We start from the raw sequence: 115,343 nt of genomic DNA, 5'->3' as shown, positions 1-115,343 counted from the left end.
TAACGCCAAAGCACACCGCGGAGTCTGGAATAAACTGGCAGCGGGGTCATATGAAGCCCGTGGTAAAAAATTGGGTATCATTGGTTATGGTCACATTGGTACTCAACTGGGGATTCTGGCTGAATCTCTCGGGATGCATGTCTATTTTTACGATATTGAAAGCAAGCTGCCTCTGGGTAACGCGACGCAGGTTCAGCACCTGTCTGATCTGCTGAACATGAGCGACGTGGTGAGCCTCCACGTGCCGGAAAATGCCTCCACCAAAAACATGATGGGCGCGGAAGAGCTGGCGCTGATGAAGCCGGGCTCACTGCTGATCAACGCCGCGCGCGGCACGGTTGTCGATATCCCGGCACTGGCGGATGCGCTGAAGCGTAAGCATCTGGCGGGTGCGGCCATCGACGTCTTCCCGACGGAGCCTGCGACCAACAGCGATCCGTTTAATTCTCCGCTGTGCGAGTTCGATAACGTGATCCTGACGCCACACATTGGCGGCTCGACCCAGGAAGCGCAGGAGAACATCGGTCTGGAAGTGGCGGGTAAACTGAGCAAATATTCTGACAACGGTTCTACGCTCTCTGCGGTGAACTTCCCGGAAGTGTCTCTGCCGCTGCACGGTGGTCGTCGCTTGCTGCACATTCACGAAAACCGTCCAGGTGTGCTGACCGCCATTAACCAGATCTTTGCCGAGCAGAGCGTCAACATCGCCGCGCAGTATCTGCAGACGAATTCTCAGATGGGTTATGTGGTGATTGATATTGAAGCGGATGACGATGTTGCCGAGAAAGCACTGCAGAGCATGAAGGCGCTTCCGGGGACGATTCGCGCGCGTCTGCTGTACTGATTGTGTTGTGTCGGGTGGTGGCTGCGCCACCCGGCTTTATTCTACCAGGTCCAGGTTTTACTGGGCGTCACCACCGCCGGCAGCGGCACATCCCATTTTTCCACCGGCAATGCCTCCACGCCCTGACAATCATGCGCGTAACCCACCGGCTGTAGCCCATACTGTTGCCAGTTTTGCAGCGTCCGGTCGTAAAAGCCGCCGCCCATCCCTAAACGCTGGCCCTGTTCATCAAACGCCACCAGAGGCGTAATCAGCACATCCAGCTGTGACAGCGGCAGCACGTCACGAACATCCAGTTTTGGCTCAGTGATTTTCAGACGATTCACGACCAGATCGCTGTGCGGGTGGTAGTGAAGAAACAGTAGATTACCTTCGCTAAACGGATGCAGCACTGGCAGGTAAACTTTCTTCCCGGCTCGCCAGAGTTGCTCGATGAGAGGTTGGGTATCCAGCTCGCCATCAAATGAGAGAAACAAGGCGACGGTATGCGCCATCACAACAGGCGGATACGCCATCATGCGCGCGGCAGCCTGCTGGGCAAAATGCGCTTGCTGATCGGAGGTTAACGCACGACGGCGTTGACGAATTAACTGACGAATGTCCTGGCGTGAAGCAGAAACTTCAGGGAATTGAGTCATGGTAGTCGGTAGAAGAAAAGAGAGGGAATCTCCGAGATGCCGCCGCAGGCTGTAACCCTTGAACCCTTGGTTCAAGGTGAATGTGTCGTCATAGTTTTAAGGCTTCTCGGACGGACCGAGCATGCTCACCAACCATGGAGCGCCACATTCTTGTGGTATGAAATATCGGCTCAGGGGACTGGCCCGCTTGCGAACATCTCAGAGAAATTTTGTCTTCACAGTTACTCTACCATAGTCAACTGAGAAGTGTTATTCAAACTTTGGTCCCGGTCTTTCGGGATTGCGACCTTGATCAAGCAATGCCTGTTCTATGGTCTGCTGGAGCATTTTAATGCGCTGCTCCATGCTTGCCGCGTAGTCGCGGGTCTTCGCTTTTTCCTGAGTCAGTTCATAGCTGATGTTCAACGCGGCGATGAAAACCAGCTGCTCAGTATTTGTGACTCTAGTGCGTTCTTTTAGATCTTGCAACCGCTGATTCAAATCGTCCGCAGCCTGATTCAGGGCATCCCTTTGTTCAGGTGGACAATTCACTCGCAGTGAACGGCCAAAAATCTGGAGATCGACGGGTTGTGCAGACATGCCACCTTCCTGCTGATTGACTGCGCTGCCTTCGCTTACTGCCCCGGGGGCCGCGAAGGGGCGACACTATAGCTACCCTGATGTGAAGATACAAGCCCTTTTCTGGTATCACCAGGGTCCAAAGTGGTAGCATATCATGAAACTTCCCCCCTTTGACGACGAATGCTCATGTCTATACAGAACGAAATGCCTGGTTACAACGATTTAAACCAGTTACTGAACCAGCAGGGAGTGGGTTTAACCCCTGCCGAAATGCACGGTTTGATCAGTGGCATGCTGTGCGGCGGAAACAGCGACAGCTCATGGCAGCCGCTGATCCACGACCTCACGAACGAAGGGCTGGCGTTTGGTCACGAGCTGGCGGAAGCGCTGCGTAAAATGCACGCCGCCATCAGTGATTCACTGGAAGATGATGGCTTCCTTTTTCAGCTTTATCTGCCTGAGGGCGATGACGTAAGCGTGTTTGATCGCGCTGATGCGCTGGCAGGGTGGGTAAACCACTATCTGCTGGGGCTGGGTGTGACACAGCCTAAACTCGATAAAGTGACCGGCGAAGCCGGTGAAGCGATCGACGACCTGCGTAACATTGCACAGCTTGGTTACGATGAAGACGAAGACCAGGAAGAGCTGGAAATGTCTCTCGAAGAGATCATCGAGTATGTGCGCGTGGCGGCGTTGCTGTGCCACGACAACTTTACGCGCTCACAGCCGACCGCGCCGGAAGTCCGCAAACCAACCTTACATTAAGAAAAATAACGCACAGGAGGGTGTCATGGTTATCTCGAATCAAGAGTATTCGCGCCGCCGCCAGGCGCTGCTCGCCAAAATGCAGCCGGGAAGCGCTGCGCTGATTTTTGCCGCGCCCGAAGTAACGCGCAGTGCCGACAGCGAATATCCCTATCGCCAGAGCAGCGATTTCTGGTACTTCACCGGCTTTAACGAGCCGGAAGCGGTACTGGTGCTGATTAAAAGCAATGACACCCACAACCACAGCGTGATTTTCAACCGCGTACGCGATCTGACGGCCGAAATCTGGTTTGGCCGCCGCTTAGGCCAGGAGGCCGCGCCGGCGAAGCTGGGCGTTGACCGTGCGCTGGCGTTTAGCGAAATCAATCAGCAGCTCTATCAGTTGTTGAATGGTCTGGATGTGCTTTACCACGCCCAGGGCGAATACGCGTATGCCGATGAAATAGTCTTTACTGCCCTGGATAAGCTGCGCAAAGGCTCGCGGCAGAACCTGTCCGCCCCCGCCACGCTCACAGACTGGCGTCCGGTCGTGCATGAGATGCGCCTGTTCAAGTCCGAAGAAGAACTGAATTTGATGCGTCGGGCAGGTGAAATCAGCGCGCTGGCGCACACCCGAGCGATGGAGAAATGCCGTCCCGGAATGTTCGAATACCAGCTGGAAGGCGAAATTCACCACGAATTTAACCGCCACGGCGCGCGTTATCCCTCTTACAACACCATCGTTGGCGGCGGAGAAAACGGCTGCATTCTGCATTACACCGAAAACGAAAGTGCGCTGCGCGACGGCGATCTGGTGCTGATTGACGCCGGTTGCGAATATCAGGGCTACGCGGGGGACATCACCCGTACCTTCCCGGTGAACGGTAAATTCTCACCGGCGCAGCGCGCGATTTACGACATCGTCCTGGAATCGCTTGAAACGGCGCTCAGGTTGTATCGCCCCGGGACCTCCATCCAGGAAGTGACCGGCGAAGTTGTGCGCATCATGATTACCGGCCTGGTTAAGCTCGGTATTCTGAAAGGGGACGTAGACACTCTGATTGCTGAAAATGCACATCGACCGTATTTTATGCACGGCCTGAGCCACTGGTTGGGGCTGGATGTGCATGATGTGGGGGCGTATGGCGCAGAGCGTTCGCGCGTGCTGGAGCCGGGCATGGTATTAACCGTAGAGCCTGGGCTGTATATCGCACCTGATGCCGACGTGCCTGAAGAGTACCGCGGGATTGGCATCCGCATTGAAGACGATATCGTCATTACCGAAAGCGGCAACGAGAACCTGACGGCCAGCGTGGTCAAAAATGCTGACGATATCGAGGCGCTGATGGCAGCGGCACACAAATGAGCGTGATTATTGTTGGCGGCGGAATGACGGGGGCCACGCTGGCACTCGCTATTTCGCACATGACACAGGGGAAACTCCCGGTGCATCTGGTGGAAGCCGTTGCTCCAGAGGCTTCCGACCACCCCGGTTTTGATGCCCGCGCCATTGCGCTGGCGCAGGGGACATGTCAGCAACTGTCACGAATTGGTATCTGGCAGGCAATTGCCGACTGTGCGACGGCGATCAACACCGTTCATGTTAGCGATCGCGGTCATGCGGGTTTTGTCACGCTGGATGCGCAGGATTATCGTATTGATGCCCTGGGGCAGGTCGTTGAGCTGCACGACGTCGGATTACGTCTGTTCCGTCAGCTCCAGGATGCACCAGGCGTCACGCTGCATTGTCCGGCGCGTTTGGCCAGTTTTAGTCGCACTGAAGGAGCGGTCAGCGTGACGCTGGAAAATGGCACTGTTCTTGAAGGCCAGCTTTTGGTTGCCGCAGATGGTTCTCGATCTGCGCTCGGCACCCAGTGTGGTATCGAGTGGCGTCAGCAGGCTTATGGGCAGGTGGCGGTCATCGCGAATGTCTCCACGGCCGGAGCGCACAGCGGCAGGGCGTTTGAACGTTTTACACAGCATGGTCCGCTGGCGATGCTGCCGATGTCGAACGGACGCTGCTCGCTGGTGTGGTGCCATCCCCAGAGTAAGTCTGAAGAGATTCAGTCCTGGTCCGACGAACGTTTTTGCACTGAGTTGCAAAAAGCCTTTGGCTGGCGGTTGGGACAGATCGCTCATGCAGGCAAGCGGACGGTATATCCGTTGTCGCTGACGACAGCGTCTCAATCCATCTCGCATCGTGTCGTGCTAGTGGGCAATGCCGCGCAGACGCTGCATCCGATTGCGGGTCAGGGCTTTAACCTCGGGTTACGTGATGTCATGAGCCTTGCAGAAACCCTTTCGCAAGCGTGGGGTGAGCAAAAAGATTGCGGTGCGTACTCAGTGCTAAGCCATTACCAGAAGCGACGTCAGGCGGATAAAGAGGCGACGATTGGTGTCACTGATGGTCTGGTTCATCTTTTTGCCAATCACTGGGCGCCGCTGGTTGCGGGCCGTAACCTCGGGCTGATGGCGATGGAATTATTCATTCCGGCACGTGACGTGCTGGCGCAGCGGACCCTTGGTTGGGTCGCGCGTTAAGGAGTTATCACCGTGCAAAATGTTGATGTCGCCATCGTTGGCGGCGGAATGGTTGGACTGGCGCTGGCCTGTGGTTTACAGGGCAGCGGCCTGCGCGTGGCCGTGCTGGAGCAAAAGCAGCCCCAGCGTGTCGCACAGGATGCGCCGCCGGAACTCCGCGTCTCGGCAATTAATGCGGCCAGCGAAAAGCTGCTGACGCGCCTTGGTGTCTGGTCAGATATCGTGGCGCAGCGTGTCAGTTGCTATCACGGCATGGAAGTATGGGATAAAGACAGCTTTGGTCATATCGCTTTTGATGACGAAAGTATGGGCTATAGCCATCTCGGTCACATCATCGAGAATGCCGTTATCCATCATGCGCTGTGGCAAAAAGCGCAGTCATGTAACGATGTTACCCTTATGGCACCTGCACAAATCCAGCAGGTCGCGTGGGGTGAAAACGAGGCGTTTATTACCCTGCAAAGCGGCGACATGTTGACTGCACGTCTGGTCGTTGGCGCTGATGGTGCGAACTCCTGGCTGCGTAATAAAGCCGATATTCCGCTGACGTTCTGGGATTATCGTCATCATGCTCTGGTGGCGACAATCCGCACTGAAGAGCCGCACGGCGGTGTCGCGCGTCAGATCTTCCACAATGACGGCATTCTGGCCTTCCTGCCGTTAAGCGATCCGCATCTGTGCTCGATTGTCTGGTCCCTGGTGCCAGAAAAAGCGCAGCTGATGCAGGAGGCCACGCCAGATGCGTTCAACCAGGCACTGCGTATGGCGTTTGATAACCGTCTTGGGTTATGCACGCTTGAGAGCGAGCGTCTGGTGTTTCCGTTAACCGGACGCTACGCGCGTCAGTTTGCGGCTCACCGTCTGGCGCTGGTGGGGGATGCGGCACACACAATTCATCCGCTGGCCGGGCAGGGCGTTAACCTTGGCTTTATGGATGCGGCAGAGCTGGTTGAAGAACTGCGTCGTCTGCATCGTGAAGGGAAAGACATTGGTCAGCATCTGTATCTGCGTCGCTATGAGCGTAGCCGCAAGCACAGCGCGGCAATGATGCTGGCGGGCATGCAGGGTTTCCGTGAGTTGTTTGCCGGTGCCAATCCGGCGAAAAAACTGCTACGCGACATCGGCCTCAAGCTCGCTGATACGCTTCCCGGCGTTAAACCTCAGCTTCTTCGTCAGGCGATGGGTCTTAACGACCTACCGGACTGGCTGCGCTAATTTAGAACCCCGTCACATTTTATTTTCCCGGCCTCTGTGCCGGGGAAATTCCCTCGTTTGAAATATTCTAATTTCACCTCATTTTTCGCATTAGATAATCTAATCTTGCTGATTTTATGTTACGGAAATTTGGCCCATATTTCCGCAGGAAATATCACCATGTGCTAAATCCTGTTAGATCATTGTTAATTTTGTGCGGGGTTAATCGCATTTTTCCAGTGAATAACTCTGTAGGCTTTTCAGCGTTTTTTGGTCATAAGCTAATGTGATGACCCATTTTACCTTATGGTTAATCGCCGGTTTCGGTGGTAAGTTCAGGTAAAAGAGAACGTTTGCGTCGGCCCCTGAAAACGAGGCTGATACCGGGTTTCACGGTGAATTTTTCAACGAGGACAAGATGGCTCAACAGACTCCTTTGTACGAACAACACGTGTTATGCGGCGCCCGCATGGTGGACTTCCATGGCTGGATGATGCCGCTGCACTACGGCTCGCAGATTGATGAGCACCACGCGGTGCGCACCGATGCCGGTATGTTCGACGTGTCCCACATGACGATTGTCGATCTGCGCGGTAGCCGCACCCGGGAGTTTTTGCGTTATCTGCTGGCAAACGACGTCGCCAAACTCAAGACGCCGGGTAAAGCGCTCTATACCGGCATGCTAAATGCCTCCGGCGGCGTGATTGACGACCTCATCGTCTATTACTTCACAGAAGATTTCTTCCGCCTCGTTGTTAACTCCGCTACCCGCGAAAAAGACCTCTCCTGGATTACCCAACACGCTGAACCTTATGCCATCGACATCACCGTTCGTGACGATCTGTCGTTGATTGCCGTACAGGGCCCAAACGCCCAGGCGAAAGCCGCATCTCTGTTCAGCGACGAGCAGCGTAAAGCGACTGAAGGCATGAAGCCGTTCTTTGGCGTGCAGGCAGGTGATTTGTTTATCGCTACCACTGGCTATACCGGTGAAGCGGGTTACGAAATTGCGATGCCAAATGAGAAAGCCGCAGATTTCTGGCGTGCGCTGGTGGAAGCCGGTGTGAAGCCAGCGGGTCTGGGCGCACGTGATACGTTGCGTCTGGAAGCGGGTATGAACCTCTACGGTCAGGAGATGGATGAAGGTGTCTCTCCGCTGGCGGCCAATATGGGCTGGACCATCGCATGGGAACCTGCTGACCGTGAATTTATTGGCCGTGAAGCGCTGGAAATTCAGCGTGAGAAGGGTACTGAACAACTGGTGGGTCTGGTGATGACCGAGAAAGGCGTACTGCGCGGTGAACTGCCGGTGCGTTTTACCGATGCTGATGGCAATCCGCGTGAAGGCGTGATCACCAGCGGTACCTTCTCCCCAACGCTGGGCTACAGTATTGCACTGGCACGCGTGCCGGCAGGCATTGGCGAAACGGCGGTGGTGCAAATCCGCAACCGTGAAATGCCGGTCAACGTGACCAAACCGATTTTTGTTCGCGCCGGTAAGCCGGTCGCCTAATCATTTTTATCAGGAGAAATTCAATGAGCAATGTGCCAGCAGAACTGAAATACAGCAAAGAACACGAATGGCTGCGCAAAGAGGCGGACGGCACTTACACCGTAGGGATCACCGAGCACGCACAAGAGCTGCTGGGCGACATGGTGTTTGTTGATTTGCCAGAAGTGGGCACGACCGTAGGCGCAGGCGATGACTGCGCTGTGGCGGAGTCCGTAAAAGCGGCATCTGACATCTACGCCCCTGTGAGCGGCGAAATCGTTGCCGTCAACGACGCGCTGAGCGACTCCCCGGAGTTGGTCAACAGCGAGCCTTACGGCGAAGGCTGGATCTTTAAGATCAAAGCCAGCGACGAAGCGGAAGTTGCTGCACTGCTGGATGCGACCGCGTACGAAGCACTGCTAGAAGACGAGTAATTGTTAATCCCCCTCTCCCACAGGGAGAGGGCAGGGGTGAGGGTGCTCATCTTCCCCTCACCCTAACCCTCTCCCCATGGGAGAGGGAACTTAAATTCACTGCACGTTTCAGGAACCATCGCTCATGACACAGACTTTAAGCCAGCTTGAAAACCGTGGCGCCTTCATTGAACGTCACATTGGGCCGGATGCTCAGCAACAGCAGGAGATGCTGAAGACAGTTGGCGCGGATTCATTAAACGCACTGATCGGCCAGATTGTGCCAAAAGATATCCAGCTTGCCACGCCGCCTCAGGTGGGGGAAGCCACTACGGAGTTCGCCGCACTGGCGGAGCTGAAGGCCATTGCCGGCCTGAACAAGCGCTACAAGTCTTACATTGGCATGGGCTACACCAACGTGCAGTTACCGCCGGTTATCCTGCGCAATATGCTGGAAAATCCAGGCTGGTACACCGCTTATACACCTTATCAGCCAGAAGTGTCTCAGGGTCGTCTGGAAGCGCTGCTGAATTTCCAGCAGGTAACGCTGGATCTGACTGGCCTGGATATCGCTTCCGCGTCTCTGCTGGATGAAGCGACTGCCGCGGCAGAAGCCATGGCAATGGCCAAACGCGTAAGCAAGCTGAAAAATGCGAACCGCTTCTTCGTGGCCGCCGATGTTCATCCGCAAACCCTGGACGTTGTTCGCACCCGTGCGGAAACCTTCGGTTTTGACGTGATTGTCGACGATGCAGACAAAGTGCTGGATCATCAGGACGTCTTCGGCGTGCTGCTGCAGCAGGTAGGCACCACCGGTGAAGTTCACGACTACAACGCACTGATTGCCGAGCTAAAATCCCGCAAGGTAGTGGTCAGCGTCGCCGCTGATTTTATGGCGCTGGTATTGCTGACTGCGCCGGGCAAACAGGGCGCGGATATTGTCTTCGGCTCTGCACAGCGCTTCGGTGTGCCGATGGGCTACGGTGGCCCACACGCGGCGTTCTTCGCTGCAAAAGATGAATTCAAACGCTCCATGCCGGGCCGTATTATCGGGGTCTCAAAAGACGCTGCCGGTAACACTGCGCTGCGCATGGCGATGCAGACTCGTGAGCAGCATATCCGCCGCGAGAAAGCGAACTCCAACATTTGTACCTCGCAGGTTCTGCTGGCCAACATCGCCAGCCTGTACGCGGTCTTCCACGGTCCGGTTGGCCTAAAACGTATTGCCAGCCGTATTCACCGCCTGGCGGATATTCTGGCCTGCGGCCTGCAACAGAAAGGCCTCAAGCTGCGTCATGCCCATTACTTTGACACGCTGTGTGTTGAAGTGGCAGACAAAGCAGCAGTACTGGCGCGTGCGGATGCCGCGGAGATCAACCTGCGCAGCGATATTCACAATGCGGTCGGTATTACGCTGGATGAAAGCACCACCCGCGACGATATCCTGAACCTGTTTAACGTGTTGCTGGGTGATGCACACGGCCTGGACATTGATACGCTCGATAAAGAGGTTGCCCTCGACAGCCGTTCTATCCAGCAAAGCATGCTGCGTGATGATGCGATCCTGACGCATCCGGTCTTCAATCGCTATCACAGCGAAACCGAGATGATGCGCTATATGCACTCTCTGGAGCGTAAAGATCTGGCGCTGAATCAGGCGATGATCCCTCTGGGCTCTTGCACCATGAAGTTGAACGCCGCTGCTGAGATGATCCCTATCACCTGGCCTGAGTTCTCTGAACTGCACCCGTTCTGCCCACCTGAGCAGGCGGAAGGTTATCACCTGATGATCAATCAGCTTTCCGACTGGCTGGTGAAGTTGACGGGGTATGACGCGCTCTGCATGCAGCCAAACTCCGGTGCACAGGGTGAATATGCCGGTCTGCTGGCGATTCGTCATTATCACGAAAGCCGTAACGAAGGGCATCGTGATATCTGCCTGATCCCAAGCTCCGCACACGGTACCAACCCGGCCTCTGCCCAGATGGCGGGGATGGAAGTGGTGGTGGTGGCTTGCGATAAGAACGGTAACATTGACCTCGCCGACCTGCGTGCAAAAGCCGAACAGGCTGGCGACAAGCTCTCCTGCATCATGGTGACCTACCCGTCTACTCACGGTGTGTATGAAGAGACAATCCGTGAAGTGTGCGAAGTAGTGCATCAGTTTGGCGGCCAGGTTTACCTCGACGGCGCGAACATGAACGCCCAGGTTGGCATTACCTCTCCGGGCTTTATCGGCGCGGATGTGTCGCACCTGAACCTGCATAAAACTTTCTGCATTCCGCACGGCGGTGGCGGCCCGGGTATGGGGCCAATTGGCGTAAAAGCGCACCTGGCACCGTTTGTTCCGGGTCACAGCGTCGTGCAAATCGAGGGGATGCTCACCCGTCAGGGCGCGGTCTCTGCGGCACCGTTTGGTAGCGCCTCTATTCTGCCAATCAGCTGGATGTACATCCGCATGATGGGTGCAGAAGGGCTGAAGCAGGCAAGCCAGGTGGCGATCCTGAACGCCAACTATATTGCGACTCGTCTGAAGTCTGCTTTCCCGGTGCTCTATACCGGCCGTGATGGTCGCGTGGCGCACGAGTGCATTCTGGATATTCGTCCACTGAAAGAGCAGAGCGGCATCAGCGAACTGGATATCGCCAAGCGTCTGATCGACTACGGATTCCACGCCCCGACTATGTCGTTCCCGGTAGCGGGTACGCTGATGGTGGAGCCAACGGAGTCCGAAAGCAAAGCCGAGCTGGACCGCTTTATTGATGCGATGCTGGCGATCCGCATGGAGATCGATCGCGTGCTGGACGGCGAGTGGACGCTGGAAGATAACCCGCTGGTTAACGCACCGCACACCCAGCATGAGATGGTGGCAGAGTGGAACCACGGTTATTCCCGCGAACTGGCGGTCTTCCCGGCAGGTGTGGCAAACAAATACTGGCCGACCGTGAAGCGTCTTGATGACGTGTACGGCGACCGCAACCTGTTCTGCTCCTGCGTGCCGATGAGCGAATACCAGTAATATTGTTGGTGTAGTAACCCAGGCCGGGTAAGGCGTAGCCGCCACCCGGCTTTTTTATTGGGAGAAGCGTATGAGCATTGCACTTGTAACAGGCGCCAGCCGCGGCATCGGGAAAGCCACCGCGCTGCAACTGGCACGCGAAGGCTATACCGTGGCGGTGAATTATCAGCACAACATTAAAGCCGCGACGGACGTCATCAGGCAGATCGTTGAAGCGGGTGGTAAAGCCTTTGCCGTCCGCGCAGATATCAGCGATGAAGCTCAGGTGCTGAGGATGTTTGACAGCCTCGATCGTGAAGGTGAGCCGCTTACTGCGCTGGTCAATAATGCGGGCATTTTGTTTGAGCAATCCACTATCGAGAATCTCTCCGCGGAGCGCATTAACCGCGTCCTGGCGACCAACGTCACGGGCTACTTCCTCTGCTGCCGGGAAGCGGTGAAGCGCATGTCCTTCAAACATGGCGGCAAGGGTGGGGCGATCGTGAATGTCTCTTCCGCGGCGTCGCGCCTGGGCGCGCCGGGTGAATATGTGGATTATGCCGCGTCCAAGGGGGCGGTGGATTCGCTGACAACCGGGCTATCGCTGGAGGTGGCGGCACAGGGCATTCGCGTCAACTGCGTGCGTCCGGGTCTGATCTATACCGATATTCATGCATCGGGCGGTGAACCGGGGCGCGTAGACCGGGTTAAGTCGATGCTACCGATGCAGCGCGGCGGCCAGCCGGAAGAGGTGGCCCAGGCGATAGTCTGGCTGCTGAGCGAGAAGGCGTCGTACGTCACGGGCAGTTTTATAGAGCTGGCTGGCGGGAAATAAATGCCGGGTAGCGTCATGCCACCCGGAAAAAATTACAGCGCCTCGCCGTTGCTGGCAATCACGCCTTTATACCACTCGAAGCTTTTCTTACGGGAACGCGACATGTCGCCAGTACCGTCGTCGTGTTTGTTCACATAGATAAAGCCGTAGCGCTTGCTGTACTGGCCGGTGGTGAACGACACGCAGTCGATGCAGCCCCACGGGGTATACCCCATAAGATCCACACCATCGTGCGTGACCGCCTTCATCATTTCTTCCACGTGAGCACGCAAATAGTCGATGCGATAGTCGTCGTTGATGCTGCCGTCTTCTTCTACTTTGTCGTATGCACCGAAACCGTTTTCTACGATAAACAGCGGTTTCTGATAACGCTCGTACAGCTCACACAGGGAATAGCGCAGGCCAACCGGATCAATCTGCCAGCCCCAGTCAGACGCTTTCACATGTGGGTTCGGTACGCTGCCCTCAAAGCCGGAAATGGCATCACCGGTGCCGCCTTCTGCTTTCACAGCGTTGGTCATGTAATAGCTGAAACCTAAATAGTCACAGGTTCCTTCACGCAGGATCTGTTCGTCACCCGCTTCCATTTTGATGGAGAAACCACGGCGTTCCCACTCGTTCAGCACATAAGATGGGTAGTAACCACGCAGCTGGACGTCGGTAAAGACATAGCGCTCGCGCATGGATTCCTGAGCAAACATCACATCTTCTGGTTTGCAGGAGAATGGATAGAGTGCAACCATCGCCAGCATGCAGCCGACTTTCATCTCTGGGTTAATACGACGGGCGGCTTTTACCGCCAGAGCGCTGGCCACGAACTGGTGGTGCAGCACCTGATACATGGTTTCTTCCGGGTTGTCGTGCTCGGTATAGACCACCCCAGAGCAGCAGTAGCCGAACAGCGGCGCGCGCCAGTTGCGCTGGTTGTTGATTTCGTTAAAGGTCATCCAGTATTTGACCTTGTTTTTGTAGCGCTCAAATACCACTTCCGCGAAGTGCACAAAGAAATCGACCACTTTACGGTTAGTCCAGCTGCCATACTCCTGAACCAGATGCAGCGGCATTTCGAAGTGGGAGAGGGTGATGACCGGCTCGATGTTGTATTTGAGCAGCTCGTCGAACATGTCGTCGTAGAACTTCAGTCCTTCTTCGTTTGGCTGTGTCTCATCCCCTTTCGGGAAGATGCGCGTCCAGGCGATAGAGGTACGAAAGCACTTGAAGCCCATTTCCGCAAACAGCTTGATGTCTTCTTTGTAGTGACCGTGGAAATCAATCGCTTCATGGTTTGGGTAGTATTTACCCGGCACCACTTCCCGGGTGATTTCTCGCGGAACGCCGTGTGCGCCACCGGTCAATACGTCGCAGATGCTTGGCCCTTTACCGCCTTTGTTCCAGCCGCCTTCAACCTGGTGAGCGGCAACTGCGCCACCCCATAAAAAATCTTTTGGTAAGGTCAATTTTTTCATCATTACTATTCTCAATATATGGCTTATTGATTTCGAGTCTAGCAAAGTGAAATTAAATGTCACGATATAACAATTTGTGTGAAATGTGATTTGTCACATCAAAAAAACAGGGTGTTTTATTCTGTCAATTTCTTCGCCAGTTTGCGGCCGAGAGATTCCAGAATATAGATAACGGGGATTTGCGTGGTGATATCATAAACGCCCCCAATACGCGTCTGGGGGACATGCCATGAGAGATTAAAGTCTGCCAGTTTTGCCAGACGCGAGTGTTCGTGGCTGGTAATGGAGAGCACCTTGCAGTGATGCAGGCTGAACTGGCTGGCGAAACGCAGGATCTCCTCAGTCTCACCGGAGACAGAAAGCACAATCGCCAGCGCATTTTTAGCCATATCATTGGTGACCGGGAAATAAGGATCGTCGATATGGTTGCTGAATTTACCAATATTTGAAAAGAAACGTGCACCATATTTTGCCAGAGAGCCTGACGTACCCGCGCCGACAAATATAATTCGCTCAGAAGACAAAATAATATCTACCGCGTTATCTAATAACGCATCGAACTCTTCATTATTCACGCTTTTAAAGAAGCTGATAATTTCGCTGGTACCGAAGTTTGCCTGCTGGGGCTCGTTTTGCTCCAGATAGAGTTTGAAGCGTACGCGAAATTCAGAATAACCTTCGCAGTTGAGCTTGCGGCAAAAGCGCAGGATCGTAGTGGTTGAGACACCAGCCGCGTCCGCCAGCTCGCGGATGGTCATGTACATGACTTTGTCACGATTTTTAATGACATAGTTGTAGACCATCATCTCCAGATTATTGAGACTGGCAATGGCGGTGTGGGTGAACATAGTCACAATGGCAAAACTCTCATTCAGACCTCATCCGTCCATCATAACATGCAGCCAGATTGCAGGATCCAATTTTATGCTATTGATTCATAATGATTAAATTTTTATGTGAACAAATGTTAGGTGAATAGATTATTTATGTATATGATTTTTATATACAAAAAATCATGATGAAAATATTTTAGCTAACAGGTGTTCACTGGAATCATTCTCAGTTAGCATAGTCTTGCGATGAATAATCATCTTTTGTTTTCCCGGAGTTTTGTATGGCGAGCAGACCATTAATCGCACAGGGATATTCGCTGGCTGAGGAAATAGCCAACAGCATCAGCCACGGCATTGGCCTGGTGTTTGGGATTGTCGGTTTAGTATTATTGCTGGTGCAGGCGGTAGACACCAATGCCAGCGCGATGGCCATTACCAGCTATAGCCTGTATGGCGGGAGTATGATCCTGCTGTTTCTGGCTTCTACGCTGTATCACGCAATTCCGCATCAACGGGCCAAGATGTGGCTTAAGAAATTTGACCACTGTGCCATCTATCTTCTTATTGCCGGTACCTATACGCCTTTTCTGCTGGTGGGGCTCGATTCACCGCTCGCCCGCGGCCTGATGATTGTTATCTGGAGCCTGGCACTGCTGGGGATCCTGTTTAAGCTGACGATTGCCCACCGGTTTAAGATATTGTCACTGGTGACCTATTTGACGATGGGCTGGCTGTCGCTGATTGTGGTTTATCAGTTGGCAATCAAACTGGCGGCGGGTGGGGTAACATTGCTGGCTGTTGGCGGGGTGGTTTATTCGCTGGGCGTGATTTTCTACGTTTGCAAGCGTATCCCTTACAACCACGCTATCTGGCACGGTTTTGTACTGGGCGGCAGCGTGTGTCACTTCCTGGCGATTTATTTGTACGTGGGGCAGGTGTAGTTTTTAGTCGGGTGGCGGCGGCGCCTTACCCGACCTACGGGATCTGTAGGCCCGGTAAGCGCAGCGCTACCGGGCGATACAGAATTACTCTTCCAGCGAATACGGTAGTGGTTCAATACTCAATGTATTGGCATCGTCACGCACGCGGAACACGCTATTGGCTTCCATGTCATTATTCATAACGGCCTGAACCAGAAGACGGCCATCTTCCAGCTGTACGGCTGCTAACACGGTGCCGGTGCGGCGCCAGTTATCACCCATCTTCAGCTCTAAATCTTCGCCCGCTTCAGGTACACGGCTGGCATGACCCGCGAGTGTCCACAGCGCACGTTTGTTTGCCCCGCGGAATTTTGCACGAGCCACCATCTCCTGGCCGGTGTAACAGCCTTTCTTAAAGCTGATACCACCCAGAGCCTGGAGGTTGGTTGCCTGAGGAATAAACTGCGCGCTGTTTGCTGCGTCAATCACCGGCAGACCTGCTTCAATGTTCAGTGCCAACCACTGCTGACTGTTGTTGAACTGGGCCTCACCGCGTAGCGCCTCGGTCACGCGCTCTGCTGTGGCGACATCCGTCACTAACAGGAAACGCTCCTCCGGGTGTTCGAACCACAGGATAGAGCTAGCACCTTCGCTGACTACCTGTTTTTCGGCATCGGGCAATTCGCTGAACAGATTTTTCAGCGCGGCACGCGCCTGAAAACCCGCCACACCCAGCAGGATATGTTCGTCGTCCGGGGCAATCGTGACTTTGGAAAAGACGGCGTACTTTTTCAGCTCTTTGAGTTGGGCGTCTTGCAGGCTACGGCGCTCAATAAAGGCAAAGCCGCCCTGACGGCGGAAGAGACGCAGGTTACTCCACATTTTGCCTTTAGGGTCGCAATGTGCGGCCAGCAGGTGCTGGTGTTCAGTCATCTGGCTGACATCGGCGGTCACCTGACCCTGCAGGTATTTTTCGGCATCGGCTCCGGTGAGTGTTGCCAGCGCCCAGTCATCAAGAGAAATAAGCGTCAGCGGCAGACGCGCAGAGGCGGCGGGCTGGCGAGGAGAAAATGGTGTAAATGCCATAACGATATCCTGAATTGCTTAACGCTTTAATAATGCCTAATGGTAAAAGAGCCTGCTGGCAATGCAAGCGCTTTCAGCAGACCATTTGTGCCATAAACCGGTTCTGCGTAACGCCACGCAAAATAGTGTAATCCGCTGTCTTCGTGGGGTTTATTCTGGAAGCCTGCTTGTAGATCGCAAGATTCCAGTAAAGAAACGGTCAAAAACACGTTACACTAGCTGGTGTCCCCGTAGCGAAATCAAGAACACTGAACGGGGTACCGACTGTGCCAAACGTAATGCAGGAAACAGAACATGGATATTAACAACAAGGCCCGTATTCACTGGGCATGCCGTCGCGGCATGCGTGAACTTGATATTTCCATCATGCCTTTCTTCGAATATGAGTATGACAGCTTAAGCGATGATGATAAGCGTCTGTTTGTTCGCCTGCTTGAGTCTGACGATCCAGATTTATTCAACTGGCTGATGAACCACGGCAAACCCGCCGACACCGAGTTGCAACGGATGGTGCAATTAATTCAAACACGGAATCGGGAACGTGGTCCTGTGGCAATCTGATCTTCGCGTCTCGTGGCGTTCTCAGTGGATGTCTTTATTGCTCCACGGCCTGGTTGCGGCCATTGTATTACTGATGCCATGGCCGTTGAGCTATACGCCTCTGTGGCTGCTGTTACTGTCATTTGTCGTTTTTGACAGCGTACGCAGCCAGCGTCGCATTAATGCCCGTCAGGGAGAAATTAAACTCCTGATGGATTCCCGCCTGCGCTGGCAGGGTAAAGAGTGGGATATTCTCGGGATGCCCTGGATGCTCAACTCCGGCATGATGTTACGGTTACGCAATGTGGACGGTGGGCGTTGTCAGCATCTGTGGTTGGCGGCTGACAGTATGGATGCTTCAGAGTGGCGAGACCTGCGCCGGATGTTATTGCAACAGTCGACGCAGGAGTAAAGTGCGTTAGCTAAACTGTTCTGCCATTTCGCCCAGAATCTGCTCGCACCACGTTTGCAGGCGATCATCGCTGAGATCGTACTGGTTGGTTTCATCCAGTGCGAGTCCAACAAACAGCTCGCCATCGGCAATAATCGGCTTTTTACTGGTGAACTCATACCCTTCGGTTGGCCAGTAGCCGATAAACGTAACGCCTTTCGGTACCAGTTTATCGTGCAGCATACCGAGTGCATCCAGGAACCATTCTCCGTAACCTAATTGATCACCCATGCCGTACATGGCGATAATTTTGCCGCTGAGGTTGAGCGTATCAAGCTGGTCCCAGATAGCTTCCCAGTCTTCCTGTATCTCACCGAAATCCCAGGTTGGGATACCGAGGATCAACACGTCGTACTGCTCCATCAGCGTGAGTGCGTCATCTTTCAGGTTATGCAACGTCACCAGTTCCGGGCCAATGATGTCGCGAATTTTCTCTGCCGCCATTTCGGTGTAGCAGGTGCTGGAACCATAGAACAGACCAATATTCATCGCGTAACTATCTCAATTCTTGCTTTGACTTTGCGCGTAGTGTACCAGAAACCTGTAGCAATCAGGCATAATGGCCTGACTGCAGAATCAAAGGGGCTGATGTGGAAAAGGATCTCGCACTGATCGAACAGTTTCTCGACGCGCTGTGGCTGGAGAAAAACCTGGCTGAGAATACGCTCAGTGCGTACCGGCGCGATCTCACCATGCTGGTTGAGTGGCTGGCCCGTCGGCAGCTCTCGCTGGCGAGCGCGCAAAGCGACGACCTTCAGGCACTGCTCGGTGAACGCGTGGAAGGGGGATACAAAGCGACCAGCTCTGCGCGCTTGCTCAGCGCCATGCGTCGTCTGTTCCAGCACCTCTATCGTGAGAAAATTCGCGAAGACGATCCCAGCGCGCTGCTGGCATCCCCGAAACTTCCGCAGCGGCTGCCGAAAGATCTTAGCGAAGCACAAGTTGAGAGATTATTACAGTCACCCGCAGTTGACCTGCCGCTGGAGTTACGCGATAAAGCCATGCTTGAGCTATTGTATGCTACCGGCTTGCGCGTTTCTGAACTGGTTGGTCTGACGATGAGCGACATCAGCCTGCGTCAGGGTGTGGTTCGTGTAATCGGTAAAGGAAACAAGGAAAGGCTGGTACCGCTGGGAGAAGAGGCGGTTTACTGGCTGGAAACGTACCTGGAGCACGGCCGTCCGTGGTTGCTCAATGGTGCTTCTATCGATGTTCTGTTCCCGAGCCAGCGCGCGCAGCAGATGACACGGCAAACGTTCTGGCATCGCATCAAGCATTACGCCACACTGGCGGGTATCGACAGTGAAAAGCTTTCGCCGCACGTATTGCGTCATGCTTTCGCGACGCATCTGTTAAACCACGGCGCTGATTTACGCGTGGTGCAGATGTTGCTGGGGCATAGCGACCTTTCCACGACGCAAATTTATACTCATGTCGCGACGGAACGCCTGCGGCAGCTACACCAACAGCACCACCCTCGTGCGTGAGTGCCGACGAATTGTAACAGGATCAAATATGAAAAAGTCTTTTGCGCTGTTCACCCTGCTGGCAGCCTCATTTACCGGTTTCGCCCATGCGGATGACGCCGCAATCAAACAGTCGCTGGCTAAGCTTGGCGTCACGGGTAGCGATATTCAGCCAGCACCGGTTGCTGGCATGAAAACGGTGCTGACGAGCAGCGGCGTGCTGTATGTCACCGAAGACGGCAAACACATTATTCAGGGGCCAATGTACGATGTGAGCGGCGCGCAGCCGGTAAACGTCACCAACCAGCTGCTGATGAAAAACCTGAACGCGCTCGAAAAAGAGATGATTGTCTACAAAGCGGCGCAGGAAAAACATGTTATTACCGTCTTCACTGACATCACCTGTGGCTACTGCCACAAACTGCATGAAGAGATGAAAGACTACAACGCGCTGGGCATTACCGTGCGTTACCTGGCTTTCCCACGTGCAGGCGTGCAGAGCCAGCCAGAGCAGGATATGAAAGCTATTTGGTGTGCAAAAGACCGCAACAAAGCGTTTGATGATGCGATGAACGGTAAAGCTGTTACACCTGCATCCTGCGACATTGACATTGCCAACCACTATGCACTGGGCGTGCAATTTGGCGTGAGCGGTACGCCGGCGATTGTCCTGAGCAACGGCTATGTTGTTCCAGGTTACCAGGGACCAAAAGAGATGAAAGAGTTCCTCGACGCGCACCAGAAACAGTTTGGTGGTAAATAATCCGCGTGAAAGCCCCAATAAAATTGCGCCGCCGCGAGGTGGCCGAGCAGATTGATTTGCCAGACGATCTTCCACCACTGCTGAAACGGCTCTACGCCAGCCGTGGCGTGCGTACCGCTGAAGATCTTGAGCGGAGCGTGAAAGGGATGCTGCCCTGGCAACAGCTGAATGGCATCGAAAAAGCCGTGGAAATGCTCTACAACGCGTTTCTGGAAGGAACGCGAATCGTGGTGGTGGGGGATTTCGATGCAGACGGAGCAACCAGCACTGCATTAAGTGTACTCAGCCTGCGCGCGCTGGGTTGCAATAACGTGACCTATCTTGTGCCGAACCGGTTTGAAGACGGCTACGGCCTCAGCCCGGAAGTGGTCGATCAGGCCCATGCCCGCGGTGCACAGATGATCATGACCGTGGACAATGGGATCTCCTCCCATGCGGGTGTCGATCATGCCCATAAGCTTGGGATCCCGGTGCTGGTCACCGATCACCACCTGCCGGGTGACACACTCCCTGCAGCGGAAGCGATCATCAACCCAAACCTGCGCGACTGTGATTTCCCGTCGAAATCACTGGCGGGTGTAGGGGTGGCGTTTTATCTGATGCTGGCGCTGCGTACGCTGTTGCGCGACAAAGGCTGGTTTGACTCCCGCGGGATTGCCGTACCCAATCTGGCCGAGTATCTCGACCTGGTGGCGCTGGGGACAGTTGCAGACGTGGTGCCGCTTGATGCCAATAATCGTATTTTGACCTGGCAGGGTTTAAGCCGCATTCGGGCGGGCAAATGCCGTCCGGGAATTAAGGCCTTGCTGGAGATTGCCAACCGTGACCCGCTCAAACTGGCGGCCAGTGATTTGGGCTTTGCCATCGGACCGCGTCTGAACGCAGCCGGAAGGCTGGACGATATGTCCGTCGGCGTCGCACTGCTGCTTTGCGACAATATTGGTGAAGCGCGTGTCCTTGCCAATGAACTGGACGCTCTGAACCAGACCCGTAAAGAGATTGAGCAGGGAATGCAGGCAGAAGCGCTGACCTTGTGCGAAAAACTTGAACGGAGTGGCGATACGCTGCCTGGCGGTCTGGCGATGTATCACCCCGAGTGGCATCAGGGCGTAGTAGGCATTCTGGCGTCGCGCATTAAAGAGCGTTTCCACCGTCCGGTGATCGCGTTTGCCCCGGCAGGGGACGGCACGCTGAAAGGCTCCGGTCGTTCGATTCAGGGCCTGCACATGCGCGATGCGCTGGAGCGTCTTGATACGCTTTACCCGAATCTCATGATCAAGTTTGGTGGCCACGCGATGGCGGCAGGCTTGTCGCTGGAAGAGGCGAAATTCGATGAGTTCCAGCGTCTGTTTGGCGAGCTGGTGACCGACTGGATCGACCCGGCCCTGTTGCAAGGGGAAGTAGTATCTGATGGCGAGCTTGCCCCCGCTGAGATGACGATGGATGTGGCACAAATGCTCCGCGATGCCGGTCCATGGGGGCAGATGTTCCCGGAGCCGTTGTTTGACGGCCGTTTCCGTCTGTTGCAACAGCGTATTGTCGGCGAACGCCATCTGAAAGTGATGGTTGAACCCGTGGGCGGTGGTCCGTTGCTGGATGGTATTGCCTTCAATGTTGACACGGCGATATGGCCGGACAACGGCGTGCGCGAGGTTGAGCTGGCGTACAAACTGGACATCAACGAGTTTCGCGGTAACCGCAGCCTCCAGATCATCATCGACAATATCTGGCCAATTTAGCGGCAGTAATCTCTATAAAAAAGGGCGTGGATTCGGTACAATCCCGCTCTTATCACCGCATTTTGACAAGTCCATAAAAGAAAACAGACCATGTTTGAAATTAATCCGGTAAAAAACCGTATTCAGGACCTCACGGAGCGCTCTGACGTTCTTAGGGGGTATCTTTGACTACGATGCCAAGAAAGAGCGTCTTGAAGAAGTAAACGCCGAGCTGGAACAGCCTGACGTCTGGAACGAACCTGAGCGCGCACAGGCGCTGGGTAAAGAGCGTTCCTCTCTCGAAGCTATCGTAGATACGCTGGATCAAATGGCTCAGGGGCTGGAAGATGTTTCCGGTTTACTGGAGCTGGCTGTAGAAGCCGACGACGAAGAAACCTTTAACGAAGCCGTGGCAGAACTCGACGTTCTGGAAGAGAAGCTGGCGCAGCTTGAGTTCCGTCGCATGTTCTCCGGCGAATATGACAGCGCTGACTGCTATCTCGATATTCAGGCCGGTTCTGGCGGTACTGAAGCGCAGGACTGGGCCAGTATGCTGACGCGTATGTATCTGCGTTGGGCAGAAGCACGCGGCTTCAAAACCGAAATTATCGAAGAATCTGAAGGTGAAGTTGCGGGTCTGAAATCCGTGACCATCAAAATTATTGGCGATTACGCCTACGGCTGGTTGCGTACTGAAACCGGCGTTCACCGCCTGGTACGTAAGAGCCCGTTCGACTCCGGTGGACGTCGTCATACCTCCTTTAGTTCTGCATTCGTTTACCCGGAAGTTGACGAAGATATTGATATCGAAATTAACCCGGCTGACCTGCGTATTGACGTTTACCGCGCATCTGGCGCGGGTGGTCAGCACGTTAACCGTACAGAATCTGCGGTGCGTATCACCCACATTCCAACCGGGCTGGTAACGCAATGCCAGAATGACCGTTCCCAGCATAAAAACAAAGACCAGGCCATGAAGCAGATGAAAGCGAAGCTTTATGAACTGGAAATGCAGAAGAAAAATGCTGAGAAACAGGCGATGGAAGATAACAAGTCTGACATCGGTTGGGGCAGCCAGATCCGTTCTTATGTCCTCGATGACTCCCGCATCAAAGACTTGCGTACCGGGGTTGAAACCCGCAACACGCAGGCGGTGCTGGATGGCAGCCTGGACCAATTTATCGAAGCAAGTTTGAAAGCAGGGTTATGAGGAACCAACATGTCTGAACAACAAGCACAGGGCGCTGACGCGGTAGTCGATCTTAACAACGAACTGAAAACCCGCCGCGAGAAGCTGGCAGCACTGCGTGAGCAGGGCGTGCCGTTCCCGAACGATTTTCGTCGTGACCATACCTCAGACCAACTGCACGCTGATTTCGACGGTAAAGAGAACGAAGAGCTGGAAGCTCTGAACGTAGAAGTGTCAGTGGCAGGCCGTATGATGACCCGTCGTATCATGGGTAAAGCCTCTTTCGTGACCTTGCAGGACGTTGGCGGCCGTATTCAGTTGTACGTTTCCCGTGACGATCTGCCAGAAGGCATCTACAACGAGCAGTTCAAGAAATGGGACCTGGGCGATATCCTGGGCGCGAAAGGTAAACTGTTCAAAACTAAGACCGGTGAACTGTCTATCCACTGCACCGAACTGCGTCTGCTGACCAAAGCCCTGCGCCCGCTGCCGGACAAATTCCACGGCCTGCAGGATCAGGAAGCGCGTTATCGTCAGCGTTACCTGGATCTCATCTCTAACGATGAATCCCGCAATACCTTCAAAATTCGCTCCCGGATCATGGCCGGTATCCGCCAGTTCATGGTTAACCGCGACTTTATGGAAGTGGAAACCCCAATGATGCAGGTGATCCCTGGCGGTGCGTCTGCACGTCCGTTCATCACCCATCACAACGCCCTGGACCTGGACATGTACCTGCGTATCGCGCCGGAACTGTACCTGAAGCGTCTGGTGGTGGGTGGTTTCGACCGCGTGTTTGAAATCAACCGTAACTTCCGTAACGAAGGTATCTCCGTTCGTCATAACCCAGAGTTCACCATGATGGAACTCTATATGGCGTATGCGGATTACAAAGATCTGATCGAGCTGACAGAATCTCTGTTCCGTACCCTGGCACAGGATATTCTGGGCACCACGCAGGTCCCTTACGGTGAAGAAGTGTTCGACTTCGGCAAGCCGTTTGAAAAACTGACTATGCGCGAAGCGATCAAGAAATACCGTCCGGAAACCAACATGGCCGATCTGGATAACTTCGACTCTGCGAAAGCGATCGCTGAAAGCATCGGTATCAAGGTTGAGAAGAGCTGGGGTCTGGGCCGTATCGTGACCGAGATCTTCGAAGAAGTGGCCGAAGCGCACCTGATTCAGCCGACCTTCATCACCGAATACCCGGCAGAAGTTTCTCCGCTGGCGCGTCGTAATGACGTGAACCCGGAAATCACTGACCGTTTCGAGTTCTTCATCGGTGGCCGTGAAATCGGCAACGGCTTTAGCGAGCTGAACGATGCGGAAGATCAGGCTCAGCGCTTCCAGGATCAGGTTGACGCGAAAGCGGCAGGCGATGACGAAGCGATGTTCTACGACGAAGACTATGTGACTGCGCTGGAGCACGGCCTGCCACCAACTGCAGGTCTGGGTATTGGTATCGACCGTATGGTGATGCTGTTCACTAACAGCCACACCATCCGTGACGTAATCCTGTTCCCGGCGATGCGACCGGTGAAATAAGGCGTTAAGATGTAAAAAAAGCCCCGAAAGGGGCTTTTTTATTGCGCCGCGAAGGCTTTGAGTTTTTCGCGGGCGGTCGTCGCTTCCATGACCATCCAGGGGCTAAAGGCCCAGGGCGTCGCGTCCAGCGCGCTGAATAACGTGTCCAGTTCAATCCACTGATACTCCATCACTTCACCTTCGTTTATCGTCACTTTATTGGTGATGCGGGCAGCAAATACCGGGCAAATTTCGTTTTCTACTATCCCGGAAGGGTCGATTTCGCGGTAGCGAAAATCTGATGCGACAGGGGTGATATCGGTAATTTCGGCGCCGACCTCATAGCGGCAGCGTCGGATAATAGCCTGCTCCGTCTCTTCACCCGATTGTGGATGTCCGCACACGGAGTTAGTCCAGACACCCGGCCAGGCTTTTTTGCTTAACGCGCGTCGGGTCACCAGACATTCGCCTTTGGCATTAAACAGCCAGGTGGAGAAAGCCAGATGCAGCGGGGTATGCGAGGTGTGAGCGGCGTACTTTTCCTGAGTGCCAATCACCATTCCCTGGTCATTTACCAAAATAACGTGTTCTTGAATACTCATTCATGCTCCAGTGCCAAAATGCCGAGTGGTTCAGCACCATCAGCCGGGGCATTATACGGCATTCTTATACGAACGGTTTATCCCACAGAGCGGAAAAGGGCTGACCCATATCTATCCGGACTGTTATCATAGAGCGCCATTCACGCTGACCGAGGATCTGTTTTGTTTGCAGGAAGCCTGACGAGAAATCCCATCACCGCCATTATTTACCTGATGCTAACGCTATTGCTGGCAGGTTGTTCAGGGAGCAAATCTTCGGATATGGGTAGCTATTCCGGTTCGGTCTATACCGTTAAGCGCGGGGACACCCTGTATCGAATTTCGCGCGCTACGGGGACCAGCGTGAAGGATCTGGCGCGGTTAAATAATCTCTCTCCGCCATACACCATCGAGGTGGGTCAGCAACTGAAGGTTAGCGGTGGAACGTCTTCTGGTAAAAAATCCTCGTCGAAGGGCAAAACTGCCAAAGTGACGCCATCCTATCAGGTGCCTCAATCGTCATGGCCACCGGTTGGACAGCGCTGCTGGATTTGGCCTGCCAGCGGTAAAGTGGTCGCCCCTTACTCACTCTCTGAAGGTGGCAACAAGGGTATTGATATTGCCGCTACACGCGGTACGCCGGTTTATGCCTCTGGGGCAGGGAAGGTGGTTTACGTCGGTAATCAGCTGCGCGGTTACGGCAATCTGATTATGATTAAGCACGGTGAAGATTACATCACGGCCTATGCTCACAACGACACGATGCTGGTTAACAACGGGCAGAACGTCAAAGCAGGGCAGAAGATTGCCACCATGGGCAGCACCGGTACGGATTCGGTTAAGTTGCACTTCCAGATCCGCTATAAGGCGACGGCCATCGATCCGCAGCGTTATCTTCCGGCTCCTGGTAGCAAACCGAAGTGCTAAGTGATTATTTTATCGCCATTTAGTTGTGAAGAGGCTTGTATGAAGGTGCGTAAGGTCTATAATGCCATACGCACCTCAAAGCGGGCGTAGTTCAATGGTAGAACGAGAGCTTCCCAAGCTCTATACGAGGGTTCGATTCCCTTCGCCCGCTCCAATCTTATGATAAATCAACTGGTTATGATTTATCAGTTAGTTACGTTGCCCTGCTTAAGCAGGTACAACTTAAACTACCCATTGTTCTACGCCCGCACCTGTCGCGTAATTGGTCTGTGGTACAAGGGAGCATATCATCACGCTGGCGGTGGTTCCTGGTTCTTACCACGACAGCAAAATATGGAACAAAAAGCCCAATACCTGGCATAACTCCCGAACAGAATGATCACACGCATTTTAAGCCCGATGCGTGGCCCCATGAGCCACGTAAACAGGTGAATAGTGGTAATGCCCCGGTAGCTACAGATCCGGCTCTGCTAGCGCTTCGCTTACGCTCCTAACGGTACACGAGCACCCTGATAAGGTGTGATCCTTCTGACAATCTGATGAAGTCGCTACGCTCCGCTTGTCTTCTTACCACTAACGGGGCTTTATGGCCTCTATTGTCTATAACCAGGGAGAAGGGGAAAGGCTGGAGACTTCCAGCCTTTGGCGGTCATCTTACTTTCTTGAAGATGAGCAAGATCAAAACAATACAAATGGCACTACCGACAAATGCAGTAATTAAGAGGTTATCCACTGACCGCGATAAGTCATCTATGATCGCTTCACATAAACGAGCTTCCATCTGACCAGTTGAAGGGGGGCCGTTGTATTTCCGGGTTAGCCCAAAATCAAGCACTGGTATCATCAAGGCGATAGAGTAGATGGCGAATACTAAAGCAATGCCTCCCCATCGAAGGATAGCCTTTGCTCTATTCGTCAATGTCATACGAACCACCTAAAACGCCGCCAATAGTTCCGCCAGAATAACCCGAAGATGATCCAACCGTTGATGCACTATTAGCAAGCCCTTCCTCCACTCGACCTGTCAGGCTCTCAGAATTTGGCTTGAAGTGGTCGATATTCGGATACTGCTCCCTGAATTTGCTGGTAACTTCTATAACGTTCATTGAGGACAGAGAGTCGCTCTTCTCCGTCAAGTAACGCTGTAATGATACAGGGATAGTGAAATCTTCTTCATTGTCGATACGAAGCTGTGTCGTTGTTGATGTGTAGCTGGTATCGAAGATATTGGTCCCTGCCTTTCTGATAGCTTTCACTGTATGAGTGGTGCAGTTGCTCCCGGTGAGATCGTAAACGTCTATCACTTTTCCGTTTCGTTTGGTGCGTTCCCCCATTGAATTTGTGAATACGGGAGTCGTACCTGAGTTCCATAGAGATTCAAAAATTCTGCGGGTTTCTTCGGGTGTAACGTCATCGATCTGGAATACTCTTGCCCGAACTTTGTAGAGTTCTTCACGATAGTAAAGGCGAGCATCATCACCAGTTAGGAAGTTAAGAATCCCATCACCTGTAAGTGTGGCGGGGCCTTTTCGACCAAAGCGCCCGTAGGTGTAAACGTAGATTGAATTATTCTGATGTACGGATACGAAAGCGTGTCCTGCATCCGTGGTTTCAGTCCAGATGTAAACGCCGTTCAATAGCTGATTATCTTCTGGCTTGCAGGTGTCAGCAAAATTATCAGTTTCAGGACCTGCTATCGGGCCGGGGAGAACGGGAAATTCAACGTTGTGGGATTGAGCAGCGTTGGTTTCCGTTTGTCCCGTAGATAACTCGTAAGTGTCAAAGATGGAAGGAATAAAACGTGATTTGCAGGGGCAGGAGCTACGGCTGTGCAGTGTTCCGGCTATCCTTTTTCCATGTATATCATCGGTATCAAGACCGCCACAGATACGGTAACGGCCTGGATGTTTACCACAGGTTACTTGATGGCCTTCACATGCCATGTCTTTACCGAAAAATTGATGGTCAGGGAATCCTTCGAGAATCCTACCACCGCAAACTGTCTTATCACCTCTGAATAAAAAGTGACCAACGGCCATTCATCCTTATCCTTATGTTACTTGTAAGTCCATGCGGAAAGTGTAGTCTTTTGGCTCTGGCGAGTAAATGAGCAAATGTAACAAAATCAGCGTGTAAGCGTGGTTAAATTTGAGTTAAGCAACACTAAGGGAAGGGGGGGCGCCTCCTCGCATTATTCTCTCAAAGCCTGTAACCACATCATAAGCAAATGAAGCTGGCTTCCTGGTGGTTGGCGGCCCCTGCCACCTCAAAAGACTACTGAGGAGGTAAAATGTTCTGGGAATCGGAAAGGCTGCTATACAGGCATGCTGTGATGTCAGATTTGGAGGACTTGTTTCGTATTTACGCCAATCCAGAAACAAATGTTTGTAACCCGGCTGGCCCACATCGCGATATTCAGCAGTCCAGAAATTCTCTGGAAAAACGGATAACAAATACAACTCTCTACGGCTTTAATGATTGGGCGATAATGACTAAAGACAACCCAAATAAAATCATTGGTTTTGGTGGTTTTTTTGTAAGTGATACCGATGGGAAGCTGATTAACAATCTCGGTTACAGATTCGAGCCTAATGAATGGGGCAAAGGGTATGCTACTGAGCTTTCCAGAAGAGCTATTAGCTATGGGTTTGATGAAGTAGGTTTAAAAGACATTTCAGCTTTCCTTTGGGAGGATAATCTCGCGTCTAAGAGAGTACTTGAAAAGGTTGGGATGAGATTCGTTGAGAGATCCGAGAAAACCGACAACGAGCCAACATCTTTAACGTTCAGACTTACTTATGACGAATGGTTGGCTTATGGCGGTGATTAATAAAATTCATTTTCCTGCTTGGACCAAGGTTGGAAGTAGTGCCAGCGTAAACACTAAGCTGTTTTTGCATGTTCGTTTTTTACTTGCGCCATTGTGACCTGCTCCCCGTTGATTAGTACACCCCGATGTTAGTAATGTCTTCATAAGCCACATGAGGACATCCCCATGAAGAAGCGTTTTTCCGACGAACAGATCATCAGTATTCTCCGCGAAGCCGAAGCTGGGGTACCCGCCCGTGAACTCTGCCGCAAGCATGCCATTTCCGATGCCACGTTTTACACCTGGCGTAAGAAGTATGGCGGTATGGCGGTGCCTGAAGTTAAGCGCCTGAAGTCGCTTGAGGAAGAGAACGCCAGACTCAAGAAGCTGCTTGCCGAAGCCATGCTGGATAAAGAGGCGCTTCAGGTGGCTCTTGGGCGAAAGTACTGACGACAGACCAGAAGCGGGAAGCCGTGATGTTGATGTGTGATGCGACCGGTCTGTCGCAACGTCGTGCCTGCAGGCTTACAGGTTTATCCCTGTCGACCTGCCGCTATGAGGCTCACCGTCCGGCTGCTGATGCGCATTTATCAGGGCGCATCACTGAGCTGGCACTGGAGCGCAGGCGTTTTGGCTACCGTCGTATTTGGCAGTTGCTGCGCCGTGAAGGGCTTCATGTTAATCATAAGCGCGTGTACCGGCTTTATCACCTCAGTGGCCTGGGCGTAAAACGCAGAAGACGTCGTAAAGGGCTGGCAACAGAACGTCTGCCGCTGCTCCGTCCGGCGGCGCCCAATCTGACCTGGTCGATGGATTTCGTCATGGACGCACTTTCCACCGGTCGCAGGATCAAGTGTCTTACCTGCGTCGATGATTTCACAAAGGAATGCCTGACGGTCACTGTTGCCTTTGGGATTTCAGGCGTTCAGGTCACGCGTATTCTGGACAGCATTGCACTGTTTCGAGGCTATCCGGCGACGATAAGAACTGACCAGGGGCCGGAGTTCACTTGCCGTGCACTGGATCAATGGGCCTTTGAGCGTGGTGTTGAGTTGCGCTTAATCCAGCCGGGCAAGCCAACGCAGAACGGATTTATTGAGAGCTTTAACGGACGATTTCGCGATGAATGTTTGAATGAGCACTGGTTCAGCGATATCGTTCATGCCAGGAAAATTATTAATGACTGGCGGCAGGATTATAACGAATGCCGCCCGCACTCCACGCTGAATTATCAGACACCGTCTGAATTTGCAGCGGGCTGGAGAAAGGGTCATTCTGAGAATGAAGATTCCGACGTTACTAACTGAGTGTTGTATCTAATCGTGGGGGCAGGTCAATTGCGAGAGGGATTGAACGACCTGATTGAAGGCCACCCCATTCTGATGCCAGAAAACGGCAAGTATCAGGGATTATCACGCCTCTTGCTCTGCTTTAATGCGCTTCACAGTGGATGTGTTGACGTTGAAATCCTTCGCTACATTGCGCACAGAGCCGCCAGCCGCAAGCGCTGAGACAATACCTGCACGGTCTACTGCTTTACCTTTACCACGCTTTGCAGGGTTCACTGCTTTCGCCTCTCGCTTACGTTCCAACATCAACTCACGCTTACAAGTGGCAACTGCTGACAGCATAGTGAGCATCATCTTTCCTATTGTGCTGGTAATGTCTGCCGTGATCCCTTCCTTATGAAAGCGAACTGCCACCCCTCGATCATTCAATTGTTTGACCAACTCCAGAATGTTCAGCGTATTACAACCTAAGCGGTCGAGGCTGTGGACGTGGAGAGTGTCACCTTTATGCAGAAATGCCAGGCAAGCTGCCAACCCTGGTCGATTGGTATCCTTGCCTGAGAACTTATCGGAATACTCAGCGCGGAACTTATCCCGACGACGCAACAGCCAAGACACATACACAAACAGAAAAGGCCGCATCCCGCAGCCTTTTCTTTTTCCATTCACCCTTTCGGGAACACCCAAACATGCTTCTCAGGCAGCGAAAGATGGCAGTGCTGCGGGTCGCGAACCTCATGCCCATACGCGCGGATTACAAAATCATCCCCCGCCGTGCGGAACAGGTACTCCCAGCGGTCGCCAAGATACATGCTGGTGAGCAGCGGTAGCTCAAGCTGATTTTCCCCTGGCCCCTCGACCACCGCCACGCGCTCGACGCGGATCACCGCCGTGGCTTCATCACCGCTTTGCACCCCTTCGCCCGCCTGGCCCCACAGCACCCAGCCTTTCCCCTCGATGCGCGCTTTGCCGTCGCGTACTTCGGTGACCTTGCCGTGCAGGCGGTTGTTACTGCCCATAAACTCGGCGGTAAACAGCGTTTTCGGCGAGCCATACATCTCCTGCGGCGTGCCCTGTTGCTCAATTTTACCGTTGTTGAGCAGCAGGATGCGGTCAGAAATGGACATTGCTTCATTCTGGTCGTGCGTCACCATCAGTGCCGATAACCCGAGCTTGATAATCAGCTCGCGCAAGAACACGCGGGCCTCTTCGCGCAGCTTGGCGTCGAGGTTAGAAAGCGGCTCGTCCAGCAAAATCACCGGTGGGTTGTAGACCAGCGCGCGGCCAATCGCCACGCGCTGCTGCTGTCCGCCGGAGAGCTGGTGCGGGTGACGTTTGCCAAGATGCCCCAGACCAAGCTGATCCAGCACATCCTGCACGCGCTGCTGGATCTCTTTGGCCGGCACTTTACGCAGTTTGAGCGGGTAAGCCACGTTTTCAAAAACGGTTTTGTGCGGCCACAGGGCATAGGACTGGAACACCAGCCCCAGGTTACGCTCTTCCGCAGGGACCTCACTGCGCGGCGTGCCGTCGTAAACTTTGTTTTTGCCAATAATAATCGAACCCTGGGTGGGTTTCTCCAGGCCCGCTACTGCGCGAAGCAGGGTGGTTTTGCCGCTGCCGGAGGGGCCTAACAGGGAGACCACTTCGCCGCGCTTGAGGTTCATGGAGACACCTTTTAAAACAGGATTGTCGCCGTAGGTTAAGTGCAGATCGTCAACCGCTAATTCAATCATGTATTTTGACTCCGAAACGAAGGGCAATGCCCAGACCTACCACGACCAGCAGGATGTTAATGAAAGAGAGCGCCGCCACGATATCAATGGCACCCGCGGCCCAGAGGGAAACCAGCATCGAGCCGATGGTTTCCGTGCCGGGCGAAAGCAGGTACACACCCGTTGAGTATTCGCGTTCAAAGATCAGGAACATCAGCAGCCACGAACCGATAAGACCGTAGCGGGAGAGCGGAATGGTAACGTGACGGGTGATCTGGCCACGCGTTGCCCCGGTGCTGCGCGCCGCTTCTTCAAGCTCCGGCCCTACCTGCAGCAGCGTGGAAGAGATGAGCCTCAGCCCGTAAGCCATCCACACCACGGTATAGGCCAGCCAGACGCTGAAAATGGTGCTGCGCAGCGAACGCAGCCAGACGATGACGTTTTCGCGCATCCAGTCCGTCCAGGCAAACCCGGAAAGCCAGCCGGATTTCAGCGCGTTATCCAGCCACATCGGCAGGAACAGGAACACCCACAGGAATGCCAGACCCGCCAGCAGGCCAGGCACGGCGCGCGGTACCAGCACGCTGTAGTCCAGGAAACGCGTGGTGTTATCCGGTTTACGGTGCATGGCAATGCCGACAAACAGGTAGCAGACCACCGCCAGCGCGCCGCCAATCACGCCAATCGCCATGGAGTTGACGATGGCGCGCAGCAGGTTGGGCTGCGCCCAGATGGTGCGGAAGGTGTTCAGAGAGAGCTCATCCCACAGCGAAACGCCCACGCCCCAGTTGGAGATAAACGCGCGCAATACCACGCCGAGCAGCGGAACGCCGATGGTGACGGTGAGCCAGAAGGCAATCACCGCGCCAGCAACCCAGCGCCATTTACCCAACGGTAGCGCGCGGGCCTGAGAGGCTTTTCCCTTCATGGTGACGAAGCGGTTGGCGGTGCGCATCAGGCGACGCTGGAGCATCACCAGCGGGATGGTGATGCAGATCAGCACCACGGCAACCGCCGCCATCAGGTTATAGGATGGGGTACCCATCTTGTTCGTCAGCTTATAGAGATAGGTCGCCAGTACCATGTTGCCTTCCGGGTCGCCGAGGACCAGCATCAGGCCGAACACTTCCAGCCCCAGGAAGAACAGCAGCACGGTGGCGTACAGAATGGAAGGGCGCACCATCGGCAGGCTGACGGAGGTCATCACCTGCCAGGGCGACGCCCCCGCGGTGCGCGCGGCCTCTTCCACATCAGAACCCACGCTGCGCAGCGCTGACGAGATATACAGATAGGCATGCGGGACGTGCGTCAGACCGGCGATGACCACAATGCTCGACATGTCGTAGATATTCCACGGCACAAAGCCAATCAGCGCCTCAGCCCACTGGGAGAGAAAGCCTACCGGACCCGCGGCCACCACGTAGCCGAAGCCCAGTACCATCGGTGAAACGAAAATCGGGACCAGGATCAGCGGCTCAATCAGCCGGCGACCGGGCAGGTCGGTACGCACCATCAGAAACGCCAGCACGCCGCCCAACGGAATAGAGATAAAGACCAGCCCGAAAGCAAGAATAAAACCACTTTTCAGGGCTTTATAAAAATCAGGGTCGGTGAAAATAAACTCAAATGATTCAAAGCTCCACTCTTTTGACGGCGAAAAGAACGGGGCGGACAGGAAGCTCTGTATCACGATAAACGACAGCGGCGTGTAGATAACCAGGGCGGTTATCAGCACGACGATGCCTCGCGGCAGGCTTTGCCACTTTCTGCGTAATGTATTCATGGGGTATCCCTGGTGTTGCAGCCCAGAAAAACGAACTCAGTCGATAAGGGAGCGCGGCGGCCTGCGCCGCGCTCAGACGCTTATTTGCCGGCGGCGGTACGCCACTCTTTGATGTACTCCAGGCGTTTTTTCGGCTGCAGGTATTCCAGCAGCGTTTCATCAACCGGGATCGGCTTCAGCGCGTTGCCGAGGATTTTGGTCAGGCCGTCGATATCATTTTTCCCTTCGATATCGTTACGAATGGACGGAATGTCAGCCTGGTTTGCCAGAATGTTTTGCCCTTGTTCAGACAGCACATAGTCGAGCCACAGTTTTGCCGCATTGCTGTTTTGCGATTGCTGGCTGATGAACGACACGCGCGACAGCACCAGGGTGTAATCTTTTGGATAGGAGATGCCGAGCGACGGATCGTTCTTCGCACGTGCTTCCGCATAAGATCCGAGGATATTAAAGCCGATCAGGTTTTCACCGGAGGAGACGCGCTCCATCATGGTACCGGTAGAGGACTGTACCGATAAACCACCTTTGGCAACGTCTGCCAGGGTTTTGAAGTAATTAGGATCGGCGTTGTGATCCTGGACTGAAAGCATAAAGCCCAGACCCGATTTTTCGATGTCGTAGGTGGTGACTTTGCCCTTGAATTTGTCCGTCTGGCTGGCAATCAGCTTCGCCAGCGCGGTGTGAGAGTCCGGCACGTCGCCGGCCGGGATCAGACGCTTGTTGTAGATAAAGACCACCGGCTCATAGGTGGTGCCGTATGCCTTATCTTTCCAGACCGCCCATTCCGGCAGTTGGCTTTGCTCCGGAGATTTGTACTCCATGGCGTAGTCGGTGGCGAGCTTCAGACCGGTGTCCATGGATGAGCTCCAGACCACGTCGCCGCTCACGCCGCCGGAGGCCTGTTCGCTGATGAAACGGTTGTACAGCTCGGTGCTGTTCATGTCGTTGTATTCAACTTTGATGCCTGGGTAGGTTTTTTCGAAGCCCTGGATCAGCGGCCCGGTAGCTTTGATGTCGGTGGTGGAGTAGATAACAACCTTGCCCTCTTTCGTTGCGGCATCAACAACTTTTTGATACTCAGCAGGATAGCCCTGCGGCAGGGCAGACAGTGCAGAAGCAGAGAACAGTACAGTAGCGGTAAGCAGAGAAATTCGGAACGTGTTCGACATTATAGTTAACCTTTTAGTTACATTTGAGGAACTAATTGTCAACATAGCGCAGTGGGCTCCACCCACAATAGGGTGAAGCGGGCAATGATTCCGAAGTGTGATTGTTGCCGTCGTTTCAGCAATTAACACCATAAAATCCGCGAACGTTAGCCTGTGAACGGTTTCGGATTACGGTTTATCGGCGGCTTTGCGGTACAACCTTCGCGGATGACCAATATTGCCATACAGCATTTCGACGCTGATTAACCCGCTCTCCACGCAGTATTCAAGATAGCGACGCCCCGTGGTTTTACTGATCCCGACGTTCTCCACTACCTCTTCCACCGACATCGCCCTGTCGGGATTGTCGGCGAAAAATTGTTTCATCCGTTCCAGCGTTTGGGGCTCAATCCCTTTCGTCGACGGTGTAACGGACGATTCCGCGGCAGGCAGGTTAAACAGGCGATCCAGCGCATGCTGGTCGACCACCTTCACCTGCTGTACGGTATGGATGAAGCGCATAAACCGCTCAAGAGAGGCGTGCAGACGCTGGAAAAAGACGGGCTTAATCAGATAGTCGAACGCACCGCTGCGCATGGCATGGCTGCAGGTTTGCATATCACTGGCGGCGGTGATGAAGATCACCGAGCATTCGTAGCTTTTTAGCAGTGGGTTGTCGATTAACTCCACGCCTTTACCGTCCGGAAGATAGTTATCCAGCAAAATTAGCCGCGGCTGATGCTGACGAATCAGGCTACAGGCCTGCTCAATGGACGCGGCGATGCCCACCACGCGCAAAAGGAAATTTTGCTCGATATACTCGCGATGCAGCTCCGCCAGGTGCGGTTCATCTTCAACTATCACAACATCAAGTGGTCGGGTCATGCTGTTGCCCATTCGGAATAAACACAGAAAAAATAGTGCCCTGTGGCGTGTTGTCGGCAATCTCAATACTGCCGCCAGCCTTATCGATATATCCTGCCACCAGAAACAGACCAATACCGTGCTCGGTGCCGACAATGTCGTTCTCACTGTCTGGTTTACTGCTGAACCCCTGGCGGAAGATATGCGGCTTCATCGTATCATCCACCCCACAGCCACGGTCAGCCACCTCTATCAATAACTCCTGATTGCGGTCAGAAATGTAGAGCTCAACAGGTGCAGGCACCGGCGCTTTCAGGGTTGCATCCACGGCGTTATCCAGCAGATTACCAATAATGGACATCAGCTCCGTTTCATTGAGGGTGGCTGGCATGCGGGTGAGCTGACAGGCGGGATCAAACAGCAGTTCAATGCCTTTTTCGCGTGCGCTGACATATTTTCCTAACAGCAGCCCACACAACGCCGGAGAAACAAAACGGGCAGAGACAAAGTCCAGCACGCGCTGCGCCCCTTCTGACTGCACCTGGATGTAACGGATTGCCTCGTCGTAGTGTTTCATCTGCAGCAACCCCACCAGCGTGGCGGTCCAGTTCAGCTGTTCGTGGCGCATAATGCGCAGGTTATCCGCATAGCGCTTGATCTGACTGAGCTGGCTGCTAAGCGTGTTAATGTCGTTTTTGTCGCGAAAGCTATATACCCAACCACTCTCGACACCCGGTTCAACCTCGATCGCCACGCGGTTAACGATCACCTCTCGCTGATTAAGCACCGCAATCTGGTCGTGGTTGCCGCTGCTCACCGAAGCGTAGCGCTGAGACAGGAATCCCGGGGAGGTTTGCAGAACATCTTTCAGCGGTTTGCCGATAAGGTCTTTCTCACTTTGCCGAATATCCAGCATCTCTCGTGCCGCACGGTTAATGAGAATCAACTGCTTCTCTTTATTAATGGCGAATATCCCTTCATACATGGCTTCCAGCAACGCTCTTTGCTGCAAAACCAGTTGAGCAATATCCTTTGGTTCAAGCCGGAACATCTGCTTTTTAAGATTGCGGGTAAACAGCCAGGAGAAAATAAACAGCAGCAGCAGAAGACCTGCACCGTACAACCCGGATTGCCAGAGAATGCGGGCATTAATATTGGCGATATATGAGGTCAGATAGCCGACGGAGACAATGCCAATCACCTGGTGCTGTGCGTTAAAGATGGGGGCTTTGCTGCGCAGTGAAACCCCGATTCCGCCCTGGCGCACGGAAATAATGGTTTTGCCTTTTAACACCTCGGCATTATCCCCACCGATCATCGGTAAATTAATCCGCTCCGGGGATTCAGAATGATAAAGGTGCTGTTCCTGGGGATCGCCAATCACAATATAGCTGGCATCGCTTTCGGCACGCAGCGGCTGAATTAACCGGGCAATGCCGGGGATATCTCGGGCCGCAACCATTGCCGCCAGACCCGGCATCAGCGCGATCTGACTGGCCTGAACCCTGGCGCGCTGGCCAAGATCGTGATGGAGCTGTCGGTCAATAAAATGAAACAGGATCGTTCCCAGCAGAACTAACAGCAGGCAGGAGAAGCACACCAGCGCTAAAAAAAGCTTTACCTGAAAAGAGAGTCTGCGTTTCATTCAACCTGCGGTAGCCATTTAAAAGTGAGACATTTGCGGAGCCTGACATGCACATCAGGGGCGCGCAATCCGGCATGAAAAGAGTTGTGACCTGGCTTTTCGTTTTCGGTGTAATAGCCATCGGGATCGCGTAAGGCTATGCTTCATTTCATACCAGAATAATTACAGAGGCAATGTCATGGATAAAGAACTACTGGATGCAGGTTACCGGGCCTATACCGGCGAGAAAATTGATGTTTACTTCAATACCGGGATCTGTAAACACTCAGGTAACTGCGTTCGCGGAAGCGCTAAGCTGTTTAACCTGAAACGTAAACCGTGGATCATTCCCGATGAAGTGGACGTTGAAACGGTTGTACGTGTGATTGATACCTGCCCGAGCGGTGCGTTGAAGTATCGCCAAAAATAAGCGAGGAACCATGGATATTCTGGAAGGCCATAACAAGTTTTACGTGAACGATGCTCACGGAAATCAGGTCGCGGAGATTGTCTTCGTACCGACCGGCGAGCACCTGAGCATTATTGAGCACACCGACGTCGATCCGAGCCTGAAAGGGCAGGGCGTTGGCAAACAGCTGGTGGCGAAAGTGGTGGAGAAGATGCGCGGCGAGAACCGTAAAATTATTCCGCTGTGCCCGTTTGCTAAACATGAGTTTGATAATACGCGGGAATATGACGATATTCGGGCGTAAGTAACACCGGCGATGGCCGGTGTTTTTATCTTACCTGCTCAAACAGCAATACCATCGCTATCAGCACCATCAACCCTCCCGATGCTCTGCTCACCAGACGCGCCGCCTGTGGCCGGGTCGCCAGCACGGCTTTCGAGCCATACCCCACCAGCAGGTAGACCAGCGTACAGGTGATAAGATGCATCATCCCAAGCGCAGACATCTGCATCGCTATCGACCAACTTCCGGTTGGGTCTGTAAATTGCGGAAGCAGGGCCAGGAACAGCAAAAAAACTTTCGGGTTTAGGCCGCTAATACAGAGTCCTTTCACCGCCCACTGTGTCCAGTTTCCCGTATGGCGGGTGGCCTTTTCCGGTGCGGCTGGGTGACGCAATAACGTTATGCCAAGCCACAGGAGATACAGGGCTCCCGCCACGGTCAGCCCGGCTAACGCCATTGGATGTTGAGCAATTAAAACGCCCACGCCCGCAACCACGATCATCGTAGCCAGCAGATGACCGGACATCAGCCCCATCACAGCCGGGACCACGCGTCGACCGTTAATCCCGGCGCTAATGGCATAGGCCCAGTCCGCCCCCGGTGTCATGATAAGCAGAAAAGAAACCACCCAAAAGCCGGCCACAATACTCATTTCCATAGTCCTGAAGACCCCCGCAGTGCGTCAAACGTTGAGAAAAAGAATATCGCTAACCCTGCGAAATAGGCTTTCAATGTTATGCTTACAACACGGTAAAACTGAGAAAATCTTCCACATGGATAGCATTGATCGAAAAATTCTTGCGGAGCTGCAATCTGACGGTCGTTTATCACTTACGGAGCTGGCAGAGCGGGTGAATCTGAGCCTCTCGCCGTGCCATCGTCGCGTGCGGGCGCTGGAGCAAAGCGGAGCCATAACGGGATACCGCGCCAGCCTCGATCCCGCCAAAATGGGATTTAACTTCCTGGCGATAGTATTTGCGACGCTTAAAGAGGGTGACAGAAAAGCGGTTAGCGCCTTTGAAGATGCGGTGGAAGAGATACCGCAAATCGTGCTGGCACAGCGTTTATTTGGCGATCCCGATTATTTGATGCACGTTGTGACGCGTGACCTGTCTGCATTTCAAAAACTCTATGACGAGAAACTCTCAGCGATGCCGGGCGTGCAGCATCTTCGCTCGACGCTTGTCATGAAAACGGTCGTGCAGGACAGGCCTTTTCCGCTGGATACGACAGGACGAGACTGAATGGCGTGCCCGGCAGAGCGCCGGGCACGAAAGGGATTAGCCGACAAACATCACCGACACGCACAGCACGCCGACGATCAGCGTCAGCAGGTTGCCAATGGAACGGTACTGTTTCAGGGACGGGATCAGATACGTCGACAGCGTCGGCATGATAAACAGGATCATGGCGATAAGCGGACCGCTGATGGCATAAATCATCGAAATGGCATTCGGGTTTATGCAGCAGACCGCAAAGGTGATTAACGACACCCCGATAATGGAAACTGCACGGTTAAAGGCGCGGCTCTTTTTCACGCCCACCTGATTCAGTGACGATTTCACGATCTCCGTTGCCCCTTCAATCACGCCAAAATAGGTGCCGAGGAACGATTTCGACATCGCAATAATCGCCACGATAATCCCGGAAATACCCAGCCATGCCGGAGAGGAAGGCATCATCGACAGCGCGGACAGGATCGTAACCCCTTGCTCTTTGGCGGTCACAATATACGACGGTGGAATAGAGAGCAGGCAGCTGAAGACAAAGAACAGCACGCTCAGGCAGATAATCAGGTATGCCACCTTCATGATTTTCTTGCATTTATCCATAGCACCGTCAGCAAACTTCTCACGACGGTCAACGGCAAACGTTGAGATAATCGGGGTATGGCTGAAAGCAAAAACCATCACCGGAATCGAAATCCATACCTGATGCAGGGTATGTTGATCAAATGCCATCTGGCTGGTGAGCAGCGACGGCTGCCAGCTTCCCGTCAGATACAGGGAGACAAACAGGAAATAGGCAATCAGGGGAAACACCAGGAAGCCCATCACTTTTATCGTGATATGCCGTCCCATCAGGAAGATCAAATTGAGAACCAGCACCACCCCCAGGCTGACCAGTACGCGAACGGCGGTATCCACCGTCAGGTGTTTTGCCAGTTGCTCCGTGAGCGAGTTGGTGATGGCCACCGCATAAATCTGCACCACCACAAAGAAGGCGATGAAATAGAGCGTGGTGATCAGGTTGCCAATCTTCCTGCCGTAATAGTGCGATACGGCGCCGGTGATCCCTTCATTGCCTTTGGTTTTCGACGACAGGATAAATTGTGCCAGCGCTCGGTGCGGCCAGTAGGTTAACGGATAAGCCACAAGGGCGGTAATAAACAGGACGATAGCGCCTGCGGAGCCCAGCTGAATGGGCAAGAACAGCGTTCCTGCGCCCACGGCCGTGCCGTAGAGAGCGAAACTCCAGAGAGTCTCATCTTTTGACCAAATTTTCGACATTAGAGCAACGTATCAACTATCAAACCATCGGAATGGAGTGCAATTTACCATAGTTATGCGTAGAGAGCGCAGTTGCTTCGACGGAGTTTGGCCGGACCAGTCGTCCGGCCAGGGGGGAGTTAGCCTGCCAGGGCGCGTCTTTGCTGACGACGCTTAATGAATTTTTCACGTAACGTGTCATATGCCCAGTTGTAGAACATGGTGTACGGCAGGAAGAACAGGAAGAAACCTATTTCCAGCGTGAATGCCTCTAGCAGCGTGACGCCCAGCACGGCGGCGACAATCGACAGGCCGATCACGATGAACCCGCATTCGAACCCCAGGGCATGCAGCGCACGGACTTTTGCCGTACGTTTGACGCGCTGAACTGGCCAGAAACGGTCGAAGCCGAAGTTATAAATAATGTTCCACAGCATGGCGGTGGTGGCCAGAATAATGGTTAACCCGCCCATCTCAACCACGGAACGCTGCATGAGCCACGCCGCCGTAGGGGCGAGGATCGCCGTGGCAATCCCTTCAAAACAGACAGCATGAAAGATCCGCTCCGGCAGTTTACGTTGGAGTGCATCCTGATGTTGCATAGTCATAGACCTCGTTAATTCGCCAGTATGGGCGTTGATGGGGCCTATTTTTATCGCTAAAGCTGATATATTAAAGATGGTATCCATCGTAAAAGTAGATAGACCATGCGCTATTCCCCCGAAGCCCTTACTGCGTTTGTTGAAACCGTCGCGGCGGGTTCTTTTTCTGCTGCCGCACGCCGGTTGCGTAAAAGCCAGTCGACGATCAGCACGTCCATTGCCAATCTTGAAGCCGATCTGGGTTTCGAGCTTTTTGACCGCTCGGCGCGCCAGCCGGTGTTGACGGCTCAAGGGGAGCAGGTGCTGGGCTATGTGCAGGCTATCCTCGCCGCCAGCACGCGGCTTGATGAGCTGGCAGTATCATTAACGGCAAAAACGGAGGCGCGTCTGACATTTGTCCTTTCCGATACCCTTAATCCGGATGTGCTGGAAGATCTCATGAACCAGTTTGACCGGCGCTTTCCTCATACGGAATTCGAATGCCTGATTGGCGAAGAAGAGGACGTCATCGATCTGCTGCAAAAGGAGCGAGCGCAGATTGGCCTGACGGAAGCGCGGGACAGTTACCCTACGGATATCGGCTTCACACGGCTGCCGATGCAGACCCGCATGGCAATATATGTTGCGACCACGCATCCTCTGACCTGTCAACCTGAAATTCAGGCCGACGAACTGCACGGCTGGCGAGAGTTGCGGCTCAGCACCTATCTTGAGCGCGAGGCGGCGCTCGCGCGCGGGCCCGTCTGGTCAGCGCCGAATTACCTGTTACTCTTGAGTATGGCAGTACAGGGATTTGGCTGGTGCGTGTTGCCGTGCGCACTGGTGGATGAATTTGCCGCCGCGAAATCGTTGGTACAGCTCAATGTTCCCGGCTGGCCGCGGGCGACAGGGATCGATCTGCTATGGAATAAACGATCCCCACCAGGTATTGCCGGAAGCTGGCTGCGGCAGTATCTGCAGGATGCGCGCTGATCCTTGTGATTAAACTCACTATTTTTAAACAATTAAGATAATTGCCAGTAACAATCCTCTACTATCGTCATGTCATTTAACACAGAGGTCGTGATGAAAGATGTCGTAATAGTGGGTGCGTTGCGTACAGCTATCGGCTGTTTTCAGGGAGCGCTTGCGCGTCACTCGGCGGTTGACCTGGGTAGCGTGGTGGTAAAAGCGCTGGTGGAACGTAGCGGGATCGCAGCCCATGAAATTGATGAGGTGATCCTGGGACAGGTTCTGACTGCCGGAGCCGGGCAAAACCCTGCGCGCCAGGCGGCGCTGAAAGGTGGGTTGCCCAATACCGTCTCCGCAATCACCATTAACGACGTCTGTGGATCAGGACTAAAAGCGCTACATCTTGCAACGCAAGCCATTCAGTGCGGTGAAGCGGATGTGGTCATTGCGGGCGGACAAGAGAACATGAGCCGCGCGCCGCACGTATTGACCGACAGCCGTACCGGCGCACAGTTAGGCAACAGCCAGTTGCTTGATAGCCTGGTGCATGACGGGCTCTGGGATGCGTTCAATGATTATCATATGGGTGTGACGGCGGAAAACCTGGCGCGCGAGTACGGCATCAGCCGTGAGCTGCAGGATGCTTATGCCTTAAGCTCGCAGCAAAAGGCGCGCGCGGCGATTGATTCCGGCCGTTTTCGCGATGAAATTGTCCCGGTCAGCACGCAGCGTCAGAACGGCGAGGTTGTCGTGGTGGATACCGATGAGCAGCCGCGTACCGACGCCAGCGCTGAAGGTCTGGCGAGGCTTAACCCTGCTTTTGAAATGCAGGGGTCGGTTACGGCGGGAAATGCTTCCTCCATTAATGATGGCGCAGCGGCCGTCATGATGATGAGCGAAAGCAAAGCCCTTGAGCTGGATCTCCCCGTAATGGCCCGCATCAAGGCGTTTGCCAGCGTAGGTGTTGATCCTGCGTTAATGGGGATCGCGCCGGTGTATGCTACCCGTCGCTGCCTGGATCGTGCGGGGTGGCAGCTCTCAGATGTGGATCTGATCGAAGTAAACGAAGCCTTTGCCGCGCAGGCGATCTCGGTCGGCAAAATGCTGGAGTGGGATCCCCTGCGGGTAAACGTCAACGGCGGGGCGATCGCGCTGGGACATCCTATTGGTGCGTCCGGCTGCCGGATCCTGGTATCGCTGGTCCACGAAATGAAAAAGCGGAACGCCCGTAAAGGCATTGCCACACTCTGTATAGGTGGCGGGCAGGGGGTGGCGCTGGCCATCGAACGTTAACCTCTTCTCATTCTAAAAAACCTCCTGCGGGAGGTTTTTTTATGGTGCTGTGTTTCTCAATCCCCATTTATCGTGATCCGAACGTCATTTCCGATACAAACAAAAATAAAAATGAAACGTTGTTTTAAATATAATTGAAAAGCCCACTTTATGCCGATAGTATGTGCTCATCATGAAAACGGAACGCTGTTTCGTTTATTATCTGCCTTCGGGCATGACCACATCTGGAGGTTATCGTGGACATCAGACAAAGCATCCACAGTGCGCACGCCAAAACGCTGGACACTCAAGGGCTGCGCAATGAGTTTTTAGTCGAGCAGGTGTTCGAGGCCGACAAGTACACCCTGGTCTACAGCCATATCGACCGCATTATTGTGGGCGGGATTATGCCCGTCACGAGCAGCGTCTCCGTGGGCGGTGAGGTCGGTAAACAGCTGGGCGTGAGCTATTTCCTCGAGCGTCGCGAGCTGGGTGTGATTAACATCGGCGGGCCGGGTACCATCACCGTAGACGGACAGTGCTATGAGATTGGCCATCGCGAGGCGCTTTACGTGGGTAAAGGGGCGAAAGATGTGATCTTCGCCAGCATCGACGGCAGCAGGCCTGCGAAGTTTTACTACAACTGCGCCCCGGCTCACTCCACTTACCCAACCAGGAAGGTCACTCCGGCAGACGTTGCCCCTGTGACGCTTGGCGACAATCTCACCAGCAACCGCCGCACCATCAATAAATACTTCGTGCCGGATGTGCTGGAGACCTGCCAGCTCAGCATGGGGCTGACCGAACTCGCGCCGGGTAACCTGTGGAACACCATGCCGTGCCACACCCACGAGCGCCGCATGGAAGTCTACTTCTATTTCAACATGGACGAGGACGCCTGCGTGTTCCACATGATGGGACAGCCGCAGGAAACGCGCCATATCGTAATGCATAACGAGCAGGCGGTGATTTCACCGAGCTGGTCCATTCACTCCGGCGTAGGGACGAAAGCCTACACCTTTATCTGGGGAATGGTGGGCGAAAACCAGGTCTTCGATGATATGGACCATATTGCGGTCAGCGATCTGCGCTAGTCGCGGGCAGTGAAGCATAAACCTGCCTGTGAGTGACAGGCGTTGAAAGAGTAAGGAATAAACATGATTCTGGATGCATTCTCTCTTCAGGGGAAAGTGGCTGTGGTTTCGGGGTGTGACACCGGACTGGGTCAGGGGATGGCGTTAGGTCTGGCGGAAGCGGGTTGCGATATTGTGGGGATTAATATTGTTGAACCGACTGAAACCATTGAACGCGTGACGGCACTGGGTCGCCGTTTCCTGAGCCTGACTGCCGATCTGCGTAAAATCGACGCCATTCCTGAACTGCTGGAACGTGCTGTCGCGGAATTCGGGCATATCGACATTCTGGTAAACAATGCCGGACTGATTCGTCGTGAAGATGCGATTAGCTTCACTGAACGCGACTGGGACGATGTGATGGATCTGAACATCAAGAGCGTGTTCTTTATGTCCCAGGCAGCGGCGAAGCACTTCATCGCACAAGGGAAAGGCGGCAAGATCATTAATATTGCCTCGATGCTCTCTTTCCAGGGCGGTATCCGCGTGCCGTCTTACACCGCGTCCAAAAGCGCTGTAATGGGCGTGACCCGCCTGCTTGCAAACGAATGGGCGAAACATAATATCAACGTCAATGCGATTGCACCGGGCTACATGGCGACCAACAACACGCAGCAGCTGCGTGCGGATGAACAGCGTAGCGCGGAAATCCTTGAGCGTATTCCTGCTGGCCGTTGGGGGCTGCCGGGCGATCTTATGGGGCCGATTGTCTTCCTGGCCTCCCCGGCATCAGATTACATCAACGGTTACACCGTGGCTGTAGACGGTGGCTGGCTGGCGCGTTAATTCCATCTGTATTAAGCACCTCTGCCCATGGGCGGAGGTTTTTTTTACGTAAAATTGGCTTAGTCCATATCGGTAAAGATGAAAAATCCATACTGAAAAATCATAAATGACGGAAATCACACTTTTATTTCTTAGATATTAATTGATTAGTAAAAATACGTGATTATTCGCCACGAGTTGAAATTGTAATGTCCATCACAGAACCGTATGCCGTAGCGGAATAATCCATAACTTCGCGATTTCCGGCCTGACACTTTTCCTCGCTTTCTCGTAATTTCAGTTAACGAATTTTGCTGTTGAGGCAGGAAAAATATGACATCTATAAATGACTCTACCCTTATGCCCGCTGCGCTGCGTGATACCCGCCGCATGAATCAGTTTGTTTCCATTGCGGCCGCGGTAGCGGGCTTATTATTTGGACTGGATATCGGCGTGATTGCCGGTGCATTACCGTTTATAACCGATCACTTTACCCTGAGTAGCCGTCTGCAGGAGTGGGTGGTGAGCAGCATGATGCTCGGCGCGGCCATCGGCGCGCTGTTTAATGGCTGGCTCTCGTTCCGCCTGGGGCGTAAGTACAGCCTGATGGTCGGGGCGATTCTGTTTGTTGCCGGCTCCATTGGTTCCGCGTTTGCCACGAACGTTGAAGTGTTGCTGCTTTCCCGTGTGCTGCTCGGTGTGGCGGTCGGGATTGCTTCCTATACGGCACCGCTCTACCTCTCCGAAATGGCGAGTGAAAACGTGCGTGGCAGGATGATCAGCATGTATCAACTGATGGTGACGCTGGGTATTGTTTTGGCGTTCCTGTCCGATACCTACTTCAGCTACAGCGGCAACTGGCGCGCGATGCTCGGCGTGCTGGCTTTACCGGCACTGGTGCTGATTGTACTGGTGGTTTTCCTGCCAAACAGTCCGCGCTGGCTGGCGCAAAAAGGACGTCATGTGGAAGCCGAAGAGGTGCTGCGCATGTTGCGCGATACCTCGGAAAAAGCACGGGAAGAGCTGAACGAGATCCGTGAAAGCCTGAAGCTGAAGCAGGGAGGCTGGGCGTTATTTAAGATCAACCGCAACGTGCGCCGCGCGGTGTTCCTCGGCATGTTGCTGCAGGCAATGCAGCAGTTCACCGGGATGAATATCATCATGTACTACGCGCCGCGCATATTCAAAATGGCGGGATTCACTACCACGGAACAGCAGATGATGGCCACACTGGTGGTGGGGCTTACCTTTATGTTCGCCACTTTTATTGCGGTGTTCACCGTGGATAAAGCCGGACGCAAGCCGGCGCTGAAAATTGGTTTCAGCGTAATGGCGCTCGGTACGCTGATCCTCGGATACTGCCTGATGCAGTTTGATAACGGTACGGCGTCAAGTGGTCTTTCCTGGCTCTCTGTCGGTATGACCATGATGTGTATTGCCGGGTATGCGATGAGCGCCGCGCCTGTGGTGTGGATCTTGTGCTCCGAAATTCAGCCGCTCAAATGTCGTGACTTTGGCATCACCTGTTCCACGACCACCAACTGGGTATCGAATATGATCATCGGCGCGACATTCCTTACGCTGCTGGACGCCATTGGCGCGGCGGGAACGTTCTGGCTCTATACGGTGCTGAACGTGGCGTTTATTGGCGTCACGTTCTGGTTAATTCCAGAAACAAAAGGCGTCACGCTGGAACATATTGAACGCAAGCTGATGGCGGGAGAGAAACTGCGTAATATAGGCGTGTGATCGTATTGCCTGTTTAAGCGCTTACAACGTATGCCGGAAGGGCATAAAGGGGGCGCTTAATCACAATAATCAGGTGGTGAAATTCACTACTAATTTTGGCAGGGGACAGATAAATCAAAAGATTTCATTTTAAGATAATTCTTAAGTTGCGGTATCATCGGACCACCGCTAACGTTTGAGCAAAGATGCACTGCATCCTAAAAATATTTCATATGTCTGAGATGGATATCAAAAAAAGCACCGATCTTGATTTTCCCCATTATGCCCCCCCGGCCGTACACGCTAAAGAAATAGATCTTCTCGGCCTGGTAGCAGTTCTTGTGGCAGCGAAAAAGCGTATTGTCACCATTACCCTTGTTTTTGCACTAGTGGGGTTGGCCGTTTCATTTTTACTGCCGCAGAAGTGGACCAGTAAAGCGGTGATTACCCCGGCAGAACAATCGCAGTGGAACCCGCTGCGCCAGATGATGGTGGCATTACAGGTGCTTGATGTAGACGTGAAGATTACCCGTCCGGAAGTCTTTGACCTGTTCATTAAAAAGTTTCAGTCGCAGTCATTGCTTGAAGAGTATCTGAAATCCTCTCCTTACGTGATGTCGCAGCTTAAAGACGCCGAGGTGGATCCGCTTGAACTGCATCGGGCGATAGTCAATATCTCAGATAGAATGAAAGCGGTGAATGACGCCCAGGGAAAAGACGCGGACAAAGCGCCATTTGTCTCCTGGACATTAAGCTTCACCGCGCCGACAGCGGGTGATGCTCAATCCGTCCTGGAGGGATATATCGACTATATTACGGCTATTGTCGAGAAAGAGACGGTGCAGAATATCCGTAACCAGATCGCCCTCAAAAAGAACGTTGTTGAGCAGCAGCTGGAACTGGATCGCGTCCGCCTGACCAATATTCACAATACTAACCTGCAGCGACTGAATTATTCGCTGGAAGTGGCGAATGCAGCAGGCATCAAGAAGCCGGTCTACAGCAACGGACAGGCGGTAAAAGATGACCCGGACTACTCTGTTTCGCTCGGCGCTGACGGGATCGCACAAAAGCTGCAGATTGAAAAAAATCTGAAGGACGTGACCGAGCTGAATGCGGATTTCCAGAACCGCGAATACCACCTGGCGCAGCTGAAAAAACTCTCCTTTGCCGATGTCAAACTTGAGCCATTCAGATACCAGCTTTCCCCCTCCATGCCGGTGAAAAAAGATGGCCCGGGTAAGGCATTGATTGTCGTTCTGGCGGCGCTTCTGGGGGGGCTGTTTGCCTGCGGTAGCGTTTTATTGCGCGAAGCGATGCTCACCCGTAATCCGCTGCCGGAGCCGGTGACGGAATAAACTCTGCAGGTTAACAAGGCGCTGAATACAGCGCCTTTTTTTATTGGCGTCGGTTGTGTTAAAAGAGAGACCAGAGATAAGGAGGGGTGATGAAAACAATCGGTCTGTTAGGTGGAATGAGCTGGGAATCAACAATCCCGTATTACCGCCTGATTAATGAAGGGGTAAAGCAGCGTCTGGGCGGCCTGCACTCCGCAAGCCTGCTGCTGCACAGCGTTGATTTCCATGAAATCGAGGCCTGCCAGTCGAGCGGTGAATGGGATAAAGCCGGGGAGATCCTGGCACAGGCGGCGCTGGGGCTGGAGCGTGCGGGAGCAGAGGGAATTTTGCTCTGTACGAACACCATGCATAAAGTTGCTTCCCGGATAGAAGAGCGTTGCTCGTTACCCTTCCTGCATATCGCCGATGCGACCGGGCGTAAAATTGCTGCATCCGGAATGTCGCGTGTGGCACTGCTGGGTACGCGCTATACCATGGAGCAGGATTTCTATCGCGGTCGCTTGAGTAGTGAGTTTGGGATTGAAAGCCTGATCCCGGATGAGGCTGACCGGAAACGCATCAATCAGATTATCTTTGATGAGCTTTGCCTGGGGACATTCAGTGAACCTTCCCGCGCGTATTACGTCAGCGTGATCGAGAAGCTTGCACAGAAGGGGGCAGAAGGTGTGATCTTTGGCTGTACTGAGATCGGCTTACTGGTTCCGGTAGCGCGCAGTCCAATCCCGGTGTTTGATACCACAGCGATCCATGCTGCCGATGCCGTGGAGTTTATGCTCTCCTGAGCGGGCTTGCGCCGGGAACGTCCCGGCTCAGGTCTGTGCATTGGCGGCGTCATAAGCGGATTGCGCCGCCACAATCGCATCCATATTACTTTCCACCCAGTGTGCCAGCACGGTCACTGTTTCGGTTAACGCCTGTCCCAGCGGCGTCAGACTGTACTCCACCGTCACCGGAACGGTCGCGAAAACCTCACGTGAAACCAGCCCATCGCGTTCCAGCTTGCGTAATGCCTGGGTCAGTACCTTTTTGGTGATCCGCTGAATATCCCGTTGCAGCTTGTTAAAGCGCATTGGCCCGTTTTCAAGACGCGCGAGGATCAGCAGCGCCCATTTGTCGGCGATACGCGCCAGCACGTCGCGGGTAGGGCAGCGCTCATCGAACACGTTATAAGGAGGCATCTCCTCTTTCAGTACGACAGACTCAGTCATGGTGGTTCCCTCGAGGTAACCAGGTGAGGTAAAAGTGCCTTCTTACGCCCGCGAATATTTGCGTGTATAAAACGACGTAAGGTTTCTATTTGATACCAGGGAACCGAAAATGGCAACTGCTCGCAGAGCAATTTTAAAACCGTCTTAATCTTTTGACTCACAAGGCAATATTGCATCAGGAGATCTATTATGAGCGTTGTAGTTATCTATTATTCAGGCTATGGCCACACCCAACGTGTTGCTGAAACAGTCGCAGAGGGCGCGCAGGCTGAACTGATCGCCATCGACAGCAATGGTGAAATTCAGGAAAGCGACTGGCAAAAATTGAACGAGGCAAAGGCGATTATTTTTGGTGCGCCAACTTACATGGGCGGTGTGCCGTGGCAGTTTAAGAAATTTGCTGATGCCACCTCTAAAGCCTGGTTCGTTCGCAGCTGGCAGGACAAAGTGTTCGCGGGCTTCAGTAACAGTGCGAGCCTGAACGGTGACAAGCAAGTTTCCCTGCAATACCTGCAAACGCTGGCATCGCAGCATGGTGGGATTTGGGTGAGCCTGGGCCTGCCGCCATCGAATACGCAGGCTGCAACGCGTCAGGATATCAACAACCTCGGTGGCTCTGTCGGGCTGCTGGTACAGTCTCCGTCAGATGCGGATGCGGGCGCGATTGCCAGCGGCGATCTGCAAACGGCAGTAAAATTCGGTGAGCGTGTTGCCGCTGTGGCTAAGCGTTTTAACTGAGTCAGAGGACGCCCGCTGACTTAGTCGGGCGTCTTTTCCAGTACCTTCTTCAGTTGTGCGGTTAGCGTGCTTAACCCACTTTGCAGATGTTCGCTGAACGCATCTACCAGCGCAGAGGCCGGACGATGCATCGGGCGGATCAGGCTGACGGTAAAGGGGACTGAAACGCTAAACTGTCGAACCACAATCCCACTTTCCGCATAATCCAGCGCCGTGAGCGGATTAACCACCGCGACGCCCACGCCGGCACGAACCATTGCGCAAATAGATGCGGCACTGTGCGTTTCGACCACCATTCTTCGTTTCACCTGATGCTCGGTAAAGAGCGTATCCAGCAGCTGCCGGTAGCTGTCCGTCTGTGACAGGCTGATGTAGTTCTCGCCGTGGAAATCCGCAGGGGTCAGTACGCTTTTTTTGGCAAGGGGATGGCCAGCAGGCAGGACGCAGACCTCATCTAGCGCCAGTAATTCTGTGCGCTGCGTTCCCGCCGGCGTAGCGAGGGTTTCGGTTAATCCCAGGTCATGACGCTGCGCCGAAAGCCACTCTTCAAGCAGCGGTGACTCCTGCGGGACGATGGTCAGGTTCACCTCGGGATAACGGGCCAGAAAAGGCTGTATCAGCATCGGCAGAAACGACTGCGAAAACACGGGCAGACAGACAATCGACAGCTCGCCCTGGCGAAATTCACGCAGGCTCTCCGCCGCGCTGACAATTCGGTCCAGCCCGTACCAGGAGCGCTGAACTTCCTCGAACAGACGCAACCCTTGCACCGTTGGGTGTAACCTGCCGCGGGTGCGTTCAAACAGCTTCAACCCAAGCACCTGCTCGAAGCGTGCCAGTTCCCGGCTCACCGTCGGCTGTGAGGTATGCAGCATCTGCGCGGCTTCGGTGAGATTGCCGGTGGTCATCACAGCATGAAAAATCTCGATATGGCGTAAGTTGACGGCGGGCATAGGGCACCTGAAAGCAGAGAAGTATCCATATCATTTTTGCATAGACTCGCGATAAAACGATATTTTTTATTCTTTTTCCGCTGTGGCGTAATCATAAAAAAATGAATTTATCCGGAGAAGACCATGCCACGCCCACTCGACCAGACTGATACCGATTTGAACGCTGAAAATCTGCTGCGCTTGCCAGCGGAGTTTGGCTGCCCGGTTTGGGTCTACGACGCACAGATCGTTCGCGAGAAGATCGCCGCTCTGCATCAGTTTGACGTGGTGCGCTTTGCTCAAAAGGCATGCTCCAATATTCACATTCTGCGCCTGATGCGTGAGCAGGGTGTTAAGGTGGATTCCGTTTCACTGGGCGAAATCGAGCGTGCGCTGGTGGCCGGGTTTGATCCGAAAGCCGATCCGGATGCGATCGTCTTTACCGCCGATGTGATCGACGATGCGACGCTTGCGCGCGTCCATGAATTGCAGATCCCGGTAAATGCCGGGTCTGTGGATATGCTTGAGCAGCTAGGCCAGGTTTCACCAGGTCATCGCGTCTGGTTACGCGTGAACCCGGGTTTTGGTCATGGTCATAGCCAAAAAACCAACACCGGCGGCGAAAACAGCAAACACGGTATCTGGTATGCCGATATGCCAGCCGCGCTTGACGTGTTGCAGCGTTATAACCTGAAGCTGGTCGGCATTCATATGCACATTGGCTCTGGCGTGGATTATGCTCATCTTGAGCAGGTCTGCGGGGCGATGGTGCGTCAGGTTGTCGATTTTGGTCAGGATCTGGAGGCCATCTCCGCTGGTGGCGGGCTTTCTATTCCTTACCGTGAAGGTGAAGAGGCGATCGATACCGATCACTATTACGGTCTGTGGAGCGCCGCGCGTGACCAGATCGCTGCGCATCTTGGTCACGCTGTGAAACTGGAAATTGAGCCGGGTCGTTTCCTGGTTGCCGAAGCCGGTGTGCTGGTGGCGCAGGTACGCAGTGTGAAAGAGATGGGATCACGCCATTTCGTGTTGATTGATGCCGGTTTTAACGATCTGATGCGTCCGTCCATGTACGGCAGCTATCACCACATAACGGCACTGGCTGCCGATGGTCGCGATTTAACGCACGCGCCGCGCCGTGAGACGGTCGTTGCGGGGCCGCTGTGTGAATCGGGTGACGTGTTCACTCAGCAGGAAGGTGGCAAAGTGGAAACCCGCGCGCTGCCAGAGGTCAAACCGGGCGATTATCTTGTACTGCACGATACCGGTGCCTACGGGGCTTCTATGTCATCTAACTACAATAGTCGCCCGCTGCTGCCGGAAGTGCTGTTTGATAACGGCAAGGCACGGCTGATCCGCCGTCGCCAGACCATTCAGGAACTGCTGGCGCTGGAACTCATTTGATTAAAGTACGGCCCCGTGGTGACCGAATCGCGAAGTACCAGCGTGCCGGTAAACGGCGGGATCGCATCGACAGGCTGGTTTTTTGCCAGCCTGATGGCCTGATCGATAGCGGTGACAATCATATTGTCGATAGGCAGATAAACCGATGAAAGTGCAGGTTCCAGCCATTTCGCGCTTGGGGCATCGTCAAAACCGAACAGCGAAATATCCTGCGGGATCTTAAGCCCCGCCTGGTGTAACGCTTTGGATGCACCCAGCGCCATATCATCGTTACAGGCAAACAGGGCGCTAAACGACACGCCATCGGCAATGAGCTCTTTACACAGCTCATATCCCCGCGTCATTCCCGCATCGCCATACTTTACCCGGCGTTCGTCCAGACGAATGCCGTGCTTTTCCAGCGCCTTACGGTAGCCCATCAGTCTCGCTTTCCCGGTTGGGGTATGGATCGGGACGGTGATACAGGCGATCTCCCGGTGACCCTGATTGATCAGGTAATCCACTGCCTTAAAGGCAGCATCCTGTTGTTCGAAGAACACGCAGCGATCCGGCGCCTGGCTGACTTCACGGTTGATAACCACCAGCGGGGTTTGCACGGTATTCATCAGTTTGATGATCGCTTTTTCGCTCATATAGCGCGTGTACAGCACAATGGCATCACATTTGCGATCGGCCAGCATCTGCACTGCCTGTTCTTCCTGCTCTGGTGCGTCGTGTCCATCCGTGACGATCAGCTGTTTCCCGTGGGTTTCGGTCTGCCGTGATGCCTGTTGCAGAAGGCGACCAAAGTAAAAACCATCGAAGGTTGAGACGACCAGACCAATGCTGTTGCTGGTCTGGTTAGCCAGTGAACGCGCGAGAAAGTTCGGGCGGTAGCCCAGCTCTTCCATCGCAGCAAACACCTGCTGACGCGTACTCTCTTTAACCTGACCTGTGCCGTTCAGTACGCGCGATACCGTGGCCTTCGACACGCCCGCACGCAGTGAGACATCCAGCATTGTTGCCATTCTACATTCCTGCTTCCACGTAATGGTCTGCAGTTTAACACAGACCTCGCAGCGTATAAGCGATGCGGGGGACGCAAAACTTCTGCCACGATCACGCTTTTTGGTAACGATCCGCCCGCCGACATAACGGCCTGCCCGCAGTCAACGAAAATGGCCGGGTTCTGGTAAAATAGTGTACAAACTGGCCGTGGGCATCAGGCCTGAGCATCGAACTGAAAAACACAGGTAAAACATGGATAAGGCTAACATTCTGCCGCTTTACGCCGCACCGCAGTATGCGGAGCAAGTGACCGACTGGATCTGGCACGCCTTTGGTGAGGGGCTTCCCCGGGCGTTTTTTCATAGCATTGTTGAGCACAGCCAGACGCCGGGTGCTTTGCCATTGACCTTTATTGCTGTGCAAAACGAACAGCTTCTCGGCACTGTGGGGCTCTGGCGTTGCGATCTGATCACCCGGCAGGATCTCTTCCCGTGGCTGGCGGCGTTGTACGTTGACGACGCGGCGCGTGGTAAAGGGTTAGCCGGGCAACTCCAGCAGCATGTTATGACCTATGCTGCTCAGGCCGGGTATCGCGAGCTGCATTTGTGGTCTGCCTGCCGTGACTTCTATGAACGTTACGGCTGGCAATATATTGGCGATGCACTGGAGTACCCGAATAAAACGGTACACCTTTATCGCTATTCCTCTCCTGCTTCTGCTGGCGATGCTACGGAGTGACGGCGCACTAAGGTCGGGCTGAAGAGATGGGTAATGTCCGGTGGCTGGCGTTTCTCAGCCAGGGCTAACGCCAGCTCTGCGGCCTGCGTTGCCATCGTGATGATAGGATAACGTACCGTGGTCAGGCGCGGGCGCACGTAGCGGGAGACCAGCACATCATCGAAACCAATGAGTGAAATTTCTGACGGCACCTCAATCCCGTTGTCATTTAGCACCCCCATTGCCCCGGCGGCCATGGAGTCGTTATAACAGGCAACGGCGGTGAAATTTCGTCCACGGCCAAGCAGCTCAGTCATAGTCTGCTCACCGCCGCTCTCATCCGGCTCACCGTAGGCTACCAGGCGGTCATTACACGGGAGACCGTTTTCGCGCAAGGCATCGTAGTAACCTTGTAGCCGATCTTCCGCATCAGAAATGGGGTGGTTTGAACAGAGATAACCAATTCGTGTGTGTCCCTGTTGAATCAGATGACGGGTCGCGAGCCAGGCACCATAGCGGTCGTCGAGCGCCACGCAGCGTTTTTCAAACCCAGGAATAATACGGTTGATGATCACCATGCCGGGGATCTGCTTCATCAGATGAATAAGTTCGGTATCGGGAAGCATTTTGGCGTGAACAACCAGCGCAGCGCAGCGGTGGCGGATAAGCTGTTCGATGGCCTGGCGTTCTTTTTGTTCATTATGGTAGCCATTACCGATCAGCAAAAAATTGCCTGTCTGATAAGACACTTGCTCCACCGCTTTAACCATCGCGCCGAAAAAGGGATCAGACACGTCACCCACAACCAGCCCAATGGTTTCAGTGGACTGCTGGGCCAGCGCGCGGGCATTGGCATTGGGATGGTAGTTCAGGGATTCCATGGCGTTTTGCACAGCCTGGCGTGATGCGTCACTGGCTTTTGGCGAGTCATTAATCACGCGCGAGACGGTTGCCACCGAAACTCCTGCCAGACGGGCCACATCCTTTATTGTCGCCATTAAATACCTTCTTAGTGGGGGTAAGCGTTTACACACCCGGTAGTGTTGCGGAAAAGTGGTGCGCATTCAAGGGGAGTGGATTTCAGTTCTCCACAAACGTGACGCAGCACAACCCTGACGGTGTAATCGTTACACGACCAGTCATGTCTGAATAATGTCAATCTGAACCTTTAGTTACACTTTGCCTCAGGCTGTTGCGATTGTCCGATAGCGAGGACGTGAAAGAGGTTGGTAGAGTTGAGATCCCAGAGGTATTGATTGGTGAGAATTCTTAGTACGGTTTCGTACTCATCTCTTGCACCAACCTGCGCGGATGCGCAGGTTTTTTTTCGCCTCCACTTTAGCTGTCGCTCCTGTATCACTTCTCGTGTAATCTGCCACCATTTACTATCAACCCTCCACACTGGCTGGCAAAGGGAGTTGAGATGCTATTTGGGTTCTTCCGTACACTATTCCGTATTCTTTTTCGAATCCGCGTCACTGGCGATGCCCAGGCGCTTCGCGGCGAACGCGTTCTTATCACACCAAACCATATTTCCTTTATAGATGGCATTTTACTGGCGCTGTTTTTGCCTGTGCGTCCGGTGTTTGCGGTTTATACCTCCATCAGCCAGCAGTGGTATATGCGTTGGCTCACACCGCTGATTGATTTCGTGCCGCTCGACCCGACTAAACCGATGATGATTAAACATCTGGTACGTCTGGTGGAGCAGGGGCGTCCGGTGGTCATCTTCCCTGAGGGACGCATCTCGGTGACGGGCTCGCTGATGAAAATCTACGACGGCGCGGGGTTTGTGGCGGCGAAGTCAAAAGCCACCGTGGTACCACTGCGTATTGAAGGGGCGGAGTTAACCCGCTTCAGCCGTCTTAAGGGACTGGTAAAGCAGCGCCTGTTCCCCAAAATAACGCTGCATATTCTGCCGCCGACCTCGTTACCGATGCCTGACGCACCGCGTGCCCGCGATCGTCGTAAAATCGCGGGTGAAATGCTGCACCAGATTATGATGGAAGCGCGTATGGCCGTTCGTCCGCGCGAAACGCTCTACGAGTCCCTCCTTTCCGCACAATACCGCTATGGGGCGAAGAAAAACTGTATCGAAGACATCAACTTTACCCCGGATACCTATCGCAAACTGCTGACTAAGACCCTGTTTGTGGGCCGCATTCTGGAAAAATACAGTAAGAAGGGTGAAAAAATTGGTCTGATGCTGCCTAACGCGGGCATCAGCGCTGCAGTGATTTTTGGTGCCGTTTCGCGTGGTCGTATACCGGCGATGATGAACTACACGGCGGGTGTGAAGGGGCTGACCAGCGCCATCACCGCCGCTCAGATTAAAACTGTTTTTACCTCTCGACAGTTCCTGGATAAAGGCAAGCTCTGGCATCTTCCCGAACAGCTCACCCAGGTGCGCTGGGTCTTCCTGGAAGATCTGAAAGCAGACGTGACCACTGGCGATAAGCTGTGGATTTTTGCGCACCTGCTGATGCCGCGTCTGGCGCAGGTCAAACAGCAGCCGGAAGATGATGCGATTATCCTATTTACCTCTGGTTCGGAAGGTAACCCCAAAGGTGTTGTCCACAGTCACAAGAGTATTCTGGCGAACGTCGAGCAGATCAAAAGCATTGCTGACTTTACTGCGAATGACCGTTTTATGTCGGCGCTACCGCTGTTCCACTCCTTTGGGCTGACGGTGGGGCTGTTTACGCCGCTGCTGACCGGTGCTGAAGTGTTCCTCTATCCAAGCCCGCTGCATTACCGCATTGTGCCGGAGCTGGTGTATGACCGTAACTGCACCGTCCTGTTCGGGACATCTACTTTCCTGGGTAACTATGCGCGTTTTGCCAACCCGTATGATTTTTATCGCGTGCGGTATGTGGTAGCTGGCGCAGAAAAGCTGCAGGAGAGCACGCGTCAAATCTGGCAGGACAAGTTTGGTTTGCGCATTCTTGAAGGCTATGGTGTGACCGAGTGCGCACCGGTGGTTTCGATTAACGTGCCGATGGCGGCAAAACCGGGTACGGTTGGCCGAATTCTGCCGGGGATGGATGCGCGCTTGTTGGCCGTGCCGGGCATTGAGGATGGTGGCCGTTTGCAATTGAAAGGGCCAAACGTGATGAACGGTTATCTGCGCGTGGAAAACCCGGGTGTGCTGGAAGCGCCGACGGCGGAAAACGTTAAGGGTGAGGTTGAAACGGGATGGTACGACACCGGCGATATTGTCCGTTTTGATGAACAAGGTTTTGTGCAGATCCAGGGGCGTGCAAAGCGCTTCGCCAAAATCGCCGGTGAAATGGTCTCTCTGGAAATGGTTGAGCAACTGGCGACGGCCGTCTCCGCCGATAAGATTCATGCGACCGTGGTGAAGAGTGATGCCAGCAAAGGTGAGGCGCTGGTGCTGTTTACCACTGACAGTGAGCTTAAGCGCGACAGGCTACTTAGCTATGCGCGTGAACATGGTATCCCTGAACTGGCGGTGCCGCGCGATATTCGCTACCTGAAGCAGCTCCCGGTGCTGGGGAGCGGGAAGCCCGATTTCGTGACCCTGAAACGCATGGTTGAAGAGGCGGAACAGCAAAATGCGTGAGTCAGTACACACTAACACATCGCTCAGATCAAAAGGCATGATGGCGGTCATCGCCGCGCAGTTTCTCTCTGCGTTCGGTGATAACGCGCTGCTGTTTGCCACTCTGGCGCTGCTGAAAGCCGAGTTTTATCCAGACTGGAGCCAGCCGATCCTGCAGATGGTGTTTGTGGGCGCTTACATTATCTTTGCCCCTTTTGTGGGGCAGGTGGCGGACAGTTTCCCGAAAGGCCGGGTGATGATGTTTGCTAACGGCCTGAAATTGCTGGGTGCCGCAAGCATTTGTTTTGGTTTTAATCCGTTCATTGGCTATACGCTGGTGGGCATTGGCGCTGCCGCTTACTCCCCGGCGAAATATGGCATCCTCGGGGAGCTGACAACGGGTGATAAGCTGGTGAAAGCCAATGGTCTGATGGAGTCTTCCACCATTGCGGCCATCCTGCTTGGCTCCGTTGCGGGTGGGGTGCTTGCCGACTGGCATGTGCTGGCCGCTCTGGGGGTCTGTGCGGTGGTGTATGGCGGGGCGGTTGTGGCTAACCTGTTTATCCCGAAGCTGCCAGTTGCACGCCCGGGACAATCCTGGCGCTTTAAGCCGATGACCGGCAGTTTCTTCAACGCCTGTCGCGTGCTGTGGCGTAACGGTGAAACGCGCTTCTCCCTGATGGGAACCAGTATGTTCTGGGGAGCGGGTGTCACGCTGCGCTTCCTGCTGGTGCTATGGGTGCCGGTGGCGCTGGGTATCACCGACAATGCGACTCCAACCTACCTTAATGCGATGGTCGCAATCGGGATTGTTGTTGGTGCGGGGGCGGCAGCGAAACTGGTGACGCTTGAGACGGTGGCGCGCTGTATGCCGGCAGGGATCCTTATTGGCGTAGTCGTGCTTATTTTCTCGCTGCAACACGCGCTATTGCCAGCTTATGCCCTCCTGATCCTGATTGGTATTCTGGGTGGATTCTTCGTGGTGCCGCTGAATGCGCTACTGCAGGAACGTGGCAAGCAAACTGTCGGTGCAGGCAACGCCATTGCGGTACAAAACCTGGGTGAAAACCTGGCGATGCTGTTGATGCTGGGACTTTACTCGCTGGCGGTAAAAGTGGGCGTGCCGGTGGTGGGGATTGGCGTCGGGTTTGGTGGGCTGTTTGCGCTGGCGATTGCTGGCTTGTGGATCTGGCAGCGTCGGCGTTGAGTTCTTTGCCGGGTCAGGCGAAGCCGCCACCCGGCAAAAGCGTCCAGCTATGGTGCCGGGTATGTATATACCTGATTCACCGCTTCAATCTCCGCTAACACCTCTTCACTCAGGTTCAGATGGAAACTCTCAATGTTGGTTTTCAACTGTTCCACAGTGGTCGCGCCCAGTAGGGTGCTCGCAACAAACGGCTGACGCCGTACGAAGGCCAGCGCCATCTGCGCCGGATCAAGACCGTGACGTTTCGCGATATCTACATAGGCTGCAACGGCTTTCTGCGTCTGCTCGCCGCTGTAGCGGGTAAAGCGGCTAAAGAGGGTATTACGCGCGCCAGCCGGTTTCGCGCCGTTCAGGTATTTCCCCGTCAGCGTGCCAAATCCAAGACAGGAATAGGCGAGCAGTTCCACTTCTTCATACTGCGTCACTTCGGCCAGTCCAACTTCATAGCTGCGATTAAGCAGGCTGTACGGATTCTGGATGGTGACGATACGCGGCAGATCGTGTTTATCCGCCAGGTGCAGGTAACGCATCACACCAAAGGCCGTTTCGTTAGATACGCCGATGTAGCGGATTTTACCCGCTCGCTGGCACTCGGTCAGCGCTTCCAGCGTTTCCAGTAGCGTAACGGCAGGGGCGCTCTCATTCCAGCTGTAGCCGAGTTTACCAAAGCAGTTTGTTGGACGCTGAGGCCAGTGAACCTGGTACAGGTCGAGATAATCTGTTTGCAGGCGCTTCAGGCTGGCATCGAGCGCGGCACGGATATTCTTGCGATCGAGGATCTGATTTGGACGGATCCCAGCATCGTTATTACGTGCGGGGCCGCTGACTTTCGACGCAATGACCAGCTTTTCACGGTTGCCACGTTTTGTCAGCCAGTTACCGACGTAGGTTTCGGTAAGCCCCTGTGTTTCCGGACGCGGGGGGACAGGGTACATCTCTGCGACATCAATCAGGTTAATCCCCTGGCTGACGGCATAATCGAGTTGCGCATGGGCATCGGCTTCGCTGTTTTGTTCACCAAATGTCATCGTGCCCAACCCCAATTGGCTTATCTCCAGAGAGCTGTGGGGGATACGGTGATAATGCATAGCCGGCTTCCTTCAATAGACATGTAGACCGCGTCAGGAACTTCCCGACAAAGGAATATAAACATGGCAGAGGGGAAGCAAAAGGGGAAGAAAAAAATCAAAAAGGCCAGCAAGCGACTGACCTCTCTCTGTTTATCGCTCGATAATTTGTGAGACTTCGTCGCGGTTGATCTGCATTTTATTGCCTTGCTGATCGCGATAGCTGACCAGACCGGTATCATCATCCACTTCAGGTTTTCCGTCGGTCAGGATCATCCGACCATCTTTTGTCGCCATGACGTAATCGCTGCTACAGCCCGATACTGCAAACGCTAAGCCGACTGCTGAAATTAACACTGCCCATTTTTTCATCGTTATCGTCCTCACCTGGCTGGTATCAAATCATAGTGTAGTATTAACCCGATATGCCGGCAGGAGGAAGCGGTAAAATCTTAAAAACCAGATGATTATGTTTGGGATCTCTCAAAATGAGTAAAAAACTATGTTTTTAGTAAAAAATGGCGTGCAAGCACTGCGCCGGTGAAATTCTTTTTGAGATAAAAGCCGCGCGGCAACGTCAGTATTGGCTCGCCCTGCGCACCGATCGCTTCGGTAAGCGCTTTACTGTTGGCTGCCTTCGGGCGCAGCTGTAACACTTCCCCGTGTCGGGCTGTGATGCGCTCTACCTGGCCAAGAACGATCATATCCATCAGTTCCTCCCAGTCCAGACGCAATTGATGCTCCTCCTCTTCATTCGGGCTCCAGAGCAGCGGTGCGCCAACGCGACGATCGGCCAGTGGAATGTGGCGTTCACCTTCAACCGGTACCCAAAGCACGCGTTTCAGCTTATGGCGAACGTGGCTGGTCTCCCATGTCACACCGGTATTGCCGGTTAATGGCGCAACGCAGACAAAGGTGGTCTCAAGTGGCTTCCCCTGGCTGTCTATGGGAATGGTTTTTAACTCTACGCCAAGAGCCGCAAAATCTTGCTCTGGTTTACTCCCCGCATTGGCACCCAGCCACAGTTCAAGCAGCATGCCCGTCCAGCCTTTATCCCGTTTCAGATCCTTCGGGATCGGAATCCCGGCCATTGCCGCCAGCTCGCCCAGCGAAAAGCCAGCCAGGCGTTGAGCCTGCTGGAGCAACTGGCCTTCGCTGGATGGAGGTGAAAGCAAGGGTGTAAGCGGATGCATGAAGATAACCTTTTGATTAAAAAATAAACGAAGAAATTGTCCCCTGTGGATAGAGTTTAACTTTTTCTGTACGAATATTCCATGTGTATGATTTATAGGTTTTTTTATTAGTTTGAAATCGTTTCATCTGAGAAGAAAAACCGGTTGTTCAAATCTGGTCACTGACAATGAACAGGATCTTACACCATGTTATCCACAGAAAAATGGGATAACTGGGCATAACCCTGACTACTGTTTCAATTTACAGCCTTGACGTGCGATGAAAATCGAATTTTCAGACAATTTGTGCCTAACTTATTGGCACAATCTGTGGATAAAACCGACGCTGTTCGATCTTTCATCAGCGCGACGATCCCTGATGTGATGATCGTCACGCTATTCTGTGTTTTGTTTGTGATGACACACTTAACTGCATGAAAATAATACCATTATATAATATTGATGAAAGCGGGACGCAGACGGGGATTGAGGTTGTTCATCGGTAATCAGACACTTTTTCACAACTATATCCACAGAAAAGGTGAATAAAAATCCCTTTGCAGACTCTTATCTGTTTATAACTCAGCACTTATTTGTGAGTTATTCAAATGTTATTAGGTTGCAGGCCTGTAAGAGAGTGGTTTACCGCCTCCCTGTAGTGTGAAACAATCATTCATATATAAGGTTTAGTTTGGGGTAGTCCGGTGATTGATGACGATGGCTACCGCCCGAACGTAGGAATAGTAATTTGTAATCGCCAGGGCCAGGTAATGTGGGCCCGGCGATATGGTCAGCACTCCTGGCAGTTCCCGCAAGGCGGGATCAATCCTGGAGAGTCCCCAGAACAAGCGATGTACCGGGAGCTTTTTGAAGAGGTCGGTTTAAGCCGAAAAGATGTTCGCATCCTGGCTTCGACCCGCAACTGGTTGCGTTACAAGTTACCGAAACGTTTGGTGCGTTGGGACACAAAGCCGGTTTGTATCGGCCAGAAACAGAAGTGGTTTCTGTTGCAGTTGGTGGGCAACGATTCAGACATCAATATGCAAACCAGCAGTACGCCGGAGTTTGATGGTTGGCGCTGGGTAAGCTATTGGTATCCTGTTCGTCAGGTCGTGTCATTTAAACGCGATGTTTACCGTAGGGTGATGAAAGAGTTCGCAAGTGTGGTAATGCAGCTTCAGGAGATCCCCCCTAAGCCGCAGAGCGCACCTGCCTGGCGACGTAAAAGAGGTTAAGCTACGCAAATCATGCTCACCCGCTTGCGAGAAATAGTCGAGAAGGTGGCCAGTGCTCCGCGTCTCAATGAGGCGCTGAACATTCTGGTCACTGACATCTGTCTTGCGATGGAGACCGAGGTCTGTTCGGTGTATCTGGCCGACCACGATCGGCGCTGCTATTACCTGATGGCGACCCGTGGTTTGAAAAAACCACGCGGACGCACCGTAACGCTCGCATTTGATGAAGGTATCGTGGGTCTGGTTGGGCGGCTGGCTGAACCTATCAACCTTGCCGACGCGCAAAAACATCCCAGCTTTAAATACATCCCTTCCGTAAAAGAAGAGCGCTTCCGCGCGTTTCTTGGCGTGCCGATTATCCAGCGTCGCCAGCTGCTTGGCGTGCTGGTTGTTCAGCAGCGCGAGCTGCGTCAGTACGATGAAAGCGAAGAGTCTTTCCTCGTCACGCTGGCCACGCAGATGGCTGCGATCCTCTCCCAGTCTCAGCTTGCCGCACTTTTCGGTCAGTATCGCCATACTCGCATTCGCGCCCTTCCTGCGTCGCCAGGTGTGGCGATTGCAGAAGGCTGGATGGACGCCACGCTACCGTTAATGGAGCAGGTTTACGAAGCCTCAACGCTTGATGAAGCGCTTGAGCGTGAGCGTCTTACTGCTGCGCTGGAAGAGGCGGCGAATGAATTTCGTCGTTACAGCAAACGCTTTGCCGCAGGTGCGCAAAAAGAGACGGCGGCCATTTTTGATCTCTATTCACACCTGCTTTCCGATGCGCGTTTGCGTCGCGAGCTTTTTGCGGAAGTGGATAAAGGCTCAGTCGCGGAGTGGGCCGTTAAAAAGGTTATCGAAAAATTTGCCGAGCAATTTGCGGCACTGACTGATGGTTACCTGAAAGAGCGGGCGGGAGATCTCCGAACCCTGGGACAACGACTGCTGTTCCATCTGGATGACACCATTCAGGGGCCAAATGCCTGGCCAAAACGGTTTGTGCTGGTCGCCGATGAACTCTCCGCGACGACGCTGGCTGAGCTGCCTCAGGACAGGCTGGCCGGTGTGGTAGTGCGCGATGGTGCCGCCAACTCACACGCTGCCATTATGGTGCGTGCACTGGGTATTCCTACCGTGATGGGCGCAGATATCCAGCCGTCAGTGCTGCATCGACGCACGCTGGTTGTCGATGGCTATCGCGGTGAGCTGTTGGTTGATCCTGAGCCGGTTCTGCTCCAGGAATACCAGCGTCTTATCAGTGAAGAGAACGAATTAAGCAAGCTGGCAGAAGATGACGTTAACCTGCCCGCACAGCTAAAGAGCGGTGAGCGGATCAAAGTTATGCTCAACGCCGGCTTAAGCCCTGAGCACGAAGAAAAGCTTGGCAGTCGCATTGATGGTATCGGCTTATACCGCACCGAAATCCCGTTCATGCTGCAAAGTGGGTTCCCCTCAGAAGAAGAGCAGGTTGCGCAGTATCAGGGAATGCTGCAGATGTTTAACGACAAACCTGTCACCCTGCGTACTCTGGATGTCGGCGCTGATAAACAGTTGCCCTATATGCCGATCAGCGAAGAGAACCCGTGTCTGGGCTGGCGCGGGATCCGTATTACGCTCGACCAGCCGGAGATCTTTCTGATCCAGGTGCGCGCCATGCTGCGCGCGAATGCCGCGACGGGCAATCTCAGCATTTTATTGCCGATGGTCACCAGCATTGATGAGATCGACGAATCACGGCGCTTGATCGAACGCGCTGGCCGTGAAGTCGAAGAGATGATTGGCTACGCGATCCCGAAACCGCGGATTGGGGTGATGCTCGAAGTGCCGTCTATGGTCTTCATGTTGCCGCAACTGGCCAACCGGGTTGATTTTATCTCTGTCGGCACGAACGACCTGACGCAATATATCCTGGCCGTCGACCGTAACAACACCCGTGTCGCCAGTATCTACGACAGCCTGCACCCGGCGATAATCCGCGCGTTAGCGATGATCGCTCGTGATGCGGAACAGTACGGGATTGATTTACGCCTGTGTGGTGAAATGGCCGGGGATTCAATGTGCGTCGCGATCCTGATTGGTCTGGGATACCGCCATCTGTCTATGAACGGTCGCGCCGTTGCACGTGTGAAGTACCTGTTGCGGCATATTGAAATCGACGATGCCCGAGAGCTGGCTGTACGCAGCCTGGAAGCGCAACTGGCTACTGAAGTCCGTCATCAGGTTGCTGCGTTTATGGAACGACGCGGTATGGGCGGCCTGATCCGCGGCGGCCGCTAATCATCTTTCTCCCTCTCCCTGTGGGAGGGGGCACCAGCGCGCATAAAACCCTATACACATCTTTTACATCTCTGGCGCATCCTCCGCGCCCGCCTTATGCTATGATTCGCAACTTTGGAGCCTCTGCTTACGGCAGAATCGCATTTCTACCGCTGTCCACTTTCAGCGGAATAACAACATCTTGTGGTGACAGATGAACAGTGGTTATCTGCATTTTCCGGAATTTGATCCGGTCATTTTCTCAGTAGGACCTGTTTCGCTTCACTGGTACGGTCTGATGTACCTGGTGGGCTTCATTTTTGCCATGTGGCTCGCTGGCCGCCGCGCCAGCCGTCCTGGCAGCGGCTGGACCAAAAACGAAGTTGAAAACCTGCTTTATGCGGGCTTCCTCGGCGTGTTCCTCGGTGGCCGTATTGGGTATGTGCTGTTCTATAACTTCCCGGTATTCCTGAACGATCCGCTCTATCTGTTCCGCGTGTGGGATGGTGGTATGTCTTTCCACGGCGGCCTGATCGGCGTGATTCTGGTGATGGTGATTTTTGCCAAACGCACCAAACGCAACTTCTTCCAGGTTTCAGATTTTATCGCACCGCTGATCCCGTTTGGTCTCGGTGCTGGCCGTCTGGGCAACTTTATCAACGGTGAACTGTGGGGGCGCGTTGACCCAAGCGTGCCATACACGATGCTCTTCCCGGGCTCCCGCGCAGAAGATATCGCGCTGCTGCCATCACACCCGGAGTGGCAGTCTATTTTCGATACCTATGGTGTGCTGCCGCGCCATATGTCTCAGCTTTACGAACTGGCGCTGGAAGGCGTGGTGCTGTTTATCATCCTGAATCTGTTTATCCGCAAACCGCGTCCGATGGGGGCTGTTTCTGGCCTGTTCCTGATTGGCTACGGTGCGTTCCGTATCATCGTCGAGTTCTTCCGTCAGCCAGATGCACAGTTTACCGGCGAGTGGGTGCAGTACATCAGCATGGGGCAAATTCTCTCCATTCCGATGATTGTCGCGGGTGCCATTATGATGATTTGGGCGTATCGTCGTCGTCCACAGCAACAAATTTCCTGAGGAACCATGAAACAGTATCTTGAATTGATGAAAAAAGTGCTCGATGAGGGCACGCCGAAAAACGACCGTACCGGTACCGGCACGCTCTCCATTTTTGGCCACCAGATGCGCTTCAATCTGCAAGAAGGCTTCCCTCTGGTGACGACAAAGCGCTGCCATCTGCGCTCGATCATTCATGAACTGCTCTGGTTTCTGCAAGGCGATACCAACGTTGCGTATCTGCACGAAAACAACGTCTCAATCTGGGACGAATGGGCAGACGAAAACGGCAATCTGGGCCCGGTTTACGGTAAACAGTGGCGCGCATGGCCAACGCCTGATGGCCGCCATATTGACCAGATCACCACCGTGATGAACCAGCTGAAAAACGATCCGGACTCGCGTCGTATTATCGTTTCCGCCTGGAACGTGGGGGAACTGGATAAAATGGCGCTGGCCCCGTGCCACGCGTTCTTCCAGTTCTACGTGGCAGACGGCAAGCTCTCCTGCCAGCTCTACCAGCGCTCCTGCGACGTGTTCCTCGGCCTGCCGTTTAACATTGCCAGCTATGCGCTGTTAGTCCACATGATGGCGCAGCAGTGCGACCTGGAAGTGGGCGATTTTGTCTGGACCGGTGGGGACACCCATCTTTACAGTAACCATATGGAACAGACGCATCTCCAGCTGACCCGCGAACCGCGTGCGCTGCCGAAGCTGATTATCAAACGCAAACCGGAGTCTATCTTCGACTACCGCTTTGATGATTTTGAGATTGAGGGTTACGACCCGCACCCTGGCATCAAAGCGCCCGTCGCTATCTGATGTAGCAAAGCGTGACACAACCGGTGCTTTTTAGCGCCGGTTTTTTTTCGCCTTCATCCCGTTTCACGAAGCGTTATCCAGAAAGCGTGCAACACGCTGCAACTCGGTCGATTCTCTGGATAACGACTCGGAAAACAGCAATCCGCTGCTCGTCACCTTCACGGCACTTCGCCACACTCCCGGTATGAAAAAAGAGAATGGTTTTACGCTTATCGAAACACTGGTAGCGATTTCGTTGATTGTCATCCTCAGCGCGTCAGGGTTATACGGCTGGGACAGCTGGCAACGACAGCAGCGGCTGTGGCAAACCGCCAGTCAGGTTCGCGATTACCTGGTGTTTCTGCGCAACAATGCCAACCGGCACAACCGCGACCATCAGGTAACCCTTCAGCGGATTGGAGGCAGAGACTGCCTGGTGAGCTCAGTTATGAAGAGTTGCGAGAAGGGGAGTCCCTTTGTGCTGATGCCACTCTGGCCTGAAGTCACGGTGAGTGAACTAACACCGTCATTAGGGTTTTATGGATTAAGAGATACGGCATGGGCAGGGCGGATACGCATACAAAGTCGAGCAGGAGAATGGCTGATTATTGTCTCAAATGGAGGACGCATCAGAATGTGCAAAAGTTCAGGGGACGGTTCATGTCAATGAGACAGCGCGGTTTCTCACTGATTGAAGTGCTGATTGCTACGGCGATCAGCAGCCTTTTGCTGGTAAGCGCATCGCGTTTTTTACCCGGGTTGCAGCGGGTTGTACTACTGCAATCCGGCCAGCGAGAGCTGGAAGAAGAGGTCTGGCAGCGCCTGTTCGCCCTCGGTAAACATCTTCAGCGCGCAGGATATTGTGCCGGAAACTGTCAGGGACAAGGGCTGGTGATTGGCAGGGAAGGGAGCTGTGCCATTGTACGGTGGGATGCTAACAGTAACGGCAATTGGGATAACACCGCATCAGAAAATGACAGCACCGGTTTTCGTCTGGAAGCAGGAGCGCTGGAAATGCTGCGTGGGGCAACTTCGTGTGAAGGAAAGGGATGGGAAAAGCTCACCGAACCGGACAAGCTTGTGATCCTGCACTTTATGGTACGTAAAGTTGAGCATGCCGGTTTTGCACCAGAGTTGAATATCGAACTGACCGCCAGTCGTAAAGGTGAGCATAGGGAGCCATATCAGGCTTTATATGGGGTCACGGGGTATAACTTGTGAACCGTCAACGCGGAATGTCTTCGCTGGCGTTGGTTTTGCTTTTACTGGTGCTCGGTACTCTGATCCTCACCGGTCTCAACCAACAACTCACAACGTTTAGTGCGCTCGTGGGTGATGAGAGCCGTTCACTCCAGCAGCAGGCGTCTGTGCAATCTGCACTTGAGTGGGGACGCGTTCAGGATTGGTCGTCAGAGCCCCAGATTCAGTGCAAAAAGGCATCGTCATGGCGAGTTTGTTTACGGCTATTAAGTGAGAAGGATGTTTTGCTTATTGCTGGAGTCAACGACCTGCAGCTCTGGCGCACAGGAGAGATAATCGACGGCAAGATTCGCTTCTCGCCTCACGGCTGGAGTGATTTTTGTCCGCTAAAGGGGAGTGTGTTATGCCTGTTGCCATGAACAAAGAAAGAGGGTTTAGCTTGGTTGAGGTTCTCCTGGCGATGATGCTGATGGTGATAATCGTGACCGCACTGTCAGGTTACCACCGGGCACTGGCGACGCGGTTCACCTTGTTTAGCCAATATCGTCAGCTCTGGCACCATGCCTGGAACCAGTCCCAGCTCTCAACAAATGCACTACCGGAAGGCTGGCAGGCCAACCGGGGGCAGACAACGCTCGCCGGATGTGTCAGCATCACGGTTACACTTATTTCTCCTCTGGGGCGACGCGGTGAGATAACGCGTCTGCATTGCCCGGTTAGCCAGTAGTCGGGAGCGTCTATGTTAAGGGTTTACCACTCAAATCGTCTGGATGTGCTGGAAGCACTGATGGAATATATCGTTGAGGGCGGGCGGCTTGACGATCCTTTTGAGCCTGAAATGGTGCTGGTGCAGAGCACCGGTATGGCACAGTGGCTGCAAATGTCGCTTTCCCGCAAATTTGGCATTGCCGCGAACATTGAGTTCCCACTACCCGCGAGCTTTATCTGGGAGATGTTTGTCCGCGTGTTGCCGGATATCCCGGAGCAAAGTGCGTTCAACAAGCAAAGCATGAGCTGGAAGCTGATGGCGTTGCTGCCGGAAATGCTTCAGCGCGATGAGTTCGCGATGCTGAACCACTATCTCAATGACGATACCGATAAACGCAAGCTGTTCCAGCTCGCGTCGCGTACCGCCGATCTCTACGATCAATATCTTGTTTATCGTTCTGACTGGTTAATTCGTTGGGAAGCAGGTGAGCTGGTGGAGGGGTTACCGGAGGCGCAAATCTGGCAGGCGCCACTATGGAAAGCGCTGGTGGAGCACACGGAGAAACTTGGCCAGCCTAAGTGGCACCGTGCCAATCTGTACGATCGGTTTATCTCCATACTTGAAAATACGTCGGAGCGACCAGCCCGACTGCCATCACGCGTGTTTATCTGTGGAATATCTGCATTACCCCCAGTCTATCTCAAGGCGTTGAATGCGCTGGGTAAACATATTGATATTCATATTTTGTTTACCAACCCTTGCCGGCAATATTGGGGGGATATCCTCGACCAACGCTGGCTTTCGCGGCTGGTGACTCGCCAACGAAAACGCCTTTTTGAAGAACGAACCATCCCGCTGTTTAAAGACGGCTCGACTGCCGGGCAACTTTTCGATGAAGAAGGTATCCAGAACCTGCCCAATCCGCTGCTTGCTTCGTGGGGGAAGCTGGGGCGTGATTACATTCACATGCTTTCTGATATCACTTCATCAGGTGAAGGCGACGTGGATGCCTTTGTTGAGATCTCCCCGGATAGCCTGCTGCATAATATTCAGTTAGATATTCTGGAGCTGGAGAACCGTGCCGTCATGGGTGTTACGGCGCAAGAGTTTGAACGCAGCGACAGGAAGCGGAGGCTGGATCCTGACGATCGCAGTGTCACCATCCACGTTTGCCACAGCCCGCAGCGCGAAGTTGAAATCCTTCATGACCAGCTGTTGCACATGCTGCAGGATGATCCTGAGCTGACGCCGCGCGATATCGTGGTGATGGTGGCGGATATCGACAATTACAGTCCCTTCATTCAGGCCGTTTTTGGCAGTGCGACGGGTGAACGATACCTGCCTTACGCTATCTCGGACCGCCGTGCCCGTCAGTCTCACCCGGCTTTGCAGGCCTTCATCACCCTGTTGTCACTGCCTGATAGTCGGTTTATCTCCGAAGATGTTCTGGCATTACTGGATGTTCCAGTTCTGGCTGCCCGCTTCAACATCAATGAAGAGGGGTTACGCTACCTTCGCCAGTGGGTGAACGAATCGGGTGTTCGCTGGGGGATCGATGACGATAACGTCCAGTCGTTCGGACTCCCCCCAACTGGGCAGCATACCTGGCGGTTTGGCCTGACACGTATGCTGTTGGGATATGCCATGGAAAGCAGTCAGGGGGAATGGAATGAGGTACTGCCTTACGATGAGACCAGTGGGTTAATTGCTGAACTGGTGGGGCATTTGGCTTCACTATTGATGCAGCTTAACCGCTGGAGAAGTGAGTTAATGCAACCGCGTACTCTGGAAGAATGGCTCCCGGTTTGCAGGGCATTGCTCAATGATTTCTTCCTGCCAGACAGTGACACTGAAGCCGCAATGGCGCTCATTGAAACGCAGTGGCAGGCTATCGTCGACGAGGGCGTGAATTCCCATTATCACGAAGAGATCCCCTTGTCACTGCTGAGGGATGAGTTGACGCAGCGGCTTGACCAGGAGCGAATCAGTCAGCGTTTCCTGGCGGGCCCGGTGAATATCTGCACCCTGATGCCAATGCGTTCTATCCCGTTCAAAGTGGTGTGTCTGCTTGGCATGAATGACGGTATTTATCCACGTGCACTGGCACCACTGGGATTTGATCTGATGAGTGCTAATCCAAAGCGGGGTGACCGTAGTCGTCGTGATGACGATCGCTATCTCTTCCTTGAAGCGCTCATTTCCGCCCAGAGTAAGCTCTATATCAGTTACATCGGCCGTTCAATTCAGGACAACAGTGAGCGTTTCCCTTCTGTTCTGGTGCAGGAGCTGGTGGATTATATCGGACAGAGCCACTACCTGCCGGGGGATGAAGAACGTAACTGCGATGAAAGTGACAAGCGGGTGAAAGCGCATATCACCTGTTGTCATAGCCGCATGCCGTTTGACCCGGTGAACTACGTGGTGAGTGAGCACCAGAGCTATGCTCACGAGTGGCTTCCTGCGGCGAAAAAAGAGGGAACTGCGCATACCGATTTCATTCAGGCGCTTGACCCTCGGCCCATTGACACACTGACATTTGAACAGCTTCAGCGGTTTTGGGCGCACCCGGTGCGGGCCTTTTTCCAGCAGCGATTACAGGTCAATTTCCGCTCTGAAGAGAACGAAATTCCCGATGCGGAGCCCTTTACGCTGGAAGGGCTGGAGCGCTATCAGTTAAACCTGCAGCTGTTGAATGCACTGGTTGATCAGGAAGATGCTGACAAACTTTTTCGCCGTTACCGCGCAGCAGGGCAATTGCCTTATGGGGCGTTTGGTGAAATTGTCTGGGAGGCGCAGTGCCATGAGATGACAGCGCTGGCCGAGCGCGTAAGGGAGTGTCGACAACCCGGTAAAAGCATTGAAATTGATCTCAACTGTAACGGCGTTCAGTTGACGGGTTGGCTAACCCAGGTTCAGCCGGACGGGCTGCTACGCTGGCGACCTTCTATGCTTAGCGTTTCACAAGGGTTGCAACTCTGGCTGGAACATCTTGTCTACAGTGCGATGGGTAATAAAGGCGAAAGCCGGATATTCGTGCGCAAAGAGGGCGAATGGCGCTTCCCGCCGATGGAGTCTGAACAGGCGTTACGTTATCTGTCTTTGTATATTGAGGGCTACCGTCAGGGCATGAACAAACCACTTTTGTTACTGCCTGAGAGTGGCGGTGCCTGGATAAAAGCCTGTTATGACGTACAGAATGATGCAATGTTAACGGATGAGGCGTCACTGCAGAAAGCGCGAAGTAAATTTATACAAGCCTATGAAGGAAACATGATGGTACGTGGCGAAGGTGAAGATGTCTGGTATCAGCGCTTATGGCGTACTCTTGAACCAGAGTACTTCGAGACGATCACGGAAGAGGCACTGCGTTACCTGTTACCGTTGTTCAAATTTAATCAGTCCTGAGTGTTGTATAAAAATTGCACAGGAAAGGGTGTTCATTTATGATGCACCTGTTATCACGGACTGATGTACTCAAAGAAAGAGATGCTGGCGTGCCCAGCACGCAGTTTGTTAATGATGTAGCCGTGATAAAGAGGTCGTAATGCCAGGCAGCACCTTGTTTAAAGCGTTGGTTTTGTTTGTCGCCCTTTGGGCTCCCTTCACTCAAGCAGACTCCGGTTGGCAACCTGTTCAGGAAACTATCCGTAAGAGCGAAAAAGATACCCGCCAGTATCAGGCTATTCGCCTTGATAACGGCATGACCGTGCTGCTGGTTTCCGATCCGCAGGCGGTGAAATCCCTCTCGGCGCTGGTGGTGCCGATTGGGTCACTGGAAGATCCTGATGCCCATCCTGGGCTTGCGCACTATCTGGAACATATGACGCTGATGGGGTCTAAAAAATACCCGCAGCCAGATAGCCTGTCCGAATATCTGAAAATGCACGGCGGTAGTCACAATGCCAGCACAGCACCGTACCGTACGGCTTTTTATCTCGAAGTCGAAAATGATGCACTGGAAGGGGCGGTCGATCGCCTTGCTGATTCCATCGCTGCACCGCTTCTGGATAAAAAATATGCTGAACGTGAACGCAATGCCGTTAATGCTGAGTTAACCCTTGCCCGTACGCGAGACGGTATGCGCATGGCCCAGGTGAGCGCCGAAACCATTAACCCGGCGCATCCGGGTTCGCGTTTCTCCGGTGGTAACCTGGAAACATTAAGCGATAAGCCAAACAGCCCGGTGCTTGATGCGCTGCATGCGTTTCGCGACAAATATTACTCCGCGAACCTGATGAAAGCGGTTATCTACAGCAACAAACCGCTGCCAGAGCTGGCAAACATGGCCGCTCAGACGTTTGGTCGTGTGCCGAATAAAAATATCGACTTGCCTCAGATAACCGTTCCGGTAGTCACGGACGCTCAAAAAGGGATTGTTATCCACTACGTGCCCGCCTTGCCGCGCAAGGTGTTACGTGTTGAATTCCGCATTGATAACAACACGGCACAGTTTCGCAGTAAAACCGACGAGCTGGTGACCTATCTGATTGGCAACCGTAGCCCGGGTACGCTTTCTGACTGGCTGCAAAAACAAGGGCTGGTGGAAGGGATTCGAGCCGACTCCGATCCCGTTGTGAACGGCAATAGCGGTGTGCTGGCGATATCTGCAACCCTGACCGACAAAGGGCAGGCAAACCGTGATGAAGTGGTGGCGGCGATCTTTAGCTACCTTTCTCTGCTGCGTGATAAAGGCGTCGATAAACGCTACTTTGATGAACTGGCTCACGTGCTGGATCTCGATTTCCGTTACCCGTCCATTACCCGCGACATGGACTATGTGGAGTGGTTGGCGGATACCATGATCCGCGTGCCGGTGGAACATACTCTCGATGCGGTCAATATCGCCGATCAGTATGATGCTGACGCCGTAAAAGCCCGCCTTGCGATGATGACCCCGCAGAATGCCCGCATCTGGTACATCAGCCCGAACGAACCCCATAACAAAACGGCCTATTTTGTAGACGCCCCTTATCAGGTGGACAAAATCAGCGCCCAGACCTTCGCCGACTGGCAGAAAAGAGCCGGGGAGATTGCGTTGAAACTGCCGGAGCTGAACCCCTACATTCCGGATGATTTCTCGCTGATCAAAGCCACAAAGGATTATCCGCACCCGGAACTTATTATTGATGAGCCGACGTTGCGCGTGGTGTATACCCCAAGCCGCTATTTTGCGAGCGAGCCAAAAGCCGATGTCAGCGTCGTTCTGCGTAACCCTAAGGCGATGAATAGCGCCAAAAATCAGGTGATGTTCGCCCTGAATGACTATCTTGCTGGCATCGCGCTCGATCAGCTCAGCAATCAGGCGGCCGTGGGGGGAATCAGCTTCTCAACCAATGCCAATAACGGTTTGATGGTCAATGCAAATGGCTACACTCAGCGCCTGCCTCAGCTGTTCCAGGCGCTGCTTGAGGGCTATTTTAGTTACACGCCGACGGAAGAGCAGCTTGAGCAGGCCAAATCCTGGTATGCGCAGATGATGGACTCTGCGGAGAAGGGCAAAGCTTACGATCTTGCGCTTATGCCAGCGCAAATGTTGTCGCAAATTCCTTATTTCCAGCGTGAAGATCGCCGCGCGTTACTGCCTTCTATCTCATTGAAAGATGTCCTCGCTTACCGTGATGCATTGAAAACCAACACGCGTCCCGAGTTCTTGATCGTCGGCAACATGAGTGAAGAGCAGGCCAAAACGCTGGCGGAGAATGTACGCACCCAGCTCGGCTCGAAAGGTGACGAGTGGTGCCGCAACCAGGATGTGCTGGTTGAGAAAAAACAGAATGTGATTTTTGAAAAGGCGGGCACTAGTACGGATTCTGCGCTGGCAGCGGTGTTTGTACCTACGGGTTATGATGAATTCTCCAGTTCAGCGCGGAGTGCCGTTCTGGGACAGATTATTCAGCCGTGGTTCTATAACCAGCTACGTACAGAAGAGCAGCTTGGCTATGCGGTCTTTGCGTTCTCCATGAACGTTGGCCGCCAGTGGGGGCTGGGTTTCCTGCTGCAAAGTAGCGATAAACAACCGGCCTATCTCTGGCAGCGTTATCAGGCTTTCTTCCCAAAAGTGGAAGCAAAACTGCGCGCCATGAAACCGGACGAATTTGCCCAGATCCAGCAGGCCGTCATCGCCCAGGTGATGCAGCCACCGCAGACATTGGGTGAAGAAGCGTCACAGCTCAGCAAAGATTTTGATCGCGGTAATCTGAACTTTGATTCGCGTGATAAAGTAGTGGCCGAGATAAAACAGCTGACGCCTCAGAAGGTTGCCGAGTTCTTCCATCAGGCGGTGATTAAGCCGCAGGGAATGACCATCCTGTCTCAGGTTTCCGGTAGCCAGAACGGGAAAACGGAGTACGTGAACCCGAAAGGCTGGAAAGTCTGGAAGAGCGTCAGCGCGCTGCAGCAAACTATGCCCTGGAGTAAGAAAGAATGACCGATACCGCTGAGCCTCTTGATCCGTTACGTTTACCTCTACAGGGGGAACGATTGATTGAAGCTTCAGCGGGAACGGGAAAAACCTTCACCATTGCCGCGCTCTATCTGCGCCTGCTGTTAGGGCTTGGCGGTAACGCGGCTTTTCCACGTCCTTTAAGCGTGGAAGAGCTGCTGGTCGTCACCTTCACCGAGGCTGCCACCGCGGAGTTGCGCGGCCGTATTCGTTCCAATATCCATGAGCTGCGTATCGCCTGTCTGCGTCAGAGTACGGATAACCCTCTCTACGCGAGCCTTCTGGAAGAGATTGCTGATAAGCAACAGGCCGCCCAGTGGTTGCTTCTCGCTGAACGGCAGATGGACGAAGCGTCCGTCTTCACCATTCACGGTTTTTGTCAGCGAATGCTGAGCCTGAATGCGTTTGAATCCGGCATGCTGTTTGAGCAGCAGCTCATTGAAGATGAATCCGTGCTTCGCTATCAGGCCTGCGCGGATTTCTGGCGTCGCCATTGCTACCCCTTACCGCGAGATATCGCAGAAGCGGTACATGCGTTATGGAAGGGCCCCGAGGAGCTTCTGCGTGCCATCGATCGCTATCTTCAGGGTGAAGCACCGGTAATCAAATCTCCGCCGCCAGCAGATGAAACTCTCGCTTCTCGCCATGAAAAAATTACCGCCAAAATTGCGGCCATCAAGCAAAAGTGGAATACGTCGGTCGGCGAGATTGAGGCGATCATCGAAAATTCCGGGATCGACAGACGTAAATTTAACCGTGCAAATCAGGGGAAATGGATCGATAAGATCAGCGCCTGGGCACAGGAAGAGACGCGAGGGTATCAGCTCCCGGATGCGCTTGAAAAATTCTCTCAGCGTTTTCTGGTTGAACGAACCAAACCCGATGGCATTGTGCCGGAGCATCCGCTGTTTGTGGCTATCGAAGCCCTGCTGGCCGAACCGTTGACGCTCAATGACCTGATGATCACCCGCGCTATGGTGGAGATCCGTGAAACCGTCTCGCGTGAAAAGCGTCGCCGCGGTGAACTTGGGTTTGACGATATGTTGAGCCGCCTGGATGCCGCGTTATGCAGCGAAAATGGTGAAGCGCTTGCCGCGGCTATTCGTAACCGTTTCCCGGTTGCGATGATTGACGAGTTTCAGGATACCGACCCGCAGCAGTACCGCATTTTCCGCCGTATCTGGAGACAACAGCCTGATACCGCGCTGTTGTTAATTGGCGATCCTAAACAGGCTATTTACGCTTTTCGTGGTGCGGACATTTTCACCTATATGAAAGCCCGCAGCGAAGTTGATGCGCATTACACTCTGGATACCAACTGGCGTTCATCTCCCGGGATGGTAGAGAGCGTCAATGCGCTTTTCAGCCGCATGGATACGGCATTTATGTTCCGGGAGATCCCTTTCCAGCCGGTAAAATTTGCGACAAAAAATGCCTCATTGCGCTTCGAATTCAACGGTACGACTCAGCCCGCCATGAACTTCTGGCTGCTGGACGGAGAAGGCTGTGGCGTTGCGGACTATCAAAATGCCATGGCACAGCACTGTGCCGCGCAAATCCGTGACTGGCTCAGTGCGGGGGCATGTGGCGAGGCGGTGCTCTGGAGGGGCGAGGAGTCAACCCCTGTAAAGGCATCGGATATTACGGTGCTGGTGCGTAGCCGTCAGGAGGCCGCGCTTGTCCGCGATGCCCTGACATTGCTGAACATTCCGTCCGTCTACCTCTCAAATCGGGACAGTGTTTTCGAAACGCTGGAAGCGCAGGAGATGTTATGGCTGCTGCAGGCGGTGCTGGCCCCGGAGAGGGAGAGCACGCTTCGCAGCGCGTTAGCCAGCGCGATGCTCGGGCTGAATGCGCGTGATATTGATGCGCTCAACAACGACGAAGACGCGTGGGATGCGGTAGTGGAAGAGTTTGTTTACTACCGGGATAAATGGCACAGACGCGGTGTAATGGCGATGATACGTGAGCTCATGGCGCAGCGTCACATTGCGGAGAATATGCTTGCGACCGCGGGCGGTGAACGTCGTCTGACCGACATTTTGCACATCAGTGAACTCCTGCAGGAAGCGGGCACGCAACTGGAGAGTGAACACGCTCTGGTGCGCTGGCTGGCGCAACAGATTGCCGACCCGAACAGTAATTCGTCCAGTCAGCAGATGCGTCTTGAAAGTGATAAACATCTGGTGCAGATCGTCACCATTCACAAGTCGAAAGGCCTGGAGTATCCGCTGGTCTGGTTGCCGTTTATTGCCAATTACCGCGTGCAGGATCAGGCCTTTTACCACGATCGCGAGTCATTTGAGGCGGTGCTCGATCTCAGTAAAGCTGAGTCCAGCGTTGAGCTGGCAGAGGCCGAACGTCTGGCGGAAGATTTACGCCTGCTCTATGTAGCGTTGACCCGTTCGGTCTGGCACTGCAGTATGGGTGTCGCCCCACTGTTTCGTCGCCGTGGTGAGAAGACCGGGGAGAGCGATTTTCATCTGAGTGCGCTGGGGCGGCTTATTCAGCTCGGTGAACCCAAAGATGCAGCAGGCCTGCGTCAGTGTATCGAATCATTATGTGGGGATCATACTGCTCTGCACATTCCGTCGCAGCCCGATAATAGCCGCTGGCAAATGCCGGAGCTGCGCGAGGTTGAGCTCCATGCCCGTCAGGTTGTGCGCACCATTGCTGACGACTGGCGTGTGACGAGTTATTCCGGTTTACAGCAGCACGGGCAGAGCATTGCCCAGGATCTGATGCCAAAACTGGACGTCGATGCAGCAGGGACCGGTAGCGTACCTGTTGAGCCAGCGCTCACTCCGCATCAATTCCCGCGTGGCGCCTCACCAGGCACATTTTTACATAGCCTGTTTGAAGAGCTGGATTTTACCCAGCCAGTCTCTGAGGAGTGGGTGCTAAAGATGTTGCAGAGTGGAGGCTATGACGCACAGTGGCAGCCGGTTCTCACCGACTGGATCAGCACGGTTCTGCACGCCCCACTGACGGCGCAAGGGATCTCTCTGAGTCAGTTGACTAACAAAGATAAACAGGTGGAGATGGAATTTTATCTCCCTATTGCCAGCCCCCTCAGAGCCGACGCGCTTGATGCGTTGATCCGCGAGCATGATCCGTTATCTGCCGGTTGCCCAGCGCTGAACTTCCGCCAGGTGCAGGGAATGTTAAAAGGGTTTATCGACCTGGTTTTCCGCCACGAAGGGCGTTACTACCTGCTGGACTACAAATCGAACTGGTTGGGTGAAAACAGCGAAGCCTATACCCAGCAGGCGATGGCATCAGCCATGCAAGCACATCGCTACGATCTGCAGTATCAGCTCTATACCCTGGCGCTGCATCGGTACCTGCGGCATCGCATTGCCGATTATCGTTACGAAGACCATTTTGGCGGCGTTATTTACCTGTTCCTGCGCGGAGTGGATGCTAGCGACCCGCGCTCTGGCATCTTTAGTACGCGTCCGGCTGTGGAACTGATTGAAAAAATGGATAACCTGTTTGCCGCAAGCACAGAGGAGGTGGCATGACGATGCAGGCGCTATTGCTGGAAGCGGTAGAACAACGATTACTCCGCCACCTCGATGTACAGTTCGCCATGATGGTGGCAGGCGATGAACCCGCCGTGATGCTCGCCGCCGCAATCCTGAGTAAAGACGCGGGAGAGGGGCATGTCTGCCTGCCGCTGTCGCGTCTGGTTGTTGATGAGAAAATGCCTCCGGCTTTACAGGCGTGTTTCGCGTTGCTGGATGACGCAGTGGACTGGCAGGCGATATTACTCGGCTCGCCCGCCGTGAGCGGAACCGATACCGGGACGCCGATGATCCTGAGCAGCGAACGTTTGTACCTTAACCGGCTGTGGCGCAATGAACTGACGGTGGCGCGTTTCTTCAGCGAGACGAATGCGCCTCTGCCTTGCGATGAAGCGCAACTCCGGCACGTGCTGGATACGCTGTTTACCTCTGATGAGGCGACAGACTGGCAAAAAGTCGCGGCAGCCGTGGCGTTGACGCGGCGGATCTCGGTTATCTCTGGCGGCCCGGGAACCGGGAAAACGACCACCGTGGCAAAACTGCTTGCCGCGTTGATCCAGCTATCGGGCGAGCACAAGTGCCGTATTCGTCTGGTGGCCCCCACTGGCAAAGCGGCGGCTCGTCTGACGGAATCGTTAGGTGGGGCATTGCAAAAGCTGCCGCTCACCGGGGAGCAACTTGCGCTTTTCCCAAATGAAGCCAGTACGCTGCACCGACTGCTTGGTGCTCAGCCAGGCAGCCAGCGTCTGCGATATCATGCGGGTAACCCGCTGCATCTGGACGTACTGGTGGTAGATGAAGCATCGATGATCGACCTGACGATGATGTCGCGGTTGATTGATGCTCTGCCGCCCCATGCGCGCGTCATTTTTCTGGGCGATCGTGACCAGCTTGCTTCAGTGGAAGCTGGGGCGGTGCTGGGGGATATTTGTACTTACGCCAGCTTTGGCTACACAGCCGCGCGTGCTCAGGAGCTGGCGCGTTTGACCGGATGCGTACTTGAACCCGATAACTCGCCGGTGGCGGGAGCGCTACGCGACAGCCTGTGCCTGCTGCAAAAAAGCTATCGTTTCGGCAGCGACTCCGGTATCGGCCAACTGGCTGCCGCGGTAAACCGTGGCGATCGGCACAGTACCCGTGCGGTGTTTGACGGTACGTTTACCGACATCGAGAAAAAATCACTGCAAAGCGGAGAAGAGTATCAGGTGATGCTGGATGACGCCCTGGAGGGGTATCAGCATTTCCTGGCATGTGTCCAACAGCGCAACTCACCAGAGCAGGTCATTGCCGCCTTTGGTGAGTACCAGTTACTGTGCGCACTGAGGGAAGGGCCGTTTGGCGTCAGTGGGCTGAACGACAGGCTGGAGCAGCTTCTTGTTCAGAAGCACAAAATCAACCGCATGCCGCATTCGCGCTGGTTTGAAGGACGACCCGTAATGATCTCCCGCAACGACAGTGCGCTGGGGTTGTTTAACGGGGATATCGGGATTGCGCTCGATCGCGGCCAGGGGCTGCGCGTCTGGTTCCAGTTACCGGACGGTAGCGTGAAGTCTTTCCAGCCCAGCCGTTTGCCTGAGCATGAAACCGCGTGGGCGATGACGGTGCATAAATCCCAGGGCTCCGAGTTTAACCATGCGGCGCTGATCCTGCCGACACAGCTTTCACCTGTTATTACCCGCGAACTGATTTATACCGCGATTACGCGCGCGCGTCAGCGCTTGTCACTCTATACCGATGAACGTGTGCTGGTGCAGGCCATTGCCACCCGTACAGAGCGCCGGAGCGGACTGAGCGCGATATTTGAGTCTCTTTAAGCGAAAGCCCTCACCAGACGGTGAGGGCATCGTATTATCCCAGATCAGCCATCAGCACTTTTGAGCGGCGCTGATAGTTGTACATCTCTTTCTTCGTTTCTGGCAGATAATCTATATCTACCGGCGTGAATCCTCGCTCCTGGAACCAGTGAATGCTGCGTGTCGTCAGGACGAACAGCTTGCTCAGGCCCATCTGGCGGGCTTGCGCTGCCACGCGCTCAAGCAGCATTTCGCCGCGTGAGGAGCTGCGGTAATCAGGATGCACCGCCACGCAGGCCATTTCACCGATCTTCTCTTCCGGGAATGGATAGAGGGCGGCACAGGCAATGGTCAGGTTATCGCGCTGAATAATGGTGAATTTGTCGATCTCCATTTCCAGCTGTTCCCGCGAACGACGCACCAGAATACCCTGTTGCTCCAGCGGCCGGATCAGTTCCAGAATACCGCCGATATCATTGATGGTGGCGCGGCGGATCTGCTCCGCACTCTCCATCACAATCTGTGTACCAATACCGTCGCGGGAGAACAGCTCCTGCAGTAGGGCGCCGTCTTCCTGATAGCTGATCAGGTGGCTGCGGCGCACGCCGCTGCGACAGGCTTTCACCGCACCACGCAGAAAACGCACGGTACCAGAATGGTAGTCACCTTCAGCTTCCAGTGCTTCTACGCGGGCCTGGGCTTCATTAGGGAAGAGTTCGGGCACAATCACCCCTTCATCGTTTACGACACCCTGGGAAGAGCAAAACCCAATCATTTTTTCCGCCTTCAGCTTGATCGCTAGCTGCGTGGCAATCTCCTCAGACGTCAGGTTAAAGCTTTCTCCGGTCACGGAAACGGCGACCGGGCCCATCAGCACGATGGCACCGCTGTCGAGCTGGCGGTGGATTGCCTCTTCATCAATACGACGAATACGTCCGCTGTGGCAATAGTCCACGCCATCGTCCACGCCGAGCGGCTGGGCAATGATGAAGTTACCGCTCACGACGTTGATATGCGCACCCTGCAATGGCGTGTTGTTCAGGCTCATCGACAGGCGAGCCGTAATATCCAGCTGCAGCAGACCTGCAGCTTGCTTCACCAGCTCCAGGGTTTTCGCATCCGTAACGCGGGTATGTTTGTGGTAAATCGGCTCGTGGTGGTGTGCGGCCAGGTTGGCGTCGATCTGCGGGCGCGCGCCATAGACCACCACCAGGCGGATCCCGAGGCTGTGTAGCAGGCCAATGTCATTGACGATGCTGGAAAAATTTTCATGCTCAATGGCTTCGCCGCCAAGCATGATGACAAACGTTTTTCCCCGATGGGCGTTGATATAGGGAACAGAATGGCGGAATCCCTGGACCAGTTCGGTTCTACGCTCCTTCACCATGGCACAACCCTTAATGAATGTTTATTCGTAATTTGTGTATTTTTATTCGATTGTGGATACATGTGCAAGCGCAAATTTTCCGCGACCCACAGAAATTAATAAGTAATCCGTGCGTTAACGTATGATTGTTTACCCTTTTATAGATGACAGTTTATGCGTCATTCGTTAAAGTTTTCGGTCAATTTGGACATTTTGTATATCAGTCAGTTTTCTTGCTCGGGAGAAGCATGTCGGGATCCAACTCAGCAATAAGCCGTCGCCGTTTGTTAAAAGGGGCCGGGGCAATGTGGTTGCTTAGCGTCAGTCAGGTAGGATTAGCCGCCACAAGTCAGGTGGTGGCGGTTCGCGTCTGGCCGTCGTCGACCTATACGCGCGTGACGGTTGAATCCAATCGCGTGTTGAAATATAAGCAATTTGCCTTAAGCAATCCTGAACGCGTGGTCGTGGATCTCGAAGGGGTGAATCTCAATTCCGTGCTGAAGGGGATGGCGGCGCAGATCCGCGGTGACGATCCGTTTATTAAATCGGCGCGCGTCGGGCAGTTTGATCCGCAAACCGTGCGTATGGTGTTTGAGCTGAAGCAGAACGTTAAGCCTCAACTGTTTGCTCTCGCGCCTGTTGCGACCTTCAAAGAGCGTCTGGTAATGGATCTCTACCCGGCGAATGCGACGGACATTCAGGATCCTCTGTTGGCGTTACTGGAAGATTATAACCAGGGCAATCTTGAGAAGCAGGTTCCACCTGCGCAAAGTGGCCCACAGCCGGGTAAAGCAGGGCGCGATCGTCCGATTGTGATCATGCTTGATCCGGGGCACGGTGGGGAAGACTCGGGTGCTGTCGGAAAATATCGCACCCGCGAAAAAGACGTGGTGCTGCAAATCGCCCGCCGTCTGAAGGCGTTGATCGATAAAGAAGGCAATATGCGCGCCTATATGACGCGTAATGAAGATGTCTTTATTCCGCTGAAAGTTCGCGTGGCAAAAGCGCAGAAGCAGCGCGCCGATTTGTTTGTGTCTATCCATGCGGATGCGTTTACCAGCCGCCAGCCAAGCGGTTCTTCGGTGTTTGCGCTCTCAACCAAAGGGGCGACCAGTACTGCCGCGAGATATCTCGCGGATACCCAGAACGCCTCGGATCTCATCGGTGGTGTGGGCAAAAGCGGCGACCGTTATGTCGATCACACCATGTTCGATATGGTGCAATCACTGACCATCAACGACAGCCTGAAATTTGGTAAAGCGGTGTTGGGCAAGCTGGGTAACATCAATAAGCTGCATAAAAACAGCGTAGAACAGGCCGGGTTTGCGGTGCTCAAGGCGCCGGACATTCCGTCCATTCTGGTAGAAACCGCGTTTATCAGTAACGTTGAAGAAGAGCGTAAGCTCAAGACGGCAAAATTCCAGCAGGAGGTAGCGGAGTCGATTCTGGCAGGGATCCGGGCGTATTTCTCTGACGGGGCGACGCTGGCGCGACGCGGGTAAATCTTTCAGCCGGGTGAAATACCCGGCAAATTCACAAACGACAGATACAAAAAAACACCCTTAAGGGTGTTTATTGTTTTAAGAAGTGTTGGTTGCGGGGGCCGGATTTGAACCGACGACCTTCGGGTTATGAGCCCGACGAGCTACCAGGCTGCTCCACCCCGCGTCCGTCTTTCTACTTCTGTAGAAACTTACTTCTTCAAATTTGATTGGTTGCGGGGGCCGGATTTGAACCAACGACCTTCGGGTTATGAGCCCGACGAGCTACCAGGCTGCTCCACCCCGCGTCCGTGGATGCGCACTATACTCGGATAGGTTTGTGATGCAACCCCTTTTTCACATAAATCATGATTTTGTATGCAAATTGAACGACATGGCTCTGTTTGGACTATTTTTTGCGCAAAATTTGCCAAAGGTCATGCGATCGCATTTCATTAGCCCTGGCGGTTTGTTATCTTCATCACGCGGAAATGGGCAACTTAAAGACGAGATATAATGAAAGGACGTTGGGCGAAGTATCTGATGACGGGCGCAATGGTAGCCATTCTTGCGGCCTGCTCTTCCAAACCGACCGATCGCGGTCAACAGTATAAAGACGGGAAATTATCCCAGCCTTTCTCCTTAGTTAACCAGCCTGATGCGGTTGGCGCACCGATTAACGCCGGAGATTTCTCCGAGCAGGTCTATCAGATCCGCAATGCGTCACCACGCCTGTATGGCTCACAAAACAACGTTTACAGTGCAGTACAGGACTGGCTGCGCGCGGGCGGCGATACGCGCAACATGCGCCAGTTTGGTATCGACGCCTGGCAGATGGAAGGGGCAGATAACTACGGGAACGTCCAGTTCACGGGGTATTACACGCCAGTGATTCAGGCGCGGCACTCCCGCCAGGGCGAATTCCAGTATCCAATTTATCGTATGCCGCCAAAACGCGGTCGCCTGCCGTCCCGTGCAGAAATCTACTCTGGTGCGTTGAGCGAAAACTACGTCCTGGCTTACAGCAATTCACTGATGGATAACTTCATCATGGATGTTCAGGGCAGCGGTTATATTGATTTCGGTGATGGTTCGCCCCTTAACTTCTTCAGCTATTCCGGTAAAAACGGCCATGCCTATCGCAGTATTGGTAAGGTGTTGATCGATCGCGGCGAAGTGAAGAAAGAAGATATGTCGATGCAGGCGATCCGCGAGTGGGGCGAAAAACACAGCGAAGCCGAGGTGCGCGAGCTGCTGGAGCAGAACCCGTCGTTTGTCTTCTTTAAACCGCAAAACTTTGCTCCGGTGAAAGGGGCGAGCGCTGTACCGCTGATTGGTCGTGCGTCGGTGGCATCGGATCGTTCAATTATTCCTGCTGGCACTACGCTGCTCGCGGAAGTGCCTCTGCTGGATAATAATGGCAAATTTAACGGCCAGTATGAGCTACGTCTGATGGTGGCGCTGGATGTGGGTGGGGCGATTAAAGGCCAGCACTTCGATATCTATCAGGGGATTGGTCCGGATGCGGGTCACCGTGCCGGCTGGTATAACCACTACGGACGCGTATGGGTGCTCAAAGCAGCGCCGGGCGCAGGAAGCGTATTCAGCGGCTGATTGTGGTATTCTGAGCGCAATACGGATTCATGTTCAGGGTGAGGAGAAACCTCACCCTTTTTACATCTGAGGTTTTATGTCAGTGGTAATCAGTGATGCCTGGCGTCAGCGTTTTGGCGGCACGGCACGTCTCTATGGTGAAAAAGCCCTGCAGCTGTTTGCGGATGCGCATGTTTGCGTCGTGGGTATTGGTGGTGTGGGTTCCTGGGCGGCAGAAGCGCTGGCGAGAACCGGTATTGGCGCAATCACGCTGATTGATATGGACGACGTGTGCGTCACCAACACCAACCGTCAAATCCATGCTCTGCGTGATAACGTCGGTCTGGCAAAATCTGAGGTCATGGCGGAGCGTATTCGTCTGATCAACCCTGAATGCCGGGTGACGGTCATTGACGACTTTGTGACAGCCGATAACGTCGCAGAGTACATGAATAAAGGCTACAGCTATGTGATTGATGCCATTGACAGCGTACGCCCTAAAGCGGCGCTGATCGCTTACTGTCGTCGTTACAAGGTACCTCTGGTCACCACTGGTGGCGCAGGAGGGCAGATCGACCCTACGCAGATCCAGGTGGCCGATCTGGCGAAAACCATTCAGGATCCGCTGGCTGCCAAGCTGCGTGAAAGGCTGAAGAGCGACTTTAACGTGGTGAAGAACAGCAAAGGCAAGCTCGGCGTTGACTGCGTGTTTTCTACAGAAGCGCTGGTCTACCCGCAGGCTGATGGCTCTGTCTGTGCGATGAAAAGTACGGCGGAAGGGCCAAAACGTATGGATTGTGCCTCAGGCTTTGGTGCGGCCACCATGGTGACCGCGTCCTTCGGTTTTATAGCTGTATCTCACGCCCTGAAGAAGATGATGGCGAAAGCAGAACGTCAGGCCTGAGCCTGACGTGCCGCATCCTGTACCGCTTCGCTGAGCGCGATCAGACCCTGGCCGCGTGAGGCGCTAAGCTGCGCCCGCAGTCCAAGCTCATCAAACAGCGCCAGCGGCGAGTGTGCCAGCAACTCCGCCGCGCTTTTCCCCTCGACGGCGGTTAACAGTACCGCCAACAGCCCGCGGACAATACGTCCTTCGCTGTCGCCAAAGAAATGCAGCTTCTCGCCAGCGACGCTGACGCCCAGCCAGACGCGGTTCTCGCAGCCAGCGATCTCTTTTGCCTGGGCTTTTAGGTCGTCAGACAGCGTCGGGAGCTGTTTACCGAGAAGGATTAACTGGCGATATTTATCTTCCCATTGTGAGAGAGGGGCGAAGGTCTGTTTTAAGGTCTCTTCTGTGATGACCGTGCCGAACGGGTGTCCGGCTAAAGCAGCGTGAGTCATTAATCCACCAGTATTTCAAGGGCGCGGTCGACGGCGGCAACCAGCGCATCAACATCGCTTTGGGTATTATATGGCGCAAATGAGGCGCGTAGCGTACCGCTAACGCCGAGCGCCGCCAGGAGCGGCTGGGCACAATGCTGTCCGGCACGCAGGGCAATGCCATACCCGGCAAGTAGCGTCACCATGTCGCTATGATGAACGCCCGCAAAATCAAAGGCGAGCAGGCTGGAATCCTGAACGCGGAACGAGCGGAAACCCGGGCGCTTTTTGAGTTCTTCCTCTGCGAGCGTCGCTAGTCCGCGGCTCCAGTTTTCAGCCTGAGCAGTGTCTGTTTCAGCAAGCCATTCGAGAGCGGCACTCAGACCAATGACGCCGGCCACGTTTGGCGTACCGGCTTCAAGGCGATAGGGAATCTCCTGGGTTTTAAAGCCGTCGAAGGTCACTTCGGTAATCATTTTGCCGCCACCGAGCCACGGTGTCATTTGCGCCAGCAGTTCCGGCTTACCGTACAACGCACCGATGCCGGTTGGGCCGTACAGCTTGTGTGCAGAGAAAGCGTAAAAATCAATATCCAGCTTTTGCACATCAGCAGGGAAATGCACGATCCCTTGTGCGCCATCGACCATCACCACCATGCCGCTGGCATGGGCGATGCGAATGGCCTGACCCAGATCCGGACATCCCCCCGTGACGTTCGACATCTGCCCGAGGGCCAGAATGCGGCTGCGTGAAGTAATCAACTCAGGCAGTTGAGCCACGTCGGGTAGGAGATCTGGTCCCAGCGGGAGTTTCACAATACGTGCCCCCGTTTGCTCAGCTACCATCAACCACGGTACCAGGTTGGCATGGTGCTCTGCCTCACTGACGATGATCTCATCTCCAGGCTGTAGCAACGGGCGTGCATAGCACTGGGCCACCATATTGATGGCTTCGGTCGTACCCCGCGTCCAGACGATATTTTTCCCGCCTTCTGCATTGATCAAACGTGCTACCTGATCGCGTGCGGCTTCATAGCGCGCGGTCAGACGCTGCGCTTCGGCAAACTGGCTGCGATGCACATTCCCGGCGCTCAGGCTGTAGAACTGCTGCGTCGCTTCAATAACCGCCTGTGGCTTCAGGGCGGTGGCAGCGCTATCAAGATAAATACCGGCATCGGCCAGCGCCGGAAACTGTTCGCGAAAATGTGCGGGACTGAAAGCGTTCATGGGATTCCTCATTTCAATAGCAAGATCGTCGCGCAATTTCAGCGGCAGGGCAAGGAGGTTGATATCTATCAGAATTGTCTGCTTATCCTGATGACCCCAAAAAAGCAGGTTATGCTAAATAGTGTTAGGCGGATGTTTTAGCCTGTTATAAATCGAGGTTTGAATAGCATTAATTGCTAAAGGAGAATAATCATGAACAAGACAGCTGCAATCATTTCTGCCTGTGCGTTTACTTTTGCCCTGAGCGCCTGTTCTGGTAACAACTACGTGATGCACACCAACGATGGTCGTTCCATCGTTTCGGAAGGGAAACCGTCAACTGATAATGATACCGGGATGATTTCATACAAAGATGCCAACGGGAACAAGCAGCAGATCAACCGAAGCGATGTTAAAGAGATGGTTGAGATTCAGCACTAAGATCGCAGGCGAAAAAAAAGCACCGCAAATTGGCGGTGCTACATTAATCACTATGGACAGACAGGGTAAATGTACAGGAAGTGAAAAATTGGTAGCGTTGCTACCGTGGTCTGAATCGCAGACCAATTGCAAACACAACAACACAACATCACAACCGTAAGCCAAAAGCCCTTCAGAACACGCATTCCAAAAAAAGCTCTTCGTTCCGGCTCAGGAAGTGCCGCCACTATAGGTATTTGCTGGTAGTTCCTCAACGGACAAATTATAATGTCTCAGATAAAAAAAACTAATAGGTTAAGCGTTGTTTCCTGTTTGTTAAAATCCGTTAACATCTAAGCCAGATAACCATGTCGAAGCGATTGCCACCCCTTAATGCATTACGTGTTTTTGATGCAGCAGCACGTCACCTGAGCTTTACACGTGCAGCAGATGAGCTTTTTGTGACACAGGCCGCAGTAAGTCACCAAATCAAGTCCCTGGAGGATTTTCTGGGCCTTAAGCTGTTTCGTCGACGCAACCGTTCATTGCTGTTGACCGAAGAGGGGCAGAGCTATTTTCAGGATATTAAAGAGATTTTTTCCCAGCTCACGGAGGCCACGCGTAAGCTGCAGGCCCGAAGTGCAAAAGGTGCCCTGACTGTTAGTTTATTGCCCAGTTTTGCCATTCAATGGCTGGTGCCAAGACTCTCAAGCTTTAACTCAGCTTATCCGGGGATCGACGTTCGAATCCAGGCGGTAGATCGTCAGGAAGACAAGCTGGCAGATGACGTCGATGTCGCCATTTTTTACGGTCGCGGTAACTGGCCGGGCTTGCGCGTCGAAAAATTATACGCAGAATATCTCCTGCCGGTCTGTTCGCCTCTGCTATTAACGGGTGAAAAGGCGCTGAAGACACCTGCTGACCTGGCGCAACATACACTTTTACATGATGCGTCTCGCCGTGACTGGCAAACTTATACCCGTCAATTAGGTCTTACTCATATAAACGTGCAGCAGGGGCCCATTTTTAGCCACAGTGCGATGGTGTTACAGGCTGCTATTCACGGGCAGGGCGTGGCGTTGGCGAACAACGTCATGGCGCAGTCCGAAATTGAGGCTGGCCGCTTGGTTTGCCCTTTTAATGATGTTCTGGTCAGCAAGAATGCGTTTTATCTGGTTTGTCATGACAGTCAGGCAGAACTGGGTAAAATAGCCGCTTTCCGGCAGTGGATACTGGCGAAAGCGGCAAGCGAGCAAGAAAAATTCCGCTTCAGGTATGAACAATAACGTTTGTGTGCCGGGCACGCATCAATTCAGGACTTAAACATGACCAGCCGATTCATGCTGATTTTTGCCGCGGTGAGTGGCTTTATTTTTGTTGCACTGGGCGCTTTTGGCGCACATGTATTAAGCAAGTCTTTGGGCGCAGTAGAGATGGGCTGGATCCAGACCGGCCTTGAATATCAGGCATTCCACACGTTGGCTATTTTTGGGCTGGCGGTGGCGATGCAGCGCCGTATCAGTATCTGGTTTTACTGGAGCAGCGTCTTTATGGCGTTGGGCACCGTGCTTTTCAGTGGCAGTCTCTACTGTCTGGCACTTTCGCATTTACGCCTGTGGGCGTTTGTTACACCTGTCGGTGGCGTTAGCTTCCTGGCGGGTTGGGTATTAATGTTTATCGGAGCTATCCGTCTGAAACGCAAGGGCGTTGTTCATGAATAAGGTTGTTTTATATTGTCGCCCGGGGTTTGAGAAAGAGTGCGCCGCGGAAATTACCGATAAAGCGGCAAAGCGCGAGGTCTTCGGCTTTGCGCGCGTTAAAGAGAATGCAGGCTATGTGGTATTTGAATGCTATCAGCCTGAAGACGCGGATAAGCTGGCGCGTGAACTACCTTTCAACTCATTGATCTTTGCCCGCCAGATGTTTGTCGCGGGTGAACTGCTGAAGGATCTTCCGCCGGAAGACCGTATCACCCCAATTGTCGGCATGCTGCAGGGCGTGGTGGAGAAGGGCGGGGATCTGCGCGTTGAAGTGGCGGATACCAATGAAAGCAAAGAGCTGATGAAGTTCTGCCGCAAATTTACCGTACCGCTGCGTGCAGCGCTGCGTGATGCGGGTATCCTGACGAACTACGAAACGCCTAAACGTCCGGTGGTGCATATCTTCTTTATCGCACCAGGCTGCTGCTATACGGGGTATTCATACACCACCAACAACTCTCCCTTCTTTATGGGCATCCCGCGTTTGCGCTTCCCGGCCGATGCGCCGAGCCGTTCAACGCTGAAGCTGGAAGAAGCCTTCCACGTCTTTATCCCGGCAGATGAGTGGGACGAGCGTCTGGCAAACGGCATGTATGCCGTCGATCTCGGTGCGTGCCCGGGCGGCTGGACCTACCAACTGGTGAAACGTAACATGTGGGTTTCATCTGTCGATAACGGCCCGATGGCACAAAGCCTGATGGATACCGGGCAGGTTACCTGGCTGCGTGAAGATGGTTTCCGCTATCGTCCGAACCGGAACAACATCTCCTGGATGGTGTGCGATATGGTTGAGAAACCGGCCAAAGTGGCCGCGCTGATGGCTTCCTGGCTGGTGAACGGCTGGTGTCGTGAGACGATCTTCAACCTCAAGTTGCCAATGAAAAAGCGCTATGAGGAAGTGTCGCAGAATCTGGCTTATATTCAGCAGCAACTGGATGAGCATGGCATTAATGCGGAGATCCAGGCGCGTCAGCTGTATCACGACCGCGAAGAGGTGACGGTGCATATTCGTCGCTGGTGGGCCGCTGTCGGTGGACGTCGCGACGAGCGATAGTGTGTGCTTTATTTTGCCCGGTGGCGCTGCGCTTACCGGGCAGACAAATCGTGAATTGTATTAACGTTCCAGCCTTAACTGCTGCAAGTTTCCGTCCAGCAGTAAACTCGTTTGTAGCGTCGCTACATCCCGGCAGATAAAGGCCATCTCTTTGTGTGCTTCAAGCTTCTTGCGCCATTTTTCCGGCACCTCATCCAGCCTGGCGTAAATTCCCTCCAGACTCTGAAAATCCGTTAGCAACTGAGCGGCACTTTTTGGTCCTATACCCGCGACACCCGGCACCTTCGAGCTGCTGATCCCCGCCAGCCCCCAGTAATCTGGCAGCTGTTCAGGCGAGACGCCAAACTCACTGGCAATGAAAGGGGCATCGAGCCAGCGTTTCTGGAAGTAATCACGGATGCGGATCGTAGGTGAGAGCAGCTGGCAGTAGCCTTTATCGGTTGAAACAATCGTCGCCTGATGCCCAGCGCTGGCAACTTTAACCGCAAGTGTTGCCGCCAGATCGTCAGCTTCATTGCCATGCGCCCCCCAGCAAGGGACGCCGCGCTGTTCAAAGGCGGCGCGAATGGCGGGCATCTCGTCATGCAGATCGTCTGGCATCGGGGCACGTCCGGCCTTGTAATCCGGAAGGCGCTGATGTCGCCAGCCAGTGTTACGCGCTTCGTCGTCAAACACGGCCACAACATGAGTCGGTTCGCTATGGCGGATAAGCTGCTCCAGTGCGTGCAGGCAAGTGTCTTTACAGGGGGTGCCTTGTACCGCATGGATCCGGCGAATCAGGTTGAGTGCGTCGACAATAAGCAAATGAACAGCCACAGAGATTCTCCCTTAAATCTGATGGGTAAAGGGTAACACTGTCGGCAGGATGAAACGAATAGTGTGAGGGGAAACAGGAAGAAGCCTCGCAAAACGAGGCTTCCTGAGAGGCTTAATCGCAGGTAACGATCTTCATCGCCAGACCGCCGCGAGAGGTTTCGCGGTATTTGGCGTTCATATCTTTCCCGGTTTCGTACATGGTTTCGATAACTTTATCGAGACAGACGCGCGGTTCGCTGGTACGACGCAGGGCCATACGTGCAGCGTTCACCGCTTTCACGGAAGCGATCGCGTTACGCTCGATACACGGCACCTGTACCTGTCCGGCAACCGGGTCACAGGTCAGCCCCAGGTTATGTTCCATGCCAATTTCTGCAGCAATGCACACCTGCGTTGGGCTTGCACCCAACAGCTCAGCCAGACCCGCCGCCGCCATAGAGCAAGCCACACCGACTTCACCCTGACAGCCTACTTCCGCACCAGAAATTGACGCGTTCATCTTATACAGGGAACCGATCGCACTGGCGACCAGCAGGTAGCGCGCCAGAGAGTTAGCGTTCACTTCGCGGATAAACTTGTCGTAGTACGCGAGCACGGCCGGAACGATACCGCAGGCACCGTTGGTCGGCGCGGTGACCACGCGGCCACCTGCGGCGTTCTCCTCGTTTACTGCCAGCGCGAACATGTTGATCCAGTCCACAACTGCCATTGGGTCTGTTGTCGTTTTGTCGGTGCTGACCAACATACGGCGCAGCGCTGCTGCACGACGCGGCACGCGAAGCTTGCCAGGCAGAACGCCTTCGGTGGTGATCCCGCGCTCAATACCGCCGCGCATCACTTCCCAGACGTTAGCAAAGTGCTGTTCCAGCTCCGCTTTGCTGTGAAGCGCCAGCTCGTTTTTCATCATCAGGCCGGAGAGGGAAAGTCCTGTCTCCTGGCAGTGACGCTGAAGGTCCGCCGCAGTTTTGTACGGATAAGGCACGTCGACCGAAGAGGTACTGGTTTGACCAAAGTGGTCTTCGTCGACGATGAAACCGCCGCCGATAGAGTAGTAAGTCTGGCTGTATACCGCTTTGTCGCCGGCCAGCGCAGTGATACGCATACCGTTTTCGTGCAGCGACAGGTTGTCAGCATGGAAATTCATGCAGCGATCAACCGGGAATTCCACTTCATGTTCGCCATTTGCCAGCAGCAGGCGACCGTGGGTATTAACGTCCTGGATGAAGCCAGGGATCGCGTCAATATCAACGGTATCCGGCAGGTTTCCCGCCAGGCCCATGATAATGGCGATATCGGTATGGTGGCCTTTCCCGGTCAGGGAAAGAGAACCGTAAACATCAACAACCACGCGGGTTACGTCGAGCAGAATGCCGCGTGCAATCAAGTCATCCGTGAACTGCTTACCGGCTTTCATTGGTCCGACGGTGTGAGAGCTGGAAGGACCAATACCGATTTTGAAAATATCGAATACGCTAATCATGATGCGTCCATTGCTTTCAGTCAGAGAGGAAGAATGCGCCGCCCGAGGACGGCGCAGGAGGTATTAGCTGAACAGTGAGAAGAAAATAGCGGAGATGGCAATCAGACCCATCACAACAACGAAGACGTTGCTGATGTGGCCGCTGTATTTACGCATCGCAGGCACTTTCTGAATCGCGTACATCGGCATCAGGAACAGAATCATCGCGATAACCGGGCCACCCAGAGTTTCAATCATGCCCAGGATGCTTGGGTTCAGAGTCGCAACTGCCCAGGTGGTGATCAGCATGAACAGAGCGGTGATTTTGTTCAGCTTGCTGATTTCAATGCTCTTGCCTTTACCGCGCAGAGATTTGATCACCATACCGTTGAAGCCTTCACGCGCGCCCAGGTAGTGACCGAGGAAGGATTTGGTGATGGCGATAATCGCGATGATAGGTGCCATCCACGCAATGACTGGTGCGTTAAAGTGGTTCGCCAGGTAAGACAGAATAGAGATGTTCTGCTCTTTCGCTGCTGCCAGATCCGCCGGGGAGAGGCTCAGTACGCAGCTGAACACGAAGAACATCACGGTCAGTACCATCATGATGTGTGCACGTGCCAGGATGCTGGAGCATTTCTTCTCTGCACCGTTGCCGTACTCTTCACGCTTCGCCACTGCGAAGGAGGAGATGATTGGGGAGTGGTTGAAGGAGAAGACCATTACCGGAATCGCCAGCCACAGGGTCATCAGCAGGCCGTTACCGGTTGCAGATGCGCTGCTCAGGGACAGGGTTTCCAGTGCTGCACCGTTCCACTGTGGGATCAGGTAGCAAGCCAGTACCATCAGAGCAATCACGAACGGGAAGACCAGTACGCTCATTGCTTTAACAATCATCTGCTCACCGAAGCGCACGATAGTCATCATGCCTACGATCAGAATCAGAGACAGAATTGCACGCGGAGGCGGCGTCATGTGCAGCTGGTGCGTCATGAAGCTTTCAACGGTGTTGGTGATTGCCACGCTGTAAACCAGCAGGATTGGGTAAATCGCGAAGAAGTAGAGCAGGGTAATCAGTTTACCTGCGCCGATACCGAAGTGCTCTTCAACCACTTCAGTGATGTCTTCGCCCGGGTTTTTACCGGACAGCACGAAGCGGGTCAGACCGCGGTGTGCGAAGAAGGTCATCGGGAAAGCAATGATGGCCATGATGATCAGCGGGATCAGACCGCCGACGCCTGCGTTGATAGGAAGGAACAGTACACCAGCGCCGATTGCCGTGCCGTAAAGGCCAAGCATCCACATGGTATCCGTTTTGCGCCAACCACTTCGGGATTCAATCGAAGCAACGGTGCTGGTTTGAGTGGTTTCCATCTGTATCTCCTGGAGGAAGCAAATTGTCAGGTTTTAAGTCAAATCCGATGAAAAAGTGCCTGACGGTAATATGAAATTCGTTCAGTGACGGTTTTTTAATAATTTTCACCCGTAACTATTGGCGGGCGGAAAGATACATTCTCGTTATGAATCTATCAGTGATCGCGATCTCAAATGCAATAATCCACTTATGATGTGGGCATCTTTAGACCATTTATCTGTTAAAAAAACATCAAAGAGAATTTACGGGCGCGAAGGCTACCACTAACGACATGTGAGCTGAAAGTCAGGCCCGTGATATAGGTGTCTTTAGCTGTAAAGAAACGGGTTTTTAGTATTTTCTGGCAGGTAATTTGGATTAAGGCTGATAACTTGCGGTTGTAAAATCGAGGTAATCGTTTGCGTCCTCGCGTGATTTGTAAAAGACATAAGCGATCTCTATGAATTGCTTCGGTAATAAAAAAGCCGGGACGCGTTGTACTGCGACCCGGCTTTAAAGAGAAGACGCTAAGCGTTAAGTGCAGATCTCGTAGCAAGGAATGTAGGCTGAGCCTGGCAGCTTCATGCGGTGCTGAGCGACAAAGCCCTGCAGCATGTCGTCCATGCGACGCATCATCTCGCGGTCACCGTGTATTTTGTACGGACCATATTGTTCAATGGCGCGGATGCCCATCTCTTTCACGTTCCCCGCCACAATCCCGGAGAAGGCACGACGCAGGTCGGCGGCCAGAACTTCCACCGGCTGATCCGGGTAGAGTTTCAGGTTCGCCATATTCTCGTGCGTAGGTTCGAATGGGATCTGCAGGTCCGGCGCAATGCGGATTGACCAGTTAAAGCTGTAGGCATCACCGGTATCACGACGATTCTCTTTCACCAGCGGCATCGCTTTTTTCATCTGACGCGCCACTTCTGCTGCATCATCAATGATGATGCGATAGTGACGACGCGCGGATTCCCCCAGCGTATGCTCGATGAACTCGTCCAGCACGCGGAAGTAGTCGGCGCTCTCTTTTGGTCCGGTCAGGATCAACGGCAGAACCTGATCTTTATTGGCCGGGTTCATCAGAATGCCCAGCAGATAAAGCAACTCTTCCGCTGTCCCCACGCCGCCCGGGAAGATGATTATGCCGTGGGCGATACGGACAAACGCCTCAAGACGTTTCTCGATATCCGGCATGATAATCAGCTCATTAACCAGCGGGTTAGGTGGCTCAGCAGCGATGATTGACGGTTCGGTCATACCGATAAACCGCCCCTCTTTGTAACGCTGCTGCGCATGCCCAACCGCGGCACCTTTCATTGGCGCTTCCATTGCCCCTGGGCCACAGCCCGTACAGATATTCAGTTCACGCAGGCCGAGTTGCGTTCCCACCCGACGGGCATAGAGATATTCGGTTTCGTTAATGGAGTGGCCGCCCCAGCAAACGACCATGTTCGGTGCTTCGCCGACGTGCAGGGCACGAGCGTTTCGCAAAATCGAGAATACCAGGTTGGTGATATGGACAGAGCTTTCCAGATCGAGATGCTGGAAACGGCCCGCGTTGTGGATCTGCCCGTTAACAAACAGGATGTCACGCAGCACGGCAAACAGGTTGGCCTGAAGTGAGCGAATAATGCGCCCGTCGACGAAGGCGTCTTCCGGCGGGTTGATCACTTCCAGTTTCACGCCACGCTCGCGGCGCAGCACGTTGATATCAAAGCTTTCGAAGCGGGACAGCAGTTCTTTACTGTTATCTGTCAGGCTTCCGGAGTTCAGTACGGCAAGTGAACAGTTACGAAACAGTTGATAAAGATCGCTGCTGGCCGTGCGTTTAAGCATGTCCACTTCCAGCTGCGACAACATATCCATTGAGCCAAGCGGGCTAATATGTGTAATCAAGTGAGCTCCTTACGGGACGATTATCGTCTTTCCCTGTTGATTACAATAGCCCTGGCTTATGAGATTTCACAACACTTCGGGCGGAATACCGCCCGCATATTATGAAAATATTTATGTTACTGACGCACCAGACGGCCAGTCGCAGGCACAAAATTGGTATTGGTGCGCCACGGGTTAATATCCAGCCCACCACGTCGGGTATAGCGCGCGTAAACGCTCAGCGTCTCAGGATGGCAGAAACGCTGAATGTCATTAAAGATGCGCTCCACGCACTGCTCGTGGAATTCATTGTGATGACGGAACGACACCAGATAGCGCAGCAGTTTTTCCCGGTCAATTTTCGGGCCACGATACTGGATCTGCACGGAACCCCAGTCCGGCTGATGGGTAATCAGGCAGTTGGACTTCAGCAAATGGCTGACCAGCGTCTCTTCGACCACCTTCCCGCTCGCCGCGTTTTCAAGGTAATCAGTGCTGAATTCGTAGCTGTTCACCTCGATATCCTGATCGTCGATGCATGTACCGTTGAAGTGGGCAATGGGCTGCCCTTCGAGTTCATCCAGACGATACAATGAAACGCTTACGTTGCCCTGAGCGCAGGCACTTAAATCACGTTCCAGGGTGTGCTGAACGTCGTCCCAGCTATTGAATTTTGTCTGGTTAAAACTGTTGAGATAGAGCTTAAAACTTTTGGACTCAACGAGATTAACGCTGGCGTAATCCAGCTCAACATGGCCCACCGCCACCTGCGGCAAACCGCGAGCGTTAAGCCACGAGAGTTCGTACAGCGTCCAGATATCTCCGCCGACAAACGGCAGTGCATCCGCGTGTAAACCCAGAGGATCGCGATTCAGGCTGCGCGGCACACCCTGCAGCAGGCTTGCATCGTAGGTGTCGCGGTAATCGGTCGATTTACCCAGCGTTAAGCCGGTTAACGCCTGATGATTTTCGTAAGACATGTTTCATAGCCACTTTACAGGTACACTTATGGCCTGAGTTTATCCTGTCTTACAAGAAGAGAGAAATCGGTGGACATCGAAACTGCAAATGCCCTCACTACCTTCACGACCCGTTATTGCGATGCATGGCATGAAAAGCATGACACATGGCCACAAAGTACTGATTTATATGGCGTGCCGTCACCGTGCATTATCTCTTCTCAGGATGATTACGTGATCTGGCAGCCAAAGCCCAACACCAGTGAGCAAAATGTAAATGCGGTTGAACGGGCAATGGATATTGTGATACAACCTGCCGTTCATGCGTTTTATACCACGCAATTTGCAGGGGATATGCCTGCACGCTTTGCTGATATTACGTTGACCCTGTTGCAGACGTGGAGTGAAGACGATCTGCAGCGTGTTCAGGAAAACCTGATTGGGCATCTGGTCACGCAAAAGCGCCTTAAGCTTTCTCCGACACTCTTTATTGCCACGCTGGATAGCGAACTGGATGTAATATCCGTCTGTAACCTGTCTGGTGAAGTGGTTAAAGAGACAATCGGTACCCGCAATCGCGAAATCCTCGCCCCCTCTCTTGCGGATTTCCTTACCCGAATTGAGCCACTGCTGTAATACTTGATGCTACAGCGCGTGTGAGAGATCTCTTACAAGGTTTGTGAGAGATCGCTGGAACATTCAGTATTACCTTATTTAATTAAGATTAATATTACTCTGTTTTTCAATGGATTACTTGTTCATTGCATGACTTTTAGCGATTTCTTAAGGCTTACACAACTGACTGGGTGGGTTGTAAGACGAAGCGGAATAGCGGATTCTATCTCCGTCGACAGGACGCCGACACGAGAAACGAACATCAGGATGATGGCGTTTCTTACTCAGGACACGTCAGGATGGCGCTGCAGGAAGGCTTCAGGATGAAGCAAAAGGATAACGCAGGATGCGTAAGGGACACCTCCAGGAAGGAGAATGAGAGCCGGTCAGGATGAGCGGTGGGTCAGGAAGGCCAGGATGTTTCAGGATGAAACAAACATATCAGGACGATATGTGCAGGATGCATCGGTTTACGGATGACCAGGCCTTCGGGCATCAGGAAAAGTTGTCACGGATGAGCAGGGAGCACGAATTGTAGCTGGAATGCTGCGAAACGAACCGGGAGCACTGTTTTTACAGTGCTCCCTTTTTTTATTTCTGTCTTCCGCAATGCTATGCTGCGCGCCGTTCATTTTTTCAGTTGAGGTTACTATGACGCAACACGATCGCGTTCGTGCCCGGTTGCACGCCATCGAAGCCCTTTTGCGCCAACATCAGCTGTGGCAGGAGACTGCACCGCAGCCAGAAGCGTTCGCAAGCACACAGCCATTCTGCCTGGATACGCTGGCACCGTTCGAGTGGCTCCAGTGGGTATTAATTCCGCGTATGCACGCACTGCTGGAAGGCGGTCATCCGCTGCCACAGGCCTTTGCTGTTTCTCCCTATTATGAAATGGCGCTTGAGGCGACGCATCCAGCGCGCGACGTGATGCTGGTCGAACTGGAAAAGCTGGATGCCCTGTTTGCCGGTGAAGATGCATGACGCTTGAGATCCTCTATCAGGATGAGTGGCTGGTGGCGGTGAATAAACCGTCCGGCTGGCTGGTGCACCGAAGCTGGCTGGATCGCGACGAGAAAGTCGTGGTAATGCAAACCGTGCGCGACCAGATTGGCCAGCATGTTTTCACTGCCCATCGTCTCGACAGGCCGACCTCCGGCGTTCTGCTGATGGGGTTGTCCAGCGAGGCAGGCCGCCTGCTGGCGCAGCAGTTCGAACAGCACCAGATCCAGAAACGCTACCACGCGATTGTCCGTGGCTGGCTGACGGAAAGTGCCACGCTGGACTATCCGCTGGTGGAGGAGCTGGACAAAATTGCCGATAAATTTGCCCGTGATGACAAAGGCCCGCAACCTGCGGTGACGGATTATCGTGGCATGGCGACTACCGAAATGCCGGTGGCAACCAGCAAATTTCCGACCACACGCTACAGCCTGGTTGAGCTTCTGCCTAAAACCGGGCGTAAGCACCAGCTGCGACGCCATCTTGCGCACCTGCGCCACCCGATTATTGGCGACAGCAAACACGGCGATCTGCGCCAGAACCGCAGCGCGGCCGAACACTTTGGTTGCCATCGTCTGATGTTGCACGCCAGCGAGCTGAGCCTGACGCACCCGTTTACCGGCGAACCGCTAACTATACGCGCGGGGCTGGACGACGTCTGGATGCAGGCGCTGTCACAGTTTGGCTGGCTGGGACAACTCCCCGAAAATGAAAGGGTTGAGTTTGTATCGGGCAACGTTCAGGATGAACAGTAAACGCATTCAATATGGGAAAATATCATGGCTGAAGTAGGCATTTTTGTCGGCACAATGTACGGCAACTCGCTGCTGGTAGCGGAAGAGGCTGAGGCAATACTCGCCAGCCAGGGCCACAAAGCCACGGTCTATGAAGACCCGGAACTGGCAGACTGGAAAAAGTATCAAGATAAATACATTCTGGTGGTGACCTCCACCACTGGACAAGGCGATCTCCCGGACAGCATCGTGCCGCTTTTCCAGGGAATTAAAGACCAGCTCGGCTATCAACCGGACGTTCACTACGGCATCATTGCGCTGGGCGATAGCTCTTACGCCAACTTCTGCGGCGGCGGTAAGCAGTTCGATGCTCTCCTGCAGGAACAAAGCGCCCAACGCGTCGGCGAGATGCTGCTGATTGATGCGGGCGAACACCCTGAGCCTGAAAGCGAGTCGAACCCATGGGTTGAACACTGGGCGACGCTCCTTAAATAGTTCTGTATGCCGGGTAAGGCGTAGACGCCACCCGGCTGTACATCCCGCACCAAACGCCAATTCCGTGAACCACCTTCAACTCCCCTGGGCTAATGCCATAAACAACCTCTCACACCCCCTTTAATACTGTGTTTTTGCACGGTGAGAGACGGTGTCACTCCTTCATATACTTTTCCGGTCACTATAAAACGGCGTCAGGCCGTACCAAAACGACAAAACACAAATCTCATTCTGATTACCCTACCGGTGCTGTACAGAATGAACCAGGCGAAAGCTATGTTTCAGGAGTGCAACAATGAGTACATTAAGCCACGCAGCGAGCAGCGCTGAGAAGCGCACCAATGCCCGCTACTGGATAGTGGTGATGCTGTTTATCGTCACGTCCTTTAACTATGGTGACCGCGCCACGCTGTCGATTGCCGGCTCGGAAATGGCAAAAGACATCGGCCTTGATCCGGTGGGCATGGGTTACGTTTTCTCTGCATTCTCATGGGCCTACGTTATCGGGCAAATTCCTGGCGGCTGGCTGCTGGACCGTTTTGGATCTAAACGCGTCTATTTCTGGTCCATCTTTATCTGGTCGATGTTCACCCTGCTGCAGGGGTTCGTCGATATCTTCAGCGGCTTCGGCATTATCGTGGCGCTCTTCACGCTGCGCTTCCTGGTAGGCTTAGCGGAAGCGCCTTCCTTCCCGGGCAACAGCCGCATTGTGGCGGCATGGTTCCCGGCGCAGGAGAGGGGAACGGCGGTAGCGATCTTCAACTCCGCACAGTACTTCGCAACGGTGATCTTCGCGCCCATCATGGGCTGGCTGACGCATGAGGTGGGCTGGTCGCACGTATTCTTCTTCATGGGCGGGCTTGGGATCGTCATCAGCTTCATCTGGCTGAAAGTGATCCACGAACCTAACCAGCATCCCGGCGTGAACAAGAAAGAGCTGGAGTACATTGCCGAAGGCGGAGCGCTGATCAACATGGATCAAAAATCCGAAAAAGCAAAAGTCCCGTTCAGTCAGAAATGGGCACAGATCAAACAGCTTGTCGGCTCGCGGATGATGATCGGGATCTATCTTGGCCAGTATTGCATCAACGCCTTAACTTACTTCTTTATCACCTGGTTCCCGGTTTATCTGGTGCAGGCGCGTGGTATGTCGATTCTGAAAGCGGGGTTTGTCGCCTCTGTTCCGGCAATCTGCGGCTTCGTTGGGGGGGTGCTCGGCGGGGTGATTTCCGACTGGCTGATGCGCCGCACCGGTTCCCTGAACATCGCGCGAAAAACGCCGATTGTGCTCGGCATGCTGCTCTCCATGACCATGGTGTTCTGTAACTACGTAAATACCGAGTGGATGATTATCGGCTTCATGGCGATGGCTTTCTTCGGTAAAGGGATCGGTGCGCTGGGCTGGGCGGTGATGGCAGATACTGCGCCAAAAGAGATCAGTGGTCTGAGCGGCGGTCTGTTCAACATGTTCGGCAACATCTCCGGGATTGTCACCCCCATCGCTATCGGCTACATCGTCGGCACGACGGGCTCTTTCAACGGTGCGCTGATCTACGTGGGTGTGCATGCGCTGGTGGCGGTGCTGAGTTACCTGGTGCTGGTGGGGGATATCAAACGCGTCGAACTTAAACCTGTTGCGGAGCGTGGATGATGACAACGCAATCAAGCCCAATCGTCACTGAGATGAAGGTCATCCCGGTGGCCGGGCAGGACAGTATGCTGCTGAATATTGGCGGCGCACATAACGCCTGGTTTACCCGTAATATCGTTGTGCTGACAGACAGTGCAGGGAATACCGGCGTGGGCGAAGCGCCTGGCGGAGAGGTGATTTATCAGACGCTGGTCGATGCCATACCTCGGGTGGTGGGTCAGGAGATCGCCCGGCTGAATAAGGTGGTCCAGCAGGTACATAAGGGAAATCAGTCGGCAGACTTTGATACCTTCGGAAAAGGGGCGTGGACGTTTGAACTGCGCGTCAATGCTGTCGCCGCTCTGGAAGCCGCCCTGCTTGATTTACTGGGCAAGACCTTGCATGTCCCGGTCTGCGAATTACTGGGGCCCGGCAAGCAGCGCGATGAGGTGACGGTGCTCGGCTATCTGTTTTATGTTGGCGATCGCAACAAAACCGATCTGCCTTATCTGGCTCACTCGCCGGGCAGCCACGAGTGGTATCACCTGCGTCATCAGGAAGCGCTCTCCGGTGAAAGCGTTGTCCGGCTGGCTGAGGCGGCGCAGGATCGTTACGGTTTTAAAGATTTCAAGCTTAAAGGCGGCGTACTGCCAGGTGAGCAGGAGATTGAAACGGCCCGGGCGCTGAAAAAACGCTTCCCGGAGGCGCGTATAACGGTTGATCCGAACGGAGCATGGCTGCTGGATGAAGCGATCAGCTTGTGTAAAGGGCTGGGGAATGTCCTGACCTATGCGGAAGATCCCTGCGGCGCCGAACAGGGGTTCTCGGGTCGTGAAGTCATGGCCGAGTTCCGTCGCGCCACCGGGTTGCCAGTCGCCACCAACATGATCGCGACCAACTGGCGCGAAATGGGTCACGCTGTGATGCTGAACGCTGTCGATATTCCGCTGGCTGACCCGCATTTCTGGACGCTTTCAGGTGCAGTACGTGTCGCACAGCTGTGCGATGACTGGGGGCTAACCTGGGGCTGCCACTCCAACAACCACTTTGATATTTCGCTGGCGATGTTTACCCACGTTGGCGCGGCGGTACCGGGTAACCCCACCGCTATCGACACCCACTGGATTTGGCAGGAGGGTGAAGCTCGCCTGACCAAAAATCCGCTTGAGATCAAAAACGGCAAAATTGCTGTGCCGGATGCGCCTGGGCTGGGTGTAGAGCTTGACTGGGATCAGGTTCATAAAGCCCATGAGGCGTATAAAAAACTGCCTGGTGGTGCGCGTAACGACGCAGGACCGATGCAGTACCTTATCCCCGGTTGGACATTTGACCGTAAGCGCCCTGTTTTCGGACGTCACTGATAAAAGGATTGAACGATGAGCACTTTTTCTACCCCCGTAGTCACTACCATGCAGATCATTCCGGTTGCGGGCCATGACAGCATGCTGATGAACCTGAGTGGTGCGCATGCGCCATTCTTTACCCGCAATATCGTGATTATCAAAGACAACTCCGGTCATACCGGTGTAGGCGAAATTCCAGGTGGGGAGAAGATCCGTACTACGCTGGAAGATGCCATTCCATTAGTCGTCGGTAAAACGCTGGGCGAGTACAAAAATGTGCTGAACACCGTGCGCAGTACTTTCGCTGACCGCGATGCGGCTGGACGTGGGCTGCAAACGTTCGATCTGCGTACCACTATCCATGTGGTGACCGGTATCGAAGCGGCAATGCTGGACTTGTTAGGCCAGCACCTGGGCGTTAACGTCGCGTCACTGTTAGGCGATGGCCAGCAGCGCAGCGAAGTGGAAATGCTGGGCTATCTGTTCTTTGTCGGCGACCGCAAACTGACGCCTCTGCCGTATCAGAGTCAGCCAGATGAACAATGCGACTGGTACCGACTTCGCCACGATGAGGCGATGACTCCGGATGCGGTGGTGCGTCTGGCGGAAGCCGCTTATGAGAAATACGGCTTCAACGATTTCAAACTGAAGGGGGGCGTGCTGGCGGGCGAAGAAGAGGCGGAAGCCATCTCTGCGCTGGCGAAACGTTTCCCGCAAGCGCGCGTAACGCTCGATCCGAATGGGGCCTGGTCTCTTGATGAAGCGATCGGAATCGGTAAACAGCTGAAAGGCGTGCTGGCCTATGCGGAAGATCCTTGCGGGGCTGAACAAGGTTTCTCCGGCCGCGAAGTGATGGCGGAATTCCGCCGTGCAACAGGTTTGCCAACGGCAACAAACATGATAGCAACCGACTGGCGCCAGATGGGGCATACGCTTTCTCTGCAATCTGTCGATATTCCGCTGGCTGACCCGCACTTCTGGACGATGCAGGGTTCAGTGCGCGTGGCGCAGATGTGTCATGAGTTTGGCCTGACCTGGGGCTCGCATTCCAACAACCACTTCGATGTGTCGCTGGCAATGTTCACTCACGTTGCCGCTGCCGCACCGGGTACGATCACTGCGATTGACACGCACTGGATCTGGCAGGAAGGCAATCAGCGCCTGACCAAAGAGCCGTTTGAGATCAAAGGGGGCATGGTGCAGGTGCCGTCCACACCGGGGTTAGGTGTTGAGCTGGATATGGATCAGGTTATGAAAGCTCACGAGCTGTATCAGAAACATGGCCTGGGTGCGCGCGATGATGCGATGGCGATGCAGTATCTCATCCCGGGCTGGTCATTTGATAATAAACGTCCGTGCATGGTGCGATAAATGTGCAGGGAACGCTCCCATTGCTGGTCATTTGCGTGGTGTATGCTTAACGTAACAACGATGCGTAAGGATGGCTTATGAAAATTGTTATCGCACCGGACTCATATAAGGAAAGTTTGAGTGCGCTTGAGGTTGCGACAGCGATAGAGCGTGGTTTTCGCGAGATCTTCCCCGAGGCGGTTTACGTCAAACTGCCGGTCGCGGACGGTGGCGAAGGGACGGTTGAGGCGATGATCGCGGCAACGCAGGGAAGCATTATGCATGTTCCGGTGACCGGCCCGCTGGGCGAGCACGTGGACGGGTTTTATGGTTTGTCCGGTGATAAGCAGAGCGCCTTTATTGAAATGGCAGCGGCCAGCGGCCTGGAGCTGGTTGCGCCTTCGCAGCGTAATCCTCTGAGAACCACCTCCTGGGGAACAGGTGAGCTTATCCGTCATGCGCTGGATGCGGGCGTTAAGCATATCATTATTGGCATTGGCGGCAGTGCAACCAATGACGGCGGTGCAGGGATGGTGCAGGCGCTGGGCGCTAAATTGCTCGACGCGAGTGAACAGCCTCTTGGGCAGGGCGGGGGCGAGCTGGGAAAACTCGCGCGTATCGACCTGAGCGGGCTGGATAAACGCCTGGCTGAGTGCCGGATTGAGGTGGCCTGTGATGTCACTAATCCGCTCACCGGAAAGGATGGCGCGTCAGCCGTATTTGGTCCGCAAAAGGGGGCCACTCCCGAGATGATCGTCACCCTGGACAACGCGCTTGCTCAGTATGCGCGGGTCATTGCCCGGGATCTGGATATCGATGTGTTGAACCTTGCCGGCGGCGGCGCAGCGGGCGGTATGGGGGCAGCACTGTATGCCTTTTGCGGTGCGCAGTTGCGCCAGGGGATTGAGATCGTGACCGATGCGCTACACCTGGCCGACCAGGTAGCCGATGCGGATTTGGTGATCACGGGTGAAGGACGCATCGACAGTCAGACGATCCACGGCAAAGTCCCGGTAGGTGTGGCGAAAGTGGCCAAACGCTTTAACAAACCCGTCATCGGTATTGCGGGGAGTTTGACGGCGGATGTTGGCGTGGTACACGAACACGGCATTGATGCGGTGTTTAGCGTGATCTACACCATCTGCTCACTGGAAGACGCGCTGGAAAATGCCAGTGAAAATGTCCAGACGGCCGCAAGGAATATCGCGGCGGCGCTGAAAATAGGGCAGGCATTTTAGCTGTGATTGCCGGGAAAGGCGAAACCGCCACCCGGCTTTTACCTCAGCTTCCCAGCACTTTCATCGCTTCCCGCGTCACATTATCCATCTCATCCAGCAGCTCCAGGAATTCCGGTTCAAGCTCAGATTCCGGCGTACCGGCACGCAGTTGCTGCTCCAGCAACTGGCAGAGATTTTTCAGCCGCGGCACGCCGCTGTATCCACAGCTGCCGTGCAGCTTGTGAATCGCTTCCAGCAGATCGTCCGGGTTTTCACCCACCAGTTGCTCTTCAACCTTATTGCGAATTTCCGGTAGAAACGCGACCAGCATTTGCAGCATTTCGCGCGCTAAGTCGGGTTTTCCTGCTGCCTGACGCAGCGCAAGCTGCCAGTCAAAAGTCGCGTTCTGATTGACGCTAATCTCAACCGGCTCGGCAGATGGCGTGTACGTCCCGCCTGAATGCCCCGGTTTATAGCGTAACAACAGGTTATGAAGTTTCTCTTCGTCGATAGGTTTAGCCAGATAATCATTCATCCCGGCACTCAATAGCTTCTCTTTCTGACCGGCCATCGCATGCGCGGTGACCGCAATCACCGGGGTCTGCTGCTGATGCGGGAGCTGATGGATCAGCTCACAGGCCCGAATGCCATCCATACCCGGCATTTGAATATCCATCAGAATTAAATCGAACTGCATCTGTTTAGCCTGTTCAACCGCCTGCGTGCCACTGGTACACAGTTCAACATGCTGAACCTGGTCTTCAAGCAATACGCCAATGAGCTTCAGGTTGGCCGGATTATCATCCACGGCCATCACGCTCATCGGCAATTTTTGCTCATTGTCAATTGGAGGCAGGGCATTCTGGCTAAGACGGCAATATTCCGTCAACGCTGGCAGCAGTCGGGTCGCGGTGAGCGGTTTTAGCAGACACGCGGCGGCCCCGTCATTCTTCAACTCTTCTGCATTGAGCTGGGCATGGCAGGGTAGCGCCAGCAGCAGATAGTCGGTCATTGACGCGGCTTTCGCCAGCCGTTCCTGTTGCATGGTCAGTTCGCCGGTGAAAGTGACCGGGATCCCCATCAGCAGAATGTCGTAGTGTTCAACGGCAAGGGCTGAGAAGGTTGGGCTGTAGACCACTTCCAGCGGCGTGGTGCTTAAAATATCGAGCGCACACTGCGCCGCCGCTGCGTTAGGCTCGACGTAGGCCAGACGCTTGCCTTTCAGGCAGTCTGTCACCGGACCATCGGTCAGCACGTTCGGGTTGAGGTCCAGATTAATGTGGAACCAGAAGGTTGACCCCCGGTTCGGCTGGCTGTGGAAAGAGATATCTCCTCCCATCTCATTCACCAGTCTCTGCGTGATCACCAGCCCCAGACCAGTACCGCCATGACGGCGGGAGATACTGGCGTCTGCCTGACGAAACGCCTGGAACAGCCGCGACTGATCGCGCTCAGGGATACCGATGCCGGTATCGCGGATCTGCACTTCAATCTGAACCTTGTTATTACTGATAGAACGTTTTTCCACCAGAATGTCGATGTTACCGCTTTCGGTGAACTTAATGGCATTTCCGACAAGGTTAGTAATAACCTGCTGCAGACGTAGCGGGTCGCCAATGACGTTATCCGGCACATCGTTCTTGATGTTAAGTGTCAGCTCCAGCCCTTTATCGTGCGAGGAGTGTGCGAGCAGCGTGACCACTTCATCCAGTGTACTCCGCAACGGGAACGGGATACTTTCCAGAATAAGCTTGCCTGCTTCCAGCTTGGAGAAGTCCAGCACGTCGTTAATGATCGCTAACAGGTTATTAGCGGAGCGCTCGATAGTGTGCAGATGGTCGCGCTGAGTCGGGTTAAGCTCGCTTTTCAGCGTCAGGCGGGTAAAGCCGATCACGCCATTGAGCGGCGTACGCAGCTCGTGTGACATATTGGCAAGGAATTCAGATTTAATACGTGCTGCTTCCTGTGCACGCTTTTTCGCCAGATCCAGCTCAACGTTCTGAATCTCCATCTGTTCCAGCGTTTCGCGCAGGTCAGACGTGGCCTGGTCAACGTTGTGCTGCATCTCTTCGTGATACGCCGCCAGAGACATCGCCATCGAGTTGATGCCATTTTTCAGCATATCCAGCTCGCCCAGCATAAACCCTTCAACGCGGCTGTCGAGCTGACCCCGGCGAATGCGATCAACCGTATTGACCATGTTGCGTATGGGGCCCGTCACGTCTCGCATCAGACGCCAGCCGAAGATCAGTGCAATACCGATGCAGAACAACATCATCACGCCAGAGATGAAAATTTCTTTGTACTGCTGTAGCCGTACCGACTTGAGATCCAGCTCCAGTGCAACATATCCCAGCATATTGTTGCTGGATTTGGCATCGGATTGCGCAGACTCATCGGGGGAATAACTTTCTGAAATGATCGGCGTGCGCAGGATCATGATATCCCCGCGCCGAAGTACGGTGAGCTGGCGCGGGAACGGCGTGCCGTCAGGGATTTTCAGGGACGCCGGATCGAGATGAAAATTCGAGGTAACAAACAGACGGTTATGTTCGTCGTACACGGAAATGGCGCGAACAATGTCCGAGTGACGGCGGTGGAGCACGCTGATTAACTGACCAATGGACTCGCGGTTTTGCAGGTTCATCCCATACTCACTGGACACGGCCAGCGGTTCGATGATGCTGGCGCCCGCATCTTCCAGTTGGCGCTGCAAATCGTTATAGCGGTGCACCACAAAGAAGATACTCAGCAGCAAACCGATAAGAACGGTGGGGGCGAGGATCAAAATCATCATGCGCGCGCGCAGGCTGTAGTTGGTCATGGCGTTCCGTTATGGGACAATTAAGATAATTATGTTTATGTGAGAAAAATCTCGGCGATGGCGCAATTCTACTCTGCAAAACGACGCGTGACGACGCGTCAAATCATCACTGTTGAAGCTACGGACCTGGATCCTTTTGGCCAGGGGGTAGCACGACACAATGGTAAGACTCTGTTTATAACAGGTTTACTGCCAACAGAACGAGCAGAAATTACGCTGACAGAAGATAAACGCCAGTACGCCCGCGGACAGGTGAAGCGTCGCCTCAACGATAGCCCGCAGCGTGTGGAACCGCGTTGCCCGCACTTTGGTATCTGCGGAGGCTGTCAGCAACAGCATGCGAGCACAGAATTACAGCAAAAAAGCAAAAGCAGCGCCCTGGCGCGTCTGCTTAAACATGACGTAAGCGAGATTATTGCCGGTGAGGCGTGGGGTTATCGCCGCCGTGCGCGCCTGAGTCTCAGCTTTCAACCAAAAACTGAGCGGCTGGAGATGGGGTTTCGCAAAGCCGGCTCCAGCGATATCGTTGATGTGAAGCATTGCCCTGTTTTGGTGCCCCATCTTGAGGCATTGCTTCCAAAAGTGCGCATTTGTCTCTCCGGGCTGGAGGGGGTTCGCCACCTTGGGCATGTCGAACTGGTCATGGCAAATAATGGCCCGCTGATGGTTTTGCGCCACACCACGCCGTTGTCGAAAAAAGATCGCGAAAAACTGGAACACTTTTCGCATTCCCACGACCTGGCGCTTTTCCTGGCACCACAAAGCGAGATACTTGAGCAGGTTACAGGTGACGCGCCCTGGTATGCGTCAAACGGACTACGCTTAACGTTCAGCCCGCGGGATTTCATTCAGGTAAATGATGGCGTTAATCAGCAGATGGTTGAGAAAGCGCTGGCGTGGCTGGATGTTCAGAAAAGCGATCGGGTGCTCGATCTGTTCTGCGGAATGGGTAACTTCACGCTGCCGTTGGCGCTAAAAGCCGCCAGCGTCGTCGGCGTGGAAGGTGTTGAGGCGCTGGTGGCTAAAGGGCAGGAGAACGCAGAGCAGAACGGCTTGCAAAATGTGACCTTCTTTCATCAAAATCTTGAGGAAGATGTCACCCAACAGCCGTGGGCGAAGCAGGGCTTTGATAAAATTTTACTCGACCCGGCTCGTGCTGGTGCACCGGGTGTCATGGCACATATTATTAAACTCGCGCCGAAGCGTGTGGTCTATGTTTCCTGTAACCCGGCAACGCTTGCCCGTGACAGTGAGGCATTAATCAGTGCGGGTTACCAGATTCGGCGTCTGGCAATGCTGGACATGTTCCCGCACACTGGACATCTGGAATCGATGGTGTTGTTCGAGCACATCTAATTTGTTTGGCTTGTCGACTTCGACAGGCCCTGGTCCCTAAAGGAGAGGACAATGGTTGCGGTAAGAAGTGCACATCTTAATAAAGCTGGGGAATTTGACCCACAAAAATGGATCGCAAGTCTGGGAATTTCCAGCCAGCAGTCGTGTGAACGCTTAACCGAAACCTGGGCCTATTGTTTGCGCACCACGCAGGGGCATCAGGATGCCGATCTTCTCTTATGGCGCGGCGTGGAGATGGTTGAAATCTTATCCATGCTGAACATGGATATCGAAACGCTGCAGGCCGCGCTTCTGTTCCCGCTTGCCGATGCGGACGTCGTCACTGAAGACGTACTGCGCGAAAGCGTTGGAAAATCGGTCGTGGCGCTGATCCACGGCGTACGCGATATGGCTGCCATCCGCCAGCTTAAGGCTGCGCACACTGACTCTGTCTCTTCAGAACAGGTCGATAACGTTCGCCGCATGCTGCTGGCCATGGTGGATGATTTCCGCTGTGTGGTCATCAAACTTGCCGAGCGTATTGCCCATCTGCGTGAAGTGAAGGATGCACCGGAAGACGAGCGCGTGCTGGCTGCCAAAGAGTGTACAAACATCTATGCGCCGCTCGCAAACCGTTTAGGGATTGGTCAACTGAAATGGGAACTGGAAGATTACTGCTTCCGCTACCTGCACCCGGCGGAATATAAACGCATTGCCAAACTCCTGCATGAGCGCCGTATCGACCGCGAGCATTATATCGAGGAGTTTGTCAGCGGGTTGCGTCAGTCAATGAAAGAAGAGAATGTGCGTGCCGAAGTCTACGGTCGACCAAAGCACATCTACAGTATCTGGCGCAAAATGCAGAAGAAACATCTCGCTTTTGACGAGCTGTTTGACGTGCGCGCAGTACGTATCGTGGCGGAGCGTCTGCAGGACTGCTATGCCGCGCTGGGGATAGTGCACACTCACTTCCGACATCTGCCGGATGAGTTCGATGACTACGTCGCGAACCCGAAACCTAACGGCTACCAGTCTATTCATACCGTTGTGCTCGGCCCTGGCGGCAAAACGGTCGAAATTCAGATCCGCACCAAACAGATGCACGAAGACGCCGAACTGGGCGTTGCCGCGCACTGGAAATATAAAGAAGGCACCTCCGGTGGGGCGCGTTCCGGCCATGAAGATCGCATCGCCTGGCTGCGTAAGCTGATTGCGTGGCAGGAAGAGATGGCCGACTCCGGCGAGATGCTTGACGAGGTGCGCAGCCAGGTCTTTGACGACCGGGTGTATGTCTTTACCCCGAAAGGGGATGTCGTTGATCTGCCTGCGGGCTCTACACCGCTCGATTTTGCCTACCATATCCACAGTGATGTGGGGCACCGCTGTATCGGGGCGAAAATCGGCGGGCGCATTGTACCGTTCACCTACCAGCTGCAGATGGGCGACCAGATTGAAATTATCACCCAGAAGCAGCCAAACCCGAGCCGGGACTGGCTGAATCCAAACCTGGGTTACGTGACGACCAGCCGTGGGCGTTCCAAAATTCACGCCTGGTTCCGTAAACAGGATCGTGACAAGAACATCCTTGCGGGTCGTCAGATCCTTGATGATGAGCTGGAGCATATTGGCATCAGCCTGAAAGAGGCGGAGAAGTTCCTGCTGCCGCGCTACAACTTTAACGAGCTTGATGAGCTGTTAGCGGCCATTGGCGGCGGCGATATCCGTCTGAATCAGATGGTGAACTTCCTGCAGGCGCAGTTCAATAAGCCGAGTGCGGCAGAGCAGGATGCAGCCGCGCTGAAGCAGTTGCAGCAGAAAACCTATGCCCCGCAGCAGCGCAGCAAAGACAATGGTCGCGTGGTGGTGGAAGGCGTAGGCAATCTTATGCACCACATTGCGCGCTGCTGCCAGCCTATCCCGGGCGACGATATCGTCGGCTTTATCACCCAGGGGCGCGGAATTTCGATTCACCGCTCCGACTGCGACCAGCTTGCCGAGCTACAATCGCATGCGCCTGAGCGCATCGTGGAAGCGGTCTGGGGCGAGAGCTATTCCGCGGGTTACTCGCTGGTGGTGCGCGTTACTGCCAACGATCGCAGCGGGCTGCTGCGCGACATTACCACCATTCTCGCCAACGAGAAGGTCAACGTGCTGGGCGTCGCCAGCCGCAGCGATACCCGCGAGCAGCTTGCCACCATCGATATGACCATCGAAATCTATAACCTGCAGGTGCTGGGCCGCGTGCTGGGCAAACTGAACCAGGTGCCGGATGTGATTGACGCGCGTCGTCTGCACGGCGGTTAAACACACTCTTCTGTAAGCCGGGTAAGGCTTTGCCGCCACCCGGCTTGTTTTTTTAATGGAAAACACTATGACTCAAATCGACCGCCTGCTCGGCATCATGAAACGTCTTCGGGACCCGGAAAACGGCTGTCCGTGGGACAAAGAGCAGACTTTCGCCACCATCGCCCCGTACACACTTGAAGAGACCTATGAGGTGCTGGACGCCATCTCTCGTGAAGATTTTGACGACCTGCGCGGCGAGTTGGGCGATCTGCTGTTCCAGGTGGTGTTCTATGCACAAATGGCGCAGGAAGAAGGGCGCTTTAACTTTGACGACATCTGTGCCGCCATCAGCGACAAGCTTGAGCGCCGCCACCCCCATATTTTTGGTGATGCCACTGCAGGGAACAGCGCGGAAGTGCTGGTCCGCTGGGAACAAATCAAAAGCGCCGAGCGTGCAGAGAAATCTCAGCACTCCGCGCTGGACGATATTCCTCTGAGTCTGCCTGCGCTGATGCGTGCCCATAAAATTCAGAAACGCTGCTCTGCAGTCGGGTTTGACTGGACGTCCCTCGGCCCGGTACTGGACAAAGTGCATGAAGAGATAGACGAAGTGATGCACGAAGCGCAGCAGGCAGTGGTGGATGAAGCAAAGCTGGAAGAGGAGATGGGCGATCTGCTGTTTGCGACTGTCAACCTTTCACGCCACCTGGGCGTAAAAGCGGAAACCGCGCTGCAAAAAGCCAACATTAAGTTCGAGCGTCGTTTTCGCGAAGTCGAACGAATTGTGGCCTCGCGCGGCCTGGAAATGACCGGGGTAGACCTCGATGTGATGGAAGAAGTCTGGCAGGAAGTAAAACGCCAGGAATCTGATCTCTAACGGATTTTTGCGATCAAGCGCAATTTGTGTGATTTTTTAAATGACAAGCGCTTGATTTGCGTCAAAAACATTTACCCAAAACGGGCTATTTTCTCACTCCTTATGTTTGTCATGGCCTGGAATGGAGACGGAGAATGAAAGTTTGTGGCGCTCGCCGTGTTCGGGTATACTACTTTCCCGTCCTGGTTATTCCATCGTTTCACCCTAACTTCTCAGGTTCAGCATGACAACGAACTATATTTTTGTGACCGGCGGGGTCGTATCCTCTCTGGGTAAAGGCATTGCCGCAGCCTCCCTCGCAGCCATTCTTGAAGCCCGTGGCCTCAATGTGACCATGATGAAACTGGATCCGTACATCAACGTCGATCCGGGCACCATGAGCCCAACCCAACACGGGGAAGTGTTCGTTACTGAAGACGGCGCTGAAACCGATCTGGATCTTGGCCACTACGAGCGTTTCATCCGCACCAAAATGACCCGTCGTAACAACTTCACGACTGGCCGCATCTATTCCGACGTTCTGCGTAAAGAGCGCCGTGGTGACTACCTGGGCGCGACCGTGCAGGTTATCCCACACATCACGAACGCAATTAAAGAACGTGTTCTTGCCGGTGGCGAAGGGCATGACGTAGTGCTGGTTGAAATCGGCGGTACTGTTGGGGATATCGAATCCTTACCATTCCTGGAAGCGATTCGTCAGCTGGCGGTGGATATTGGTCGTGAACACGCGCTGTTCATGCACCTGACGCTGGTGCCTTACATGGCAGCCGCAGGTGAAGTGAAAACCAAACCGACTCAGCACTCGGTGAAAGAGCTGCTCTCCATTGGTATTCAGCCTGACATCCTGGTTTGCCGTTCCGATCGTGCTATCCCGGCGAACGAACGTGCGAAAATTGCATTGTTCTGTAACGTGCCTGAAAAAGCCGTTATTTCAATGAAAGATGTCGATTCCATTTATAAAATCCCGGGCCTGTTGAAATCACAGGGCCTGGACGATTATATTTGTAAACGATTCAGCTTGAACTGCCCGGAAGCAAATCTGTCCGAATGGGAACAGGTTATTTACGAAGAAGCTAATCCGGCTGGTGAAGTGACTATCGGTATGGTCGGCAAGTATATTGAACTGCCGGATGCCTATAAGTCAGTGATCGAAGCGCTGAAACACGGTGGTCTGAAGAACCGTGTCTCCGTGAATATCAAGCTGATTGATTCGCAGGATGTTGAAACGCGTGGCGTTGAAATCCTGAAAGATCTGGATGCAATTCTCATCCCTGGCGGCTTCGGCTACCGTGGTGTAGAAGGCAAGATCGCCACCGCGCGCTATGCGCGTGAAAACAATATTCCATACCTCGGCATCTGTCTGGGTATGCAGGTTGCGCTGATCGAATTTGCGCGCAACGTAGCGGGAATGGAAAACGCGAACTCTACGGAATTTGTGCCAGACTGTAAGTACCCTGTAGTGGCGCTTATCACTGAATGGCGTGACGAAGACGGTAACGTCGAAGTCCGTACCGAGAAGAGCGATCTGGGTGGCACCATGCGTCTTGGCGCACAGGCCTGCCAGCTGTCCGACGATAGCGTGGTTCGCAAGCTGTATGGCGAGTCAACCATCACCGAACGCCATCGTCACCGCTATGAAGTCAACAACATGTTGTTGAAACAAATTGAAGCCGCGGGTCTGCGTGTTGCGGGCCGCTCCGGGGATGATCAGTTAGTCGAGATCATTGAAGTGCCAAACCATCCGTGGTTTGTCGCCTGCCAGTTCCACCCGGAATTTACTTCAACGCCACGTGACGGGCATCCGCTGTTTGCTGGCTTCGTGAAGGCCGCCAGCGACTACCAGAAGCGTCAGGCGAAGTAAAAAAAGTTAGAACGGCAACGCGTACCCCTGGTACGCGTTGTTTGTCTGGAGTTTTAGTTTAACTTGTACTGAGGAAAATCTAATGTCCAAAATCGTTAAAGTCATCGGTCGTGAAATCATCGACTCCCGTGGTAACCCGACCGTTGAAGCCGAAGTTCATCTGGAAGGTGGTTTCGTCGGTATGGCAGCAGCTCCATCAGGTGCTTCTACTGGTTCCCGCGAAGCGCTGGAACTGCGCGATGGCGATAAATCCCGTTTCATGGGCAAAGGCGTACTGAAAGCGGTTGGCGCTGTAAACGGTCCTATTGCTCAGGCAATCCTTGGCAAAGACGCCAAAGACCAGGCTGGCATCGACAAGATCATGATCGATCTGGACGGTACTGAAAACAAATCTAACTTCGGTGCGAACGCAATCCTGGCTGTTTCCCTGGCGAACGCCAAAGCAGCAGCTGCAGCGAAAGGTATGCCACTGTTCGAACACATTGCTGAACTGAACGGCACCCCAGGCAAATACTCCATGCCAGTACCAATGATGAACATCATCAACGGTGGTGAGCACGCGGACAACAACGTTGATATTCAGGAATTCATGATTCAGCCAGTTGGCGCGAAATCCCTGAAAGAAGCGGTACGCATGGGTTCTGAAGTGTTCCACAACCTGGCTAAAGTTCTGAAAGCTAAAGGTATGAACACTGCTGTTGGTGACGAAGGTGGTTATGCGCCAAACCTGGGTTCTAACGCAGAAGCACTGGCAGTAATCGCAGAAGCAGTTAAAGCTGCTGGCTACGAGCTGGGCAAAGACATCACCCTGGCGATGGACTGTGCAGCATCTGAATTCTACAAAGACGGTAAATACGTTCTGGCTGGCGAAGGCAACAAAGCGTTCACCTCTGAAGAGTTCACTCACTTCCTGGAAGACCTGACCAAACAGTACCCAATCGTTTCTATCGAAGACGGTCTGGACGAATCTGACTGGGCTGGTTTCGCATACCAGACCAAAGTACTGGGCGACAAAATCCAGCTGGTTGGTGACGATCTGTTCGTAACCAACACCAAGATCCTGAAAGAAGGCATCGAGAAAGGCATCGTTAACTCCATCCTGATCAAATTCAACCAGATCGGTTCTCTGACCGAAACTCTGGCTGCGATCAA

At 53.9% G+C, this 115,343-nt stretch carries 101 protein-coding genes, 3 tRNA genes and 1 other RNA gene (2 of these 105 cut by a window edge); 68 read left to right on the top strand and 37 right to left on the bottom strand.

Annotated elements, in window-relative coordinates:
• A protein-coding gene (gene serA, locus ACLHV8_RS18325; protein ID WP_028016965.1) for a phosphoglycerate dehydrogenase crosses the window boundary here: on the top strand, positions 1–844 show its 3' portion. 389 nt of this gene lie to the left of the window's left edge; the window shows 844 of its 1,233 coding nt (coding positions 390–1,233); its start codon lies beyond the left edge, outside the window; its stop codon occupies positions 842–844.
• A 41-nt stretch (positions 845–885) separates the two neighbouring features.
• On the opposite strand, the gene ACLHV8_RS18320 is transcribed toward serA, so the two are convergent.
• The 3 genes from ACLHV8_RS18320 to zapA form a co-directional block, all read right to left on the bottom strand.
• Complete coding sequence (locus tag ACLHV8_RS18320) at positions 886–1,482, bottom strand: 5-formyltetrahydrofolate cyclo-ligase (RefSeq protein WP_208594595.1); 597 nt, start codon at positions 1,480–1,482, stop codon at positions 886–888.
• Positions 1,483–1,506: 24 nt separating this feature from the next.
• Positions 1,507–1,690, bottom strand: a non-coding RNA gene (gene ssrS / locus ACLHV8_RS18315) — 6S RNA.
• Positions 1,691–1,731: 41 nt separating this feature from the next.
• A complete protein-coding gene (gene zapA / locus ACLHV8_RS18310; RefSeq protein ID WP_006811891.1) occupies positions 1,732–2,061 on the bottom strand; it encodes a cell division protein ZapA in 330 nt (109 codons plus the stop codon).
• Between the two features lie 168 nt (positions 2,062–2,229).
• Between zapA and ACLHV8_RS18305 the strand changes: the two genes are divergently transcribed.
• The 8 genes from ACLHV8_RS18305 to ACLHV8_RS18270 all read left to right on the top strand — a co-directional run bounded on the left by ACLHV8_RS18305 (position 2,230) and on the right by ACLHV8_RS18270 (position 12,260).
• Positions 2,230–2,808, top strand: coding sequence for a YecA family protein (locus tag ACLHV8_RS18305; RefSeq protein ID WP_028016963.1), 579 nt, complete (start codon positions 2,230–2,232; stop codon positions 2,806–2,808).
• A 31-nt stretch (positions 2,809–2,839) separates the two neighbouring features.
• Positions 2,840–4,153 carry a Xaa-Pro aminopeptidase gene (gene pepP, locus ACLHV8_RS18300; RefSeq protein ID WP_108090752.1) on the top strand — a complete coding sequence of 438 codons (1,314 nt, stop codon included), beginning with the start codon at positions 2,840–2,842 and terminating at the stop codon, positions 4,151–4,153.
• Positions 4,150–5,328: a 2-octaprenyl-6-methoxyphenyl hydroxylase gene (gene ubiH, locus ACLHV8_RS18295; protein WP_208594596.1), complete on the top strand. Its 1,179-nt coding sequence runs from the start codon at positions 4,150–4,152 to the stop codon at positions 5,326–5,328. The genes pepP and ubiH overlap by 4 nt, the downstream gene beginning before the upstream one ends.
• A 12-nt stretch (positions 5,329–5,340) precedes the next feature.
• Positions 5,341–6,543 (top strand): FAD-dependent 2-octaprenylphenol hydroxylase, encoded by a 1,203-nt coding sequence (gene ubiI, locus ACLHV8_RS18290; protein ID WP_208594597.1) that lies wholly within the window; start codon positions 5,341–5,343, stop codon positions 6,541–6,543.
• 397 nt (positions 6,544–6,940) lie between these two features.
• A complete protein-coding gene (gene gcvT / locus ACLHV8_RS18285; protein ID WP_049004941.1) occupies positions 6,941–8,035 on the top strand; it encodes a glycine cleavage system aminomethyltransferase GcvT in 1,095 nt (364 codons plus the stop codon).
• A 23-nt stretch (positions 8,036–8,058) separates the two neighbouring features.
• The gene (gcvH, locus tag ACLHV8_RS18280; RefSeq protein ID WP_049004940.1) at positions 8,059–8,448 is read left to right on the top strand and encodes a glycine cleavage system protein GcvH; all 390 of its coding nucleotides are present in this window, start codon (positions 8,059–8,061) and stop codon (positions 8,446–8,448) included.
• Positions 8,449–8,572: 124 nt separating this feature from the next.
• Positions 8,573–11,446, top strand: coding sequence for an aminomethyl-transferring glycine dehydrogenase (gcvP, locus tag ACLHV8_RS18275; RefSeq protein ID WP_128347291.1), 2,874 nt, complete (start codon positions 8,573–8,575; stop codon positions 11,444–11,446).
• 70 nt (positions 11,447–11,516) lie between these two features.
• Entirely contained in the window at positions 11,517–12,260 is a 744-nt protein-coding gene (locus ACLHV8_RS18270) for an SDR family oxidoreductase (RefSeq protein WP_208594598.1), read from the top strand.
• Between the two features lie 32 nt (positions 12,261–12,292).
• On the opposite strand, the gene bglA is transcribed toward ACLHV8_RS18270, so the two are convergent.
• On the bottom strand, positions 12,293–13,726 hold the full coding sequence (gene bglA, locus ACLHV8_RS18265; RefSeq protein ID WP_208594600.1) for a 6-phospho-beta-glucosidase BglA: 1,434 nt from the start codon (positions 13,724–13,726) through the stop codon (positions 12,293–12,295).
• Positions 13,727–13,842: 116 nt separating this feature from the next.
• On the bottom strand, positions 13,843–14,574 hold the full coding sequence (locus tag ACLHV8_RS18260; protein ID WP_028016954.1) for a MurR/RpiR family transcriptional regulator: 732 nt from the start codon (positions 14,572–14,574) through the stop codon (positions 13,843–13,845).
• Positions 14,575–14,840: 266 nt separating this feature from the next.
• Between ACLHV8_RS18260 and trhA the strand changes: the two genes are divergently transcribed.
• Complete coding sequence (gene trhA, locus ACLHV8_RS18255; RefSeq protein WP_028016953.1) at positions 14,841–15,500, top strand: PAQR family membrane homeostasis protein TrhA; 660 nt, start codon at positions 14,841–14,843, stop codon at positions 15,498–15,500.
• Between the two features lie 84 nt (positions 15,501–15,584).
• Here the strand turns inward: trhA and ygfZ are convergent, their stop codons facing one another.
• Complete coding sequence (gene ygfZ, locus ACLHV8_RS18250; RefSeq protein ID WP_208594599.1) at positions 15,585–16,565, bottom strand: tRNA-modifying protein YgfZ; 981 nt, start codon at positions 16,563–16,565, stop codon at positions 15,585–15,587.
• A gap of 294 nt (positions 16,566–16,859) precedes the next feature.
• On the opposite strand from ygfZ, the gene sdhE reads away from it, so the two are divergent.
• Both sdhE and ACLHV8_RS18240 read left to right on the top strand, forming a co-directional pair.
• Positions 16,860–17,126, top strand: a complete 267-nt coding sequence (gene sdhE, locus ACLHV8_RS18245) for an FAD assembly factor SdhE (RefSeq protein WP_010435322.1) — start codon at positions 16,860–16,862, stop codon at positions 17,124–17,126.
• Entirely contained in the window at positions 17,107–17,517 is a 411-nt protein-coding gene (locus ACLHV8_RS18240) for a protein YgfX (protein WP_028016951.1), read from the top strand. The genes sdhE and ACLHV8_RS18240 overlap by 20 nt, the downstream gene beginning before the upstream one ends.
• Before the next feature lie 6 nt (positions 17,518–17,523).
• Here the strand turns inward: ACLHV8_RS18240 and fldB are convergent, their stop codons facing one another.
• Positions 17,524–18,045, bottom strand: a complete 522-nt coding sequence (fldB, locus tag ACLHV8_RS18235; protein WP_028016950.1) for a flavodoxin FldB — start codon at positions 18,043–18,045, stop codon at positions 17,524–17,526.
• Between the two features lie 101 nt (positions 18,046–18,146).
• On the opposite strand from fldB, the gene xerD reads away from it, so the two are divergent.
• The 5 genes from xerD to lysS all read left to right on the top strand — a co-directional run bounded on the left by xerD (position 18,147) and on the right by lysS (position 24,240).
• Positions 18,147–19,043 carry a site-specific tyrosine recombinase XerD gene (gene xerD, locus ACLHV8_RS18230; protein WP_024906583.1) on the top strand — a complete coding sequence of 299 codons (897 nt, stop codon included), beginning with the start codon at positions 18,147–18,149 and terminating at the stop codon, positions 19,041–19,043.
• 28 nt (positions 19,044–19,071) lie between these two features.
• The gene (gene dsbC, locus ACLHV8_RS18225) at positions 19,072–19,785 is read left to right on the top strand and encodes a bifunctional protein-disulfide isomerase/oxidoreductase DsbC (RefSeq protein WP_028016948.1); all 714 of its coding nucleotides are present in this window, start codon (positions 19,072–19,074) and stop codon (positions 19,783–19,785) included.
• A 5-nt stretch (positions 19,786–19,790) separates the two neighbouring features.
• Positions 19,791–21,524 (top strand): single-stranded-DNA-specific exonuclease RecJ, encoded by a 1,734-nt coding sequence (gene recJ / locus ACLHV8_RS18220; protein WP_134707910.1) that lies wholly within the window; start codon positions 19,791–19,793, stop codon positions 21,522–21,524.
• A gap of 90 nt (positions 21,525–21,614) precedes the next feature.
• Positions 21,615–22,713 (top strand): peptide chain release factor 2 gene (gene prfB / locus ACLHV8_RS18215; protein ID WP_096151315.1). Its coding sequence is split into 2 segments (ribosomal slippage): positions 21,615–21,689 and positions 21,691–22,713, totalling 1,098 coding nucleotides; the frame shifts between segments, so codons are not numbered across the junction.
• A gap of 9 nt (positions 22,714–22,722) precedes the next feature.
• Positions 22,723–24,240: a lysine--tRNA ligase gene (lysS, locus tag ACLHV8_RS18210; protein ID WP_028016946.1), complete on the top strand. Its 1,518-nt coding sequence runs from the start codon at positions 22,723–22,725 to the stop codon at positions 24,238–24,240.
• Between the two features lie 38 nt (positions 24,241–24,278).
• On the opposite strand, the gene idi is transcribed toward lysS, so the two are convergent.
• A complete protein-coding gene (gene idi, locus ACLHV8_RS18205; protein ID WP_108090411.1) occupies positions 24,279–24,821 on the bottom strand; it encodes an isopentenyl-diphosphate Delta-isomerase in 543 nt (180 codons plus the stop codon).
• Between the two features lie 162 nt (positions 24,822–24,983).
• Here idi and actS point away from each other — a divergent pair, with 162 nt between their 5' ends.
• Together actS and ACLHV8_RS18195 are read left to right on the top strand one after the other, a co-directional pair.
• Positions 24,984–25,727, top strand: coding sequence for an amidase activator ActS (gene actS, locus ACLHV8_RS18200; RefSeq protein ID WP_108090410.1), 744 nt, complete (start codon positions 24,984–24,986; stop codon positions 25,725–25,727).
• 80 nt (positions 25,728–25,807) lie between these two features.
• A tRNA-Gly gene (locus tag ACLHV8_RS18195) sits at positions 25,808–25,881 on the top strand.
• Between the two features lie 495 nt (positions 25,882–26,376).
• On the opposite strand, the gene ACLHV8_RS18190 is transcribed toward ACLHV8_RS18195, so the two are convergent.
• Together ACLHV8_RS18190 and ACLHV8_RS18185 are read right to left on the bottom strand one after the other, a co-directional pair.
• On the bottom strand, positions 26,377–26,652 hold the full coding sequence (locus tag ACLHV8_RS18190; protein WP_108090409.1) for a hypothetical protein: 276 nt from the start codon (positions 26,650–26,652) through the stop codon (positions 26,377–26,379).
• Entirely contained in the window at positions 26,636–27,766 is a 1,131-nt protein-coding gene (locus ACLHV8_RS18185; protein ID WP_108090408.1) for a PAAR domain-containing protein, read from the bottom strand. Before ACLHV8_RS18185 ends, ACLHV8_RS18190 begins: the two co-directional genes overlap by 17 nt.
• Before the next feature lie 251 nt (positions 27,767–28,017).
• Between ACLHV8_RS18185 and ACLHV8_RS18180 the strand changes: the two genes are divergently transcribed.
• Complete coding sequence (locus ACLHV8_RS18180) at positions 28,018–28,557, top strand: GNAT family N-acetyltransferase (protein WP_108090407.1); 540 nt, start codon at positions 28,018–28,020, stop codon at positions 28,555–28,557.
• A gap of 165 nt (positions 28,558–28,722) precedes the next feature.
• Positions 28,723–29,843, top strand: a protein-coding gene (locus ACLHV8_RS18175; RefSeq protein ID WP_410377005.1) for an IS3-like element ISSen4 family transposase whose coding sequence is annotated in 2 segments (ribosomal slippage) — positions 28,723–28,981 and positions 28,981–29,843 — 1,122 coding nt in all. Because the reading frame shifts where the segments join, the coding sequence is not laid out codon by codon here.
• A gap of 105 nt (positions 29,844–29,948) precedes the next feature.
• Here the strand turns inward: ACLHV8_RS18175 and ACLHV8_RS18170 are convergent.
• From ACLHV8_RS18170 to ACLHV8_RS18145, 6 genes are all read right to left on the bottom strand, one after another.
• Positions 29,949–30,512: a recombinase family protein gene (locus tag ACLHV8_RS18170; protein ID WP_241659965.1), complete on the bottom strand. Its 564-nt coding sequence runs from the start codon at positions 30,510–30,512 to the stop codon at positions 29,949–29,951.
• Positions 30,491–31,561 (bottom strand): ABC transporter ATP-binding protein, encoded by a 1,071-nt coding sequence (locus ACLHV8_RS18165; protein ID WP_128347295.1) that lies wholly within the window; start codon positions 31,559–31,561, stop codon positions 30,491–30,493. Before ACLHV8_RS18165 ends, ACLHV8_RS18170 begins: the two co-directional genes overlap by 22 nt.
• The gene (locus tag ACLHV8_RS18160) at positions 31,554–33,323 is read right to left on the bottom strand and encodes an ABC transporter permease (RefSeq protein ID WP_028016942.1); all 1,770 of its coding nucleotides are present in this window, start codon (positions 33,321–33,323) and stop codon (positions 31,554–31,556) included. Before ACLHV8_RS18160 ends, ACLHV8_RS18165 begins: the two co-directional genes overlap by 8 nt.
• 80 nt (positions 33,324–33,403) lie before the next feature.
• A complete protein-coding gene (locus ACLHV8_RS18155; protein WP_208594055.1) occupies positions 33,404–34,492 on the bottom strand; it encodes an ABC transporter substrate-binding protein in 1,089 nt (362 codons plus the stop codon).
• 168 nt (positions 34,493–34,660) lie between these two features.
• Positions 34,661–35,356 (bottom strand): response regulator, encoded by a 696-nt coding sequence (locus ACLHV8_RS18150; protein WP_152546594.1) that lies wholly within the window; start codon positions 35,354–35,356, stop codon positions 34,661–34,663.
• Positions 35,340–36,980, bottom strand: coding sequence for a sensor histidine kinase (locus tag ACLHV8_RS18145; protein WP_128347296.1), 1,641 nt, complete (start codon positions 36,978–36,980; stop codon positions 35,340–35,342). Before ACLHV8_RS18145 ends, ACLHV8_RS18150 begins: the two co-directional genes overlap by 17 nt.
• A gap of 178 nt (positions 36,981–37,158) precedes the next feature.
• On the opposite strand from ACLHV8_RS18145, the gene yjdI reads away from it, so the two are divergent.
• Together yjdI and ACLHV8_RS18135 are read left to right on the top strand one after the other, a co-directional pair.
• Positions 37,159–37,389, top strand: coding sequence for a 4Fe-4S mono-cluster protein YjdI (gene yjdI / locus ACLHV8_RS18140; RefSeq protein ID WP_008499689.1), 231 nt, complete (start codon positions 37,159–37,161; stop codon positions 37,387–37,389).
• Between the two features lie 10 nt (positions 37,390–37,399).
• Complete coding sequence (locus ACLHV8_RS18135; RefSeq protein WP_028016938.1) at positions 37,400–37,672, top strand: GNAT family N-acetyltransferase; 273 nt, start codon at positions 37,400–37,402, stop codon at positions 37,670–37,672.
• 25 nt (positions 37,673–37,697) lie between these two features.
• Here ACLHV8_RS18135 and ACLHV8_RS18130 read toward each other — a convergent pair whose 3' ends face one another.
• Positions 37,698–38,309, bottom strand: coding sequence for a LysE family translocator (locus tag ACLHV8_RS18130; protein WP_129323672.1), 612 nt, complete (start codon positions 38,307–38,309; stop codon positions 37,698–37,700).
• Between the two features lie 115 nt (positions 38,310–38,424).
• Here ACLHV8_RS18130 and ACLHV8_RS18125 point away from each other — a divergent pair, with 115 nt between their 5' ends.
• Entirely contained in the window at positions 38,425–38,895 is a 471-nt protein-coding gene (locus ACLHV8_RS18125; RefSeq protein ID WP_028016936.1) for an Lrp/AsnC family transcriptional regulator, read from the top strand.
• A gap of 36 nt (positions 38,896–38,931) precedes the next feature.
• Here the strand turns inward: ACLHV8_RS18125 and ACLHV8_RS18120 are convergent, their stop codons facing one another.
• Together ACLHV8_RS18120 and ACLHV8_RS18115 are read right to left on the bottom strand one after the other, a co-directional pair.
• Positions 38,932–40,161: an amino acid permease gene (locus ACLHV8_RS18120; RefSeq protein ID WP_028016935.1), complete on the bottom strand. Its 1,230-nt coding sequence runs from the start codon at positions 40,159–40,161 to the stop codon at positions 38,932–38,934.
• A 119-nt stretch (positions 40,162–40,280) separates the two neighbouring features.
• Complete coding sequence (locus tag ACLHV8_RS18115) at positions 40,281–40,742, bottom strand: multidrug/biocide efflux PACE transporter (protein WP_028016934.1); 462 nt, start codon at positions 40,740–40,742, stop codon at positions 40,281–40,283.
• A gap of 105 nt (positions 40,743–40,847) precedes the next feature.
• On the opposite strand from ACLHV8_RS18115, the gene ACLHV8_RS18110 reads away from it, so the two are divergent.
• The 7 genes from ACLHV8_RS18110 (at position 40,848) to ACLHV8_RS18080 (ending at position 48,731) form a co-directional block, all read left to right on the top strand.
• The gene (locus ACLHV8_RS18110) at positions 40,848–41,714 is read left to right on the top strand and encodes a LysR family transcriptional regulator (protein ID WP_208594056.1); all 867 of its coding nucleotides are present in this window, start codon (positions 40,848–40,850) and stop codon (positions 41,712–41,714) included.
• A 93-nt stretch (positions 41,715–41,807) separates the two neighbouring features.
• Positions 41,808–42,986 (top strand): acetyl-CoA C-acetyltransferase, encoded by a 1,179-nt coding sequence (locus ACLHV8_RS18105; protein WP_028016932.1) that lies wholly within the window; start codon positions 41,808–41,810, stop codon positions 42,984–42,986.
• A gap of 236 nt (positions 42,987–43,222) precedes the next feature.
• Positions 43,223–44,059 (top strand): 5-dehydro-4-deoxy-D-glucuronate isomerase, encoded by an 837-nt coding sequence (kduI, locus tag ACLHV8_RS18100; RefSeq protein ID WP_208594057.1) that lies wholly within the window; start codon positions 43,223–43,225, stop codon positions 44,057–44,059.
• Positions 44,060–44,122: 63 nt separating this feature from the next.
• Entirely contained in the window at positions 44,123–44,884 is a 762-nt protein-coding gene (kduD, locus tag ACLHV8_RS18095) for a 2-dehydro-3-deoxy-D-gluconate 5-dehydrogenase KduD (protein ID WP_028016930.1), read from the top strand.
• A 312-nt stretch (positions 44,885–45,196) separates the two neighbouring features.
• Entirely contained in the window at positions 45,197–46,612 is a 1,416-nt protein-coding gene (locus tag ACLHV8_RS18090; RefSeq protein ID WP_108090399.1) for a sugar porter family MFS transporter, read from the top strand.
• Positions 46,613–46,824: 212 nt separating this feature from the next.
• On the top strand, positions 46,825–47,949 hold the full coding sequence (gene wzz(fepE) / locus ACLHV8_RS18085) for an LPS O-antigen length regulator Wzz(fepE) (RefSeq protein WP_208594058.1): 1,125 nt from the start codon (positions 46,825–46,827) through the stop codon (positions 47,947–47,949).
• 89 nt (positions 47,950–48,038) lie between these two features.
• Entirely contained in the window at positions 48,039–48,731 is a 693-nt protein-coding gene (locus ACLHV8_RS18080) for an aspartate/glutamate racemase (protein ID WP_028016927.1), read from the top strand.
• A gap of 27 nt (positions 48,732–48,758) precedes the next feature.
• On the opposite strand, the gene ACLHV8_RS18075 is transcribed toward ACLHV8_RS18080, so the two are convergent.
• Positions 48,759–49,157, bottom strand: a complete 399-nt coding sequence (locus ACLHV8_RS18075; RefSeq protein WP_080282775.1) for a winged helix-turn-helix transcriptional regulator — start codon at positions 49,155–49,157, stop codon at positions 48,759–48,761.
• 189 nt (positions 49,158–49,346) lie between these two features.
• Here ACLHV8_RS18075 and ACLHV8_RS18070 point away from each other — a divergent pair, with 189 nt between their 5' ends.
• Positions 49,347–49,895: a flavodoxin family protein gene (locus tag ACLHV8_RS18070; RefSeq protein ID WP_028016925.1), complete on the top strand. Its 549-nt coding sequence runs from the start codon at positions 49,347–49,349 to the stop codon at positions 49,893–49,895.
• 20 nt (positions 49,896–49,915) lie between these two features.
• On the opposite strand, the gene ACLHV8_RS18065 is transcribed toward ACLHV8_RS18070, so the two are convergent.
• Positions 49,916–50,848, bottom strand: coding sequence for a LysR family transcriptional regulator (locus ACLHV8_RS18065; RefSeq protein ID WP_028016924.1), 933 nt, complete (start codon positions 50,846–50,848; stop codon positions 49,916–49,918).
• Between the two features lie 123 nt (positions 50,849–50,971).
• Between ACLHV8_RS18065 and lysA the strand changes: the two genes are divergently transcribed.
• Positions 50,972–52,234 (top strand): diaminopimelate decarboxylase, encoded by a 1,263-nt coding sequence (lysA, locus tag ACLHV8_RS18060; RefSeq protein WP_208594059.1) that lies wholly within the window; start codon positions 50,972–50,974, stop codon positions 52,232–52,234.
• On the opposite strand, the gene ACLHV8_RS18055 is transcribed toward lysA, so the two are convergent.
• Complete coding sequence (locus tag ACLHV8_RS18055; protein WP_049006174.1) at positions 52,204–53,241, bottom strand: LacI family DNA-binding transcriptional regulator; 1,038 nt, start codon at positions 53,239–53,241, stop codon at positions 52,204–52,206. The genes lysA and ACLHV8_RS18055 overlap by 31 nt on opposite strands.
• Positions 53,242–53,473: 232 nt before the next feature.
• On the opposite strand from ACLHV8_RS18055, the gene ACLHV8_RS18050 reads away from it, so the two are divergent.
• Complete coding sequence (locus ACLHV8_RS18050) at positions 53,474–53,959, top strand: GNAT family N-acetyltransferase (protein WP_108090395.1); 486 nt, start codon at positions 53,474–53,476, stop codon at positions 53,957–53,959.
• Here ACLHV8_RS18050 and galR read toward each other — a convergent pair.
• Positions 53,920–54,936 (bottom strand): HTH-type transcriptional regulator GalR, encoded by a 1,017-nt coding sequence (galR, locus tag ACLHV8_RS18045; protein ID WP_049006176.1) that lies wholly within the window; start codon positions 54,934–54,936, stop codon positions 53,920–53,922. The genes ACLHV8_RS18050 and galR overlap by 40 nt on opposite strands.
• 425 nt (positions 54,937–55,361) lie before the next feature.
• On the opposite strand from galR, the gene aas reads away from it, so the two are divergent.
• A complete protein-coding gene (aas, locus tag ACLHV8_RS18040) occupies positions 55,362–57,521 on the top strand; it encodes a bifunctional acyl-ACP--phospholipid O-acyltransferase/long-chain-fatty-acid--ACP ligase (RefSeq protein ID WP_208594060.1) in 2,160 nt (719 codons plus the stop codon).
• A complete protein-coding gene (lplT, locus tag ACLHV8_RS18035) occupies positions 57,514–58,707 on the top strand; it encodes a lysophospholipid transporter LplT (protein ID WP_028016918.1) in 1,194 nt (397 codons plus the stop codon). Before aas ends, lplT begins: the two co-directional genes overlap by 8 nt.
• 47 nt (positions 58,708–58,754) lie before the next feature.
• Here lplT and ACLHV8_RS18030 read toward each other — a convergent pair whose 3' ends face one another.
• The 3 genes from ACLHV8_RS18030 to mutH all read right to left on the bottom strand — a co-directional run bounded on the left by ACLHV8_RS18030 (position 58,755) and on the right by mutH (position 60,967).
• Positions 58,755–59,795, bottom strand: coding sequence for an NADP(H)-dependent aldo-keto reductase (locus ACLHV8_RS18030; RefSeq protein ID WP_208594061.1), 1,041 nt, complete (start codon positions 59,793–59,795; stop codon positions 58,755–58,757).
• Positions 59,796–59,927: 132 nt separating this feature from the next.
• A complete protein-coding gene (locus ACLHV8_RS18025; RefSeq protein ID WP_028016916.1) occupies positions 59,928–60,146 on the bottom strand; it encodes a YgdI/YgdR family lipoprotein in 219 nt (72 codons plus the stop codon).
• 128 nt (positions 60,147–60,274) lie between these two features.
• A complete protein-coding gene (mutH, locus tag ACLHV8_RS18020; RefSeq protein WP_208594062.1) occupies positions 60,275–60,967 on the bottom strand; it encodes a DNA mismatch repair endonuclease MutH in 693 nt (230 codons plus the stop codon).
• A 683-nt stretch (positions 60,968–61,650) separates the two neighbouring features.
• Between mutH and rppH the strand changes: the two genes are divergently transcribed.
• The 12 genes from rppH to recD all read left to right on the top strand — a co-directional run bounded on the left by rppH (position 61,651) and on the right by recD (position 79,981).
• Complete coding sequence (rppH, locus tag ACLHV8_RS18015; RefSeq protein WP_013098553.1) at positions 61,651–62,181, top strand: RNA pyrophosphohydrolase; 531 nt, start codon at positions 61,651–61,653, stop codon at positions 62,179–62,181.
• A gap of 12 nt (positions 62,182–62,193) precedes the next feature.
• Entirely contained in the window at positions 62,194–64,440 is a 2,247-nt protein-coding gene (ptsP, locus tag ACLHV8_RS18010; RefSeq protein WP_049006181.1) for a phosphoenolpyruvate--protein phosphotransferase, read from the top strand.
• A 193-nt stretch (positions 64,441–64,633) separates the two neighbouring features.
• Positions 64,634–65,509, top strand: coding sequence for a prolipoprotein diacylglyceryl transferase (gene lgt / locus ACLHV8_RS18005; protein ID WP_023309046.1), 876 nt, complete (start codon positions 64,634–64,636; stop codon positions 65,507–65,509).
• A 6-nt stretch (positions 65,510–65,515) separates the two neighbouring features.
• Positions 65,516–66,310 (top strand): thymidylate synthase, encoded by a 795-nt coding sequence (thyA, locus tag ACLHV8_RS18000; protein ID WP_013098550.1) that lies wholly within the window; start codon positions 65,516–65,518, stop codon positions 66,308–66,310.
• A gap of 184 nt (positions 66,311–66,494) precedes the next feature.
• Positions 66,495–66,959: a prepilin peptidase-dependent protein gene (locus ACLHV8_RS17995; RefSeq protein WP_028016913.1), complete on the top strand. Its 465-nt coding sequence runs from the start codon at positions 66,495–66,497 to the stop codon at positions 66,957–66,959.
• Positions 66,950–67,510 (top strand): prepilin peptidase-dependent protein, encoded by a 561-nt coding sequence (locus ACLHV8_RS17990; protein ID WP_208594063.1) that lies wholly within the window; start codon positions 66,950–66,952, stop codon positions 67,508–67,510. Before ACLHV8_RS17995 ends, ACLHV8_RS17990 begins: the two co-directional genes overlap by 10 nt.
• Entirely contained in the window at positions 67,507–67,908 is a 402-nt protein-coding gene (locus ACLHV8_RS17985) for a DUF2509 family protein (RefSeq protein WP_208594064.1), read from the top strand. Before ACLHV8_RS17990 ends, ACLHV8_RS17985 begins: the two co-directional genes overlap by 4 nt.
• Positions 67,893–68,216, top strand: a complete 324-nt coding sequence (locus ACLHV8_RS17980) for a prepilin-type N-terminal cleavage/methylation domain-containing protein (protein WP_208594065.1) — start codon at positions 67,893–67,895, stop codon at positions 68,214–68,216. The genes ACLHV8_RS17985 and ACLHV8_RS17980 overlap by 16 nt, the downstream gene beginning before the upstream one ends.
• A gap of 12 nt (positions 68,217–68,228) precedes the next feature.
• A complete protein-coding gene (gene recC / locus ACLHV8_RS17975; protein WP_208594066.1) occupies positions 68,229–71,603 on the top strand; it encodes an exodeoxyribonuclease V subunit gamma in 3,375 nt (1,124 codons plus the stop codon).
• A gap of 139 nt (positions 71,604–71,742) precedes the next feature.
• Positions 71,743–74,625: a pitrilysin gene (gene ptrA, locus ACLHV8_RS17970; RefSeq protein WP_208594067.1), complete on the top strand. Its 2,883-nt coding sequence runs from the start codon at positions 71,743–71,745 to the stop codon at positions 74,623–74,625.
• Positions 74,622–78,164: an exodeoxyribonuclease V subunit beta gene (recB, locus tag ACLHV8_RS17965; protein WP_208594068.1), complete on the top strand. Its 3,543-nt coding sequence runs from the start codon at positions 74,622–74,624 to the stop codon at positions 78,162–78,164. The genes ptrA and recB overlap by 4 nt, the downstream gene beginning before the upstream one ends.
• Positions 78,161–79,981 (top strand): exodeoxyribonuclease V subunit alpha, encoded by a 1,821-nt coding sequence (gene recD, locus ACLHV8_RS17960; protein WP_208594069.1) that lies wholly within the window; start codon positions 78,161–78,163, stop codon positions 79,979–79,981. Before recB ends, recD begins: the two co-directional genes overlap by 4 nt.
• A 34-nt stretch (positions 79,982–80,015) precedes the next feature.
• Here the strand turns inward: recD and argA are convergent, their stop codons facing one another.
• Entirely contained in the window at positions 80,016–81,347 is a 1,332-nt protein-coding gene (gene argA / locus ACLHV8_RS17955; protein WP_028016905.1) for an amino-acid N-acetyltransferase, read from the bottom strand.
• A gap of 227 nt (positions 81,348–81,574) precedes the next feature.
• Here argA and amiC point away from each other — a divergent pair, with 227 nt between their 5' ends.
• Positions 81,575–82,828, top strand: coding sequence for an N-acetylmuramoyl-L-alanine amidase AmiC (amiC, locus tag ACLHV8_RS17950; protein WP_028016904.1), 1,254 nt, complete (start codon positions 81,575–81,577; stop codon positions 82,826–82,828).
• 89 nt (positions 82,829–82,917) lie between these two features.
• On the opposite strand, the gene ACLHV8_RS17945 is transcribed toward amiC, so the two are convergent.
• Together ACLHV8_RS17945 and ACLHV8_RS17940 are read right to left on the bottom strand one after the other, a co-directional pair.
• Positions 82,918–82,994, bottom strand: a tRNA-Met gene (locus ACLHV8_RS17945).
• 44 nt (positions 82,995–83,038) lie between these two features.
• Positions 83,039–83,115: transfer RNA gene (locus tag ACLHV8_RS17940), tRNA-Met, on the bottom strand.
• A gap of 208 nt (positions 83,116–83,323) precedes the next feature.
• Between ACLHV8_RS17940 and mltA the strand changes: the two genes are divergently transcribed.
• Together mltA and tcdA are read left to right on the top strand one after the other, a co-directional pair.
• On the top strand, positions 83,324–84,421 hold the full coding sequence (gene mltA / locus ACLHV8_RS17935) for a murein transglycosylase A (RefSeq protein WP_028016903.1): 1,098 nt from the start codon (positions 83,324–83,326) through the stop codon (positions 84,419–84,421).
• Positions 84,422–84,497: 76 nt separating this feature from the next.
• Positions 84,498–85,304, top strand: coding sequence for a tRNA cyclic N6-threonylcarbamoyladenosine(37) synthase TcdA (tcdA, locus tag ACLHV8_RS17930; protein WP_049005906.1), 807 nt, complete (start codon positions 84,498–84,500; stop codon positions 85,302–85,304).
• On the opposite strand, the gene csdE is transcribed toward tcdA, so the two are convergent.
• The gene (gene csdE, locus ACLHV8_RS17925; RefSeq protein ID WP_108091058.1) at positions 85,295–85,741 is read right to left on the bottom strand and encodes a cysteine desulfurase sulfur acceptor subunit CsdE; all 447 of its coding nucleotides are present in this window, start codon (positions 85,739–85,741) and stop codon (positions 85,295–85,297) included. The genes tcdA and csdE overlap by 10 nt on opposite strands.
• Entirely contained in the window at positions 85,741–86,946 is a 1,206-nt protein-coding gene (gene csdA / locus ACLHV8_RS17920; RefSeq protein WP_208594070.1) for a cysteine desulfurase CsdA, read from the bottom strand. Before csdA ends, csdE begins: the two co-directional genes overlap by 1 nt.
• 192 nt (positions 86,947–87,138) lie before the next feature.
• Between csdA and ACLHV8_RS17915 the strand changes: the two genes are divergently transcribed.
• From ACLHV8_RS17915 to rlmM, 4 genes are all read left to right on the top strand, one after another.
• Entirely contained in the window at positions 87,139–87,366 is a 228-nt protein-coding gene (locus ACLHV8_RS17915; RefSeq protein WP_028016899.1) for a YgdI/YgdR family lipoprotein, read from the top strand.
• 347 nt (positions 87,367–87,713) lie between these two features.
• The gene (gene gcvA, locus ACLHV8_RS17910) at positions 87,714–88,631 is read left to right on the top strand and encodes a glycine cleavage system transcriptional regulator GcvA (protein WP_028016898.1); all 918 of its coding nucleotides are present in this window, start codon (positions 87,714–87,716) and stop codon (positions 88,629–88,631) included.
• 39 nt (positions 88,632–88,670) lie between these two features.
• Positions 88,671–89,066: a DUF423 domain-containing protein gene (locus ACLHV8_RS17905; RefSeq protein WP_028014272.1), complete on the top strand. Its 396-nt coding sequence runs from the start codon at positions 88,671–88,673 to the stop codon at positions 89,064–89,066.
• A complete protein-coding gene (gene rlmM, locus ACLHV8_RS17900) occupies positions 89,059–90,159 on the top strand; it encodes a 23S rRNA (cytidine(2498)-2'-O)-methyltransferase RlmM (RefSeq protein WP_049005912.1) in 1,101 nt (366 codons plus the stop codon). Before ACLHV8_RS17905 ends, rlmM begins: the two co-directional genes overlap by 8 nt.
• A 60-nt stretch (positions 90,160–90,219) precedes the next feature.
• On the opposite strand, the gene xni is transcribed toward rlmM, so the two are convergent.
• From xni to queF, 5 genes are all read right to left on the bottom strand, one after another.
• Positions 90,220–90,975 (bottom strand): flap endonuclease Xni, encoded by a 756-nt coding sequence (gene xni, locus ACLHV8_RS17895; protein WP_208594071.1) that lies wholly within the window; start codon positions 90,973–90,975, stop codon positions 90,220–90,222.
• Positions 90,976–91,087: 112 nt separating this feature from the next.
• Positions 91,088–92,455 carry an L-serine ammonia-lyase gene (locus ACLHV8_RS17890; protein WP_410377004.1) on the bottom strand — a complete coding sequence of 456 codons (1,368 nt, stop codon included), beginning with the start codon at positions 92,453–92,455 and terminating at the stop codon, positions 91,088–91,090.
• Positions 92,456–92,518: 63 nt separating this feature from the next.
• On the bottom strand, positions 92,519–93,808 hold the full coding sequence (locus tag ACLHV8_RS17885) for an HAAAP family serine/threonine permease (RefSeq protein WP_028016894.1): 1,290 nt from the start codon (positions 93,806–93,808) through the stop codon (positions 92,519–92,521).
• Positions 93,809–94,322: 514 nt separating this feature from the next.
• Positions 94,323–95,687, bottom strand: coding sequence for a nucleotide 5'-monophosphate nucleosidase PpnN (ppnN, locus tag ACLHV8_RS17880; protein ID WP_208594072.1), 1,365 nt, complete (start codon positions 95,685–95,687; stop codon positions 94,323–94,325).
• 116 nt (positions 95,688–95,803) lie between these two features.
• Positions 95,804–96,646, bottom strand: coding sequence for an NADPH-dependent 7-cyano-7-deazaguanine reductase QueF (gene queF, locus ACLHV8_RS17875; protein ID WP_028016892.1), 843 nt, complete (start codon positions 96,644–96,646; stop codon positions 95,804–95,806).
• A 69-nt stretch (positions 96,647–96,715) separates the two neighbouring features.
• Between queF and syd the strand changes: the two genes are divergently transcribed.
• The 8 genes from syd to ACLHV8_RS17835 all read left to right on the top strand — a co-directional run bounded on the left by syd (position 96,716) and on the right by ACLHV8_RS17835 (position 105,029).
• A complete protein-coding gene (gene syd, locus ACLHV8_RS17870; protein ID WP_208594073.1) occupies positions 96,716–97,261 on the top strand; it encodes a SecY-interacting protein in 546 nt (181 codons plus the stop codon).
• A 630-nt stretch (positions 97,262–97,891) separates the two neighbouring features.
• On the top strand, positions 97,892–98,221 hold the full coding sequence (locus ACLHV8_RS17865) for a YqcC family protein (protein WP_028016890.1): 330 nt from the start codon (positions 97,892–97,894) through the stop codon (positions 98,219–98,221).
• Entirely contained in the window at positions 98,218–98,994 is a 777-nt protein-coding gene (truC, locus tag ACLHV8_RS17860; protein WP_049005920.1) for a tRNA pseudouridine(65) synthase TruC, read from the top strand. The genes ACLHV8_RS17865 and truC overlap by 4 nt, the downstream gene beginning before the upstream one ends.
• Before the next feature lie 24 nt (positions 98,995–99,018).
• Positions 99,019–99,468, top strand: a complete 450-nt coding sequence (locus ACLHV8_RS17855; RefSeq protein ID WP_028016888.1) for a flavodoxin — start codon at positions 99,019–99,021, stop codon at positions 99,466–99,468.
• A gap of 295 nt (positions 99,469–99,763) precedes the next feature.
• On the top strand, positions 99,764–101,119 hold the full coding sequence (gene gudP, locus ACLHV8_RS17850; protein ID WP_208594074.1) for a galactarate/glucarate/glycerate transporter GudP: 1,356 nt from the start codon (positions 99,764–99,766) through the stop codon (positions 101,117–101,119).
• Entirely contained in the window at positions 101,119–102,459 is a 1,341-nt protein-coding gene (locus ACLHV8_RS17845; protein WP_410377050.1) for an enolase C-terminal domain-like protein, read from the top strand. The genes gudP and ACLHV8_RS17845 overlap by 1 nt, the downstream gene beginning before the upstream one ends.
• A 15-nt stretch (positions 102,460–102,474) precedes the next feature.
• Positions 102,475–103,812 carry a glucarate dehydratase gene (gene gudD / locus ACLHV8_RS17840; RefSeq protein ID WP_208594075.1) on the top strand — a complete coding sequence of 446 codons (1,338 nt, stop codon included), beginning with the start codon at positions 102,475–102,477 and terminating at the stop codon, positions 103,810–103,812.
• A 77-nt stretch (positions 103,813–103,889) separates the two neighbouring features.
• Complete coding sequence (locus ACLHV8_RS17835; RefSeq protein ID WP_208594076.1) at positions 103,890–105,029, top strand: glycerate kinase; 1,140 nt, start codon at positions 103,890–103,892, stop codon at positions 105,027–105,029.
• A gap of 43 nt (positions 105,030–105,072) precedes the next feature.
• Here ACLHV8_RS17835 and barA read toward each other — a convergent pair whose 3' ends face one another.
• Complete coding sequence (barA, locus tag ACLHV8_RS17830; RefSeq protein WP_208594077.1) at positions 105,073–107,832, bottom strand: two-component sensor histidine kinase BarA; 2,760 nt, start codon at positions 107,830–107,832, stop codon at positions 105,073–105,075.
• Between the two features lie 57 nt (positions 107,833–107,889).
• Here barA and rlmD point away from each other — a divergent pair, with 57 nt between their 5' ends.
• From rlmD to eno, 5 genes are all read left to right on the top strand, one after another.
• Positions 107,890–109,188: a 23S rRNA (uracil(1939)-C(5))-methyltransferase RlmD gene (rlmD, locus tag ACLHV8_RS17825; RefSeq protein WP_208594078.1), complete on the top strand. Its 1,299-nt coding sequence runs from the start codon at positions 107,890–107,892 to the stop codon at positions 109,186–109,188.
• Between the two features lie 51 nt (positions 109,189–109,239).
• Entirely contained in the window at positions 109,240–111,471 is a 2,232-nt protein-coding gene (relA, locus tag ACLHV8_RS17820) for a GTP diphosphokinase (protein ID WP_028016881.1), read from the top strand.
• 67 nt (positions 111,472–111,538) lie between these two features.
• Positions 111,539–112,330, top strand: coding sequence for a nucleoside triphosphate pyrophosphohydrolase (gene mazG / locus ACLHV8_RS17815; protein ID WP_108091048.1), 792 nt, complete (start codon positions 111,539–111,541; stop codon positions 112,328–112,330).
• Between the two features lie 223 nt (positions 112,331–112,553).
• Positions 112,554–114,191: a glutamine hydrolyzing CTP synthase gene (gene pyrG, locus ACLHV8_RS17810; RefSeq protein ID WP_028016879.1), complete on the top strand. Its 1,638-nt coding sequence runs from the start codon at positions 112,554–112,556 to the stop codon at positions 114,189–114,191.
• Between the two features lie 82 nt (positions 114,192–114,273).
• Positions 114,274–115,343 carry the 5' portion of a phosphopyruvate hydratase gene (eno, locus tag ACLHV8_RS17805; RefSeq protein ID WP_028016878.1) on the top strand. Its footprint extends 226 nt past the window's final position, so 1,070 of the gene's 1,296 nt are visible here — the first part of the coding sequence; the start codon lies at positions 114,274–114,276; its stop codon lies beyond the right edge, outside the window.

Source organism: Enterobacter sp. CPE_E863, assembly GCF_046521465.1.
In the GTDB taxonomy this organism is placed as follows: domain Bacteria; phylum Pseudomonadota; class Gammaproteobacteria; order Enterobacterales; family Enterobacteriaceae; genus Enterobacter; species Enterobacter adelaidei.
Note: the sequence above shows the minus strand (reverse complement) of the source record. Positions and strands in the feature narration are given on the sequence as shown.

What these genes read in the sequence shown, in the direction of transcription:
- ACLHV8_RS18320 (WP_208594595.1), bottom strand. Translation starts at nt 1,482, where the DNA reads ATGACTCAATTCCCTGAAGTTTCTGCTTCACGCCAGGACATTCGTCAG.
- zapA (WP_006811891.1), bottom strand. Translation starts at nt 2,061, where the DNA reads ATGTCTGCACAACCCGTCGATCTCCAGATTTTTGGCCGTTCACTGCGA.
- ACLHV8_RS18305 (WP_028016963.1), top strand. Translation starts at nt 2,230, where the DNA reads ATGTCTATACAGAACGAAATGCCTGGTTACAACGATTTAAACCAGTTA.
- ubiH (WP_208594596.1), top strand. Translation starts at nt 4,150, where the DNA reads ATGAGCGTGATTATTGTTGGCGGCGGAATGACGGGGGCCACGCTGGCA.
- gcvT (WP_049004941.1), top strand. Translation starts at nt 6,941, where the DNA reads ATGGCTCAACAGACTCCTTTGTACGAACAACACGTGTTATGCGGCGCC.
- gcvH (WP_049004940.1), top strand. Translation starts at nt 8,059, where the DNA reads ATGAGCAATGTGCCAGCAGAACTGAAATACAGCAAAGAACACGAATGG.
- gcvP (WP_128347291.1), top strand. Translation starts at nt 8,573, where the DNA reads ATGACACAGACTTTAAGCCAGCTTGAAAACCGTGGCGCCTTCATTGAA.
- ACLHV8_RS18270 (WP_208594598.1), top strand. Translation starts at nt 11,517, where the DNA reads ATGAGCATTGCACTTGTAACAGGCGCCAGCCGCGGCATCGGGAAAGCC.
- bglA (WP_208594600.1), bottom strand. Translation starts at nt 13,726, where the DNA reads ATGAAAAAATTGACCTTACCAAAAGATTTTTTATGGGGTGGCGCAGTT.
- ACLHV8_RS18260 (WP_028016954.1), bottom strand. Translation starts at nt 14,574, where the DNA reads ATGTTCACCCACACCGCCATTGCCAGTCTCAATAATCTGGAGATGATG.
- trhA (WP_028016953.1), top strand. Translation starts at nt 14,841, where the DNA reads ATGGCGAGCAGACCATTAATCGCACAGGGATATTCGCTGGCTGAGGAA.
- ygfZ (WP_208594599.1), bottom strand. Translation starts at nt 16,565, where the DNA reads ATGGCATTTACACCATTTTCTCCTCGCCAGCCCGCCGCCTCTGCGCGT.
- sdhE (WP_010435322.1), top strand. Translation starts at nt 16,860, where the DNA reads ATGGATATTAACAACAAGGCCCGTATTCACTGGGCATGCCGTCGCGGC.
- fldB (WP_028016950.1), bottom strand. Translation starts at nt 18,045, where the DNA reads ATGAATATTGGTCTGTTCTATGGTTCCAGCACCTGCTACACCGAAATG.
- dsbC (WP_028016948.1), top strand. Translation starts at nt 19,072, where the DNA reads ATGAAAAAGTCTTTTGCGCTGTTCACCCTGCTGGCAGCCTCATTTACC.
- lysS (WP_028016946.1), top strand. Translation starts at nt 22,723, where the DNA reads ATGTCTGAACAACAAGCACAGGGCGCTGACGCGGTAGTCGATCTTAAC.
- idi (WP_108090411.1), bottom strand. Translation starts at nt 24,821, where the DNA reads ATGAGTATTCAAGAACACGTTATTTTGGTAAATGACCAGGGAATGGTG.
- ACLHV8_RS18190 (WP_108090409.1), bottom strand. Translation starts at nt 26,652, where the DNA reads ATGACATTGACGAATAGAGCAAAGGCTATCCTTCGATGGGGAGGCATT.
- ACLHV8_RS18185 (WP_108090408.1), bottom strand. Translation starts at nt 27,766, where the DNA reads ATGGCCGTTGGTCACTTTTTATTCAGAGGTGATAAGACAGTTTGCGGT.
- ACLHV8_RS18180 (WP_108090407.1), top strand. Translation starts at nt 28,018, where the DNA reads ATGTTCTGGGAATCGGAAAGGCTGCTATACAGGCATGCTGTGATGTCA.
- ACLHV8_RS18165 (WP_128347295.1), bottom strand. Translation starts at nt 31,561, where the DNA reads ATGATTGAATTAGCGGTTGACGATCTGCACTTAACCTACGGCGACAAT.
- ACLHV8_RS18160 (WP_028016942.1), bottom strand. Translation starts at nt 33,323, where the DNA reads ATGAATACATTACGCAGAAAGTGGCAAAGCCTGCCGCGAGGCATCGTC.
- ACLHV8_RS18155 (WP_208594055.1), bottom strand. Translation starts at nt 34,492, where the DNA reads ATGTCGAACACGTTCCGAATTTCTCTGCTTACCGCTACTGTACTGTTC.
- ACLHV8_RS18150 (WP_152546594.1), bottom strand. Translation starts at nt 35,356, where the DNA reads ATGACCCGACCACTTGATGTTGTGATAGTTGAAGATGAACCGCACCTG.
- ACLHV8_RS18145 (WP_128347296.1), bottom strand. Translation starts at nt 36,980, where the DNA reads ATGAAACGCAGACTCTCTTTTCAGGTAAAGCTTTTTTTAGCGCTGGTG.
- yjdI (WP_008499689.1), top strand. Translation starts at nt 37,159, where the DNA reads ATGGATAAAGAACTACTGGATGCAGGTTACCGGGCCTATACCGGCGAG.
- ACLHV8_RS18135 (WP_028016938.1), top strand. Translation starts at nt 37,400, where the DNA reads ATGGATATTCTGGAAGGCCATAACAAGTTTTACGTGAACGATGCTCAC.
- ACLHV8_RS18130 (WP_129323672.1), bottom strand. Translation starts at nt 38,309, where the DNA reads ATGGAAATGAGTATTGTGGCCGGCTTTTGGGTGGTTTCTTTTCTGCTT.
- ACLHV8_RS18125 (WP_028016936.1), top strand. Translation starts at nt 38,425, where the DNA reads ATGGATAGCATTGATCGAAAAATTCTTGCGGAGCTGCAATCTGACGGT.
- ACLHV8_RS18120 (WP_028016935.1), bottom strand. Translation starts at nt 40,161, where the DNA reads ATGTCGAAAATTTGGTCAAAAGATGAGACTCTCTGGAGTTTCGCTCTC.
- ACLHV8_RS18115 (WP_028016934.1), bottom strand. Translation starts at nt 40,742, where the DNA reads ATGCAACATCAGGATGCACTCCAACGTAAACTGCCGGAGCGGATCTTT.
- ACLHV8_RS18110 (WP_208594056.1), top strand. Translation starts at nt 40,848, where the DNA reads ATGCGCTATTCCCCCGAAGCCCTTACTGCGTTTGTTGAAACCGTCGCG.
- ACLHV8_RS18105 (WP_028016932.1), top strand. Translation starts at nt 41,808, where the DNA reads ATGAAAGATGTCGTAATAGTGGGTGCGTTGCGTACAGCTATCGGCTGT.
- kduD (WP_028016930.1), top strand. Translation starts at nt 44,123, where the DNA reads ATGATTCTGGATGCATTCTCTCTTCAGGGGAAAGTGGCTGTGGTTTCG.
- ACLHV8_RS18090 (WP_108090399.1), top strand. Translation starts at nt 45,197, where the DNA reads ATGACATCTATAAATGACTCTACCCTTATGCCCGCTGCGCTGCGTGAT.
- ACLHV8_RS18080 (WP_028016927.1), top strand. Translation starts at nt 48,039, where the DNA reads ATGAAAACAATCGGTCTGTTAGGTGGAATGAGCTGGGAATCAACAATC.
- ACLHV8_RS18075 (WP_080282775.1), bottom strand. Translation starts at nt 49,157, where the DNA reads ATGACTGAGTCTGTCGTACTGAAAGAGGAGATGCCTCCTTATAACGTG.
- ACLHV8_RS18070 (WP_028016925.1), top strand. Translation starts at nt 49,347, where the DNA reads ATGAGCGTTGTAGTTATCTATTATTCAGGCTATGGCCACACCCAACGT.
- ACLHV8_RS18065 (WP_028016924.1), bottom strand. Translation starts at nt 50,848, where the DNA reads ATGCCCGCCGTCAACTTACGCCATATCGAGATTTTTCATGCTGTGATG.
- lysA (WP_208594059.1), top strand. Translation starts at nt 50,972, where the DNA reads ATGCCACGCCCACTCGACCAGACTGATACCGATTTGAACGCTGAAAAT.
- ACLHV8_RS18055 (WP_049006174.1), bottom strand. Translation starts at nt 53,241, where the DNA reads ATGGCAACAATGCTGGATGTCTCACTGCGTGCGGGCGTGTCGAAGGCC.
- ACLHV8_RS18050 (WP_108090395.1), top strand. Translation starts at nt 53,474, where the DNA reads ATGGATAAGGCTAACATTCTGCCGCTTTACGCCGCACCGCAGTATGCG.
- galR (WP_049006176.1), bottom strand. Translation starts at nt 54,936, where the DNA reads ATGGCGACAATAAAGGATGTGGCCCGTCTGGCAGGAGTTTCGGTGGCA.
- aas (WP_208594060.1), top strand. Translation starts at nt 55,362, where the DNA reads ATGCTATTTGGGTTCTTCCGTACACTATTCCGTATTCTTTTTCGAATC.
- lplT (WP_028016918.1), top strand. Translation starts at nt 57,514, where the DNA reads ATGCGTGAGTCAGTACACACTAACACATCGCTCAGATCAAAAGGCATG.
- ACLHV8_RS18030 (WP_208594061.1), bottom strand. Translation starts at nt 59,795, where the DNA reads ATGCATTATCACCGTATCCCCCACAGCTCTCTGGAGATAAGCCAATTG.
- ACLHV8_RS18025 (WP_028016916.1), bottom strand. Translation starts at nt 60,146, where the DNA reads ATGAAAAAATGGGCAGTGTTAATTTCAGCAGTCGGCTTAGCGTTTGCA.
- mutH (WP_208594062.1), bottom strand. Translation starts at nt 60,967, where the DNA reads ATGCATCCGCTTACACCCTTGCTTTCACCTCCATCCAGCGAAGGCCAG.
- ptsP (WP_049006181.1), top strand. Translation starts at nt 62,194, where the DNA reads ATGCTCACCCGCTTGCGAGAAATAGTCGAGAAGGTGGCCAGTGCTCCG.
- lgt (WP_023309046.1), top strand. Translation starts at nt 64,634, where the DNA reads ATGAACAGTGGTTATCTGCATTTTCCGGAATTTGATCCGGTCATTTTC.
- thyA (WP_013098550.1), top strand. Translation starts at nt 65,516, where the DNA reads ATGAAACAGTATCTTGAATTGATGAAAAAAGTGCTCGATGAGGGCACG.
- ACLHV8_RS17995 (WP_028016913.1), top strand. Translation starts at nt 66,495, where the DNA reads ATGAAAAAAGAGAATGGTTTTACGCTTATCGAAACACTGGTAGCGATT.
- ACLHV8_RS17990 (WP_208594063.1), top strand. Translation starts at nt 66,950, where the DNA reads ATGTCAATGAGACAGCGCGGTTTCTCACTGATTGAAGTGCTGATTGCT.
- ACLHV8_RS17980 (WP_208594065.1), top strand. Translation starts at nt 67,893, where the DNA reads ATGCCTGTTGCCATGAACAAAGAAAGAGGGTTTAGCTTGGTTGAGGTT.
- recC (WP_208594066.1), top strand. Translation starts at nt 68,229, where the DNA reads ATGTTAAGGGTTTACCACTCAAATCGTCTGGATGTGCTGGAAGCACTG.
- ptrA (WP_208594067.1), top strand. Translation starts at nt 71,743, where the DNA reads ATGCCAGGCAGCACCTTGTTTAAAGCGTTGGTTTTGTTTGTCGCCCTT.
- recB (WP_208594068.1), top strand. Translation starts at nt 74,622, where the DNA reads ATGACCGATACCGCTGAGCCTCTTGATCCGTTACGTTTACCTCTACAG.
- recD (WP_208594069.1), top strand. Translation starts at nt 78,161, where the DNA reads ATGACGATGCAGGCGCTATTGCTGGAAGCGGTAGAACAACGATTACTC.
- argA (WP_028016905.1), bottom strand. Translation starts at nt 81,347, where the DNA reads ATGGTGAAGGAGCGTAGAACCGAACTGGTCCAGGGATTCCGCCATTCT.
- amiC (WP_028016904.1), top strand. Translation starts at nt 81,575, where the DNA reads ATGTCGGGATCCAACTCAGCAATAAGCCGTCGCCGTTTGTTAAAAGGG.
- mltA (WP_028016903.1), top strand. Translation starts at nt 83,324, where the DNA reads ATGAAAGGACGTTGGGCGAAGTATCTGATGACGGGCGCAATGGTAGCC.
- tcdA (WP_049005906.1), top strand. Translation starts at nt 84,498, where the DNA reads ATGTCAGTGGTAATCAGTGATGCCTGGCGTCAGCGTTTTGGCGGCACG.
- csdE (WP_108091058.1), bottom strand. Translation starts at nt 85,741, where the DNA reads ATGACTCACGCTGCTTTAGCCGGACACCCGTTCGGCACGGTCATCACA.
- csdA (WP_208594070.1), bottom strand. Translation starts at nt 86,946, where the DNA reads ATGAACGCTTTCAGTCCCGCACATTTTCGCGAACAGTTTCCGGCGCTG.
- ACLHV8_RS17915 (WP_028016899.1), top strand. Translation starts at nt 87,139, where the DNA reads ATGAACAAGACAGCTGCAATCATTTCTGCCTGTGCGTTTACTTTTGCC.
- gcvA (WP_028016898.1), top strand. Translation starts at nt 87,714, where the DNA reads ATGTCGAAGCGATTGCCACCCCTTAATGCATTACGTGTTTTTGATGCA.
- ACLHV8_RS17905 (WP_028014272.1), top strand. Translation starts at nt 88,671, where the DNA reads ATGACCAGCCGATTCATGCTGATTTTTGCCGCGGTGAGTGGCTTTATT.
- rlmM (WP_049005912.1), top strand. Translation starts at nt 89,059, where the DNA reads ATGAATAAGGTTGTTTTATATTGTCGCCCGGGGTTTGAGAAAGAGTGC.
- ACLHV8_RS17890 (WP_410377004.1), bottom strand. Translation starts at nt 92,455, where the DNA reads ATGATTAGCGTATTCGATATTTTCAAAATCGGTATTGGTCCTTCCAGC.
- ACLHV8_RS17885 (WP_028016894.1), bottom strand. Translation starts at nt 93,808, where the DNA reads ATGGAAACCACTCAAACCAGCACCGTTGCTTCGATTGAATCCCGAAGT.
- queF (WP_028016892.1), bottom strand. Translation starts at nt 96,646, where the DNA reads ATGTCTTACGAAAATCATCAGGCGTTAACCGGCTTAACGCTGGGTAAA.
- ACLHV8_RS17865 (WP_028016890.1), top strand. Translation starts at nt 97,892, where the DNA reads ATGACGCAACACGATCGCGTTCGTGCCCGGTTGCACGCCATCGAAGCC.
- truC (WP_049005920.1), top strand. Translation starts at nt 98,218, where the DNA reads ATGACGCTTGAGATCCTCTATCAGGATGAGTGGCTGGTGGCGGTGAAT.
- ACLHV8_RS17855 (WP_028016888.1), top strand. Translation starts at nt 99,019, where the DNA reads ATGGCTGAAGTAGGCATTTTTGTCGGCACAATGTACGGCAACTCGCTG.
- gudP (WP_208594074.1), top strand. Translation starts at nt 99,764, where the DNA reads ATGAGTACATTAAGCCACGCAGCGAGCAGCGCTGAGAAGCGCACCAAT.
- ACLHV8_RS17845 (WP_410377050.1), top strand. Translation starts at nt 101,119, where the DNA reads ATGACAACGCAATCAAGCCCAATCGTCACTGAGATGAAGGTCATCCCG.
- gudD (WP_208594075.1), top strand. Translation starts at nt 102,475, where the DNA reads ATGAGCACTTTTTCTACCCCCGTAGTCACTACCATGCAGATCATTCCG.
- ACLHV8_RS17835 (WP_208594076.1), top strand. Translation starts at nt 103,890, where the DNA reads ATGAAAATTGTTATCGCACCGGACTCATATAAGGAAAGTTTGAGTGCG.
- barA (WP_208594077.1), bottom strand. Translation starts at nt 107,832, where the DNA reads ATGACCAACTACAGCCTGCGCGCGCGCATGATGATTTTGATCCTCGCC.
- rlmD (WP_208594078.1), top strand. Translation starts at nt 107,890, where the DNA reads ATGGCGCAATTCTACTCTGCAAAACGACGCGTGACGACGCGTCAAATC.
- relA (WP_028016881.1), top strand. Translation starts at nt 109,240, where the DNA reads ATGGTTGCGGTAAGAAGTGCACATCTTAATAAAGCTGGGGAATTTGAC.
- mazG (WP_108091048.1), top strand. Translation starts at nt 111,539, where the DNA reads ATGACTCAAATCGACCGCCTGCTCGGCATCATGAAACGTCTTCGGGAC.
- pyrG (WP_028016879.1), top strand. Translation starts at nt 112,554, where the DNA reads ATGACAACGAACTATATTTTTGTGACCGGCGGGGTCGTATCCTCTCTG.